This is a genomic window from Streptosporangium sp. NPDC050148, assembly GCF_055586505.1.
The window spans coordinates 171340-282067 of the sequence record NZ_JBVJIA010000008.1 but is presented as its reverse complement, the minus strand read 5'-3'; the positions used below and the strand labels follow the sequence as shown (position 1 = coordinate 282067).

Genomic DNA, 110728 nt, shown 5'->3' with positions numbered 1-110728 from the left:
CGCTCGCCGAGTGGTGGCAGCGTCTGGTGGCACGGCTCATCGACGGGATCATCCTGGGGATCCCGACGTTCATCATCAGCGCCGTGCTGGCCGCCGTCATCGTCACGTCCCCCAGCTTCGACAGCACGACCGGGACCCTGGACGCGGGAGGCGGCTTCTTCCTCGCCACCCTGCTCACGTCCCTGCTCGCAGCGGCGCTGTACTTCGCCTACGAGTTCTTCATGACGACCAGGAGCGGGCAGACCGTCGGCAAGATGGTCATGGGCATCAAGATCGTGCCCGTGGGCAACGTCGTGCCGCCGGGCGGGCTCAGCAACGCCGTCGCGCTCAAGCGGGCCGGCGTGTTCTTCGGCCCGCAGTTCCTGTCCTGGGTGCCGTTCCTGAACTGGATCGTGCGCATCTTCTCCCTCCTGAACGTCCTGTGGCTGCTCTGGGACCAGCCCCTGCACCAGGCTCTGCACGACAAGGTGGCCGACACGGTCGTCGTGAAGATCAAGTAGTTCCCCCGAAGAGACGGGACCGGTGGTTCGACCGCCGGTCCCGTTCTTCGTGCGAGGGCCTTCGTGCGCGTCCCGCGACACCAGGGGCGTCGACGCGACGCGACGCGATCCCGACCCCGCGACCCCGGACCCCGGACCCCGTGATCCCTGACGCGAGGTTCCTGACGCGAGCCCCTTCCGGCCCGGTCCTCCGAAAGCGGCCCTTCCGGTCCGGCCCTTCGAAAGCGACCCTCGGAGGCGGCCTTTCGAGCCCGCCCCTCAAGGCCCGCCCCTCAAGGCACGGCCCTCGGGACGCCGGCCTCGCCCCGGCCCCCGGCGCCCCCGCCCCCGGCTCCCGCACACGCGCCTCCCGCCGCCCTCTCGCGTACGGCTTCGCACCCGGCCTCCAGCACGCGCGGCGTCCTCCATGAGCCCTCGCCGCGACCCCGCCCCCGGGCCTCCTGCCCCGAGCCTTCCGCCCCCCGGGCCTTCAGGCGCGTGGGCCTTCCCGCGGACCTCCTCGTCCCCATGGCGTCGTCCAGTCCCCACGGCGTCCTCCACGGACCCTGACGCGCGGCCTTCCCACGCCCGTTCTCACGCGTCCACACGCGCGGGATTTCACGCACACGCCTTGATGCACTCGCCTTCACAGGCGCGTCTTGACGCACTCGGCTTCGTCGGGGCCGGAAAACGAGAACCCCGAGGAGCCCTAACGGCCGGGCCGGGCGGGACGCCGTGGACACGCGAACCCATTTACTCCCGGACGCGGGACGACTTATGACCGTCCCTTGGCCCGGTCCAGGAAAATATCCGCCCTCGGCGCCACCGATGTCCTCGTACCGCTATGGCCCCTCAATGGCCGGATCGTCCGCCGTCGGGAGTTAGCCCACCACTCACCGAATGGCCGCTTCCGCCCGCCAGGAGTGTCCTGCGCGGTGCTCACGGCTTTCTCCCGTTCGTCTTCACGGTGTGTTCGGGGCGACCGATGAAGGCCTTCTTAGGGATCCGGAACGGGGGGGCGCGGTCTTGCCGGGGTTGCGCGAGGGGGGCTCGCCTTTGGTGGTTATACGGTCTACGACTATGTGCGGCCGGTCGGAGTGAGTCATACTCCAGGCAAGAAAGCACTGAAGATCCGTCTTGTTACAAGCGCTCGCGTCGCATCGGCTCCGGCCGGGCCATGAGGCGGGAGGCTCTCCGCCCGGTGTTCCGCCGGCGGCGGGCATTCCCGTGATGAACCCGTCCGTTGCGGATCCCGGGATACCGGCGGGGCGCCGTTCCTGCCGGGATGCCTTCTGAGCAGGGACTTCCCCGTGAGGGAGGGGGTGGTGTGACGGCCGGAACGCCCGCGCGGCCGGGTATTCCGGAGACGACGATGATCACTTGATCTCCCCGGCTGTTTTTCTTGACGGCTTTACGGGTGCAACCGGTAAGGCGGCTGGAGAGAAGCATTAGGCTGGAGACCGACGGGCGTGGCGCCCCTGAGACGCATGTCGCCGGTCGGTGGCGCTATGGTCATCCGTGAGCGGTTCCGGACCGATCGGGCACGCACCCGTGCCCGGGGTCGCCGCCACTTTTCCCGGTCCAGAAAGCCCATCCACGGTGCGGAGCGAGGACGAATGTACGCAGTATTGTCCGCGTTGATACCCCCGGCGGTCGTCGGCGGGGCCTTCATCTTCGGAGTCGTCAAGTTGGTTCGGAGTGAAGCCGCCGGTCGGCGCCAGGCAAAACAGGCCGATCCGGCCGAGACGCAGAACAGCTGATCCACCACGGAGCCGCACCGGGGGCCCCGGTTCCCTGTGAGAATCGCCAGGCTTCTGGAATTGCCGCTCTTGGGTCGCGGGTATATGTTTGGCTTGCGAATGAAACAATACTCCGCGAAAGGATTGTGTAGATGGCCAAGCAGATCCAGGAGATTCTCATCGACGACCTCGATGGGGGTGAGGCCGACGAGACCGTCACCTTCGCGATTGACGGCACCAGCTATGAGATTGACCTGAGCGACGTTAACGCCAAGAAGCTCAGGGACTCCCTGTCTCCTTTCGTGCAGAGCGCCCGTCGTTCCGGCGCGCTGCCGGCCCGCCGCCGCCGTGCGGGCGGGGCGCGGGCACTCACCCGCGAGAAGAGCGCCGACATCCGGGCGTGGGCCAAGTCCCGCGGCATGAATGTCAGCGAGCGCGGCCGGATCGCGTCCAAGATCGTCGAAGACTACGAGCGGGCTCACTAGACCGGCACGGCCGGTCGAGTGAATCATGCGGTTATGGCGGTCACGGTGGGGTCCGGTGGCGGCCATGACCGCATGATGCGTTCGGGGAGCCGACAAACGTCGTTCGCTTGCGGCGTAGCGGGAACATCCCGCCCCCCGTAAGTAGTTGGATGAGGGTGAACGCCCTGCTCTCGGGGAACGTCTTCTGCATAGAGCGGTCGCCGGGTCGGGGCTACCATGCGGGATGACAGGGCCCGGATATCCCGGACCTGCCTGACCGCTCTGTGAGGAGCGACGAGATGTTCGAGAGGTTCACCGACCGCGCACGGCGGGTTGTCGTCCTGGCCCAAGAAGAGGCCCGGATGCTCAACCACAACTACATCGGTACGGAGCACATTCTTCTTGGCTTGATCCATGAAGGTGAAGGCGTTGCCGCCAAGGCTCTGGAGAGCCTCGGCATCAGTCTTGAAGGTGTGCGTCAGCAGGTCGAGGAGATCATCGGCCAGGGTCAGTCTGCGCCGTCGGGGCACATTCCGTTCACCCCGCGTGCCAAGAAGGTCCTTGAGCTGTCGCTCCGCGAGGCCCTGCAACTGGGACACAACTACATCGGCACCGAGCACATCCTGCTCGGCCTCATCCGTGAGGGCGAGGGCGTCGCCGCCCAGGTGCTGGTGAAGCTGGGTGCCGACCTCAACCGGGTCCGGCAGCAGGTCATCCAGCTGCTCCACGGCTACCAGGGCAAGGAGCCGGCCGCCGCGGGAGGCCCGACCGAGGCCGCCCCGTCGACCTCCCTCGTGCTGGACCAGTTCGGCCGTAACCTGACCCAGGCCGCCCGTGAGGGCAAGCTCGACCCGGTCATCGGCCGGGAGAAGGAGATCGAGCGGGTCATGCAGGTCCTGTCCCGCAGGACCAAGAACAACCCGGTCCTGGTGGGCGAGCCCGGCGTCGGCAAGACCGCCGTCGTCGAGGGCCTGTCCCAGAAGATCGTCAAGGGCGAGGTGCCCGAGACGCTCAAGGACAAGCAGCTCTACACGCTGGACCTGGGCGCCCTGGTGGCGGGTTCGCGTTACCGCGGTGACTTCGAGGAGCGCCTGAAGAAGGTCCTCAAGGAGATCCGCACCCGAGGCGACATCATCCTGTTCATCGACGAGCTGCACACGCTCGTCGGGGCGGGCGCCGCCGAGGGCGCGATCGACGCCGCCAGCATCCTGAAGCCGATGCTGGCCCGGGGTGAGCTGCAGACCATCGGGGCCACCACCCTCGACGAGTACCGCAAGCACCTGGAGAAGGACGCGGCGCTGGAGCGTCGTTTCCAGCCGATCCAGGTGGCCGAGCCCAGCCTCAGCCACACGATCGAGATCCTCAAGGGGCTGCGCGACCGTTACGAGGCCCACCACCGCGTCTCCATCACGGACGGCGCCCTGGTGGCCGCCGCGCAGCTGGCCGACCGCTACATCAGCGACCGGTTCCTGCCGGACAAGGCGATCGACCTCATCGACGAGGCCGGTTCGCGCATGCGCATCCGCCGCATGACCGCTCCGCCGGACCTGCGCGAGTACGACGAGAAGATCGCGGGCGTCCGGCGCGACAAGGAGTCCGCGATCGACGCGCAGGACTTCGAGAAGGCCGCGGCCCTGCGTGACCAGGAGAAGCAGCTCCAGCTCAAGCGCGAGCGCCGGGAGAAGGAGTGGAAGGCCGGCGACATGGACGTCGTGGCCGAGGTCACCGAGGAGCTCATCGCCGAGGTCCTCGCCACCGCCACCGGCATCCCGGTCTTCAAGCTCACCGAGGAGGAGTCCCAGCGGCTGCTCCGCATGGAGGACGAGCTGCACAAGCGGATCATCGGCCAGGACGACGCCATCAAGGGTCTGTCCCGCTCGATCCGCCGTACCCGCGCCGGTCTGAAGGACCCGCGCCGCCCGGGTGGTTCGTTCATCTTCGCCGGCCCGTCCGGTGTCGGTAAGACCGAGCTGTCCAAGGCGCTGGCCGAGTTCCTGTTCGGGGACGAGGACGCGCTGATCATGCTGGACATGTCGGAGTTCATGGAGAAGCACACCGTCTCCCGTCTGTTCGGCTCGCCTCCGGGCTATGTCGGATACGAGGAGGGCGGTCAGCTGACGGAGAAGGTGCGGCGCAAGCCGTTCTCGGTCGTCCTGTTCGACGAGATCGAGAAGGCCCACCCCGACATCTTCAACTCGCTGCTGCAGATCCTGGAGGACGGTCGCCTGACCGACGCCCAGGGCCGGGTGGTCGACTTCAAGAACACCGTCATCATCATGACCACGAACCTCGGCACCAGGGACATCTCCAAGGGCCAGGGGGTCGGCTTCGCCAAGAACAACGACGCCGAGTCCAACTACGACCGGATGAAGTCCAAGGTTCAGGAGGAGCTCAAGCAGCACTTCCGGCCCGAGTTCCTCAACCGTGTCGACGACATCGTGGTCTTCCACCAGCTGACCCCGAAGGAGATCATCCGCATCGTGGACCTGATGCTGGCCCAGGTGGGCCTGCGTCTGAAGGACCGCGACATGGGGATGGAGCTCACCCAGGAGGCCAAGCAGCTGCTGGCCGACCGTGGCTACGACCCGGTGATGGGCGCCCGCCCGCTCCGGCGCACGATCCAGCGCGAGCTGGAGGACACCCTGTCCGAGAAGATTCTGTACGGCGAGCTCCGTCCCGGCCAGATCGTGAAGATCGCGGTCGAGGGCGAGGGCGAGAACGCGAAGTTCACCTTCGTCGGTGAGAACGCGCCGGTCGACCGGGTCCCCGACTCGGCCGCCGCCATCGCGGAGCCCATCCAGAACTAGGACGCAAGGCCCTCCGGGGCCACCCGGCAGGCCCCGCCGTGAGGAGACTCACGGCGGGGCCTGTCTATTTGTTACCAAAGAGGGTGTCTACGCCACGACAGGTAGTACTACACTGTGTAGAGTGAGCTCGGCGGGGCCTCACCGCGCGATCCTCGAACCACACCGGCCACCGTGGATCGCCGACGATGTCAGCCTCGCGACGTAGCGACGTATCGGCTCCGGGAATGACGCGGAGGTCGCTGCCCGCACGGGATGCTGCACGAGCCGGGGCCGAGCTCCCGGCTGGAGAGAGCCTCCGGCGCCGCGAACGGGCGGCGCGGGGCGATCGGGGACCCACGAGAAGTACGCCTGGGAGGCACCGCATGCGTTTACGGCACGAGGACGGGACGCTCGTTCACCTGGCCTACAACGCGGGTGTCCACCCCGCCGAGGACCTGGAGAACCTGATCGCGCACCTGACCAGGTACGCGGTGCCGGTGCGCAAGCGCCTGGGCGTGGAGCGCATGGGCGTGGGCCTGTGGCTCTCCCCGAGCGTCGCCGACCATCTCAGCGCCGACCGGATCGAGCTGGTGCGCCTGCGCCGCTCCCTGGAGGAGCGCGGCCTGGAGGTCGTCAGCCTCAACGGCACCGGCGGCAGGAACCAGGAGTCGCCCGGTCCCGACTGGGCCAAGCCCGAGCGTTACCGCTACACGATGGCGCTGGCCAGGATCCTGGCCTTCCTGCTCCCGGACGACGTCCGCTTCGGAAGCATCTCCACCATCCCGATCGGCTGGCGCCGGGACTGGCCGGCCGACCTGCACGCGATCGCCTCGCGCCGCCTGGAGCGGCTGGCCCGGGAGCTGCGCGGGCTCTACAGCGTCACCGGAAAGACGGTCAGGGTGGGCTTCGAGCCGTGGCCCGGCTGCGTGCTGGAGACCACCGAGCAGGCCCTGGACCGGGTCGGTGGCATCGACTCCGAGCACCTGGGCGTCTGCCTGGACGCCTGCCACCTGTCGGGAGGCGCCGAGGAGCCCGGAGCCGCCCTGCGCGGCCTGGCGGCGGCCGGGGCCCCGGTGGTCAAACTCGGTCACGTGCACAACCACCTGACAGCCGCCTGCCAGGAGCTGCCCAGCACCCGCCCGATCCTGGAGGACACCCTCACCGCGATGCTCTCCGGCGCGGTGAACGGAACCGCGCACATCGAGGTGGAGACCCACGATCTGGCCGTGCCGCTGCGGGCCCGGGGGCCCGGCGCGCTGGTCAACATGATCGCCGAGGAGCTCGACTGGGCCCGGAGCAACCTCACCGCCCTGGGCCTGCGCCTGGCCGCCTGAGGAACGGCCCCGGAGACCCGTCCGCGGCCCGCCCGGGAGCCTCTCAGGGGACGATCCGGAGCCCTCCGCGACTCCCGGAGGGGGGCTCGATGCGGTCGGGACCGGCCGGTTCGGCCGGGAGGCGCGATCCAGGGCCCGGACGGTCGTCTCAGCAACGGCGTCTCAGTGACGGTCGTCTCAGCGGCGGCGTCTCAGCCGGGCAGGCGGTAGGTGCCGTCGTCGAGCACCTCGGCCAGGCCGTCCGCCACCAGGCCGTCGAGGGCGCGCTCGCGCTGCGGGACGTCCTGCCAGACGACGTCGAGGGCGTCCTTGGGGACGGCGCCGTGGGCCTGGCGCAGCACCGCCAGGAGACGGCCGCGGCACTGGCGGTCCGTGCCCGCGTACGTCTGGCCCCTGCGCGCGGGGCCGTCGTAGGCGGGCTTGCCCGCCAGCCGCCACGCGCACAGGTCGCTGATCGGGCAGTCGGCGCAGCGGGCCGCGCGGGCCGTGCAGACCAGGGCGCCCAGCTCCATCACGGCGACCGCCCAGACCGGGGCCCGGTCGGCGTCGGGGAGCAACGAGGCGGCGAGCCTGCGCTCGGCCGGCGTGGTGGCCTTCGGCGGGTACTCCTCGCCACCGACGGCCCGCGCCAGGACCCGCCGCACGTTGGTGTCGAGGACCGGGTGCCGGCCCCGGAAGGCGAAGCTGGCGACCGCGGCGGCGGTGTACTCGCCGACACCGGGAAGCGTCAGCAGGGTGTCGTGGTCGCGGGGGACCTCGCCGCCGTGCCGGTCGGTGATCGCGCGGGCGCACGCGTGCAGGTTCAGCGCCCGGCGCGGGTAACCGAGCCGGCCCCAGTGGCGTACGGCCTCACCGGGTGTCTCCCGGGCGAGGTCGGCCGGGGTGGGCCAGCGCTCCATCCACTCGGTCCACACCGGCAGCACCCGCACGACCGGGGTCTGCTGAAGCATGATCTCGCTGACCAGGATCGACCACGGTGAGGCGCTGGGCGTCCGCCAGGGAAGGTCGCGGGCGTTGCCGGCGTACCAGTCGAGGACGGGTTCGAGCAGACGGTTCGACTCGGGCACCTTTCGACGATAGTGCCGCCTGCGGTGTCTCCGATCCGGCTCCTTCTCCTTCGTCCGCCTTTCGCCCGCCCCACCGCGGCCGGAACGGCGCCGAAGCCCCGGGGAAGCGGCGGGTCGCCTCCTCGGGGCCGTGCGGGCCGACCATACTGTGAGCATGGACCCTGACACGTTCCGTGACGACCTCGGAGCCGATGTCTACTGGCGGCGCCGGATGACCGCGTTGATCGCCGTGCTCATGGTGGTCGCCGTGGTGGCGTGGGCGTGCTCGGCCACGGGAGGCCCGGACGACGTCCGCAAGCGCGGCGGGACCACCGCGCAGGAGACGCCGGACGCGGTGCCGGGCGTCCTGCCGCCCCCCGAGGTCACCCCCTCGGCGTCCTGGAGCCGCACACCGTCCCCGGGGACCTCCAGGGCGACCGGAGCGGCCGGGACGGCCGTCCGGCACAGGCGGCCGGGACAGGCCTGCACCCCCGGGCAGCTCGTGCTGAGCATGGAGGGCCAGGGGACGGTCTACCCGGCGGGCATCCGTCCCCGGTTCATCCTGACGCTGGTCAACGTCGGCAAGGTCATGTGCACCGCCGAGGTGGGACCGCGCTCCCTGGAGGTCCGCATCACCTCCGGCCCCGACCGGGTGTGGTCGTCCTCCGACTGCATCAGCGGCGAGACCGACCACGTCGACCGGCTGGAACGCGGCGTCCCCTACGTGCGGGAGCTGGTGTGGGACCGCCGCCGCTCCGGGAACGACTGCGCGTCCGACCGGGTCGCGGCGCGCCCCGGCACCTACGTGGCCGTGGCCCACGCCCCCGGCCTGCGGAGCCGTAAGGCCGTCTTCCACCTGCGCTGACCCCGCGTCCGGCTCGGCCTCGCGCCCGGCGTGACCTTCATGCCCGGCGTGACCCGCACCCGGCGTGGCTCGATGTGACCTCATGCCCGACGTGACCCGTGTGACCCGCGTGACGCGTATGACCCCGCGTCCGGCGCGGTCCCGTCCGGGCGTCCTCAGACGTAGCGTTCCAGGATGGACGACTCGGCCAGCCGGGAGAGGCCCTCGCGGATGTGGCGGGCCCTGGCCTCGCCGACCCCGCCGACCTCCTGGAGCTCGCCGATGCTGGCGGCCAGCAGCTTCTGCAGGCTGGCGAACTGGTCGACGAGGCGGTCGACCACGGTGCTCGGCAGCCGGGGGACCTTGGCCAGCAGCCGGTACCCCCGGGGGCTCACCGGCTGCTCCAGCGCGTCGTTGCCCGAGTGGCCGAGGACCTGGGCGACGATCGAGAGGTCGAGCAGGTCGGTGGAGGAGAGCCGGTCGAGCTCCTGCAGCGCCTCGGCGAACTTGCGCGGCCTGCGACCGGCCGCGGGCAGGTAGTCCCGGACGATCAGCTCGCGGTCGCTCTCCGTGCCGGCCACGAGCTCGTCCAGCTGCAGGGAGAGCAACCGGCCGTCGGTGCCGAGCTCGACCACGTAACCGGCGATCTCCTCGGAGATGCGCCGGACCATCTCCAGCCGCTGGGCGACCACCGCGATGTCACGCACCGTGACCAGGTCCTCGATCTCCAGCGCCGACAGCGTGCCGGAGACCTCGTCCAGGCGGAGCTTGTAGCGCTCCAGGGTGGCCAGGGCCTGGTTGGACTTGGACAGGATGACCGCCGACTCCTCCACCACGTAGCGGATGCCCTCCAGGTACAGGGCGATGATCCGCATGGACTTGCTGAGGGAGATGACCGGCAGGGAGGTCTGCAGGGCCACCCGCTGGGCGGTGCGGTGCCGGGTCCCGGACTCGTCGGTCGGGATGGAGGGATCGGGCATCAGGTGCACGGCCGCGCGCACGATCCGCAGGTCACCGGCGTTGAGGACGATGGCGCCGTCCATCTTGGCCAGCTCGCGCAGTCGCGTCGCGGAGAACTCGACGTCCAGCTCGAACCCGCCGCTGCAGATCTCCTCGACCGTCCGGTCGTAGCCCAGGACGATCAGGCCGCCGGTGTGCCCGCGGAGAATGCGCTCCAGGCCGTCGCGTAGAGCGGTGCCCGGGGCGACCGCGGCCAGGATGCTCCTGCGGCGCTCGTCGAGCCCTTTGTAGGTTGCTGCCACCTGACCCCCGTGGTCTGCCTATACCACCCAGCTTACCGGCGAAGGCCCCGCAGGGCCCGGAATCGCCGGATGCCGGTGCACCGCAGGGCCTGCGGGCCGGTCGATCACGGGATCTGCGGGGTCAGGTGACGTGGGTGAGGGCGTCCCAGACGTTCTCCGCCTCGACGACGTCGAAGCCGGGGGCGAAGGCCGAGCCGCGCCCGGCCACCGGGACCAGCGAGTTGTCGCCGCCCCGCCGCTTGCCCCCCTCCAGGGAGCCCGAGGGGACCAGGGCGCGGGTGAAGCCCAGCCGTGCGGCCTCCGACAGGCGGCGCCGCACGTCGCGGACCGGGCGGAGCTCCCCGGCCAGGCCCACCTCGCCGAGCACCACCAGCCCCGAGGGCAGCGCCTTGTCACCGGCCGCGCTGGCCACCGCGAGCATCACCGACAGGTCGACCGCGGGGTCGCTGAGCTTGATCCCCCCGACGGTCGCGGTGAAGACGTCGCACCCGCCCAGTTTGGCGTTGAGCCGCCGCTCCAGCACGGCGAGCACCATCGTCACCCGGTAGGTGTCGAGCCCGGAGGAGGAGCGCCGGGGCTGCTGGGCCTCGGTCCTGGCGACCAGCGCCTGGACCTCGGCGGGCAGCGGCCGGGTGCCCTCCAGGGTGACGGTGACGCAGGTGCCGGGCACCGGGTCGGTGCGGTGCGAGACGAACAGGCCGCTGGCGTCGGCGATGCCCTCGATGCCGCTCTCGTGCAGGTCGAAGCAGCCGACCTCGTCCACCGGGCCGTACCGGTTCTTGATCGCGCGGACCAGGCGGAGCCGGGAGTGCCGGTCGCCCTCGAAATGGAGCACGACGTCGACGAGGTGCTCCAGGGTGCGGGGGCCGGCGATCGAGCCCTCCTTGGTGACGTGGCCGACCAGCACGGTGGACATGCCGCGCTCCTTGGCCAGCCGCACCAGGTTTCCCGCGACCTCCCTGACCTGGGTCACCCCGCCGGGCACGCCGGTCGCCTGCATGGAGCCGATCGTCTGCACGGAGTCGACGATGAGCAGGTCGGGCTGGACCTTCTCGACGTGCGAGACCAGCGCGCTCAGGTCGGTCTCGGCCGCCAGGTAGAGGCGGTCCTGGATCGCGCCGATCCGGTCGGCCCTGATCCGCACCTGGGCGGCCGACTCCTCACCGGTGATGTAGAGGACCGTCTGCTGGCGGGCGATCTTGGCCGCGGCCTCCAGCAGCAGGGTGGACTTGCCGATGCCGGGCTCCCCGGCCAGCAGCACCACCGCCCCGGGGACCAGGCCGCCGCCCAGGACCCGGTCGAGCTCGGGCACGCCGGTGGGACGCGCGTGCGCCACCTCGGCCTTGACCTGGCCGATCGGCACGGCCGGGGCCGACACCGCCCCGGCGGAGGCCACCCGCACTCCCGCGCGGGCCGTCTCCTCCTCGACCGTGCCCCAGGCCTGGCACTCGCCGCAGCGCCCCACCCATTTGGCCGTCTGCCACCCGCATTCGGCACAGCGGTAGCCGCCAGCCTTTTTCACCATGGCCGCACGTTACCCGTCCGCACCGACAACTTTCACCCGGCACGGCCGGGCCGTGCCGGGGGAGAGCCGCCGCGCGCCGGGCCCGCAGGGGCCCGGTTCGCGGGCGTGTCAGATGTGGCCCTCCAGGTCGGCCAGCAGCAGGCGCTTGGGCTTGGCGCCCTTGATCTGCTGCACGACCTCGCCGTCCTTGTAGAGGTTGAGCGTGGGCAGCCCGAGGACGCCGTACCTGGCGGAGATCTCGGGGTAGTCGTCGGCGTTGAGCTTGGCGATCGTGAGGCGGTCGCCGTACTCGGCCTCGATCTCGGTGAGGACCGGGGCGATCATCTTGCACGGCCCGCACCACTCGGCCCAGAAGTCGACCAGGACGGGCTTGTCGCTCCGCAGCACCTGCTCGTCGAAGTTCTCGGCGGTCAATGTGATCATGATTCTCCTGCTTTCCTCAGTACGCAGCCCGGGCAGGCCGTGGTGAACTGTGCCGCCACCTCGGCCCTGCGGGCGAGCAGCGTGCGGATCTCGTCGTCGATCTCGGCGAGCTTGCGCCGGTAGACGGCCACCGACTCCGGGCACGACCCCCCGGAGTCGTGCCCGGCCCGCAGGCAGGCCACGAACGGGCGGGCGTCGTCCAGGGTGAAGCCGACCGCGAGCAGCGACCGGATCTCCGAGACGAGCCGCAGGTCCGCCTCCCCGTACTCGCGGTAGCCGTTGGCCGAGCGGCGGGCCGAGATCAGGCCCTGCTGCTCGTAGTACCGCAGCGCCCGGGGACTGACCCCCGCGCGCCGTGCCAGCTCGCCGATCCGCATCCGCCCCTCCCGATGGGACGACGATAAACCGTGACACCAGCGTCAAGGTCAAGCCGCCACGCGTTGTTCCCGGACGGTTCCCGCACGCCCCGCGGGGAGGTTCCCGGATCGCCTCAGGAGGGCGACGGGATCCGCGGGGAACGGCTCAGAACAGCTTCCAGCGCAGCACGTTGGGGTAGGCGATCTCCAGGCCGTCGGTCTCCGCGATGGCCTGCTCGGCGACCGCGGGGGTGAACTCGATGCGGAGCACCGCCTCCAGGTCGGCGCGGCGCTCGAAGCGCATGTTCAGGTCCAGCTCGGCGGCCTGCCAGCCCTGGCGGCTCCAGAACTCCTCGACGGACCTGGCCGAGTAGGAGGGGATCGACCGCGAGAACCAGCGGCCGAAGGCGCCGCGACCGGCGTCGACGTCGACGACGAAGGCCGCGCCGCCGCGCCGCAGCACCCGGGAGAGCTCGGCCAGGCCGGGCTCGCAGCCGGGTCCGAAGAAGTAGGCCCAGCGGGCGACGGCCACGTCCACGCTCGCGTCCGGCAGCGGGAGCGCCTGGGCGGTGCCCACGCGGACCTCCACGTTCGGCAGCGAGCGGCACCGGCGGCCGGCCAGACCTACCAGGTCCTCGTGCGGTTCGACGCCGACGACCCGGGCGGCGGTGGCGGCCAGGGAGGGCAGGTGGTAGCCGGTGCCGCAGCCGATGTCCAGGACCGTCGCCCCGCGCCAGGGCCGGATGGCCGCCATCGCGGCCTCGGCACGGCCCTCGGGGTCCACCGCCCGGTTCTCCAGCTCGTAGGTCCGGGGCGTGTTCCAGATGTTGGGGCTGGGGATGGCGCCCTTGGCGTACCTCGGCATGCCCTCACCGTAACGGTGTGATCCCGGACGCGTCGGGCGGCGGCGTACAGCACCGCTCTCCGGACCCGCTTAGGCTGGCAAAGGTGAGCGACATGAGCGAGCGGGCCGGTCGGCCCAGCGGTGTTCGCGAGCGTGTGCTCCGAGCCGGAGACGAGGAAGCGGTATGAGCGTCCGTGTATCCAGTGCGAAGATCGCGCTGTCCACCGCGTCGGTGTACCCCGAACGTACCCCCGACGCCTTCGAGCTGGCCGCGCGCCTGGGGTACGACGGTGTGGAGATCATGGTGGGCGCCGACCCCGTGAGCCAGGACGTCGACGTCCTGGAGCGGCTGTCGGACCACTACCAGATGCCGATCCTGGCCATCCACGCGCCGTGCCTGCTGGTGACGCAGCGGGTCTGGGGCAAGGACCCCTGGGCCAAGCTGGAGCGCGCCCAGCGTGCGGCCGAGCGGGTCGGCGCCCGCACGGTCGTGGTGCATCCGCCGTTCCGCTGGCAGCGGGACTACGCCAGGGACTTCGAGATCGGCCTGGCCAGGATGCGCGAGGAGACCGACGTGGTGTTCGCGGTGGAGAACATGTTCCCCCTCAAGGCCAGGGGCAACGAGGTCGTCCCCTACTCCCCCGACTGGAACCCGGTCGACCACGACTTCCCCCAGGTCACGCTGGACCTCTCGCACACGGCGGTGTCCGGGTCCGACGCCCTGGAGATGTTCACCAAGCTCGGCGACCGGCTCGCCCACCTGCACCTGGCCGACGGCGTGGGCGTGCCGAACAAGGACGAGCACCTGGTTCCGGGGCGGGGCACCCAGCCGTGCGCGCCGATCCTGGAGCGGATGGCGGGCAACGGCTACTCCGGGCTGGTGGTGCTGGAGATCAACACGCGCAAGGCGGCCAGCCGCAGCGAGCGGATCGACGACCTCGCCGAGGCGCTGGCCTTCGCCCGGCTGCACCTGGCCGCCTCCACCAGCGCATGAGCGAGCCCGTCGTGAGCGAGCCCGCCGCGTCCGGCGCGCCGGACGCGGCGGACGCACTCGGCGGGAACGGCGGGAACGCGGCGAGGAGGAGGCCGGGGCGCAGGCCGGGGTCGGCCGACACGCGGGGGCAGATCCTGGCGGCGGCACGCGAGATCTTCGCGGAGAAGGGGTTCGACAAGGCGACCGTGCGGGGCATCGCCCGCCAGGCCGGGGTGGACCCGGCGCTGGTCCACCACTACTTCGCCGGCAAGGAGGGCATCTTCGTCGCGGCGATGGAGCTGCCGATCAACCCGGAGAACGTCGTCGCGGCGATCCTGGCGGGTCCGCGCGACGAGGTCGGCGAGCGGCTGACCAGGCTCATCCTGACGATCACCTCGGACGCCGCGGCCCGCCAGCCGCTGCTGGCGCTGGTGCGGACCGCGATGACCAACGACCAGATGGTCGTCATGATCCGCGAGTTCATGACGCGGGCGCTGCTGCACCGGGTCGCGGAGCTGCTCCAGATCCCGCCGCTGCGGATGGAGGCGGCCTTCGCCCAGCTGTTCGGCGTGGTGCTGGTGCGCTATGTCCTCAAGCTGGAGCCGCTGGCCTCCACCGACGTCGAGGACCTGGTGGAGCTGCTCGCTCCCACGATCCAGCGTTACCTCGACCCGGCGCGGCCGTAGTGATCACTTCGGTACCGTCCGGAGGCGTACAGAGCATTGTTCTGGGCATTGGGTCGGCCATAGGGTGACCACGGTCGGCCCGGGTGCTGCGCGCGGGTAAGTTACTCGTGGGTAGGATTCGTGGGGACCCGTCGTCATCATGGGTGACCGGCGGTCGTACGCTGGCAGCCAACGCCGTCTGTGGGAGGACCCGTGCTCTGGGTAGCGATCATCGGGCTGGTCATGACAGCCGTCGCGGTCGCGCTTGCCGCGCGCCGCGTGTTGTTCCTGTACCGGCTCGCCACCGTCGGGCCACCCGCGCCCGAACGCGTCGAGTACGCCAGGAACCACCTCGGGGAGGAGATCAAGGCCCAGCTCGTCGAGGTCTTCGGCCAGCGCAAGCTGCTGAAGTGGACGGCGCCCGGCGCCGCGCACTTCTTCGTGATGTGGGCGTTCTTCATCCTGGCGACCGTCTACCTGGAGGCCTACGGCGCGCTGATCCAGGGCGCGATCACCGGCACCCCGGACTTCCACATCCCGCTGGTGGGGACGTGGCCGGTGCTGGGCTTCCTGCAGGACTTCATCGCGGTCGCGGCCCTGTGCGGCCTGATCGCCTTCGCGGTCATCAGGATCAGGAACTCGCCCAAGAGGCTGGGCCGCAGGTCGCGCTTCTCCGGCTCGCACCTGGGCGGTGCCTGGCTCGTCCTGTTCATGATCTTCAACGTGATCTGGACGATGTTCCTCTTCCGTGGCGCCGCGGCCAACACCGGCAACCTCCCCTACGCCTCGGGGGCGTTCGCCTCCGACGCGACGGCCGCCCTGCTGCGGCCGCTGGGCGCCTCGGCCAACGAGACGCTCGAGCACGTCGGCCTGCTGCTGCACATCGGCGTGATGCTGGTCTTCCTGGTCATCGTGGTGAACTCCAAGCACCTGCACATCTTCACCGCGCCGCTGAACGTGGCCTTCTCCCGGCGCCCGAACGGCAACGGCCCGGCCCAGCCGCTGCGGATCGACGGCAAGGTCGTGGACTTCGAGGACGAGGAGCTCGACGGTGACCGGCTCGGCCGGGGCAAGATCGAGGACACCCCGTGGAAGGGCTTCCTCGACTTCTACACCTGCACCGAGTGCGGCCGCTGCCAGGACCAGTGCCCGGCCTGGAACACCGACAAGCCGCTCTCGCCGAAGATGCTCATCCTCCAGCAGCGCGACCACGCCTTCAAGGTCGCGCCGTACCTGTCGGCCACCCAGGAGCAGCGCGCCGACCTGCACGAGGACGTGCTGGCCCTGCTGGACAAGCCGCTGGTCGGCGAGGACGGCGTCATCCACCCCGACGTGCTGTGGTCCTGCACCAACTGCGGAGCCTGCGTCGAGCAGTGCCCGGTCGACATCGAGCACATCGACCACATCCTGGACATGCGCCGCTACCAGGCGATGGTGGAGTCGAACTTCCCCTCCGAGGCCGGCGTCATGGTCAGGAACCTGGAGAACAAGGGCAACCCCTGGGGGATGGCCGAGACCAAGCGGGCCGACTGGATCGAGGAGCTCGCCGGGCGCGAGGTCGACCCCATCGAGGTCACCCTGGTCGACGAGAAGCTGGACGAGGACGTCGAGTACCTGTTCTGGGTCGGCTGCGCCGGTGCCCTGGAGGACCGGGCCAAGAAGACCACCAAGGCGGTCGCGGAGCTGCTGCACGTCGCCGGGGTGAGGTTCGCGGTGCTCGGCCCGATGGAGGCCTGCAGCGGGGACCCTGCCCGGCGCCTGGGCATGGAGTACCTGTTCGACATGCTGGCCAAGCAGAACATCGAGACGCTGAACGAGGTGGGGGCCAAGAAGATCGTCGCGACCTGCCCGCACTGCTTCAACACCCTGGCCAACGAGTACCCGCAGCTCGGCGGGACCTACGAGGTCGTGCACCACACCCAGCTGCTGGCGAGGCTGGTGGACGAGGGCAGGCTGGTGCCGGTCACCCCGATCGAGGAGAAGATCACCTACCACGACCCGTGCTTCCTGGGCCGCCACAACAAGGTGTACTCCCAGCCGCGCGACATCATGGCCAAGGTGCCCGGGGTGCAGACCCAGGAGATGCACCGCCACAAGGACCGGGGTTTCTGCTGCGGCGCGGGCGGCGCGCGGATGTGGATGGAGGAGCGGCTGGGCAAGCGCATCAACACCGAGCGGGTGGACGAGGCGCTGACCACCGAGCCCGACACCATCTCCACGGCGTGCCCGTTCTGCCTGGTGATGCTCGGCGACTCGATCAACGAGAAGAAGAACACCGGCGAGGCCAAGGAGACGCTGGAGGTCGTCGACGTCTCCCAGCTGCTGATCAAATCGATCAAGGGCCAGCCCGTCGAGGCGTCCTGACCGTCCCTGTGATGTCAGATACGAGCCATTTCAACGGTTCGTATCTGACATTTGGTCAAGTGTCCTGGAAAAGAGGGGAAGGTCCAAAAACCTTTCTCCACATAACGGGAAAATCACGGTAGCCTCAACGTCGCGTGGCTCATTCAACGGGGAGGGGGCTCGACGATGCCCGTCGTCGTCAGCGATGCCGAGGTTACCCTGGCCGACGTTCTCTCACTTCGGCTGGCCGTCGACGAACCGCTGGCCGAAGGCGCCGAGCTGGTCCTGCGCAACCGGGCCACCCTGGCCGAGAGCCGGGTGCCGCTGGGCGGACCGGGGGCCGAGGTGCGCGACGCCGCGCTCGCGGTCTCGCTCGCGCCGCTGGACCTCGGCCCCGGCCGCTGGGACACCTACCTGCAGCAGGGCTCCTCGCGCACCCGCCTGCGCAGCGTCGACCCCGGTTTCTCCCTCGACCACCTGGAGGCGTACGCGCTGAGCCGGCGCACGCTGGCCTACCGCGCGTACCGGACCCGTAACGGTTTCCTGGCGCTGAAGATCGACGACGCCCGGCCGACGGCCGAGGTCAGGTCGGTCTGGTTCCGGGAGGGCCGCTTCGAGGTGACCGGGCTGCTGGCCTTCACCGGGCTGGAGGACGACGAGTCCCGGCACGACGCCCGGCTCACCCTGCACCGCAGCCGGCCCGACGCCGAGCTGACATCGGTTGCAACGGTCCAGGGGGTCCGCTTCCACGCCGCGCTCTCGCTCTGCGACGTGATCGCCGCCGCACCCGGCCAGACCGGCACCTGGGAGCCCTCCCTGCGGGTGCGCGGCGTCTCCACCCCGCTCCGGCTGGGTTCCCGGCTGGACGACGTCGACGGCAAACGCCGGCGGCTGCACTACCCGGCGGCGCAGATCGACGGGGTGCCGATCCGTCCCTGCTACACCGCCGACGACGAACTGCGGATCGAGGTCGGCGGGTGAGGATCTGCCTGCTCGTCCCCTCCGCGTACGGGATGCGCGGTGACGTCCGCTCGATCGTCAACCTCGCGGGGGAGCTGGCAGAACGTCACGACGTGGAGATCATCAGCGTCCGCCGCCACCGGGAGAGGCCGTTCTTCCCGGTGGCGTCCGGCGTCGAGCTGTCCTGGGTGGTCGACGGCAGGCCCGGGGTGAGGCATCTGCTCCCGGGGGGCCGGATGCGCGCCGAGGTCGCCCTGTGGCGACGACTGCGGGGCCTGAGGGCCGACGTGATCGTCAGCACCCGTCCCGGGCTGAGCGTCCAGGTCGCCCGGCACGCGCCGCGCTCCCTGCTGCGCGTCGCCCGCGAGTGGGGACGTCCACCCGTACCCGGTCCGATCAAGAGGTTCTACCCGCGCCTGGACGCGGTGGTGACCTCCACGGAGACGGCCAGGCAGGAGTGGGACGGGCTGCTGGCCGGGACCGTCCCGGTCACCGCGATCCCGGACGCGCTGCCCGCGGGGCCGTGGCCGCGCTCGCGGATGGACAACCGCATCGTCGCCGCGGGCGGGCGCCTGGTCCCGGTCAAGGCCCACGACCGGCTGATCCGGGCGTTCGCCGTCGTCGCCGGCAAGCGCCCCGACTGGCGGCTGCGCCTGTACGGCGGAGGGCCCGAGGAGAAGCGGCTGCGCGCCCTGGTCGGGGACCTGGACCTGCACAACCACGTGTACTTCATGGGCACGACCTCCGACCTGACCGGTGAGTTCGCCAAGGCCTCGATCGTGGCGACCACCTCCAGGACCGAGGTGCTCGGCATGACCGTGATCGAGGCGATGGCCAGCGGGGTGCCGGTGATCGCGTTCGACAGCCCGCGCGGGCCGGGGGAGTTCGTGACCGACGGCCGCAGCGGCGTGCTGGTCGCCGAGGGGGAGGGCGAGATCGAGGCGTACGCCTCGGCGCTGCTGACCCTCATCGACGACGAGCGGCGGCGCAGGACGCTCTCCGCGGGCGCCCTGGAGGCCGCGACGACGTACGGGGCACCCTCGGTGGCGGAGCGGTGGGAGAAACTGTTCGCGGCCACTTCCCGCCCCGCCTGACGCGGGTACCGTTGGGACATGCATGGGTACAGCGGTGACAAGCAGGCGTACCTGACCCGCCTGCGGCGTATCGAGGGGCAGATCAGGGGCCTTCAGCGGATGGTCGAGGAGGACGCCTACTGCATCGACGTGCTGACCCAGGTCTCGGCCGCCACCCGGGCTCTCCAGGCGGTGGCGCTCGGACTCCTGGAGGACCACATCGGGCACTGCGTCACCGGAGCGATCGAGGCGGGAGGGCCGGAGGCTCAGGAGAAGGTGAAGGAGGCCTCGGCCGCGATCGCCCGGCTCGTCCGTTCGTGACTAGTCACATGACTATCTTTTCCGACCGCGTCCCGGACCCCGTTGAAGGGTCCGGGACCAGGTCTCGGAAACCGTTCCTGCCGTGGCCTCAGCAGACAGCCGAGGCGCTCAACCCGAGCGCGTTGTCGAGCTCCACCAAGGTGAGGGGCCGTTCGCTGATCGCGACGGCGGACAGCACCTCGGCATAGAGCGCGATCTCGTCCAACGCGACACGGTCGTGGACCCTAGAGTCCAGGTCGTCGTGCCCCACCGCGTCGTCCTTCCTTCCGCAGCCCACACCCACTTCGAGGTTACGGCGGGCGGTCATCGGTGCCCATGGCCCATCGGGACCATTCCTCGCCCCGCCCGATGCGTCCTCAAGGAGGATCATTTCCCGATTACGAGATCACAATTCAGCCAATTGTCTGATGCATACGGGGCGAGAAGGATATAGGGGCAGTAAGGATAAAATAACTATATTTGTGGTTTAAGCCTACGGGCGCGTGTCAGAAGTGACGGGGATGGGTTCCCGAGGCTCCCGGGACGGGGTCGTCCCGCTCGTGCGTCAGCCGGTGCACCACGGCCGAGGCCGTCGCGAACCCACGCTCCGGTACCTGGGTGCCGGTGAGACGGCACCAGGCGAGCCCGGTGGCGTAGGCGGCGCCGAGCAGGGCCGCGGCGGTGGCCCGGTCCGGCGGGTGCAGCGCCGACGGCAGCTCCCCCGAGCGCGGCCAGCACCCCCGCAGCGGATGCGAGGCGTCGGTGAGCACCACGTGCAGGATGTGCCGCAGCTCCGGGTCCAGCCACGGGTAGAGCCCGTCGGCCGCCCGTGGGGCACAGGCCGCCAGGTCCGCGGCGAGCAGCGAGGCGGCCACCGCCCGGGGATCGGCCCCCATCGGCGCGACGAAGCCCAGCGTCCCGACCAGGTCGTAGATCATGTGCTGGAGGTGCTCGCCGGGGAGGGCGTCGGGCAGCGTCACATGGGACGGGCAGCGCGCCAGCCACGCGTCCCGCACCGCCTCGTCGCCGTGGTGGGCCAGGACGGGGTCCTGGCAGGCCCGCCGGAGCAGCGGCTGGAGCATGCACAGCAGGGCGTCCGCCCGCGGGCCGAACCGCCGGTCGCCACGGACGGAGGCCGCGGTGTCGGCCATCAGCGCGACCAGCCGCAGGCCCGCCTCGGGATGGGCGGCCCTGACCCGCTCGCCGTAGAGCGCGACCAGATCGTCCAGCGGGGTCGGCGGCAGCCAGCGGACCCACTCGTCGCCCGGGAGCGGGCGGGCCAGGAACTCCCCGAACATCGACAGCAGCACCTCGTTGCCGTCGAAGGCCGGGGCGTAGGCGCACCACATGAGCGTGCCCCAGATCGCCGCGACGGGACTGGCCACCTCCGGCGCGAACAGCCCGGTGAACGGCACGGTGAGCGGGAAGTCCTCCCGGCGCCTGCCGCGCTGGGCGATCACCAGCTCGCGGACCCGCTCGGTGATCTCGTACGGCACGTCGGGGCCGACGAAGCCCTGGACCGACCCGCGGTCCACGGTGAAGTCGAGGCCGGTGGGGATCAGGTGCGGCAGGATCGCCGAGGAGGACCGCGACCGGTGCGCCGCCGCGCGGAAGCCCCGGTCGGCCGGGGGCGCGGTCAGGTACCAGCGGCCGTCGACGGGGTCCTGGCGGTACCAGCGGGCGTGCGCGCCGAACAGCCAGCGTCCGCCGTCGGGGGTGGACAGCGTGCGCTCCGCCAGGGCCTGGGCGCGCGCGAACGGCGGCAGCCCGGCCCACCGGGGATCGGTCACCATGATCCGCACGTCGTTCTCCACGGCGTCGAACCCGTCCCACTGCCACATGCCGGTCATGGGCGTTCCGGGGCGGGCCCCGGCCTCGGCCGCGGGCGGGACGCCCCTGCCTCCCTTCGGTCAGGTGGTCTGCGGTCCCGCGATCCCCCGAGCGGGCCTGCACCGATCGTACGACCCGGCCCGGCCGCCGGACGGAACCGCCCGAGAGGGGGGGCGGAGCCAGGCCGGTGAGGGGCAGGGTCGGGCCGGCGAGGGGCGGGCGGGGTCAGGCCTGAGGCAGGGGGACGGCGGCCCGGTGGCGGGCGGCCTTGTCGACGTAGCGGGCCGCCGTCTCGGCGAACAGGGCGCGGTCGTCGTCGGTGAGGTCGCGGACGACCCTCGCCGGCACGCCCGCGACCAGCACCCCCGCCGCGATCCGCTTGCCGGGCGGGACCACGGTGCCCGCCGCGACCAGCGTCCCCGCGCCGATCCTGGCGCCGCCCAGCACGATCGCGCCGATGCCCACGAGGGCGCCGGTCTCCACGTACGCCCCGTGCACCATGGCCCTGTGCCCCAGGCTCACCCGGGGCTCCAGCACCGCGGGCTCGCCCGGGTCGGAGTGCAGGCAGCACAGGTCCTGGACGTTGCACTCCTCGCCGACCTCGACGTCCTCGTCCTCGCCGCGGAGCACCGAGCCGTACCAGACGCTGGCGGCCCGGCCGAGCCGGACCCTGCCGACGACCACCGCCCCGGGGGCGACGTAGGCGTCCGGGTGGATCAGCGGGGCGGCGTCGTCGCCGAGCGCGGCGACGTAGGGCGCAGAGGTCATGGGAGCGATGGTACGGGGGGAGGGATTTGTCCGGTGTTTCGGCGGACAGCGGAGCGTTCAGGTTGCGGACGAGGGCGTTAAGCAGGAAAGTCGTGTCCTGACGTCTCCTTTTCCGCCACACGATCTCCACGGGCAGTGCCATGACAAATCAGCACGAGAGCTTTCCCGACCTGATGCATGAGGACTCGTTCGAGGTCGTCATGCGCGGTTACAGCCGTCGCCAGGTCCACGACTACATGGACCGGCACCGCCACCAGATCCGCGAGCTCGAGCAGCGGCTCGCGCACGCCGCCGAGCAGGTCGAGCAGAGCCGGATGGAGCTGGCCGAGGCCCGCCGGAGGATCTCGGACGCCCCGCAGGGCTACGACGAGCTCGGCGAGCGGCTCAGCCAGATCCTGAAGCTGGGCGAGGAGGAGGCCGCCTCCAAGAAACAGGTCGCCGAGGCGGAGGCCGCCCGGGTCAGGGAGGAGGCCGCCACCGAGTCCGAGCGGCTGCTCACCTCCGCGCAGGAGCGGGCCGAGGGCATCCTGAACGCCGCCCAGCAGGAGGCCGAGCGCCGGGTGGCCGAGGCCACCGCCGCGGCCGAGCAGATGCTCTCCCAGGCCGGGAGCGACGCCGAGGAGACGCTGAACGCGGCCCGTGCCGAGGCCGAGGAGACGCTGCGCGGCGCCCGCGACGAGGCCGAGCGGATGGTCACCTCGGCCAGGAGCGAGGCCGAGCGGACGGTGGAGGGCGCCCGCGCCGAGGCCGAGTCCACGCTGGCCGCCGCGCACGCCGAGGCGCGGGCGGCCGTGCTGGCCGCCGACACCGAGGCGCAGTCCACGCTCTCGGCGGCCCAGCGGCGCGCCGCCGTGCTGGACGAGACCACCGGCCGCCGGGTGGTGTACCTCACCGACACCCACCACGAGGTCATGCGCCGCCTGCACGAGATGGGCGCCGTCCTGGGCGACCTGCTGCACCGCGAGGGCAGCGCCGGGCCGCTGATCGACGAGGACGCCGTGCTGCCCCCGGCCCGGGTCCAGCCCGCGCTGGCCGCTCCCGCCGCCCCGGCCGTCCCCGGTGACCAGGGTGACCAGGGAGACCGGGAGGGGACGGACGGCACCTTCGACGGCTCCGGCCGGGCCTTTGGTGAGGCCCCTGGCGAGCCCTCCGCGGACGTGGCGGCCGGGACCTCCGCCGGTCGGGTCGCCGGAGCCTCCGGCGCGGCCTCTGGTGAGCCCTCCGCGGAGACCCCGGGCGGGACCGGGGCCGACGACGGGACGGCGACCGGGCCCGGCGGCGCGGGGAAGCCTGCCGGGGACGCCGGACCCGGCGGTGACGGGCCGGGTGACGAGGGTCCCGGGAGCGCCGGGCCGGGACGCGGGTCCGGACGGACCGGCTCCGATCACGAGGCAGGGGACGGCTCCGCCCGGACGGCCGGGAACGGCCCCGGGAACGCGGCCGGGGACGGCGACCCGGCCGACGCCTCGCCCGACTACGAGTCCGTCCGCGTGATCGTGGACGACGACCTCCCCGCCAGGGACGCGGCCCCCACCGGGGATGAGCGTTCCGGTGAGCGGCACGCCGACCCGTACGCCGACAAGGGGGCCGACGCCGCCACCGGTCCGGAAGCCGGGACGCGGACCGGGACGGAGGCCGAGACGCAGAACGAGACGCAGAACGGGACACAGAACGAGACGCAGGCCGGGACCGGGACGGGGACCGACGGCGACGTGGGTCCCGACGCCGGCGCCGACACGGTGATCGCTCCCGCGCCCGGGCGCAGGAACCAGCGGTACGCGAACCCGCGCAGGTAGCGGCTCGTCCGGAAGGGGGCCGCGGCGGGTGACCGCCGGGTCCCCGGGGCGTCGAGGCGTCGGATCACCGGGTCACTGAGCGGAAGCCCCCGCCCCCGATCGGGTCGGGGGCTTCCGCGATTGGGGGCCCGGCGCCGGGACCGCATCGGATCCGCTCATCCCGGCACCGGGCGGTCTTCAGGTCTCCGTCACCGGCCCTGTTCCGCCGGAACGTTCCCGTTGTTCGAGGAGCTGCTCGCGCAGCCCTTCCGGATCGTCCGCGTCGATGGTCATCGCGCAGCCGATGTCACGCTGGGCGGAGGTCAGCGGGTGGTGGCGGGTCGCCCACCACCTGCCCGCGTCGCTCCGCCAGATCGTCCAGTCGGGAAACTCCCGGGCGATCTCCGCGAGATGTCGGTCGAAAGACATCCGTGCACCTTCCCCGCGCCCAGGTCCGCCCGTTCGACGTTCCACCTTCGACGGTGAGGCAGTTCTCTAGAGAAATCAATGATCGCGGGGGACAGGTCAACCTATCGGTTGACGGACGGTCTTGATCTATGCGTCGAAGTCGTACTGAAGTACGTAAGAAGCGGCGTCCAGCACCATCTCGTTCACCTCGACCGCCGTGCCCTCGGCCGTGTAGGCGACCCGGGCGATGGCGATGACCGGGGTGCCCGCGGGCAGGTCGAGCAGGACGGTCTCGTGCGGATGGGGCATCCGTGCACGGATCTCCTCGGTGAAGTGCGCCGGAAGGTGTCCGAGCTCGCCCAGGCGCGCGTAGACGCCCCCCGCTCCGGTGTCCGGCCGGGTGATGGCGCTCCCCTCGACCAGTCCGGCGGGAAAGTGGGAGACCGAGATCTGCACCGGCCGCCCGTCCACCGAGTAGCGGCGCCTGCGGACCCACACCTCGGGACCGCCCAGGACCCGGGCCACGGCCTCCTCGGCCGTCTCCCTGTCGATCTCCACCTCGTCCACCGTGTAGGGGCGGCCCCTGGTGTCGGAGTCCCAGATGGCCTCGCCGCGCCCCCAGCCGTCTCGGGAGAGCCGCCGGGAGCCGTGCCGCCTGATGGGGCGGAACTGCCTGACGTACACCCCCGACCCGCGTTTGGGGACGGCCAGTCCTTCGTTGATCAGTACGGAAAGAGCCTGTCTGGCGGTCGCACGGGCTATGCCGTGCGTGGCCATCAGGGCGTTCTCGCCCGGAAGCCGATCCCCGTCTCGGAGATCACCGGACAGGATCGCTTGGCGAAGCCCGTCGGCGATGCGCCGATAGATCGGGGGCTCGGGAGGTACCGGGGACTGCTGCACGTTCGATCACCCTCTGTCACCAACCGGGTTTGGCGTCTCCAGAGAACTTGCCCCGCCTTGTCCACGATCGCACAGATACAGAGGTTGGTAACGTGCTTCTTTTGGGAGAATCGTGCCCCTGTGGCGATCTCCACGGGTTTTCCCGGACCGTTACCGTGGAACGGTCCCGGCCGGTATCCGCACCGCCCACCATCGTCGCGTGACGAGGGCGCCCACGACGGCCCCCGCCGTGTTGACGATCACGTCGTCGACGGAGCTGACCCGCCCCAGGCTCAGGACGTACTGGAGCGTCTCCACGGTGAGGGACGCGGTCGCCGCCACCGCCGCAACGGCCCCGACCCCGGCGGGTGAGGCGAACCGCGCCGAGCGGACCGGGAGCATGGCGCCGAGCGCGGCGAGGACCAGAAGGTTGCCTCCGACCTGCACCGACGCCGTCTGTGGCGGCCCGTCGAGGACCGTCCGCAGGTCCGCGAAGGGGATCGGGCTGACACCGCCGGGACCCGGGGCGGGGGTGAGGATCATCCAGATCCAGGGGGCGGTCCCGGCCGTCGCGACCACGTCGGCCAGGGCGGTGCGGACGGGGTGGGGGTGACCCGCGCGGGCGCGGCGGAGCGCGAGAAGGCGGACGGCCACGACGGCCACCGGGACCGCGAGGAGGGTCGCCACGACGACGTCTCCCCACATCTGCCACGTCTGGTACATGAGGCGATGATGCCGGTCCGCGGGACGGTCCGGCGAACGGCGGGGGTACGGGAAGGTGACCTTCCGGCAAGGGCCCGCGGTGGCCTCCCGGAGGCTCCCGAGGGCTTCCGGTGGCCTTCCGGGGGCTTCCGGGGGCCTTGGGAGGACCTTCCGCCGGCTCCGGAGCCCTCGAAGGTCGTTCGGGGCTCCCGGAGCCGACGGCCGTCTTCTCCGGCGGCCTTTCCCGGGCCGCCTTCCCCAGGGCCGCTTTCCCCCAGCCGGCGCAGGGCCGAACGGGTGACCCAGGGCCGGGCGGTGCTTCAGGGCCGGGCGGGTGCCTCACGGCCGGGGCGGGGCGACCCAGGGCGGGCTGTGGCCTCAGGGCCGGGCGTCCGGCTCCGGGGTGGACGTCCACGGGGAGTCCGGGTTCAGGTGGCGGCCGAGGAAGGCCACGGTCCGCGCCCAGGCGGCCTCCGCCGCCACGGGGTCGTGGAACCGCGGGGCCTCGTGGTTGTGGAAGGCGTGACCGGCCTGCTCGGCGACGTACATCTCGACGTTCGGCCGCCCGGCCGCGGCCTCCTCCACCGCGGCGACCTGCTCACGCGGGATGAAGGGGTCCGAACCGCCGAAGACGAGCAGGAGCGGACCGGTGATCTTCTCCATCATGCCCGTGGCCTCCGGCACGGCGGAGCCGTAGAACGACACGACCGTGCCCACCTCCATCGTGGCCGCGAGGAGGTAGCCGATCGAACCGCCCAGGCAGAACCCGACCACCGCCGACCCTTCGGCGGCCTCGGGCAGCTTCCGCAGGTGCGCCAGGGCCATCGCCGCGTCGGCCACCCCCTGGGGCATGTCGAACGCGCCGCCCATCTCCATCGACCTGGCCGTGCCGGCCTCGTCGTGCTCGGCGACCCAGTTGGGCCGCATCCGCCAGAACATGTCGGGGGCGCCGACGACGTACCCGAGCGCCGCCAGGTCCTCGGCGACCTTCCTGATGTACGGCCCGACCCCGAAGATCTCCTGGACCAGCAGGACGACCGGTCCCCGGCCGCTCGGGGGCAGCCAGAGATGCAGATCGAACGAGCCGTCGGTGACGGTGACCGTCTCGGTGCGAGCTTCCACGAGAATCCTCCTGGCGGGTCCGGAATCGTCAACGAGCAGTGAATCGCATACCCGCCGGGCGCGGACAGATGTGGGGCCCCGCCGCGCGAGCCCGCGGGCCGTCAGATGGTCCTGGCCAGGGCGCGGGAGATGCCCAGGGCGGCGGCCTTGACCGCGGGGGCCAGCCGGGCCGGGTGGAAGCGGGCCAGCGGGACCGAGACCGAGAGCGCGGCCACGGCCACGCCGTCGCCGAACACCGGGGCCGCGATGCAGGCGCCGCCCGCCTGGGCCTCCTCGCGCTCGTACGCCAGTCCCGAGGCCTGGACCTGGCCGAGGGCCTCCTCCAGCCGCCGCGGGTCGACGATCGAGTGCGGGGTGAGCCGGCGCAGCGGACGGCCGAGGACCTCCTCGATCAGCTCGGGACCGGAGTAGGCCAGCAGGGCCTTGCCGATGCCGGTGCAGGTCAGCGGGAGACGACCGCCGACGCGGGACGGCAGCGCGAACGCCTCCTGGCCCTGGATCTTCTCGACGTAGACCACGTCCAGGCCGTCGCGCACCCCCAGGTGGACGGTCTCGTGGGTGGCCTCGTACAGATCGTGCATGAAGGGCAGGGCCGCGTGTCTCAGGTCGCGTTCCCCGGGCACGATGCTTCCGAGCTCGAAGAGCCGGCGGCCGAGGTAGTAGCCGTCCGGGCGGCGGGTGATCGCACCGATCTCGGTCAGCTCGGTGAGGAGCCGGAAGGCGGTGGTCTTGGGCAGGTGGCAGCGCTCGGTGACGTCGCTCAGCCGCAGGGGTCCTCCCGTGGGGCGGAACGCGTCGAGGACGAGCCATGACTTCTCCAGCATGGAGAGCCGGTCGGGGTTCCGTCTCACGGAACGCATTGTTGCCTATGTGCGGCCTTCCGCTCTATACCCGTACGTAGTGACCTCATGAAAACGCGATCCCCAGGGAGCAGCCGTGTCCGACCAGGTCGACCACTTCATCGGTGGGGTGCCGGTCGCCGAGGGAGCGACGTTCACCGTGTACGACCCGGTGACCGGGTCGGCCGTCCGGGAGGTCCGGGAGGCGGATCGGGCGGTCGTCGACCGCGCGGTGACCGCGGCCCGCGCCGCCCTGCCCGGGTGGGCGGCGCTGCCGGTGGCCGGGCGCGCCGCCTGGATGCGCCGCCTCGCCGACGCGATCGAGGAGCGGTTCGAGGACCTGGTGGCCGCGGAGATCGCCGACACCGGTAAGTCGGTCGCCCAGGCCCGCACCCTGGACATCCCGCGCGGCGCCGCCAACTTCCGGTCGTTCGCCGAGATCGCGGCCCAGCATCCGGAGAACGCGTTCCACCTGACGGACGTGCTGAGCTACACCGTGCGCAGGCCCCTGGGGGTGGTCGCGGTGATCGTGCCGTGGAACCTGCCGTTCCTGCTGGCGACCTGGAAGCTCGGGCCGGCGCTCGTGGCGGGCAACACCGTCGTGGTCAAGCCGTCGGAGCACACCCCCGGCTCTATGGCGGTGCTCGCCGAGATCGCCGCCTCGATCGGGCTGCCGCCGGGCGTCCTCAACGTCGTGCACGGCTTCGGAGCCGGATCGGCCGGGGAGTTCCTGGTGGAGCACCCGGGTGTGGACGCGGTCACCTTCACCGGGGAGAGCCGCACCGGATCGGCGATCATGAAGGCGGTGGCGGACCGGGTCAAGCCCGTCTCGTTCGAGCTGGGCGGCAAGAACGCCGGGCTGGTCTTCGCCGACGCCGACCTGGACGCCGCGGTCGAGGGGAGCGTGCGGTCGGTCTTCACCAACGGCGGCCAGGTGTGCCTGTGCACCGAGCGGCTCTACGTGCAGCGGCCCGTCTTCGAGGAGTTCACCGAGCGGCTGGCCCGCCGGGCCGGGCGGCTGCGGTTCGGCCGCCCCACCGACCCCGACGCCACCATGATGCCGATGATCTCCGCCGAGCACCGCGACAAGGTGCTCTCCTACTACGAGCTGGCCGCGCGCGAGGGCGCCGAGATCCGCGCCGGCGGCGGGGTGCCGACGTTCGGCGACGACCGCGACGGCGGCTACTACGTCGAGCCGACCGTGCTGACCGGCCTGCCGCACGACTCCCGGGTGAACCGGGAGGAGATCTTCGGCCCGGTCTGCCACGTCGCGCCGTTCGACACCGAGGCCGAGGCCGTTGCGCTGGCCAACGACAGCGAGTACGGCCTGGCGGCGACCGTGTGGACCTCCGGCCTGAGCCGCGCCCACCGGGTCGCGCAGTCGCTGGAGGCCGGCCTGGTCTGGGTCAACACCTGGTACCTGCGCGACCTGCGCACCCCGTTCGGCGGGGTGAAGCTGTCGGGCATCGGCCGCGAGGGCGGCACGCGCTCCCTGGACTTCTACTCCGAGCCCACCACGATCACCATCAAGCTGGAGCCCGAACATGACTGAGTGGAGCGAGGCCACCGACGTGTACGCCGAGGCGGCCGACCGGCTGCTGGAGGCGGCCCGGAGCGGCAAACCGTGCCCCCCGGTGCGCGACATGCTCCCGGCCGGGAACGCCGAGGCCGTCGGGTACGCCGTACAGGAGGTCAACACCAGGCGGGCGCTGGAGCAGGGGCGCCGCCCGGTGGGCAGGAAGATCGGCCTGACCTCGCAGGCGGTGCGGCGCCAGCTCGGCGTGGACAGCCCGGACTACGGGATGCTCTTCGCCGACATGGCCTACCTGGACGGCCTGACCGTCCCGGTCGACCGCTTCCTGCAGCCCCGGGTGGAGGCGGAGATCGCGCTGGTCCTGGGCAGGGACCTGGAGGGCGGCCCGTTCACCGTCGCGGACGTCATCCGCGCGGTCGACTTCGTGCTGCCCGCCATCGAGATCGTCGACAGCCGCATCGCGGGCTGGGACATCACGCTCGTCGACACGGTCGCCGACAACGCCTCCAGCGGCGCGTTCGTCCTCGGCAACACCCCGGTCGGCCTGCGCGACCTGGACCTGCGCCTGGCCGGGATGACCATGAGCCGGCGCGGCCAGGAGGTCTCCACCGGCGCGGGCGCCGCCTGCATGGGGCATCCGCTGAACGCCGCGGTCTGGCTGGCCGACGCGCTGGGCCGCACGGACTTCTCGCTGGGCGCCGGGGACGTCGTGCTCACCGGAGCGCTCGGCCCGGTGGTGGACGTCGAACCCGGCGACACCTTCGAGGTGCACATCGACGGCCTGGGGTCGGTAAGGACGGTCTTCTCGTGAAAGTCGCGATCATCGGTTCCGGGAACATCGGCACCGACCTGATGTTCAAGGCCCTGCTCTCGGAGAAGGTCGAGGTGGTCGCGATGGCCGGCATCGACCCGGACTCCGACGGCCTGGCCCGCGCCCGCCGCCGCGGCCTCGCCACGACCAGCGAGGGCGTCGAGGGGCTGGTGGCGCTGCCCGGGTTCGGCGAGGTGGACGTGGTCCTCGACGCGACCTCGGCCGGGGCGCACCGGCACAACGACCGGGTGCTGCGCGCGCACGGCAAGCGGGTCGTCGACCTGACCCCGGCCGCGATCGGCCCCTACGTGGTGCCCTCGGTCAACCTGGAGGCCCACCTGGCCGAGCCGAACCTCAACATGGTCACCTGCGGGGGGCAGGCCACGATCCCGATCGTGGCGGCGGTCGCCTCGCGGACGCCCGTCCGGTACGCCGAGATCGTCGCCTCGATCGCGTCCCGGTCGGCCGGTCCGGGCACCCGGGCCAACATCGACGAGTTCACCGAGACGACCGCCCGCGCGATCGAGCGGGTCGGCGGGGCCGCCAGGGGCAAGGCGATCATCGTGCTCAACCCGGCCGAGCCGCCGCTGATCATGCGTGACACGGTCTACTGCCTGGTCGGCGACTGCGACGAGGCCGCCGTGACCGGGGCGGTGCTGGACATGGTGGAACAGGTCAGGACGTACGTGCCGGGCTACCGGCTCAAGCAGGAGGTGCAGTTCGAGGAGATCGGGGCCGGGGAGCCGCTGCCCGACGGCACCCGCGACGGCGGCGTCAAGGTGACCGTCTTCCTGGAGGTGGAGGGCGCCGCCCACTACCTGCCCGCCTACGCCGGCAACCTCGACATCATGACCTCGGCCGCACTGCGCACGGCCGAACGCCTCGCCGCCCCGGCCACCGCCGCCACCGCCGCCACCGCCCCGGCCGTCACCGCCGTCGCCCCGGCCGCCGCCTCGACGCGGGGCGCGGAGGTGGGGGCATGAGGCTGTACGTGCAGGACGTGACGCTGCGGGACGGCATGCACGCCATCCGGCACCGCTACACCGTCGGCCAGGCCGCCGCCATCGCCGCGGCCCTCGACGCCGCCGGGGTGGCGGCCATCGAGATCGCGCACGGCGACGGCCTCGCCGGGGGCGGCTTCAGCTACGGCGTGGGCGCGCACACCGACGACGAGTGGATCGAGGCGGTCGCCGGGGTCGTACGGCGGGCGAGGCTGACCACCCTGCTGCTGCCGGGCATCGGCACCGTCCGGGACCTGAGGCGCGCCCACGCCCTCGGCGTCACCTCGGTGAGGATCGCCACCCACTGCACCGAGGCCGACGTCTCGGCCCAGCACATCTCGGTCGCGCGCGAGCTCGGCATGGACGTGGCCGGGTTCCTGATGATGTCCCACCTGGCCCCCGCCGACGAGCTGGCCCGGCAGGCCGCGCTCATGGAGTCCTACGGCGCGCACTGCGTCTACGTGACCGACTCCGGCGGCAGGCTGACCATGGACGGGGTGCGCGAGCGGATCCGGGCCTACCGCTCGGTGCTGCGCCAGGAGACCGAGATCGGCATCCACGCCCACCACAACCTGGGGCTGGGCGTGGCCAACTCGGTCGTCGCGGTGGAGAACGGCGCCTGCCGGGTGGACGCCTCCCTGGCAGGGATGGGCGCGGGCGCGGGCAACTGCCCGATCGAGGCGTTCGTCGCGGTGGCCGACCTGACCGGCTGGGAGCACGGCTGCGACCTGTACGCCCTGATGGACGCGGCCGACGACCTGGTCAGGCCGCTGCAGGACCGGCCGGTCCGGGTGGACAGGGAGACGCTGACGCTCGGCTACGCCGGGGTGTACTCCAGCTTCCTGCGGCACGCCGAGGCCGCCTCGACGCGCCACGGGGTCGACACCAGGGCCATCCTGACCGAGGCGGGCCGCCGCCGGATGGTGGGCGGCCAGGAGGACATGATCGTGGACATCGCACTCGACCTGGCCCGCTCGGCGGCCCCGGAGAGCCCGGCGTCCCCGGCGGGTCCGGTGGCTCCGGGGAGCCCGGCGGGTCCGGTGGCTCCGGGGAGCCCGGCGGGTTCGGTGGCTCCGGGGAGCCCGGCGGGTTCGGGCGGGGCGGCCGGTCCGCGGGAACCTGCGCGCCCGGCGGACCCGGTGCTCTCCGGGCCGGGCACCCGTTCGGAGGAGAGGGCATGACCGACCTGCACCGGCTCGCGGCCGTCCTGGACGAGGCGGCCCGCACCGGCCGCGCCGTGCCCAGGCCCGAGCAGGACTACGACGTGGCCGACGCCTACCGCGTCCAGGAGGAGCTGATCCGGCTCCGCCTGGAGCGGGGCGACCGGCTCGCCGGGGTGAAGCTGGGCTTCACCAGCGAGGGCAAGCGCCGCCAGATGGGCGTGCACGACGTCATCTTCGGCCGCCTCCCCGCGTCGTCCGCCGTCGCCGACGGCTCGACCGCGGACGTGTCCGGCCTCGTCCACCCGAGGGTGGAACCGGAGATCGTCTACCTGCTGGGCCGGCGCATCGCCTCGCCCGCCGACGCGCTCGCGCCGGACGCCGTCGCGGCCGTCGCGGTCGGCGTCGAGGTCATCGACTCCCGCTACGAGGACTTCCGCTTCTCGCTGCCGGACGTGATCGCCGACAACACCTCGGCCGCCGGGTACGCCGTCGGCCCGTGGCAGCCCCACGACCCGTCCCGGTGGAACCTGGGCGTCGTCCTGGAGATCGACGACCGGGTGGTGCACGCCGGGTCGACCGGTGCGATCCTGGGGGACCCGCGCCGAGCCCTGGCCGAGGCCGCGCGCCTGGCCGCTCAGGTGGGAATGGTCCTGGAGGAGGGGTGGATCCTGCTCGCCGGAGCCGCCACGCCCGCCGAGCCGCTCCTGCCGGGCGCGCGGGTACGGGCCGAGATCCAGCACCTGGGCTCGGTCTCGTTCACCGCGAAGGAAAGGGACACACCATGAACGAAGGACTCGTCGTCCCCGGCAAGGCCGTCCCCCGGGGCCGGTTCCCGCACGTCAAGCGGGCGGGTGACTTCCTGTACGTGTCGGGCACCAGCGCGCGCAGGCCGGACGACACGATCGCCGGGGTCCGGACCGACGCGTCCGGCAAGATCACGCTCGACATCGCCGAGCAGACCCGGGCCGTGATAGAGAACATCGGCGACATCCTCAAGGCGGCCGGGGCCGACCTGAGCAACCTCGTGCAGATCACCACGTACCTGGTGAACATCGACGACTTCGGCGGCTACAACGCCGTCTACGCGGAGTACTTCGACGAGAGCGGCCCGGCCCGCACGACCGTGGCCGTCCGCGAGCTGCCGCACCCGCACCTGCTCATCGAGATTCAGGCCGTCGCCCACCGACCGGAGGATCGCCCGTGATCAGCCCCATCGACTTCACCGCATGGATCGACGAGCACGCCCACCTGCTCAAGCCCCCGGTGGGGAACAAGATGGTCTTCGAGCGCAGCGACGACTTCATCGTCATGGTCGTCGGCGGCCCGAACGCGCGGACCGACTTCCACATCGACCCGTACGAGGAGCTCTTCTACCAGATCCGCGGCAACATGCACGTCAACGTCATGACGCCGGAGGGGCCGGAGACCGTGCACGTCCGCGAGGGCCAGATGTGGCTGCTCCCGGCGAACACCCCGCACTCGCCGCAGCGTCCCGAGGAGGGCTCCGTCGGCCTGGTGGTGGAGCGGATCCGGCCGGAGGGAGTGCTGGAGAGGTTCCTGTGGTACTGCCCCGAGTGCAGCGCCGTGGTCCACGAGGTGGAACTGCAGGTCCGGAACATCGTGACCGACCTGCCGCCGATCTTCCAGGCGTTCTACGACGACGAGAAGGCGCGCACCTGCGGCGGCTGCGGAGCCCTGCACCCGGGCAAGGGATAGCCGGTGATCGTCGACGTCCACACCCACCACGTCCCCGCGGGCTGGCCGGACCTCGGCTGGCCGGGGGCGCCCCGGCTGCGGATCGACTCCGAGCGGGAGGCCGTCATCCTGCTCGGCGACCGGGAGTTCCGCCGGATCGCCGACGACTGCTGGAACCCCTCGGTCCGGCTGGAACGGATGGACGCCGACGGAGTGGACGTGCAGGTCGTCTCGCCGACCCCGGTCTTCTTCTGCTACGACCGCCCCGCGGCCGAGGCCGTACGGGTGGCGAGGATCTTCAACGACCTGGCGCTGGAGATCTGCGCGTCCGAGCGGCTGGTGCCGTTCTGCCAGGTGCCGCTCCAGGATCCCGACCTGGCCTGCGCCGAACTGGACCGGTGCCTGGCCGCGGGTCACGCGGGCGTCGAGATCGGCAACCACGTCGGGGACCGCGACCTGGACGACGAGGGCGTCGTCCAGTTCCTCCGGCACTGCGCCGACGTGGGCGCGCCCGTCTTCGTCCACCCGTGGGACATGACGGGCGGGCCCCGGCTGGACCGGTGGATGGCGCGGTGGCTGGTCGGCATGCCCGCCGAGACGCACCTGTCGATCCTCGCGCTGATCCTGGGCGGCGTCCTGGACCGGGTGCCGGAGACGCTGCGCCTGTGCTTCGCGCACGGCGGCGGCTCGTTCGCCTTCTGGCTCGGCCGGTTCGAGAACGCCTGGCACCGCCGCGGTGACCTGGTCGGGGTCTCGGAGTTCCCGCCGTCGCACTACCTCGACCGGTTCAGCGTGGACTCGGTGGTGTTCGACGAGCGGGCGCTGCGGCTGCTGGTGGACACCATGGGGGAGGACCGGGTCATGCTCGGCTCGGACTTCCCCTACCCGCTGGGCGAGTCCCCGGTGGGGGCGCTGGTCCGTGGCGCGGGGTTCCTGTCGGAGGCCGCCCGCGCCAAGCTGCTCGGCGGCAACGCCCTCCGCTTCCTGGGCCGCTGAACCCGCCGCCGAACCCGCTGAGCCCACTGAGCCCACCGGATCCCCGCCACGGGCCCGTCGCCGAGCCCACCGCGGGCCCACCGCGGGCCCACCGCGGGCCCGCATGCGGGGAGTCCCACCGGTCACGGCATGATGGACCGGTCGCCAGGCGCCTACCCCGGAGATGACCCGTGGCCCTCAGTCGTGCGGAGTGCGTCGCCCTCGACGCCGCCGATCCCCTCAGCCGGTTCAGGGACGAGTTCGTCCTGCCCGACGGGACGATCTACCTCGTCGGCAACTCGCTGGGCGCCCCGCCCAGGGCGGCCGCCGCCGCGGTGGCGAGGACCGTGGAGCAGGAGTGGGGAGGCAGGCTGGTCGGGGCCTGGAACACCTCGGGCTGGTTCGACCTGCCGCTGACCACCGGTGACCGGATCGCCCCGCTGATCGGGGCGGGACCCGGTCAGGTGGCGGTGGGCGACAGCACCTCGATCGCCATCGTCAAGACCGTCTCCGCGGCACTGGGCCTGCGCCCCGGACGCCGGGTGATCGTCTCCAACCCGGCCGACTTCCCCACCGACCGCTACGTGGTCGAGGGGCTGGCGGGCGCCCTGGGCGGCTACGAGATCCGCGACGTCAACGGCCCCGACGCGCTCCCGGCCGCGCTCTCCGACGAGGTCGCGTGCGTGCTGCTGTCGGAGGTGGACTACCGGACCGGGGCCCGCCACGACACGGAGGCGATCACCGCGCTGGTCCAGGAGTCGGGCGCGCTGATGATCTGGGACCTGTGCCACAGCGTCGGCGCGTACCAGGTGGACGTCTCGGCGGCCGACTTCGCGGTGGGCTGCACCTACAAGTACCTGAACGGCGGCCCGGGGGCCCCGGCCTTCGTCTACGTCAGCCCGCGTCACCAGGACGAGGCCCGTCACCTGCTGACCGGCTGGCACGGGCACGCGGCGCCGTTCGCCTTCGAGCCCGGCTTCCGCCCCGCCGACGGCATCCGGCGCTTCACCGTCAGCACCCCGCCGGTGATGTCCTTCGCCCCGCTCAACGCCTCGCTCGACATCTGGGAGCACGTCGACCTGGCCGCCGTGCGCGCCAAGAGCGTGGCGCTGACCTCGCTCTTCATCGAGCTGGTCGAGGAGCTCTGCGCGCCGTACGGGCTCTGGCTCGTCTCGCCCCGGGACCCGGAGCGCCGGGGCAGCCAGGTGAGCTTCGGCCACCCCCACGGCTACCCCGTCATGCGCGCCCTGATCGACCGGGGCGTCCACGGCGACTTCCGAGCACCCGACGTCCTCAGGTTCGGCTTCGCGCCGCTCTACATCCGCTTCGCCGACGTCCACGACGCGGCCGCGCTGCTGGCCGAGGTGCTGGAGAAGGAGCACTGGCGCGACGACCGGTACGGCCGGCGCCTCGCCGTCACCTGAGGACGCGGCGCCGCGGGGCTCAGCGCTCGCTCAGCTTGCGTCCCCTGTACATCGGGTGGCTGGTCTCCCAGTACCTCCAGCCCTCCACCCGCGCGGGGATGTTGGCGATGCCCGCCGCGACCCGGTGCACCCGGCAGTTGTAGACCCTGCGCCAGGCCGTGAAGGCCGTCCGGTAGCCGAAGACGCGGTACCACAGGTTGCCGTACTTGCCGTCGCTGATCTCCTGCGTGTACTCGTGGCCGGTCTCCACCACGTACTCCTCGGCGACCAGCGGGTTCAGCATGTTCCGGAACTGCCGGACCAGCTCCGCCCTGTCGACCGAGCCGACCCTCTCCCGCTCGATCTCCATCTCGGCGTAGACCCGGTGCTGGCGGTTGACCGAGGCCGTCATCGTGCCGCCCGGACCGTCGATGAACCGGGTGCGCGGCACGAAGAAGTTCCTCGGCCGCAGGTGGTGGAAGCTGAAGTAGGACTTCGGCCGGCAGACGCGCTGCGCCTCTCCCCGGACCGTGCCGGCCGGGGCCAGGCCGTCGCTGACGTACGGGTCCGGGTCGCGCGGGGCGCCCGTCACCGAGGCGGCGGCGGGCGCGGACAGGGTGACGGCCAGCGCGAGGGAAAGGAGTCCCGCCACCGGGAGTGTCACCGTCCGGTGCCCCCCGCACCGGACGCGGGGAACCGCGGTGTTCGTCTGGAGGCCGGGTGTGGACATGGGACACCGTTCCTTTCGAGGCGCGGTCCGTGGCCGCGATCGGTTCGCGGGCCGCGGGACGGCTGCTCTCTGTCGGCGCGCCGAGCGGCTCAGCGTGACACTGATGATGCTTACAGTCACGATTGATGCCTATGTGGTGCCACGCCGTGCCCCACCCCATGAAATAGGGAAAGGGCAGGTGAAAAGGCGTTTACACCGATTCCCCGCCCGCCCGGTCACCCTTTCCCCGGCGGGGGACGACCGGCAGGGTGACGAAGGAGCCTGGGAAGACGGTCTGGTGCTGGACGACCAGCTCGTCCTCGGTCGTCTCGGCCCCGGTGCGGCCGTTGCCGGGGTTGCGGTCGAAGCGCGGGAAGTTGGAGCTGGAGATCTCCACCCGGATGCGGTGCCCGGCCTTGAAGACCTGGCTGGTGGCCACCAGGTCGATCACGAACTCGGCGGGGCGGCCGGGCTCGGTACGGGCCCTGAGGATGCCGTCGATCACGCTCATCGCCCGGCCGTCGGGGTGGACGTCGACCAGCTTGGCCGTCCAGTCGGTGGAGACCGCGGAGGTCGCCGCGCGCAGCGTGACGCTGAGCGGTCCGGTCACCTCGATGTCGGCGTCCAGGACCTCGGTGGTGAAGCAGAGCACGTCGGGGCGGCGCTCCACCTCGCGCTGGTCCTGCGGGCCGACGTTGCCGGCGTCGGCGAACAGCACCGGGCCGCCGACCGTGGGGACCGGGTCGCGCGGGTCGAAGACGAACGTCAGGGGGGTGTCCCCGGCCGGGACGTCGGTCGACAGCCCGCCGTCGGGGTGCAGGTGGTAGCGGGTCCCGACCGCGCGGGCCAGGGGCCACTCCTCCTCGTCCCGCCACACGTCGTCGCCCATCACGAAGATCCTCACCGCGGGCCCGCGGTCGGCACCCCGCAGGAAGTCGAGCTGCCGCGCCTCCACCCGGGCCGCGGGGGCCGAGGCGGCGAAGCCGAAGTCGAGGGCGCCCGTGCTCGCGCCGTGCGACCACGGCCCGACGACCAGCGGCCCGCCCAGGCGGCGGTGGTTCTCCAGGGTCCCGGCGAGGAACACGTCGAACCAGCCGGCCGTGTGCATGACCGGCACCTCGATGTCCTCGTGCCGCATGGTCCCGGCCAGCTCCCGCCAGTAGTCGTCCCGCTCGGGGTGCGAGATCCACTCCTCCCACCACGGGATGCCCGGGATGTCGCGCAGCGGGAGCGTCCGCGCGGCCCGCGCGGGGGCGCCGATGACGGGCCGCAGCTCGGCGAACCCGGCCCTCACGTCCTCGCCCGCCTGGGCCGCGTGCGTCAGGGTGAGCATCGCCTGCATCGACCCCCAGTACAGCGCCGAGCCCAGCGCGAAGGCGCCGCCGTGGTACTTCAGGCCGTCGTGGAAGTCGTGCGGGGTCATGGTCGCGACCACGGCCTTCAACCCCGGCGGGCGCAGCGCCGCCGCCTGCAGCGCGCACCCCGCGAGGTACGACATCCCGTACGCCATGACCTCGCCGTTCGACCACGGCCGGGCGGTGATCCACTCGATGGTGTCGTAGCCGTCGGTGCCCTCGTCCCGCCAGGGCCGGAAGACGCCGTCGCTGCTCCCGCGCCCCCGGCAGTGCTGGAACACCACCGCGAACCCGGCCTCCAGCGCGGGGATCTTCGGCACCGCGCGGAACGAGCCCTCGCCGTACGGGGAGCGGACGAGCAGGGTCGGGAACGGGCCGCCCGAGGCCGGGCGGTGGACGTCGCCGCGCAGGATCGTGCCGTCGCGCATCCGGAACGGGGTGTCGTGCTCGGAGGCGAGCGGCAGGGGCGCGCGGTCGAGGTTCGGCATCGGGGCTCCTCGGGTGGCTCGGACGGCTCGGACGGCTCGGGTGGCTCGGTGAGGACGGCTAGGTGAGGGCGGCTCGGGTGAGGGTGGCTCGGCCGGCTCAGGTCAGGGTGCAGGCCTCGTAGCGGACGGCGTTCGCGGTGCGGCTCCCCGAGGCCACGGCCAGGGTGCGGTTGAGCCACAGGTACCGCGCGTCACCGGTCTCGAAGCGGCAGAAGAGCCGGAAGTAGTACTCGGCGGGATCGACGGGTTCGCCCCTGGACAGGCGTTCCATGACCGGGGGCGGGCCGTGCCGTACCCCGCTGGTGGAGATGTACAGGTGCGCGCCGTCGTGGGTGCGCAGGGTGTAGCGGGTGTCGATGCTGGCCGTGCCGTCGGCGTGCAGGATCTGCCAGTCGGCCCCGCCGGGCAGCACGGTCCCGGACAGCCGCGCCCCCTCGAACGAGCCGCCCACGATGTTGATCACCCGGCGCCTGCCCCACGGGGTGTCGCCCAGGTCGAGGATCGGGTCGAGTTCCACGTGAAACGTGGCGAGCGGTTCGAGGTTCAACGGTCCACGCTCCAGGACGGGCGCTCGTTGAGCGCGACCGGGTCGAAGCCCGCCGTGCGCTTGTACGACGCGGCGATCTCGGCCCGCTCGGCGAACGGGATGACGCTCTCCACGTCGTCGAAACCGTCCGGCGCCCGGTCGTGGGCGAGCTTCATGACGACCTCGGGCCCCATCCTCCGGTTGGAGAGCTGCAGGGCGGTCGTCACCGGGCGCCTGGTCGCCTCGTACGCCGCGAGGTCGCCGCGGGCGAGGGAGTGGGCGAGCACCCGCGCGTCGACGATCGCCTGGGAGGCGCCGTTCGAGCCGATCGGGTACATGGCGTGGGCGGCGTCACCCAGCAGGGTGACGTTGCCCGCCGTCCAGTACGGCAGCGGGTCGCGGTCGACCATCGGGTACTCGTAGACCGCCTCGGCGCCGGTGATGATCCCGGGCACGTCCAGCCAGTCGAAGCGCCAGTCCGCGAAGTGCGCGGCGATCCGCGCCGGGTCCGCGGGACGGTTCCAGTCGGCCGGCCCCGAGGCCGCGCCGTCCACCGGCCGTTCGGCGATCCAGTTGATCAGTGTCCGCTCGCCCGTCGCGATCGGGTAGGCCACGAACTTCTGGGTGCCGTCACCGGCCATGATCATGGATCGCCCGGTCAGGAACGGCTCCCCGTACGTCGTGCCCCGCCACAGGAGAAGGCCGTTCCACGGCGGCGGGCCCTCGCCGGGGAACAGGTGGGCCCGGACGGCCGAGCGGATGCCGTCCGCGCCGACCAGCAGGTCGTCCGGGCCGATCGGCACCTCGTCCGTCCCGGCGCGCGGGATACCGGTGCCGGTGAAGGTGACGCGGCTGCCGGTGCGCACGGCCCGTGGGCCCAGGCGCTCGGTCACGGCCTCCAGCAGGAGCATCTGCAGGCGCCCGCGGTGGACGGAGTACTGGGGCCAGGCGTAACCGGCGTCGATCCCCCGGGGCTCGGACCAGATCGGCGTGCCGTACCGGTTGAAGTAGGCCAGCTCGGCGGTGGCCACCCCGGTCCCGGCCAGCCGGTCGGCGAGGCCGAGCTCGGTGAGCTCGCGCACGGCGTGCGGCAGCAGGTTGATGCCCACGCCCAGCGGGCGGATCCGTTCGGCCGCCTCGTGCACGACCACGTCCTCGAAGCCGGCCGCGTGCAGGCTGAGGGCCGTCGCCAGCCCGCCGATGCCGCCTCCGGCGATGACCACCCGCACGGGCGCCTCCGGTGAATGTTGTTATGGCCATAACAATATTCACGCCGTACCTCACCTGCGCAAGACTTGGCCGGTGGACAGAGCAGATCTGCGGTACGCCGCCTACGCCAGGGAACGCCTGGCGGCCATGCCGCCCCCGGCCGACGCGGAGGCCTTCGCGCTGGCGTACAACCTGCTTCAGCTGGCCTACCTGCTCGTCACCGACCTGGAGACCCGGATCCACCGCCCGCGCGGCTGGACCCTCCCCGGTTTCCGCCTGATGTTCAAGCTCTGGCTGCTCGGCCCCACCCGGCCCGTCAGGCTCGCCGAGATCTCCGCGATGTCCCGCTCGGCGGTGACCAACGCCGTCAACACGCTGGAGCGCGACGGCCTGGTCCGGCGCCGCCCGGACCCGGGCGACGGGCGGGCCGTGGTGGTCGAGCTCACCTCAGCGGGCGAGAGCGCGGTCCGGGAGATCTTCGCCGAGCAGACGCGCCGGGAGCAGGAGTGGTTCTCCCCGCTGGCGCCCGGCGAGCGCGACGAGCTCACCGGCCTGCTCGGCCGGATCCTCGCCGCCCGCCCGCGGGACGTCCCCTGACCTCCGGCACGCCCGCCCCGCTCCTTCCGCCTGCCCTTCCTGAGCATCCGCTCCGGGGGCCGTCCGCTCCGCCGATGCCGGACGCGCCGGGCCGGAAGGCGCCGGGTCAGGAGGCGTCGAGGCGGGCGACGAGCCTCTTGGGGGCGACGGCACGGTAGCTCTCCTCGACCCAGTCCAGGAGCACCTCGGTCTCCGGGAGCGGGCCGGTCAGCGGGATCGTCACCCAACCCGCCCTGCCCAGCCCGTACCCCGACGGCCGGGCGCCCGGGAGTGCCAAAGCGTGCCCGTTCGACTCCGGCAGCTTCACGCCGACGCTCGGACGCCACTTCTCCGTCGGCTCCTCGACGCCGAGGAAGATGAAGATCTTCTTGTTCACCTTGACGACCGTGTCGCCCCAGGGGTGATCCTCGTAGGCCTCCGGCAGTCGCAGCGCGAACTCGCGCAGCGTCTCGCGGACCTCGCGCCAACCGTCCATGGCGTCATTGTGGGCCCCGCCACCGACAGTTCCGGCGCCCCCGCCCGGGGACGCCGGGACGCCGCGCGCCGGCGACGCCGGACACCGCGCGCGGGGAGACACGGAACACCGCGTGCCAGGGACGCGGGACGCCACGGGTCAGGGGCGCGGGACGCCACGGGTCAGGGGCGCGGGATGCTGCGCAGGTTCGCCCTCGCCATGTCGATCATGCGTCCGACCCCGCCGGTGAGAACGATCTTCCCGGCGGCCAGCGCGAACCCCTTCACCTGCCCCGCGCTCACGTGCGGCGGCATCGCCAGCACGTCCGGATCGGTGACCACGTCCAGCAGGAAGGGGCCGGGCGTGGCGAACGCCGTCCGGAGGGCCTCGCGCACGTCCGCGGGGTCCTCCACGCGCAGGGACGCGATGCCGGCCGCGGCGGCGATGGCCGCGTAGTCGACGGGGGCGTTGTCGGTGCCGTGGTCGGGCAGCCCGTTCACCAGCATCTCCAGCTTCACCATGCCGAGCGAGGAGTTGTTGAACACCACGGTCTTCACCGGCAGGTCGTGCTGCCGGACGGTGAGCAGCTCCCCCAGGAGCATGGCCAGCCCGCCGTCCCCGGACAGGGACACGACCTGCCGTCCCCGGTCGGTGAACTGCGCGCCGATGGCGTGCGGGAGCGCGTTGGCCATGCTCCCGTGCCAGAACGAGCCGATGACCCGGCGGCGGGCGTTGGGGGTGAGGTAGCGGGCGGCCCAGACCGTGCACATCCCGGTGTCCGCGGTGAACACCGCGTCGTCGGCGGCCAGCTCGTCCACCAGGTTCGCCACGTACTCGGGGTGGATCGGCCGGTGCTTCCCGATGTCGTGGGTGTACGCCTCCACGACGTCCTCCAGCGCCTTGACGTGACGCGACAGCATCCTGTCCAGGAACCGGCGGTCCGTCTTCTGCGTGACGTGGGGCAGCACCGCGCGGACCGTCGCGCCGACGTCGCCGTGCACGGCCAGCTCCAGCGGGGTCCTGCGGCCCAGCCGCGCCGCGTCGTGGTCGATCTGGACCGTGCGCGCGCCGGGCAGGAAGTCGTCGTACGGGAAGTCGGTCCCGGCCAGCACCACCAGGTCGGCCTCGTGCATCGCCTCGTAGCAGGAGCCGTACCCGAGCAGCCCGCTCATCCCCACGTCGTAGGGGTTGTCGTACTGGATCCACTCCTTGCCGCGCAGCGCGTGCCCGACCGGCGCGAGCGTGCGGCCGGCCAGCGCCATGACCTCGTCGCGGGCGTGCCGGGTCCCGGCGCCGCAGAACAGCATCACCTTCTCGGCCCGGTTCAGCGCGGCGGCCAGCTCGGCCACCTGGTCGGCGGGCGGTATCACGGTGCCCGTGCGGGTCAGCAGGTCGTGCTCGCCCAGCGACTGCGGGACGTCCAGGTCGGCCACGTCGCCGGACAGGACCACCACCGAGACGCCGCCGAGGCCGATCGCCCGCTGGACGGCGGTCCGCAGCACCCTGGGCATCTGGCCGGGTGAGGCGATCGTCTCGCAGAAGTGGCTGCACTCCACGAACGACCGCTCGGGGTGGGTCTCCTGGAAGAACCCGGTGCCGATCTGCGTGGAGGGGATCTGGGCGGCCAGCGCGAGCACCGGGGCGCCGCTGCGGTGGGCGTCGTAGAGTCCCTGCAGCAGGTGCGTGTTACCGGGCCCGCAGCTTCCCGCGCAGACCGCCAGGCGCCCGGTGACCTGCGCCTCGGCCGCCGCGGCGAACGCCCCGGCCTCCTCGTTGCGCACGTGGACCCACTCGATGCCCCCGTTGACGCCCCCCGTCTTCCTGATGGCGTCGACCACCGGGTTCAGGCTGTCGCCCACCACCCCGTAGATCCGCTCCACCCCGGTCTGGCGCAGGACCTCGATGAACTGTTCCGCGACGGTCGCCATGGTGCCCCCTCGTGTACGGCGTCACCGGGGTACGTCACCGTATTTCGGCGGATCACTCCGTTCGCCTCGAGATCGCTCTCGGGTCACTCCCCGAGGAGGTGGTCCAGCAGGAGCCGGGAGACCGTTTCGGGCCGCTCGGCGCCGGCCAGGTGCGCCGCCCCGGCCACGACGACCAGCCTGGAGCCCGGGATGCCCGCGGCGATCAGCTCCGCGTGCTCGGGGGGCGTGGCCGGGTCCTCGGCCCCGGCGAGCACCAGCGTGGGCGCGGTGATCAGCGGAAGGTCGGGCCGCAGGTCCATGGCCCCGATCGCCTCGCAGCAGGCGGCGTACCCGGCGGCGGAGACCTCGCCGAGCATCCTCACGTACGGCTCCGTCCCGGTGTGGCCGGGGGTGAACCAGCGGGCCGCGGCCGCCTCCGCCAGCGAGGCGGTGCCCGCCTCGCGGACCGTGGCGGCCCGCTCCGCCCAGTAGGCGGGGGTGCCCAGTCTCGCGGACGTGCACAGCAGCGCGAGCCGGTCGATCCGTTCCGGCGCGTGCGCGGCCAGCCACATGCCGATCATGCCGCCGAGCGAGAGCCCGGCGAAGGAGACCCGGGGCATCTCCAGCCGGTCGAGCAGGTCCAGCACGCCGCGGCCCAGCTCGGCGATGGAGCCGGCACCGCCCTCGGGGGAACCCCCGTGCCCGGGATGGTCGAGGCGGACGACCCGGAAGCGGGGGGTCAGCGCCTCCATCTGGGGGTCCCACATCCGCAGCGTGGTGCCCAGCGAACCGGCCAGCACGACCGGCGGGGCGTCGGCGGGACCCGCGATCTCGTGATGCAGCATGTTCACCTACCGAACATGAGTTCCTTATCCGGACACACCGGAGCGTAGACGATGGGAGCGCCGGGGGGACGCGTCCGGGTCCGGCCATGTGCTGTCACCTCCCGTGTCACCGCGCTTACCATGCGGTCGAGCTCAACACCCCGGGAGGGTCCGATGACCGGCCAGAACGTCGTGAACGTGTCCGCGGACGCGTCCACCTACGTGTTCGACAACGACGGCGACCACTCGGGCGACCAGCATCGCCACCTCGCCCGGTTGCTCGACCCGCTGACCTTCGGACGCCTGGAGTCGGCCGGGGTCGGGCCCGGCTGGAACTGCCTGGAGGTGGGTGCCGGAGGGGGAAGCGTGGCGCTCTGGCTGGCCGAGCGGGTGGCGCCGCACGGGCACGTGCTGGCGACCGACATCAAGCCCGGCCTGATCCCCTCGCGGGAGGGGCTGACCGTCGTCCGCCACGACATCGTCGCCGACCCGCTGCCGGAGGGCGCGTTCGACCTGATCCACGCCCGCCTCGTGCTCAGCCACCTGCCGCGGCGCGACCTGGTGCTGCGGCGCCTGTGCGCCGCGCTGCGCCCCGGTGGCCTGTTGCAGCTCGACGAGATCGACATCACCCGGTGGGCGGAGCCGTCCGTCCCGGACGGCCACGAGGTCTACGGTGCCTACGTCCGGGCCATGGCCCGTGTCCTGGGAGCGGCGGGGAGCGACCCGACCTGGGGCGCGCGGGTCGGGGGAGAGATGGCCCGGGCCGGGCTGGTGGACGTCGATCCGGTGCGCTGGACCGAGGTGTGGAGGCCGGGCTCCGCCGGGCTGGACCTCATGATCAGCAACAGCCGTCACCTGCAGGACCGGCTGGTGGAGGCCGGGATGACCCCCGACCGGCTCCGCGAGGTCCGCGAGGTGATGTCGGCCCCCGGATTCAGCGCCCCCTCGTTCGAGATCCACTCCGTTCTCGGCCGCAGGGCTTTCGACGGCTGAGGGGACGGGCCGCCCGGCCGCATCCGACCATCTTGGTAAGGGGTGTTTCGCCGGGTTTGACCGTTCACCGCGCCGGGGATGGGGACGATTCACAGGGCCCTGTCACGGGTTCGGTCACGGGCCGGTCATGAGGACCGGCCCTCGATCACCTTGGGAAAGGGGTCGGGGCGCGGGGTCCGGCTCCGAGTCGATCCGTGCCCGGCCGTGACAGGTGGTGTCCGGCCCATTTACGACCGCTGTGATGTGTGCCACCCTCCCTAACAAAGCTCTAGAAGCGGATTCTAGATTTTGGTTACAGGAAGGCCGGCGCATGGTCGACACGCCCACCACCCCCCGCCTGAAACTCGGAGCACCCCGCAACGGAGAGATCGACGCGACCTCCCGGGCCCCCTACGGCTGGGCGCCCCTGGCCGTGCTCTTCGTCGTCGGGCTCGTCGACCGCATCGAGCACAACCTGCTCGCGGGTGTGCTGCCGCTCCTGCAGGCCGAATGGGGCTTCAGCGACACCGTGGCGGGTTCCATCCCGACCGCCTCGGCCCTGGCCGCCGCCCTGGTGGCGCTTCCCGCCGGGTACATCGCCGACCGGCGCAGCCGCACCCGGATCATCACCGTCGTCGTCTTCTGCTGGGCGCTGGCCACGCTCGGTTCGGGCCTGGCCACCAGCTTCGCGCTCTTCTACATGATGCGGGTCTTCCTCGCCGCCGCCGAGAGCATCGACAACCCGGCGGCCGGCAGCCTGCTGGCCGACTACTATCCGCCGGCCTCCCGCGCCCAGGCCTACGGCTGGACCCGTATCACCGCCTACCTGGGCGGCATCGGCACGCTGCTCGGCGGCGTGCTCGCGGAGGCGTTCGGCGACTGGCGCAGCGCCTTCCTGATCATGGTCGTGCCCGGCGTGCTCACCGCCCTGCTCGTCTGGCGGCTCCGCGAGCCCGAGCGCGGGCATCTCGACCGGCTGTTCGCCGAGCGGACCGGCGCCGGTTCCGGTTCCGGTCCCGGGGCCGAGGCCCCCGACGGTCTCGGTCCCGAGCCCGCCCTCGACGTCGCGGGGGGCTCCGGCATCGGTGCCGGCACCTCCGACCTGGGGGCCGTCGGCGGCGGTTCCGAGAGCGGCTCCACCCGTCCGGCGTCCGCCAGGCAGCCGTTCGCCCGCCAGTTCCGCGAGGTCATCACCATCCCCACCCTGCTCGCGGTCTCCTTCGGCCTGATGCTGGTCAGCCTGGGCCTGGGCGGGGTCTTCTACTGGCTCCCCTCGCTGCTGGTGCGCAACTTCGGCATCGGCATCGGGGCCGCGGGTTCGCTGAGCGGCCTGATGACCATCGTCGGGGTGGTCGGCGGGACGCTGATCGGCTCCTGGCTGGGCCGGGTCTGGCACGGCACCCGCAAGGGAGGCAGGCTCCTGGCGGGCGGCGGTGGCATCACGGTGGGCTCGGCCACCCTGGCCGCCGCGCTCACGATGAACTCCCTCGCCCTGTTCTGCGTGGTGCTGACCCTCTCCAGCGTGCTGATGTCGATGGCCATCCCCAACCTGACCGCCTCCCTCGCCGACGTGGTCCCCGCCGCCTCCCGGGGGATCGGGTTCGCCATCCTGCAGCTGTTCCTCACCGGGGGCGTGGCGTTCGGCCCGCTCATCGTCGGCATCGTCTCCGACGGCACCGGCTCGCTGGTCTCGGCCATGTACGCCCTGATCGTGCCGATGGTCGTGGGCGGCCTGATCACCCTGTCCGCGCGCGGCTTCTTCGAGCGTGACGCGCGACGGGTGCTGGAGGCGGCCCGCCGCTGACCCGCCCGGACCCGCGGCGCCGCCCGGATCCCCGGTACCGTCCGGGGGTCCGGGCGGACGGTGACGACAGGAGGGGAGGGACGCGCGGGCGAGGGGGGCGGGGTCCCGGGCCGCGCCGACGGCGGTGGATCGTCCGGGCGGAGGCCCACCCGGATGAACAGGCATAATGCGCCAGAAGCGGTATTTTATCGGGAATTGCTCGCCCGAACCGGTGTGAACATTGATACTTAAAGTTCGCTCCTGTGGCTTGAAGCTGGATCTGTCCCATGGGCATAGTGTGTCGAATCACATACGCAACGGTTACGGCGTGCGACCGCGGGACACCGTTCCCCCGGCCGTGAGCCCCCTGCAGGAACCGCGGATTGGACAGGTCGAATGAGTTCCCCCCCGCCGATCCGCTCCAAGATCCTCAAGATTCTCATCATCCCGATCCTCGCGCTGGTCGCGCTGTGGTCGTTCATGGCCTACTCGACCGTCGTGGAGGTCAGCGGCCTCTCCACGACCCTGAACCGCTGGGAGTCGATCGGGGCGCCGATCCGGCAGCTGATCGTCGAGTTCCAGAACGAGCGCAGGCTCAGCGCGAGCGCGGCCGACCGTACCGGGCAGGACAGGGCGCTGGCCGACCAGCGCAGGATCACCGACGGCAAGGTGGAGGTGGTGCGCGAGGTGATCGCGTCCGCCGCGGCCCACGAGCCCGGTAACGCCCCCGCCGACGTACGGGTGCTGGAGTCGGCGATGGACGGGCTGGACGCGCTGCGCGTCTCCGCGGACAGCGGTTCGATGAGCGCGATCCAGGTGACCGAGGCCTACAACGCGTTCATCGGCGCGGCCAACCGGCAGTTCGGCGACCCGGTGTCGCTCCCCGAGGTCTCCTCCTTCCGCGTCGTCCGCGGCCTGGGCGCCTACAGCAGCACCGCCGAGTACCTGGGCAGGGAGCAGGCCATCCTCATCCCCGTGCTGAAGCGCGGCGAGATGACGCAGGCCGAGCACGCCGCCTTCGTCGCGGCGATGACCAGCCGCAGGAACTTCCAGGCCAACGCGGACCGCGACATGGGCCCCGAGCTGAAGGCGCGCTACCAGCAGGTCGTCGGGGACGCGCCCCACCAGCGGCTCCAGGCGGCGGAGAACACGATCTTCGCGTGGGACCTGAAGGGCAGGCCGCCGCTGGACGCGGCCGCCTGGAAGCGCGACTCCCAGACGGTCCTGGACACCATCACCCGGCAGACCCAGGAGGAGCTGGCCAGGGCCACCGCCAAGGGCGAGACGCTCAAGCGCGACGCCCTGCTGCGCATCGGCCTGGTCCTCGGCCTGGGCCTGCTCGCCATCGTCGCCTCGGTGCTGGTCTCCTACCGGTTCGGCCGATCCATGATCGGCGAGCTGAGGCGGCTGCAGGCCTCGGCCGTGGAACTGGCCGAGGAGCGGTTGCCGCGGCTGGTCGAGCGGCTGCGCAAGGGCGACGACGTCGACCCGGCGACCGAGGCCCCCGAGCTGGAACCGGCGGAGACCGCCGAGGTGGACCGGGTCGTGCAGGCGTTCTCCAGCGTGCGGCGCACCGCCGTGGAGGCCGCGGTCGGGCAGGCGACGCTCCGCAAGGGCGTCGGCCAGGTCTTCCTCAACCTCGCCTGGCGCAACCAGGCGCTGCTGCACCGCCAGCTCAGCCTCCTGGACGCGATGGAGCGCCGCATCGAGGAGCCGGAGATCCTGGAGGACCTCTTCAAGCTCGACCACCTGACCACCCGCATGCGGCGGCACGCGGAGAACCTGATCATCCTGTCCGACGCGGCGCCCGCCCGCAGGTGGCGCGACCCGGTGCCGATCTTCGACGTGGTGCGCAGCGCCGTGCTGGAGGTCGAGGACTACACCCGCGTCACCGTCCTGCCCATGCCGCAGGCCCCGATGCTGGTGGGCGGCGCGGTCACCGACCTGATCCACCTCATCGCCGAGCTGGTGGAGAACGCCACCGCCTTCTCGCCGCCGAACACCGTGGTCCACATCCGGAGCATGTCGGCGGCCAACGGCTTCGCGCTGGAGATCGAGGACCGGGGCCTGGGGCTCAACCGGGCGACCCTGGACGAGCTCAACGCCAAGCTGGCCGAACCGCCGGAGTTCGACCTGGCCGACAGCGACCGGCTCGGCCTGTTCGTCGTCGCCAGGCTCGCGTCCCGGCACGGCATCAAGGTCGTGCTGCGGCCCTCGCCCTACGACGGGACCACCGCGATCGTGCTGCTGCCGTCCACCCTGCTCGCGGTGGAGGAGGTGCCGGTCTTCGAGGTCTCGCAGCGCTCCCGCCAGGGCGGCGCCCACGCGGCCGGGCAGCCCCGGGCGCTGGACATGCAGCCCGAGTCGTGGCCCAGGACGCTGCCCGGCGTGCCGGAGCGGCAGCCGGCCGCGCCGGTGCCCGAGCCGGTGACCGGGTGGTTCCCGGCCCAGGAGCGGCAGGAGCAGCCCCCCACCGTGCCCGTCCGGCAACCGGCCGCCGTGCCGGAGGCCGACGACGACGACCTGGACGGGCTCCCCGTCCGGGTACGGCAGGCCAATCTGGCGCCACAGCTTCGCCAGACGCGTTCCCCGGTGCGGCGTGGTGAGGTCTCCACGCGGACGCCGGAGGAACTCTCGAACCTCATGTCGTCCATGCAGCAGGGCTGGCAGCAGGGCCGTAGCCGGTGTGAGCAGGACCAGGACGTGTGGACCCGAAAGGAGAGTCGCCCCGATGCCCGACCCCAGATCTGAACTGAGCTGGCTGCTCGACGACCTGACCCAGCGGGTCCCGGGCATCCGGCACGCCATCGTGCTGTCCTCCGACGGGCTGGCGATGGGCGGCTCCCGGCAGCTGACCCGGGAGGACGCCGAGCACCTGTCCGCGATCTCCGCGGGAAGTCACAGCCTCGCGCTGGGCGCGGGCCGGCACTTCGGCCTCGGCGGCGTACGGCAGACCATCATCGAGCTGGAGGGCGGTTTCCTGTTCGTCACCGCGGCGGGGCAGGGGGCCAGGCTGGCCGTGCTCGCCGCGGGCGACGCCGAGCTGGGCATGGTGACGTACGAGATGGCCCTGCTGGTCAAGCGCGTCGGCGAGCACCTGTCCGCGCAGCCGAGGGGGGCCGCCCCGGCGCCCGCCTGGAACGGTGTGAGGTCATGACGGGGGAGGATCCCGGGCCCTTGATCAGGCTGTTCGGGGTGACCGGCGGCAGGGCCCGCCCGGTCGGGGAGAGCTTCGACCTGGTGGCCATCGTCACGACCGTCGACGTGCCGGCCGAACCGGTCGGGCTGATGCCCGAACATCTCGACGTGCTCTCCTCGTGCCGCCGTCCCACCCCGGTGGCCGACGTGGCCGCGCACCTCCGGCTGCCGCTCAACATCACCCGCGTCCTCCTCAGCGAGCTGAGGCGAGAGGGCCTGGTCACCATCGACCGGCCCCGCCCGGTGGGGAAGACGATCGACGAACGTATATACAGGGAAGTGCTCCATGGAATACGCGGCCTCTGAGCCGGGAACGAGCCCGGCAGACACTCCGGCGATGGCCATCAAGATCCTTGTGGCCGGTGGTTTCGGAGTCGGGAAGACGACCATGGTGGGCACGATCAGCGAGATCAGGCCGCTGCACACCGAGGAACTGCTGAGCGAGCGCGGCGTCGGCGTGGACGACCTCTCGGGCGTGGAGTCGAAGATCACCACCACCGTGGCGCTGGACTTCGGCCGGATCACCATCCGCGAGGGGCTCTGGCTCTACCTGTTCGGCACCCCGGGCCAGGACAGGTTCTGGTTCATGTGGGACGAGCTCTCCGTGGGCGCGCTCGGCGCGGTCGTGCTCGCCGACACCCGCCGCCTGCAGGACTGCTTCCCCGCGGTGGACTACTTCGAGCAGCGCGGCCTGCCGTTCGTGGTGGCGGTCAACTGCTTCGACGGCGCGCGGCGGCACGACCCGGCCAAGATCCGCCGGGCCCTGGGCCTGGACGGCGTGGCCCCGATCGTGCTGTGCGACGTGCGCCGGCGCGAGTCGGTCAAGGAGGTGCTGACCACGCTGGTCACCTACTCGGCCGGGGGCGCCTTCCAGGAGGCCCACGCCGGGGTCTGACCGCACTCGCCGGAAGGTTCAGCGGGACGTCCGGCCGGTGGGCGGGCGCCTGTCGCGCTCACCGAGGAGCCGCGCGGTCTCCGGGGAGACCTCGGTGGCCAGCACGGCGGACACGACGTCGACCAGGTGGCTGGTGAAGAGCCGGTCGTCCTTCCCCTCCGGCCCGGCGGCGCGCCGGGCGAGCTCCACGTACGTCACCCGGATGGCCATGAAGCGCTGGTGCAGCCGGGTGACGGCGACCTCGGGCAGGAGCGGGGCCACCAGTTCCCGCCACCGGTTGATGCTCTGCCCGGGGTCGGCCTGCCTGCTGTGCAGGGCGGGCACCCCGGCGCGGTGCACGAGCTGCTCCATGATCCTCAGGTAGGCGCGGCCGCCGTCGGGGTCGGCCAGCTTCGCGGCCATCGGCCGCACCAGCGCGCCCGCGAGGGCACGGCGGGCCCCGGCGCCGGGTGGCTCGTCCCTGGACTCGTACTCGTCGAGGAGCTGGTGGCGGCGGGCCTCGATCTCGGGATGGTGCTTGGCCAGCACCGCGGCCAGCAGACCGGCGCGGTCCCCGAAGTGGTACTGCAGCGCGGTCGAGTTCCGCTGCCCGGCGGCGGCGTTGATCTCGCGGAGCGACACGCCGTCGATGCCCCGCTCGGCGAAGAGCAGCTCGGCCGCCGCCACCAGCCGCCTGCCGGTGGCCTCCGGGTTGGGGGGCATGGGAACTCCTGCCTTGCCGGTGGATGTGCCGATGACTATGGTAATAATGCACGTGTCTGAAAACGTCGATCAGCCGCATCAAAGGTCGCGGCCCACGGCACAGGATAGAGGCGATCGGCGTGACGTCCGTGACTCCCGGGACTCCCGGGACTCCCGGGACTCCCGGTGACCTTCCGCGACCTGCCGACACGTCACGGAACCGGTAACCGGTCAAGGGGAGAGCATGGCCATCGACTTCACCCTCGCACCCGAGCACGAGGAGATCCGCCGCCGCGTGCGGGTCTTCATCCAGGAGACCGTCGTCCCGGCCGTCGAGGGCCTCGACGTGGAGAAGGGGACCGGACGCGACGAGTACCTCCGCGTCATCTTCGACCTGCGCGCCAAGGCGAAGGCCGAGGGGCTGTGGCTGCCGCACATGCCCGTCGAGTGGGGCGGGATGGGGCTCGGTCACGTCGAGCTCGCCATGGTGCAGTCGGAGGCGGCCAGGACCCGGCTCGGGCCGTGGGTCCTCAACTGCTCGGCGCCCGACGAGGGCAACATGCACACGCTGCTGCACTGGGGCACCGACGAGCAGAAGGAGAGGTACCTCAGGCCGCTGCTCAAGGGCCACGCCATGTCGTGCTTCGCGATGACCGAGCCCGAGGTGGCCGGGTCGGACCCCACGCTCATCCGTACCCACGCCGTCAAGGACGGCGACGAATGGGTGATCAACGGTCACAAGTGGTTCATCTCCAACGCCCGCCGGGCGAGCTTCGCCATCCTCATCGCCAAGACCGAGCTCGACGTGCCCGAGGGCTCGCGCGGCGGCAACACCGCCTTCCTCGTCGACCTCCCGCAGCAGGGGTGGAACGACGTCCGCGAGGTCGAGACGATGCACGGCTCCACCGGGCACAGCGAGATCGTCATCACCGACCTGCGGGTGCACGACGACCAGATCCTCGGCGGGCGCGGGAACGGCCACCGGCTCGGCCAGTACCGGCTCGGCCCGGCGCGGCTGGCGCACTGCATGCGCTGGATCTCCCAGGCCGAGACCGCGCTCGACATGATGGTCGACCGCGCGCTCAACCGCTACAGCCACGGGTCGCTGCTGGCCGAGAAGCAGGGCATCCAGTGGCTCATCGCCGACTCTGCCATGGAGCTCTACCAGTGCAAGCTCATGGTCCTGCACGCCGCCTCGAAGATCGACAAGGGTGAGGACTTCCGCACCGAGGTCTCGATGGCGAAGCACTTCGTGGCCAACAGCCTCAACCGGATCGTGGACCGCGCCGTCCAGGTGCACGGCGCGCTCGGCTACTCGACCGACACCCCGCTGGCGAACATGCTCCAGCACGCCCGCTGGGCCCGCTTCGCGGACGGCGCCGACGAGATCCACCAGATGCGCATCGCCGAGCGTACGATCGCGGCGTACCGGAGCACGGGATCGACCAACGCCGCCACCGGAGGACTGCCGCTGTGAGCACGCAGGAGACGAACACGGGAACCGCCGGGAACGACGGCACGGGGGGCGGGCTGCTCAGCGGCCTGGTCCCGCAGCCTCCGGTACAGGCGTCCAACATGGTCCGCGGCGACGACCTGGAGGGAAGGGTCGCCCTCGTCACCGGCGGGAGCAACGGCATCGGCGCGGGCGTGGCCCGGCGCCTGGCCTCCGGCGGGGCCCGCCTCGTCCTCGCCGACATCGACGACGCCGCGGGCGAGAAGCTCGCCGGCGAGCTGGACGCGACGTACGTCCACTGTGACGTCTCGCGCCTGGAGGACAACGAGGCGGCGGTGGCGACCGCGGTCGAGCGGTACGGCAGGCTCGACCTCGCCTTCCTCAACGCGGGCGTCTCCTCGGGCTGCGGGGTGGGCGAGGACTTCGACCTCCGGCGCTACCGCCTGGCGATGGGCGTCAACCTCGACGGCGTGGTGTTCGGGGTGCACGCCGCCCTGCCCGCGCTGCTGGCGGCGGGCGGCGGCACCATCGTGGCCACCGCCAGCATGGCCGGCATCGTCGGCATCCCGTCCGACCCGATCTACGCCGCCAACAAGCACGCGGTCGTCGGGCTGGTCCGCACGCTCGGCCAGGACCTCCGGTCGCGAGGGGTGAGGGTGCAGGCGCTCTGTCCCTCCTTCGCCGACACCGCGATCCTGGGCGAGGGCAAGGCCGTACTGGAACAGCTCGGCTTCCCCGTCCTGGAGGTCTCGGACGTGGTGGAGACGTTCATGCGGCTGCTCGACAGCGAGGGCACCGGCGAGTGCTGGTTCGTGATCCCCGGCCGGGAGAGCCAGCCCTTCGCCTTCCGCCGCGCCCCGGGGCCGCGTACCTGAGACGTCTCCGGCGGTCCGGAGCTTCGACGACCGAGGCTCCGGAGCCGACGCTCGTCATTCTGTACAGTTTTCTATATAGTTCGTGCATGGCTGTTCTTCATGACGCGACCGAACTCACGGTCACCGAGGCCGCGCAGCGTGGGGTGGCTCGTCTGGTGGCCGACGCGGAGCAAGGCGCGGACCTGGTGGTGACCCGTCGGCACCGGCCGGTCGCGGCCGTCGTGAGCATGCGACGTCTCGACGAGCTGGAAGAGGCCGCGGCTGATCTGCGGGATCTGGCTCTGGTTCTCGTCAGGGCTTCCACCGACAGCGGACGGCGGACGCCGATCGACGATGTCCTTTCCGCTTTCGGGCACACCCGCGAATCGCTGGCCGCGATCCCGGACGACGACGAATAGCGATGTCCGACGTCGTATTCACCGATCCGGCCGTCGACGATCTCCGGAGGATCGGTCCGGACGCCGTCCCCGAGATCCTGAAGAAGATCCTCCTGCTCCTCGAGAACCCCGAGGCCGGTTACCCGCTGGGCGGCGAACTGACCGGGTTCCGCAAGCTCGTCGTCGGGCGGAACACGTGGCGGGTCGTCTACCGGATCACCGATGACAAGACGGTCGAGATCTGTGAGATCTGGGCGGTCGGGGAGAGGGCCGACGCCGAGGTCTATGCCGAAGCCACGGCGCGGATCCGAGCGGCCGGTGGTTCTCGTCCCGACATCGTGCGGCTGGGCGAGGTCATCGACCGCCTGGGAACTCTGACCGGCCACCTTCACGTCGCCGAGACGCCCGCGCGGGAGCCGGTTCCCGACTGGCTCGCCGATCGCCTGATCTACACGGTCGGCATGGCCCGGGAGGACGTGGCCGCGCTCGGCCTGGAGGAAGCCGTGGATCTCTGGACGGAGTTCCGTTCGGGGCCGCGTTAGCCCTCCGCCGTTCGGGAACCGGAACGGCGTACGGCGAGGGCCGGTCGACGGCGGGTCGCCGCGACGACGGTGGCACCCGTGACACCACGTCATGCGTTCACGCCGGGAACGTCATGTCCGGTCATGACGTGGCCGCACTGCCCGGTGGGCGCGCCGGCTGATGGGATCGACGACATGTCCTCCACACCGGTCATCGACGTCGAACGTCTGAATCTCACCTACGGCGACTTCCACGCCGTGAAGGACCTGTCCTTCCAGGTACGGCAGGGGGAGCTCTACGCGCTGCTCGGCACGAACGGGGCGGGGAAGACCTCGGCCCTGGAGGCCGTCGAAGGTCACCGCAGGGCCACCTCGGGCACCGTGCGGGTCTTCGGGCGGAGCCCGCACGACCGGCGCGCCGTGCGGCCCAGGATGGGCATCATGCTGCAGGAGAGCGGGTTCTCCCCGGACCTGACGGTGAGGGAGTCGGTCCGGCTGATCGGACGGCTCACCCGGCGCACGGACACGGTCGAGCGCGTGCTCGGCGTCGTGAACCTCACCCGCAAGGCCGGCACCAAGGTGGCCCAGCTCTCCGGCGGCGAGAAGCGGCGCCTGGACTTCGCCACCGCCGTGTACGGAACACCTGAGCTGATCTTCCTGGACGAGCCCACCACCGGCCTGGACATCCGGTCCCGGGACGATCTGTGGGACACCGTGGGCAGGCTGCGCGAAGCCGGCTCCACCGTCGTCCTGACCACGCACTACCTGGAGGAGGCGCAGCAGCACGCCGACCGCATCGGTCTCATGCACGGGGGCGTCCTCCACCGGGAGGGGACCGTCTCCGAGCTGACACAGGCCATGCCCGCCGCCGTCCGCTTCTCCCTGCCGGTCCCCGCCCCGGCGGTGCCGCTGCCGCTGCCGGCCGTACGCGACGGCGACGGGACGTTCCTCGTCGAGACCTTCGGCCTGCAGAAGGACCTGCACGTCCTGCTGGGCTGGGCGCAGGAGCACTCGGTGGAGTTGCGGGGACTCCAGGCCGGACCGACCCGGCTCGACGACGTCTTCCGCGCCATCGGCAACGGCTGAGACCGGCCGGGCCCTCCAACGAAAGGACCTTCGTCATGCTCTCGATCGCTCTCGGCGAGCTGATCCAGATCTTCCGGAACCGGCTGGTCCTGGTCACCGGTCTCGTCATGCCCGCGGTGGTCAGCGGGTTCTTCATCCACCGGCACGAGGCCTTCGCGACCCTGGGCAGCCTCGGGTACATCGCGGCGATCACGATGTTCACCGTCGGGGCGTTCGGGCTCTACACCACCGCGGTGACCACCCTGGCCTCCCGCAGGCAGAACCTCTTCCTCAAGCGGCTGCGCTCCACCGCGGAGGGCGACGCCGGCATCCTGTCCGGGCTGCTCCTCCCGATCACCGTCATCTCGCTGGTCCAGGTGGCCGTGATCATGACCGTGCTGGCCACGGTCGCGAGCGGGCCGGACAACGTCCTCCTCCTGGTGGCGGCCGTCCTCTCGATGATGATCATGATGCTCGGCCTGGCGCTGGCCACGGCGGGACTGACGAACTCCCCCGAGCACGCGCAGGTGACCACGCTGCCCGTCAGTCTCGGCACCATCGCCGTGGCCAGCTGGGTGGGCATCACCGGCACCGGGGAACTCACCCTGCTCAAGCGGCTGCTTCCCGGCGGCTCGGCCACCGAACTGGCCGTCACCGCCTGGAACGGGGGCGTTCCCGTCAGCGAGTCCCTGATGCTCCTGGCGCCCACGCTGGGCTGGGTGGTCGTCGCCGTCGTGCTGGCCTCCCGGATCTTCCGCTGGGAACCGCGCCGATGACGACGCCCGTCTCCACCTGGGGAACCTCAGCCTCGCCGGTCTCTGGGCCCGGTCCCTGCGGAGCCCCGTACCGCAGGGCCGTCGCTCACCGAGACGGCGCCCGCGGGGCACAGGTGCCGGGCCCGGCGGACGGCGGCGTGCAGCCCGGGCGGGGGCGTCTCGTCCAGGAGCACGACGGTTCCGCTCTCCTCGCTCTGGTCGAAGACCTCGGGCGCGGTGAGCGCGCACATGCCCGCCCCGATGCACGACGCCGCGTCCGCGGTGACCCTCATGCCGTGGCCTACCACACGACCGGCAGCGCTCGCACGCCGTAGATGGACATGGTGTCGCGCATGGCCACCTGTTCGGCCGGTACGGCGAGACGGAGCCCGGGGAAACGGTCGAACAGCATCGGGAAGGCGATGCGCATCTCCACGCGGGCGAGCTGCTGCCCCAGGCACTGGTGCAGCCCGTGGCCGAACGTCAGGTGCCCGCTCGCGGAGCGGGTGACGTCCAGGCGGTCGGGGTCGGGAAAGCGCGAGGGGTCACGGTTCGCGCCCGGCACCGAGAGCGCCACCACCTCGCCGGCCCTGATGAGCTCGCCCTCCACCTCGACGTCCTCCAGGGCGGCCCGCGTCGGGCCGATGTGGATGACGCTGAGGAAGCGGAGCAGTTCCTCGACCGCGTTGTCGATCAGCGAGGGGTCGGCGCGCAGCGTGGCGAGCTGGTCGGGGTGCTCCAGCAGGGCGAACGTGCCGAGCCCGAGCATGTTGGCCGTGGTCTCGTGTCCCGCGGCGAGCAGCAGGAACCCCACGTTGCGCAGTTCCTCGTCGGTCAGCTCACCGTCCTCGATCAGGCCGCCGAGCAGGTCGTCGGTGGGGTCGGCGCGCTTGAGGGCGATGAGCCGTGCGAAGAAGGAGGCGATGCCGGCGAGCGCCATGCGGATCTCCTCGGGCGAGGACTCCAGGTTCAGCAGCGCCGAGGTGGCGTGCTGGAACTCGTCGCGGTCGGCGTACGGGACGCCGAGCAGCTCGCAGATCACCAGCGAGGGGATGGGGAGCGCGAACTCGCTGACCAGGTCCAGGGGCGGCCCGGCCTTCTCCATCGCGTCCAGCCGCTCCCGGGTGATCTCCCGGATCCGGGGCTCCAGCCCCTTCATCCGCCGCACCGTGAACTGCGCGGTGAGCGGCTTGCGGTAGCGGGTGTGGTCGGGCGGGTCCATCCGGATGAACATCCCCGGCTCGGCCGGTCCGCGCATCTCCTGCATCAGCGGGAAGGGGACCGGGATGTTCAGCAGCTCGCGGCGGGAGCTGAACCGGGGGTCGGCCAGGATCGCCCGTACGGCCGAGTGGCCGGTCACCAGCCATCCGATCCGGCCGTCGGGATAGGCCAGCCGGGCGACGGGCCGTTCCTCGCGCAGCGAGGCCAGCCGCTCGGGCGGGTCGAAGGGCCCGGGGCGTCCGGTGGGGAAGGTGATCGCCTCGGATCGGGACTGGGTCATCCGCCGTCGTTCCTCTCGTGATGCGCTCCGTCCCCTCCAGAAAACTACATCAAGTGTAAAATTGCAACAGATGCATAATCTTAGGAATGGATTAGGCTGTTCCGCATGGACGACGGGACGGGCCTGCGCGAGCGTAAGAAGTTGCGCACCCGTCACGCCCTCGTCGAGGCGGCGCTGGAGCTCTTCATGGAGAAGGGCTACGAGCAGACGACGGTCTCGGAGATCGCCGCCGCCGCCGACGTCTCCACCCGCACCTTCTTCAGCTACTTCGCGAGCAAGGAAGACGTGATCTTCCACAACGCGCGCGAGGGCATCGACCGCGCCCTGACGGTGCTCGCCGAGGCCGCGCCCGGGGAGCGGGCCGCCGACCTGCTGGGCCGCGTCCTCGCCACCGGCTTCGCCGCGATCGAGCCGGACGACCGGATCCGCCGGGAGATCGCCCCGATCAACCACCTCACGCTGACCGTCCCCTCGCTCCGGGCGCGGGGCCTGCTGCTCCTCTTCGACGTCCAGCGGGAGCTCGCCGAGGCCCTGCACCGGGCCTGTCCCGACGAGCTGAACCTGACCGAGGCGTCGGCCGCCGTCGGCGCGGTGATCGGCGGCGCCAAGCTCGCCGCCTTCGTGCGCATGAGTCACGGCGCCTCCGCCGAGGAGATGCTGCGTGCCGGCCGGGAGGCCGCCGAGTTCGCCCTGGCCGCCCTCCGCGCCGCCCCCCCGGCCTCTCGCCCCTCCGGCTCCCCGGCCCCCTGACCCTCTGCTCCTCCGTCCTGTTCCGATCGAGAGGTGCGGGAAAGGGCACGGCCCGCGCCGGGGTGGCGCGGGCCGTGCGTGCGTGACCTCAAGATCACGCGGTGCCCCCGGGGGCCGCGCGGTCACGGCTCGGTGCCGGCCGTGCGGTGGCCCCGGGACCGTGCGTGCGGATCTAGGAGGCGGGAACGGTGTCGACCCAGGTGGTCGAGGACGAGCGGTAGCCGTTGACGCGGTTCAGCACGTCGGCCGGTGCGACGACCTCGTTCTTGGAGTGGTAGAACCAGTCGACCTGCTGGATGTACTCGCGCGGGGTCGCCGAGCCCACCAGGCCGCCGTTGATGAACCAGAGGTTGAAGTTCACCGACTGCGCCGTCTCCGGGTAGTAGATGCCGCCGTGCTCGGCGAAGAGGGCTCCGTCGATGTAGTACCTGATCTGGCCGCCGGAGACCTGGAGGACCAGGTCGTGCCAGCCCGCGTAGCTCTGCCTGACCTCGGTGTGGACGTTCACCGCCTCCCAGGGCTCGTTACGGTACGTCTCCCACGAGGTGGTGTACATGATGTTGGCGGGCTCTCCCCAGCCGCCGTTGGGCAGGTACTCGAAGTCCTGCTCGCTGTAGTCGGGGTCCATGTCGAAGGCCAGGGGCGTGATCGTGAAGAAGGTCTGCACGATGTGGTCGCCGTCGGGCCCGCTGATCGGGGCGTCGGAGAACTTCACCCGGGCCGCGTAGGTGCCCTCCAGGAACTTGCGCTGGTGCAGCACCTCCGACTGCCGGGTCCCCGCCGCCGTGCCGTCGGTACCGGCCTTGAGCTGCAGCGCCCTGTTGCCGCCGGAGAGCGTGGGGAAACTCACGTTCTGCTTGGGCCAGCTCGCCCCGGGCACGCCGGGACCGCCGCTGTTGGTGCGCACGGTCCAGTTGTGCGCGGTGATGGCCGGGTCGTCGGCGCTGGTGTAGGCGAAGTCGTCGAACACCACCCCGGCACCCCCGGGGTTGCTGGGCGTGGGCGTGGGAGTGGGGGTCGGGCCGCCGCCGCCCGCGGGCGGGGTGCCCCAGACCAGGGCGCCGTTGTGGTGCACGGTGACCTTGGTCCAGTCGCCGTACGTGGTGCGGGCCGGGCCGAAGGAGTGGTCGTCGCTCTGGGTGATCCGCTGCCAGTCGGCACGGTGGAAGCGCAGCTGCAGGTCACCGGTGCGCGCACCGGGGGCCAGGGTGCCGGAGGTGAAGCCCACCTCCAGGTAGCGGTCCGCGGTGGCCGTACCGGGGGACAGGGTGCCGAAGGCGCCGGTGATCGTGGAGCAGGAGATCGTCGCCCACGAGCACGCGAAGCGGTACTGCGGCGATCCGGCGTCCGCCTTGAAGTAGTAGCGGATCTTCACACCGTTCAGCGGTACGGCCGAGGTGCCGTCGTTGGCCAGGTTGAACCAGGGCTCGACCTGGTCGGCGGTGGCTCCGGTGGCGCTCGTCTTGTACTGGAGCCGCAGGGACTGCTGGGCGGCGGCCGGGCCGGCCGTGACACCCACCAGCGCGAGCAGCAGGACGGGCAGGAGCCCGCCGATCAACAACTTTCCGCGCACGTTCTTTCCTTTCGTCGGTGCTTTCCGAGGTCTGCGGGTACCGGACGGAAGGGCCGGGTGGCCTGCGGTCCCGTGCGTGGGGGTCAGGGGGTCTGGGGGTTCTCCAGGGTCTCGATGGTCTCCAGGGTCTCGGTGATCTCGGTGGTCCGGGGCGGTCCGGGTGCCCGCGGGGAGCGGGCCGCGGGCCGGCGCGGGGGTCAGGGGATGAGCGGGCCGCCCCGGACGCCCAGGGCGCCGAGCCGGTCGAGGTGCGGGCCGAGGCGGGCCAGGAAGCCGGGGTAGTCGCCGGCCGTGCCCCAGGCGACCTCGGCGAACGCGCACATCCTGGGCAGGGCCATGAACTCGACCCGCTCGGGGGTGGGCATGTACTCGGTCCACAGCTGGCACTGCACGCCCCGCGCGGCCGGGTCGGGTGCGAACGCGTAGGTGTCGGCCAGGGTGAGGACGTGCTCCTGGACGGTCTTCCGCTCGTCACCGGCGGGCCCGTCACCGGAACCGCCGGGACCGTCGTCCCGTGTCTCGAAGGGGCCCGCGGAGGGACGGTAGTCGAAGTAGGTCCGGGTGTGCGGCGCCAGGATGATCTCGTTGTCACCGCGGTCGGCCTGCTCGTCCCGCCAGATCATGACGGTGGTGCCGGGGGTGGGCTCGCGGTCGGGCTCGTCCCAGCAGACCAGCCTGCGCGAGTGCTTCTCCAGGTGGGCGGCCATCCGGCCGATGAACCAGGCGCACGCGTCCTGCGGCCCGGCCAGGCCCAGCTCCGCCAGCCGCCGCCGCGCCGCCGGGGAGGCCTCCCACTCGGCGGTGGGGCACTCGTCCCCGCCGACGTGCACGTACGGGCCGGGGAAGAGCTCGCACACCTCGTCGAGCACGTCCTGGCAGAAGCGGACGGTGGACTCCTCCAGGTTGAGGACGTGCTCGCTGATCCCCCACTCGGTCCAGACCTCCACCCTCCGGTCCGGGTCGTTGCCCAGACGGGGGTAGGCGGCGATGGCGGCCTGGGCGTGGCCGGGCATCTCGATCTCCGGCACCACGGTGACGAAGCGTTCCGCCGCGTACGCGACGATCTCCCGGATGTCCTCGCGCGTGTAGAACCCGCCGCGCCGCGCGCCGACCTCGGTGAGCAGGGGGTAGCGCTCGATCTCCAGCCGCCACCCCTGGTCGTCGGTCAGGTGCAGGTGCAGCACGTTGAGCTTGTGCTCGGCGAGCAGGTCGACGAGGCGCAGCACGAACGCCTTGGGCATGAAGTGGCGGGCGACGTCCAGCATCACCCCGCGCCAGGCGAACCCGGGCCGGTCCTCGATGATCCCGGCCGGGATCGCCGGTCCCAGCTGGGCGAGGGTCCGCGAGCCGTAGAAGCGGCCGGCCGGGCCGCCCGCGGTGAGCTCGACGCCCGAGGGGGAGACCGCGATGCGGTACCCCTCCTCACCGAGGGACGGGTCGTCGGGCATCGGCCGCAGGAGATCGCGCCGGAACGGGACGGGGTCCCCGCCGGTCGCCACGACGTCCCGCGGTCTCGGAATGATCACGTTGTCTTCCCTTCACGGCGCTCCCTGACGGGCACGCCTGCAGGCGGTGCGGGGCGGGATCTCACCCCTTGACGGAACCGGCGATCATCCCCGAGGTGACCCTGCGCTGCAGGACGAGGAAGACCAGCAGCACCGGGAGCATGAACAGGGCCGAGGCGGCCATGGTGGCCCCCCAGTCGGTGCCGAAGACGTTGCTGAACGAGGAGAGCCAGACGGGCAGCGTCCGGTCGTCCTGGTTCTTGATGATCAGTGCGTTGGCGAAGGCGAACTCGTTCCAGGCCGTGATGAAGCCGAACAACGAGGTGGACATCAGGCCGGGGGCGAGCAGCGGCAGGACCACCCGGCGGAAGGCGGCCGGCCGGTCGCACCCGTCCATCATCGCGGCCTCCTCCAGCTCGGGAGGGATCGCGGCGAGGAACCCGCGCAGGGTGACGATGGTGAACGGCAGCGTCGTCATGAAGTAGATCAGGCTGAGCATCGACAGTTTGTCGAGCATTCCGGTGTCGCGGGCGATGATGAACATCGACACCAGCAGTGCCTCCCAGGGGGCCATCTGGGCGATGAAGACCATCAGGATGAACGCCTTGCGCCCGCGCCAGCGCATCCGGGCCACCGCGAACGCGGCCAGCAGCGCGACCACCAGGGCGAGCAGCACCGCGCTCACGGTGACGACGAGGCTGTTGCGCCAGAACGTCCAGAAACCGTCCGCGCTCACCGCGGTCGCGAAGTGCTCCAGGGTGGGATGGGCGGGCCAGAAGGTCGGGGTCTGCGACTGGATGTCCCTGGTGGGCTTGAACGCGGTCAGCACCATCCAGTAGACGGGGAAGACCGAGACGGCCAGCACGGCCAGGGCCGCCAGGTTCAGCGGCACGCGGCGCAGGAGACGGACGGGTGCCGGACGGGCCTGCCGGATCGGCCGGGCCGGCTGGGCCGGTGCCAGCGTGGTCACGGTTCCTCCCCTTCGTGCTTGAGCATCCGCCGCAGGTGGACGACCAGCAGGGCGATCAGGATCAGCACGGTGAGGGTGGAGATCGCCGAGCCGAGGTCGTACTTGTGGAGCGACTGCGCGACCTGGAACGCGTAGACGGGCAGCGTGGTGGTGGCCTCTCCGGGGCCGCCCTTGCTGATCGCCCAGATCTGGGCGAAGCACTTGAACACCCAGATCACCTCCAGCGAGGTGATCAGGCCGAAGAGCGGCCGCAGGATGGGGAAGGTGACGGCGGTGAAGACCTGCCGCCCGTTCGCGCCGTCGATCCGCGCGGCCTCGTACAGCTCCGACGGGATGGTGGTCAGGCCCGCGTACAGGGTGAGGGCGGCGAACGGCACGGACTGCCAGACGACCAGGGCGACCAGGATGGCGAACGTGGACGTGCCGTCGGCGAACCAGGTGTAGTCCCTGAAGGACTCGAACCCCAGCGTGACCAGCAGCCAGTTGACCACCCCCAGCCGCGACTGGAACAGCCACTGGAAGATCGTGGTGGCGGCGAGGACGGGGGTGGCCCAGGTGAGCACCAGGCCGCCCAGCACGGCCAGCCGCATCGTCCGGCCCAGCCGGGCGACCATCAGCGCCACAGCGGTGGAGATGACCATGATCAGGACGACGTTGACGGCCGTCCAGATCAGGGTCCTGCGCACCACGGCCCAGAACTCCGCCCCGCCGAGCACCTCCGCGTAGTTGCCCAGGCCGACGAACTCCGCCCCGCCGCGGATCAGCTCGCCCGTCCTGAAGTGCTGGAAGGAGATGACGACGCTGCGGACGAGCGGGTAGAGCAGCAGGTAGGCGGTGCCCACCAGGGTGGGCGCGATCAGCAGGTAGGGCCACAGGCCGGCGATCCGGGACGGCCGTGCCCCGGACCGCGCCGCGGGCGGCGCCGGTGGCGGTACGTCCCGGTCGGGGGCGTGCCGCCGGTCGGGGGCCCGGGAGGGGGCGGACATGACGCTCCTCAGCTCCTCAGGACGTGGTGTTGAGGATCTCGGCGATGTTCCGGTCCACCTCGGCGGCCTCGGTGGCCGGAGTGCCCCCGGTGAGCACCCGGGTCATGTACTCCTTGATGAGGTTCTTGGCCTCGACCGCGGCCCAGTTGGGGGAGTTGGGGGTGGCGTGACCGTTGGCGGCGCCCGCGGCCATCGCGGCCGTGGCCTCGTTGCCGTCCAGCACGCCCGCCAGGGAGAGGCGGTTGGGCACGTAGCTCATCTCCTTGGCCATGTCGGTCTGGAACTCCTCGCCCGCCAGCGCCTTGACCACCTCGTACGCCGCGTCGGGGTTCTTCGAGGCCTCGGGGATGACCAGGTCGGAGCCGCCGGTGAACACCGCGCCCGGCTTGTCGGCGGTCTTGCCGGGGATCGGGAAGAAGCCGAGCTTCCCCTTGAGCTCGGGGTTGGCCTTCTCGATCGCCACCGCGCCGCCCGGGGCGGAGATGAGCTGGGCGACGTCGCCCTTGGCGAAGACGTCGGCCTGCGGCGGCCTGGCCTCGTCGGAGTCCTTGGGGCCCTTGCCCAGCGCCTGGAGCTTTCGGTAGAACTCGATCGCGGCCAGCGCCTGGGGGGTGCCGAGGCCGCCCTTCCAGGTGCCGCCCTCGTTGACCGCGAGGTCGCCGCCCTCGTCCCAGACGAACCCGGCGAAGGTGTACCAGTTCTGGCCGGGCAGGTAGATGCCCTGGTCACCGCCCTTGTTGAGTTTCGCGGTGACCTCCAGCCACTCGTCCCTGGTCTTCGGCGGGGCGGTGATCCTCGCCTTGGCGAACAGGTCCTTGTTGTAGATGACCACCCGGTTGGCGGCGTACCACGGGATGCCGTACTGGCGTCCCTCGATCCTGCCCGGTTCGGCCAGGCCGGGCAGCCAGTCGGAGCCGCCCAGGTCGGCGACCTTGTCGGTGAGGTCCTTCACCCCGCCGCTGGCGGCGTACTCGGCGACCTGGGTGTTCCCGACCTCGATGACGTCGGGGGCGTCGTTGCTGGCCAGCGCGCTGGTCACCCGCTGCCCGATGCCGTCCCACTCCTGGATCTGGATGTCGAGCGTGACGCCGGGGTGGGCCGCCTGGTAGCGGGTGCGGAAGCGGTCGAGCAGGGCGTCGGAGAAGCTGTCCCGCATCACCCAGACGGTCAGGTTCGCGCCGTCCTTGCCCTCGCCGGCCGAGCCGGGCGGGCCGGACGAGGAGGACGGTTCGGAGGAGCCGCACGCGGCGAGGCCGGCGACGAGCGCCAGCACTGCCGTGGTGGCGCGGAGACGGTGCCTCATCGGTGCTCCCACAGGTCAGATATTGGTAACTAATTGGCTTGCTCCGCATAGGGTGGCTCTTACCAGTTCCCCCGTCAAGACCTGATTTTTCCCGGGCAACTGGTAAGAAATAGGTAAGGGGTTGGTAGGCTGGGAACGTGACACTGAACATGAGGTCCGGGCTCAAGCGCGACCGGGTGCGCGACGTCCTGCTCGACCTCATCGCCGACATGAGACCGGCCGAGGCGATCCCCTCGGAGCGGGATCTGTGCCGGGAACTCGGCGTCTCCCGGCCCACCGTCCGCGCGGCGATCGACGACCTGGTCAGGTCGGGGCTGCTGGTGCGCGAGCACGGGCGCGGCACGTTCACCGGCCCGCACCGGGTCACCCAGGCGCTGGCCTCGACGACGGACAACTCGTTCTACGCGCCGCCCGCCGAGGGCACCTGGCTCAGCCGCATCATGGAGTTCGGCTCCGCCCCGGCGGGCGCGCGGCTCGCCGCCAGGCTTCAGCTCTCCCCGGCCGACCCGGTCCTGCGGGTCGTGCGGCTGCGCGTCGTGGACGACGAGCCCATGGCGATCGAACGCATCCACCTGCCGTACGCCCTGGTCGCCGGTCTCGTCCCGGCGGACATGGAGTCCGGCTCGTTCTACCGGTTCCTACGGGAACGCTTCGGCGTCGACGTCCGCACGGCCGTGCAGACGATAGAGCCCACCGTCACCGACGAGACCGAGTCCGAGCTGCTGCACGTGCCCCAGCACGCCCCCGCCCTGCTCTTCGAGCGCACCGCCCGCGACGTCGGCGGCCGGATCGTCGAGTTCACCCGCTCGATCTACCGTGGCGACCGCTACCGGGTGACCTCGGAGCTGTCCTTCAACGCCGACTCCGGGTGACCTCCGGGCCGCGGGCCGGGCCGCGGCCCCGCGGGACGGGGCGTGCTGGAGGACGGAGGGCGGCTGGGCTACGTTCGGGGGATGACGTCCCTCGACGACCTGGCCGTCCGGGCCCGCTCCCTCGTCCGCGACGGGCGGCGCGCGCTGCTGGGCATCACCGGGAGCCCGGGGGCCGGCAAGAGCACCCTCGCCGAGCATCTGGTCGCCCTGCTGCGCCCGGCGCCCCCCGAGGGGCTCCCGGCCGGGGAATGGGTGGCGTACGTGCCGATGGACGGCTTCCACCTCGCCGACGCCGAGCTCGACAGGCTCGGCCGGCGCGACCGCAAGGGGGCTCCGGACACCTTCGACGCGGCCGGTTACGCGGCCCTGCTCCGCCGCCTGCGCGACGACGAGGACGAGGTGGTCTACGCGCCCGCGTTCGAGCGCGACCTGGAGCAGCCCGTCGCCGGGAGCATCCCGGTCCCGCGGGCCGCCCGGCTCGTCGTCACCGAGGGCAACTACCTGCTGCTCGACCGGGGCGACTGGGCGCGGGTACGTCCCCTGCTGCACGAGACCTGGTACTGCGACCTCGTCCAGGACGAACGGGTGCGCCGCCTGGTCCGTCGCCACGAGCGCTTCGGCAAGGACGCCGGCACCGCCCTGGCCTGGACGCTCGGGACCGACCAGCGCAACGCCGACCTCGTCGCGGCCACCCGCCCGCGCGCCGACCTCGTCGTGCCCGACGCGGTCCTGCGCTCGATCGGCGACCCTGAGGCGACGGCCGGCTGACCTGTGCGTCCCGGTGCCGGGTCCGGGGGCCGGTCGACGGCGCGGTCCGGAGGCCGAACGCGGCTCGGTCAGAGTCTTGATCATCGGTGTGGTTCGCTGTGACCGGCGCCCGGTAATACCCCCGCCGTACCGTTCGCACACCATGGGGGGACACATGTCCGTTGCCCGCTTTTTCACTGCCGTGACCCTCACCGCCGCGGCGGTGTCGCTCGCCGCTCCGGTGGCCTGCGCCGACCCCATGCCGCCGCGACCGGTCTCGGAGGAGGGCTACCCGCCCTCGGGAACGCTGACCGTCAAGAACGGCGACCTCACCGAGACCTGGACGTGGAGGCCGGGGTACGAGGCGTACCAGAGCAGCAAGAGCAAAGAACAGCGGATCAGGGAAGACCACTGACCACCCCGCCCCGCCCGGAAGCGGTGCGGGGCGGGACCCGGGCGAGGACCGTCGGTACACCTAGAACAGGGTCGGGGCGGCGGCCGTGCCGGCCCCCTTCGGTTCGTCCGGCGCGAAGAGGTGGATCGTGCCGAACGTGCCGTCGTACCCGGGGGCGCGGATCACCTCGCCGCGGCGCAGCCGGTCGACGGCCTCGGCGAGCGGTGACGAGTGAACGGCGATGTCGTCGACCGGCACGTCCTGCAGGATGGACAGCTCGGGGCCCAGCGCCGTCGTGAGCTCGTCGAGCAGCTTGACGACCTTCTTGCTCTTCGGTCCCACCCCCAGGACCTCCCCCACGATCTCCGGCAGCGGCACCAGGCTGCGGAACTCCACGGCGTCGTCCGGGCGGAACCCCTCGGGCCGGTCGGCCAGCTCCTCGACCCGGCTCAGCACCCCGACCGTGAGCGGCCTGCCGCACACGGGACATCTCCCGCCCAGCTCACGTGTCTCGGCGGGGTCGAGCCGGACCTCGCAGACGCGGTGCCCGTCGAGGTGGTACTTGCCCTCCTCGGGAAAGAACTCGGTCGTGCCCGCGTACCCCTCACCGGTCCGCAGGGCCCGCAGCACGGCGAAGTAGTCCAGGTCGGTGTCGAAGACCGTGGTCTCGCGGCCGAGCATGGGCGGCGAGTGCGCGTCGGAGTGGCTGACCAGCCGGTAGCGGTCCAGGGCGGAGACCCGCCGGTTCATCGCCGGGTCGCTGGACAGGCCGGTCTCCAGCGCGAAGATCTCCTCCGACAGGTCGCCGTAGCACTCCTCGACCGTGTCGAACCCGGCCTTGGACCCGAACACCCCGAACCAGGGCGTCCAGACGTGGGCGGGCACCAGGTAGGCGCCGTCACCGCTTCCCAGGGTGAGCTCCAGCAGGTCGCGGGAGTCCATCGCGAGGACGGGACGGCCGTCCGCGGCCAGGTCGCCGACCCGTTCGAGCTCGCGGTTGAACGCCGCGGCCTCGTCGAAGCCCGGCATGTAGATCAGGTGGTGGATCTTCCGGGTGCGCTCGCCGCGCCGGTAGATCGTGGAGACCTCGCTGGAGAGCATGAACCGCACCTGGCCGGGGACCACGCCGGCCGGCAGCGCACCGCCGACGTCGGCGGCCGGGCCCGAGGCGAGGTCCTCGCGGAGCCGGAAGAGCCCCGGCTCGGCCGGTACGAGGCTCTCGCGCAGCCGCTCGAACCACACCGGGTGCGTGAAGTCGCCGGTGCCCATCAGCGCGATGCCCTTGCGCTGCGCCCACCAGGTCAGATGCTCCAGATCGCTGTCCTTGCTGCAGGCCCGGGCGTACCTGGAGTGGATGTGCAGGTCGGCATGGAAACGCATCATGACACTTTGCCACAGTGCGACAGGGGCGGCCGACGGCCCGCCGGGCGCCGTGCCCGTCCTCGCCCGCTCCCGTCCTCGCCCGTGTCCGTCCTCGCCCGCTCCCGCCCTCATCCGTGCCCGCCCTCACCCCTGTCCGAGGGAGCGGGGCGGGGGGACGGCCTCGCGGACGACGGGGAGAAGGCTGCCGCTTCTGTCCTGCGAAGTCAGGATTTTTCGGTAAAGATCCAGAAGGTCGTAGGTGTTCCCTATCATTCCGGGTCAACGGGGAGGAGGGACATGACCGATCACGACGTCATGCCGGAGGGGATCGATCCGGGCGTTCCGAGCGTCGCACGGATGTACAACCACTATCTCGGGGGCAAGGACAACTTCGCCGCGGACCGGGCGGCCGCGGAGGAGTTCATGCGGGTGCTGCCGGGCATCCGCGAGATGGCCTGGGCGAACCGGGCCTTCCTGTCGCGGGCCGTCACCCTCCTGGCGCAACAGGGGGTGCACCAGTTCCTCGACGTCGGGTCGGGGCTGCCGACGCGGGAGAACGTGCACGAGGTCGCCCACCGCGTCGCGCCGCAGGCCCGGGTCGTCTACGTCGACATCGACCCCATCGTCCTGGCGCACGGCCGCGCGCTGCTGCAGGACACCCCCCTCACCTCGGTCGTCCGGGCCGACGTGCGGGAACCCGAGGCGCTCCTGGCGCACCCGGAGATCGGGGACGTCCTCGACCTCACCCGGCCGGTCGCCGTGCTGCTGGCGTCGGTGCTGCACTTCGTCCCTGACGAGGCCCTGGTCACCCACCTGATGAGCGTGCTCCGCGGGCGCCTCGTCCCGGGAAGCCACGTGGTCCTCTCGCACGCCTTCGAGGGCGACGTCGACGACGAGACGCGCGAGGCCGGCCAGCGGCCCTACCGGCTGACCGGCGCGGGAGGGCTCACCTCGCGCGGCCCGGAGCGGCTCGCCGAGCTGATGGACGGGCTGGAGATGCTGGAGCCGGGGGTCGTACCGGTGCAGGCGTGGCGGCCCGAGCGCCACGGGGTCGAGGAGGAGGTCCCCGTGGACCTCACCCTGCCCGCCATCCTCGCCGTCGTCGGACGTCGCTGACCGGTGCCGCCGGTCGGTGCCGCCGGTCGGTGCCGCCGAACGGTGACGCACCGACGTGCGGACCGACGTGCGGACCGACGTGCGGACCGACGTGCGAGCCGGAGGGCCGGGGGCCGGGGCCGGGGCCGGGACAAGTTTTACGGCGCCCTGGCCCTCGCGGTACGGCGCTTGCCCCGGCCGGGGGTAGGGGGAGGGCGTCGCGTCGGAACGATCCGCGACCGGTCGTCCTTCCCGGCCACCACCGGCCGGAACCGTACCGCGCCCGGTACCGGCCGGTGGCGGGAGGCCGGCGGGCGGGGAGCGGACGGCGCGTGCCAGGTCCGGTCTCCGGCCGTGGCCGGTTCCCAGCGAAAGGCGCAGCCCGTCCATGAGAGTCCTCGTCACCGGCGGCGCCGGGTTCATCGGCTCGCACTTCGTCCGTACCCTCGGCCAGGACCGGGTCACGGTGCTCGACCGGCTCACCTACGCCGGTGACCGGGCCAACCTGGAGGGGGTGCCGCACGACTTCGTGCACGGGGACGTCTGTGACGCCGAACTGCTCGGCCGGGTGGTGCCCGGCCACGACCTCGTGGTCAACTTCGCGGCCGAGTCGCACGTCGACCGGTCGATCGAGGGGGCGGCGGAGTTCGTCCGCACCAACGTGCTGGGCACCCAGACGCTGATGCAGGCCTGCCTGGAGGCGGGCACGCCCAGGATCGTGCAGGTCTCCACCGACGAGGTGTACGGGTCCGTCGAGACCGGCTCCTGGGACGAGGACGCCCCGCTCCGCCCGCGCTCACCGTACGCGGCCTCCAAGGCGGGCGGCGACCTGATCGCCCGCTCCTACGCGGTCACGCACGGGCTGCCGGTGTCGATCACCCGGTGCGGCAACAACTACGGGCCGTACCAGTTCCCCGAGAAGGTCGTCCCGCTCTTCGTCACCAACCTGCTCCAGGGGCGCAGGGTCCCGCTGTACGGCGACGGCGGCAACGTCCGCGACTGGATCCACGTCGACGACCACTGCCGCGGCATCCGCCTGGTCGCCGAACGCGGTGAGCCCGGGGAGGTGTACCACATCGCCGGCACCGCCGAGCTGACCAACCTGGAGCTCACCGGGAGGCTGCTGGAGGCGCTGGGCGCGGGATGGGACATGGTCGAGCGGGTCGCCGACCGCAAGGGCCACGACCGCCGCTACTCGCTCGACGACACCAGGCTGCGCGCCCTCGGCTACCGCCCGCGGATCGCCTTCACCGACGGCCTGGCCGAGACCGTCCGCTGGTACGCCGACAACCCCTCCTGGTGGAAGGGCAAGCGGCAGACCGGCTGAGCGGCCGGGTCCTCACCCGGCCGGACGCGCGGGACGGGCCCGGTCACACGGGGGACGGGCCCCGGTGTGATGGACGGGCCCCGGTCACAGCGGGACGAGCCCCGGTCATGAGGGACGGGTCCCGGTCGTGAGGGACGGGCCCCGGTCACGGGGGGTCGAGCAGGCGCGCGTCGTGGACGAGCAATGCGACCTGCACCCGGTTGTTGAGGTCGAGCTTGGTCAGGATGCTGGACACGTGCGTCTTCACCGTGGCCAGGGTGAGGTGCAGCAGGACACCGATCTCCGCGTTGGACATGCCCCGGCCGACCGCGAGCGCCACCTCGCGCTCCCGGTCCGCCAGCCGGGCCAGCCGCTCCCTGGCCCGGGCGCGGCGCTCGTCGCCGTCGGCGTCGGCGACCCGGGCGATGAGGCGGCGCGTCACCGAGGGGGAGAGCACCGGGTTGCCCAGGGCGACCTGGCGCACCGCGGCCACGATCTCGGCGGGCGGAGTGTCCTTGAGCAGGTAACCGGCGGCTCCGGCGCGCAGCGCGCGCAGGACGTGGTCGTCGGCGTCGAAGGTGGTCATCACGATGACCTCCGGCCCGCCGGGGCCCGCCCGGAGCGCCTTGGTCGCGGCCAGGCCGTCCATCACGGGCATCCGGATGTCCATCAGGACGACGTCGGGGCCGTGCAGGCCCGCGAGGGAGATCGCCTCCCTGCCGTCTCCCGCCTGCGCGACGACCCGCAGGTCCGGGGCGCCGCCCAGCATCATCGCCAGCCCGGCCCGTACCAGGGGATCGTCGTCGGCGATGAGCACGGTGACCTGCGGCGGTGGTGGAGAGGTCATGTCGGCCAGGGTAACCAGGCCGACAGCCTCCAGCCACCTTCGGCGGTGGGGCCGTGCTCCAGTCGCCCCCCGACCAGGTCGACCCGCTCGGCCAGGCCGAGCAGCCCGCGTCCCGGGCTCCCGCCGCGCGGGGCCGCCGGGACCCCGGAGGCGGAGTTGAGCACCTCGACCGTGAGCCACTCACCGGGCCTCCCGGCCGTGCGCACCGACACCTCGGCGCCCCGGGCGTGCTTGCGGGCGTTGGTCAGGGCCTCCTGGACGATCCGGTACGCCGTCCCGCCCGCCCGCGCGGGGACGGGCTCGGCGACCTGCCGGCTCAGGTGCACCCGCATCCCGGCCCGCCGGGACTCGGCGACGAGCTCCTCGATGTCTGCCAGGGACGGCTGCAGCAGCTCACCGGCCGGGGCCCGCAGGACGCCGATGACCTCCCGCAGGTCCTGCAGCGCCTGATGGGCGCTCTGCCTGATCACGCCGGCGGCGCGGGCGATGTCCTCGGCCGGGGCGTCCGGGTTGAACTCCAGGGCGCCGGCGTGCACGCTCAGCAGGGAGAGCCGGTGCCCGAGGACGTCGTGGATCTCCCTGGCGATCGTCTCGCGGACGCGCTGCTGCGCCTCGGCCTCGGCCCTGGCGGCGCTCTCCCGCAGGGAGACGAGCAGCCGGCGCCGGTGCTGCACGAACAGGCCCCAGCCGGTGGCGGCGCTCTGGGCCACGAAGCCTATGGTGAACAGCACCACGCCCGGGGTGCCGGGCATGCTCCGGGTCATGACGAAGATCACGCTGGAGACCATGCTCAGCGCGAAGACGAGCGCCGTGGTCCGTGTCGACCGGTGCACCGCCACCGTGAACAGGGCCACCAGCAGCGCGCCCGCGGTCAGCTCGAAGAAGGCCGACAGGACGATGAGGACCAGGACCAGGCCGACCGGCCACCGCCGGCGCGCCCAGAGCGCGACGCAGCTCAGCGCGCCGACCAGCTGGTCGAGCCGGAAGGCCCAGAGCGGTATGTCCAGCGGAGGCGCGGCCAGGCGGTCGGAGAGCGTCAGCGCCCCGACGGCCGCCGCGGCCAGGAACAGGCCGATGTCCACGAGCCAGTCGCGGACGCTGCGCCGGGAGGCGGACGGCACGGAACCCTCCCCGCTCAGGTCTCTTCGAGACGGCGCAGCAGTGACCGCTTGGCCGAGGTGAACTCCTCGTCGGTGAGCACCCCCGAGCGGTGCAGCTCGCCGAGCTCGCCCAGGCGGCGCACCACGGCGTCGTGCTCGTCGAGTCCGGCCGCGCCCCGCGCCGGGACCCGCCCGTCCTCCGGCCCGTCCGGGGAACGCCGGTCGTCCGGTGCCGCCGGGAGCGCGGCCAGGTTCCCGGCGTGGCGCGGCAGCCTGGCCAGCACCGCGGCGGCGACCAGGGCGCTCGCCCCGCCGTAGCGCTGCAGGCCCCACGATAGGCAGTGGACGTCGTTCTCCGGTGACCGGGCCGGAACGGCCTGCCGGAGCCGGAACCGGAGGCGCCCGTACCCCACCCCGCTCTGCGGGGCCCACTCCACGCCCTCCAGGTCGCTCACCAGGAACGTCTGCGAACCCGCCGTCTGCTTGATCGACGTGGCGAACAGGGTCCAGTCGATGCGGACCCGCTCGCCGTCGAAGCTCACCGTGCCGTCGCCCGCCGAGGCCGACACCGGCACGGCGGGGCCTGGGAGCAGGAACTCCTCGCACGGGCCGCCCGGCACCCCTTCCAGCGCCAGCGCCGAACGCACCTCGTCGACCAGGTACTCGGCGGTCCAGGCCCGGTCCCTGGGGACGGCCAGCCGGTAGGGGTCGGCGGAACCCGAGAGCCTCCCGGCGACCACGTCGCTCAGCGGATCGGCTCCCGGCCGCAGCCGGAGCTGGAGGTCGCCGCCCTTGCGCGAGGGCTCGAACGAGGCACCGGCGATCGCCACCAGGGGGATCGTCACCTCGCCGAGGGTCCTGCGCAGCTCGTGCGTGTCACCGCCCCCTCCCGGCACGATCCGGAGGGTCTCGCTGTCGAACGTCCACGAACCGCTCGGGACGAAGATTTCGGCCATGCCGTCACCCTAAAACATCGCGGCACACGGCGACCGTTCCGGGGAGGCCGCCGGGCGCATGCCCCGTTCGGTATCGGCCTCTTTCCCGCCCTCCGGCCGTGATTTCCGTTCTTTTCTTCCGGGGGTATCGGCACGCCGTTCTTTTCCGGCCTTCCGGAAAGGCCCCTTTCAATGGCGGCCGTGCGTTCACGGAACCGACGGCCTCGGTACGGAGGGCATCGGGCCGGGAGGAGGTGCGCCCTATGATGACGGAGCCCTTTCTGCGGCGATCATCATAATGAGGCCGAGCGCGGCCAGGATCAGATTCGCGTAGATCTCGCGGCCTTCGAGGAAGGCGACGTTGCCGACGACGACACGGTTGAAGAAGTTGAGCACCGGACCGAAGAAGGGCTGGCCGACGAGATGGTCGATCGTCCCGCTGGCCCCCTGGAGGGCGAGGACCAGACCGATGAACTGGATGGATTTCCGCACGTTCCGAGGTTAGGGGTGTTCATCGCCGGGGGAATCGGTCGTTGGGATTCTCCGGCCCGACCAAGGTGGCCGTACGGGAGGGATTCTCCGACGAAAGTATGAGGCGCTCCGACTTCGGTCGCCCGGGACGTGATCCGGGTTACCGTATAACGGCGGCGGGTCGCGACGGAAAAGGCCGTGGCGCCTTCCTCGCGGCGCGGCCGTACGACATGGAGCAGGAGCAGCCCGAATGAAACCCATGGAGATCGAAGGCGCGTGGATCGACGCTCCGAGAATGCACGTCGACGATCGCGGAGGTCTTCATGAATGGTTTCGTGAGGGGGATTTCCGCACCGCCACCGGCAGGGACCTGCGGCTCTCCCAGGCGAACTGTTCCGTCTCGCGGCGCGGCACCCTGCGCGGCATCCACCTCGCCGACGTCCCGCCGGGCCAGGGGAAGTACGTCAAGTGCGTGCGGGGAGCGGTGCTGGACGTGGTCGTGGACGTCCGCGTCGGCTCGCCGGGGTTCGGCCGCTGGGAGCTGGTGCGGCTGGACGACGAGGACCACCGCGGGGTGTTCCTGTCCGAGGGGCTGGGACACGGCCTGCTGGCGCTGACCGACGACGCGACCGTGATCTACCTCTGCTCGGAGGGTTACCGCCCGGCCAGGGAACACGGCGTGCACCCGCTCGACCCCGAGCTGGGCATCGCCTGGCCCGCGGGCGTCGAACCGCTCCTGTCGCCCAAGGACGCCGCGGCGCCCACCCTCGCCGAGGCACGCGACCGCGGACTGCTCCCCTCGTACGAGGAGTGCCTGGCCTTCTACGCGTCGAGGTCGTACCCGTAGCCCGGCGGGCGGGTCACCGCCGGACGAGACGGCCCGACGGGTCCAGCCGGGCCGCGCGGAGCGCGTCCCGCCAGGGACGGAGCGGTTCCAGGCCCATCTCCGGCGACCGCGTGTCGTCCAGGACGCTGAAGGCGGGCCGGTCGACCGGGCTGCCGAAGGCCGCCGACGTCGTCGGGCGGACCCGGTCCGGATCGGCGCCGGCCAGCCGGAAGATCTCCCGGGCGAACTCGAACCAGGTGGTGTCGCCGGAGTTGGTGGCGTGGAACCTGCCGGTCGCCGAGCCCAGGCCGCCGATCGTGACCAGCCGGTCGGCGAGGTCGGCCGCCCAGGTCGGCTGCCCGCGCTGGTCGTCGACCACGTCGACGGTCTGCCGCTCGGCCATGAGCCGGAGCATGGTGCGCACGAAGTTCGATCCGTGGGCGCCGTACAGCCAGGCCGTCCGGACGATCGCCGCGGAGGGCAGCAGGCCGAGCACGGCCTCCTCCCCGGCCAGCTTGGTCCGCCCGTAGGCGGTCCGCGAGCCCGCCGGGTGGTCCTCGCGGTAGGGAACGGCGGCGTCGCCCGGGAAGACGTGGTCGGTGGAGATGTGGACCAGCCGGGCGCCGTGGCGGGCACAGGCCGCGGCGAGGAACCGTGGCCCGTCGGCGTTGACCCGGTGCGCCTCCGGCTCGTGGTCCTCGGCCGCGTCCACGGCCGTCCACGCGGCGCAGTTGACCACGACCCTCGGGGCCAGCGCCCGGAAGGCGGCGTCGATCCGGTCCGGGCGGCAGATGTCGAGGTCCCGGTGGCCCAGCGCGGCCACGTCGTGCCCCCGCTCGCGCGCCCGCGCGACGACCTCGTGGCCCAGCATGCCGTTCGCTCCGGTGACGAGCCAGACCATGACGTCCCCTTCGAGCGGCGGCTGTGCGGACCCCCGGGGGCAGCGTATCCGCGGGTGGGGCCACAGGTGGGACCGCGGGATTGTTCAACGGCCGAATCCCCGGCTCCGGTCCGGACGCGACCCGGCCCGAGGACGCCGAACACCGGGACACCGAACACCGGGACGACGGGAATCGGGACGACGGGAGTCGGGACGGAGAGCGGGACGAGGGGAACCGGGCCGAGGAGAACCGGCAAACAATGCTGCGTTGACAATTAATTTTGTCGGCGGATAGTCTTCGGTCATGCAGGAGATCGCCGTGATCGAGGACCCGGCCGCCGCCGAGGTCTCACTGGATCCCATCCGGGCCCGGCTGCTGGCCGAGCTGAGCGAGCCCGGCTCCGCGACCATGCTGGCCGCCAAGGTCGGCCTGCCTCGCCAGAAGGTCAACTACCACCTGAAGACCCTCGAGGCGCACGGGCTCGTCGAGATGGTCGAGGAGCGGCGCAAGGGCAACGTCAACGAGCGCATCATGCGCGCGACCGCGGCCTCGTACGTGATCTCACCGACCGCGCTGGCGTCGGTCGAGCCCGATCCGGCCCGTTCCCCCGACCAGCTCTCGGCGAGCTGGCTGCTGGCCGTCGCGGCCCGGCTGGTCCGCGACGTCGGGGCGCTCATCGGTGGTGCCGCCCGGGCGCGAAAGCGCGTCGCCACCTTCGCGATCGACGGGGAGGTGCGCTTCGCCTCGGCCGCCGACCGGGCCGCGTTCGCCAGGGAGCTCGCCGGGACCGTCACGGCCCTCGTGGCCAAGTACCACGACGAGTCCGCGGAGGGCGGCCGTGACCACCGGATCGTCGTCGCCGTCCACCCGAGCGTGACGCCGCCGTCTACCCGAGCGTGAAGGAGCCTCGATGCGTGAAGGAGCCTCGATGACCCACCCGTTCGAGCTGAACCAGGAGATCGAGCTCGCGGCCACGCCCGAACAGGTCTGGGACGCGATCGCGACCGGGCCGGGCGTCGACTCCTGGTTCATGGGGCACTCCGAGTTCGGCACGTCCGCCGGTGAGCCCGCCTTCCTCACGGTGATGGGACGCACCGAGCAGTCCACGATCACCGCGTACGAGCCGGGCGCCCGTCTCGGCATGCGCGGGGAGGAGGCCCCCGACGGCCGGTTCATGGCGACCGAGTACCTCATCGAGGGGCGCGGCAGCGGCACGACCGTGCTGCGGATCGTGCACAGCGGCGTGCTCGGCGACGACTGGGAGACCGAGTTCGAGGCGATGAAGGCGGGCTGGCCCCTCTACCTGCGGACCCTCGGGCAGTACCTCGCCCACTTCACCGGCCGCACGCCGTCGGTCACGACGGTCTTCCGGCCCGGTGCGGGCGGCGCGGACGCCACGTGGAAGACCGTCACGGAGGCGCTGGGCGTCACCCCGGACGTCGGCGAGGGCGACGAGGTCCACCTTCCGGACGGCTCCACCGGGGTCGTCTACCACGTGATCCCGCACGCCGGCCTGGGGGTCCGGACCGGCCAGGGCCTGTACCGGTTCGTCCACTCGGGCGACGACCGCGGTGACGTGCTCTACCTCGGCCACCAGAACTTCACGGGCCGCGACGAGCAGGCCGCGTGGGACGCCTGGACGGCCGAGCGCTTCGGCCGCCGTTGACGCCGGTGCCGGTGCCGGTATCGGTGCCGAGCCGGTCGGGGAGCCGGCGACCGCGGGACGCTCCCGCGTACGGGACGAGAGCCCGGTCACGGGGTGACCGGGCTCTCGCGGGGGATCAGCGGATGGTCAGGGGACGGTGGGTGGTGAAACCGGTCCCCGCCGACAGGCCGTCGGTCAGGCGACGGTGGTCGGTGCCGTAGTCCCGGCGCTGCTGGTACGCCCAGTAGGAGGTGCGCCTGGCGTCGGCCCACCGATCGAAGATGATCACCCGTCGTGCGGTGGCCGGGCCGGTGGACCTGATGATCAGGTCACCGGAGCGCAGCTCGGCGACCGGGATCGGCCTGCTGTGGCGGGCGGAGGACAGCCCGCGCGAGTCGGGCCCGGGGGCCGCGAGCCGCAGCGCCATGGAGGCGTAGCCGGAGCCGTCGGTCCGGTAGCCGCCGTGCAGCCCGGTCTGGCTGTACGGCACCCGCTGCGCGGTGCCCGGGTTCCAGGTCTTCGCGCGGGCGACGACCTCGGCCCGTGTCACACCGCTCGCCGGCCAGAGCGCCGAGACGATCATCTGCCCGTCCGCCGCCTGCGGCTGGTAGCGCTCGGGGTACTTCGACACCTGGACACGCTGGCAGACGTCACCCACCACGGCCGTCCGCCATGACCCGTCGGGGTACTTGCGGAGCATCTTGTCGAGGAACGCCCCGGTCGACCAGGCCACGTCCAGCCGCTGGGCGGCGGTTCCCCACGACGCCCGCTGCTGGAACACGCCCAGGCTGTCATGGTCGACCTCCCGGTTGATGTTCCGCACGCCCGTCTCGATGACGGCCGTGGTGATCGCGATCACCGCGGCCTCCCGGGGAAGCCCGCGGGCGCGGACCGCCCCGACCACCGCCCGGGCGCAGGAGACGCGGTAGCCGTCCATGTAGCCCCGCATCTTCATGGTCAGCCGGGTGTTGAGCACCCCGGCCAGTGCCGTGTCGTCCGCCGTCACCCCGGCCGGATCGCACGGGGAGGTGGGCAGGGGGGCGGCGGAGAACGCCGCCTCCGCGGGAGCGCCGAGCACGGCCGGCAGGGGCGTGGCGGAGGCGGCCGCCCCCGCGGGTGTGCCGGAGGCGGTCACCACCGTGGCCGCCACGGCCGTCGCCAGCAGGATCGCCCCCGCGATCCCGGCAGGTGCGGGCGGGGCGGCGTGGGGTCGTGACCGGGGCACTAGCGGATCCTCAGCGAACGGTAGGCCTTGAACTGGGTGCCGGCGGTCAGGCCGTGCTTGACCACGCGGTAGTCCGTGCCGTAGCCGGTGCGCTGCTGGTACGCCCAGTAGGAGGTTTTCTTGGCGTCGGCCCACTTGTCGAAGATGACCACCGCGCGGGCGGTGGTGCCGCCCACCGGGTCGATGACCAGGTCGCCCTGGAGCAGCTCGGTCATCTTGATGGGACGGGTGTAGGTGCTCTTGGCCAGGGCGACCGTGTTGGGGCCGGGCTTGGCCAGGCCGAGCGTCATGGAGACGTAGCCGGAGCCGTCGGCCCGGTAGCCGCCCTGCAGCTTGGTCTGGCTGTAGGGAACGCGCTGCGCGGTGGCGGGCTTCCAGCTCTTGGCCCGGGTGATCACCTGGGCGCGGGTGACCGTGGCGGGCGGCTTGGGCGCGTCCTCACGGATCTTGTTCGCCCGGTAGGCCTTGTACTGGCTTCCCGACGACAGGCCGTAGGTGCGCGTCCGGTAGTCCGTGCCGTAGCCGCCGCGCTGCTCGTAGGCCCAGTAGGAGGTCTTCTTGGTGTTGGCCCACTTGTCGAAGATGACCACGTGGCGGGTGGTGTTGGTGCCGATGGCGTCGATCACCAGGTCGCCCCTGCGCAGCTGTGACATGGTGATGCGCTTGGTGTGGGTGCTCTTGGCGAGCCCGACGGTGTTCGGGCCGGGCTTGCCGAGGCCGAGCGCCATGGAGACGTAGCCGGAGCAGTCGGTACGGTAGCCGCCGCGCGTCTTGCTCTGGCTGTAGGGCACGCGCTTGGAGGTACCGGGGTTCCAGGTCTTGGCCCGGGCGATCATCTGCGAGCGGGTGATGGTGGAGGCGGCGAAGGTGGTCGCCTCCTCCTCCGTCGTCACGTCGGGCTCGCCGTACTCGTCCGCCGGGGTGCCGGGCGGGGGCTTCTCGGTCTCGTCGTCGGGGTCCGGCGCCGTCGTGTTCGTGGGCGTCGGGGTCGGGGTCGGCGTGGGGGTCGGGGCGGGGGTGGTCGCCGCGACGGCCGGCTGCTCGGCGAGGGCGAGGGGCGCCGCCTGTGCGGACGTCGCCGTCACCAGACCGCCTCCGCAGACCACCGCGGTGGCCAGCGCCAGATATCCCGCTGTGATCCAGGAGTTTCGGGTCGAGGACATGTGCTCTCCTTGTTCCTGCCGTTGATCGTTCGGTCGGACGAGGACACACGTTGGCAGGAAATTCCTGAAACACATCGTGAAATTGATGAAGTCGGGACAATAGCTACTAATGGGACCGACGTGACCTGCAATGACTCAGACCGCTGAGACAAGGTTGGGACGAATCACCGTGGTGAATGGAACCGGGAACACGAGCCGGAACCGGCGGCAGCGACCGTTGTCGGACGATCTGCCTGAGCCGACCCGTGTTCTTCTGCAGGAGCTGAGAGCTCTGAGGGAACGGGCGGGGCTGGATCTGCGCGCGCTGGAACAGGCGACGCACGCGAGCCGGTCGTCCTGGGGACGGTGGCTCTCGGGAGAGACGTGGATCCCCCTGGACGCCGTGGAGGGACTCGCCCGGCTCTGCCGGGAGGACGAGAGAAGGTTCCGGGGGCTGTGGGAGGCGGCCGAACGGGACCGGCGGGCGGCCGACCTCCCCGACACGGGGCAACGGGTGCGCGAGACCGCCGGGGACGAGTCCGGCGCGCCCGTACCGGAGGCCGGGGCGGCGCCCCTGTCCAGGACCGGGTCCGTGTCCGGCTCCGGAGCCGGCGCTCCCGTCCCCGGAGCCGGCGTGACCGTCGCCGGGGCCGGGGCCGGGTCGACCGTGCCCGTTCACGGGGGGAGCGGGCCGGACCTCGGCGTGACCCTGGTGGAGCGCGGCCCGGTCGTGCCGGGGCCCGGGACGCCCGTCCCCGGGTACGGCGCGCCCCCGACGGGTGCCGGGGTGACGGTGCGGGATCTCGACGTGACCGAGCCGGGGCTGGGCATGACCGTGTCACGGCCGCCGTCGGGCCGCTCGCGGCGGCGGTTCCTGATCGGGACGGCGGTGGGCCTGTCCCTGGGCATGGCCGCCGGGGTCGCGATCGGAGGGTCGGTCCTGATGAACCGGAAGGACGAGGACCCCGAGCCGCCGGGCGCGGCCACCGGCCAGGCCACGGTGACCACCGCGGGCAGGGCCGCGGACATCGACCGGGAGACGGTGATCGAGCGGGCCGAGAGCTGGCGTCCGGGCACCGAGCAGCGCGTGCCCTACAGCCAGCTCAAGAAGCACGACGGGTACCGGACCGACGGCTCGGGATACGCCTCCATGGCGCTCGGGCTCCGAAAACCCGGCCCGAACACGATCAGCCTGGCCTCACCGGGCCTGAGCCGCCGCATCAAGATGTCCGAGCTGATGCGCGGGGACCTGGTGATCGACCCGGTGGGCGGCAACACCGCCCGCGCGGTGGTCATCTTCGACAGATGGGCCGACTCCGGGCGCACCTCGTACTGGGCGTACCAGCAGCGCGCCCAGTACGGCACCGACCACCGCGTCGTCCGGCACGGGCTGGTGCCGGGTGACGACTTCCGCGCCTACCGTCCGGTCAACCTCCGCGACGGCGCCACCGGCCAGGACACCGCCGCGCCGGAGTGACCGGCCGGGTGAGAACGGGGGCCGCGCCGGAGACCGGCCCGGTCCCCGGTCCCGGTCCCCGGGCGTCGATCCCCGGTCCCGGACGCCGGTCAGAACAGGCAGCCGACGTGGGCGAGGGCCTGCTTCAGCAGGACGCCCTGGCCGCCGGTCATCTCCTGCTGCACCATCGGCGACGAGGCCTCCCGCGGCGTGAACCAGACGAGGTCGAGGGCGTCCTGGCGGGGACGGCAGTCACCCGTGACCGGCACGACGTAGGCCATGGACACGGCGTGCTGCCGGGGGTCGTGGTAGGGCGTGACCCCGGGGGAGGGGAAGTACTCGGCGATGGTGAACGGCTGCGGGGAGGCGGGGACCTGCGGCAGCGCGGTCGGGCCGAGGTCCTTCTCCAGGTGGCGCATGAGCGCGTCCCGGACGCGTTCGTGCAGGAGAACGCGCCCCGAGACCAGCGCGCGGCTGACCGCGCCGTCGCCCCCGATGCGCAGGAGCAGGCCGACGTGCGTGACCACCCCCGCCTCGTCGAGGCGTACCGGTACGGCGTCGACGTAGAGGATCGGCATCCGCTCGCGGGCCGATTCCAGCTCCTCGGGGGAGAGCCAGCCGGGCGTGGTTTCGGTCATTTCGGTCATTGGCCGATCGTACTTCGCGACCAGGCCCGCAGGCGCGATCCTCGCTGCGGTGTTCCGCGACGGGCTCGGGCCCCCGCCGTGCCCACCCCCGGACTCTCCCGGCCCCGCCACCGGATCCGGTGCCCCTACGGCCCTGCGGTCCCGGAGGCGCGGTCGGCGTTCGCCCTGATCGCCGTCCGCAGCCACTCCGCCGCGCCCGGCCGGGTGTTCGCCTCGATGCCCGCCCGGAAACGCGGGTCGTCGACGTACAGGTCGCTCTTGCGCACGTGGAACTCGTGCGTCATGTCGTAGAACCAGCGGGCGATGTGCCGCCGCTGCGCCTCGGCCACGTCCATCGCCGCCTCGCCCGACGGGTCCTCACCGGCGTCCATCAGCTCGCGGATCCGCGCCTCGATCGCCGCGTTGTCGCGGTTGATCCGCTCCCACTGCTCCTTGCCGTAGGCCGCGACGCGCTTCGCCGACTGCTCGTACGCGGTGGAGTCCCCCCACCGCTGCTCCACCTCGTCGAGGTACTCCTCCTCGCGGTCGGCGAACTCGCCCCACACCTCGCGCTTCTCCTCGGGGGTGAGCGGGGACCGGATTCTTCTGTCGTTCATGGCGCCGACCGTAGGGACTGACGTCACGTGAGGGTCAAGCGGTTCCGGCACGGGCACGGAGGCCCTGTCCCGCCGTGCCGCGCGCGGCACGCAGGGGGAGGCGGCCGACATATTTCATGTAAAGCAAGTAGGAAATATTGACTTCTGTCCCACCGGATCGTAGGTTCGGGACATGAGCAATGGGCTTCACCTGACCCGCCGCCCGCACGTGGACCTCTGTCACGTCGCCGGCGCGCAGTGTCGTTGATCACGGATCACTGACGATCGCCCTGCCGGTGAGGGACGCGGCCTCCCGCCGCCTTCCCGACCCTCACCCCTCGCGTGGCCGACGGTGCCCACGCCTTCCCATGTCCCGTCCCGTCCCACCGGCATGTCCCGCCGTGCCACGGCGCCGCGCGAGCATGCCCTTCCTCTCCGAGGACAACCTCCGTGATCAGAACCAGACACGCCCTCCTGCCCGTACTGCTGGCCCTGTCCCTGACCGCCTGCGGCTCCGCCGCCGGATCGTCCCGTACGGGTGCCTCCGAGGTCACCGAGCTGCGCTACCAGGGCAGCGTCGGCGCCGTCACCTTCCCCGAGCTCGCCCAGGCGCTGGGCTACCTCGGCGACGTCAAGCTCAAGTGGGTCGGCAACACCATCTCCGGTCCCCAGGACATCCAGTCGGCCGCCACCGGCCAGACCGACTTCGGCGGCGCGTTCAACGGCGCGATCGTCAAGCTCAAGGCGGCCGGTGCCCCCATCAAGGCCGTGGTCGGCTACTACGGCAGCGACGAGGGCAGCTACATCGGCTACTTCGTCGCCGACGGATCACCGATCAAGGGCCCGCGGGACCTGATCGGCAAGAAGATCGGCGTCAACACCCTCGGCGCCCACCTGGAGGCCGTGCTCAAGGAGTACCTCAAGCGCGGCGGCCTGACGCCGCAGGAGATCGAGAAGGTCGAGCTGGTGGTCGTGCCGCCGGTCAACACCGAGCAGGCGCTGCGCCAGGGGCAGATCGACGTGGCCGCGCTCTCGGGCATCCTGCGCGACAAGGCCCTGGAGCGCGGCGGCATCAAGCCCCTGTTCAAGGACATCGACCTGTTCGGCTCCTTCACGGCGGGCAGCGTCGTGCTCACCGAGAAGTTCATCGAGCAGAACCCGAAGACCACCGCCACGTTCGTCGGCGCCTTCGCCAAGGCCGTCGAGTGGACGCAGACCCACTCCCGCGAGGAGGTGGTCGCCAAGTACAAGGAGATCATCGCCGCACGCGGGCGGAACGAGGACGCCACGACCGTCGAGTTCTGGAAGAGCAGCGGGATCAGCGGCAAGGGCGGCGTGATCGCCGACAAGGAGTTCACCACCTGGGTCGACTGGCTGGAGCGCGAGGGCGAGATCAAGCCCGGCCAGGTGAGGGTGTCCGACCTCTACACCAACGAGTTCAACCCCTTCGCGAAGGGGAGCGCGTCATGAGCCCGCGCGTCGCGGAGGACAGGACCGCCGGCAGGAGCACCGGCAGGAGCACCGGCGGGGACGTCGGCGGGGACGTCGGCCAGGGCCCCGCCGGCCTGGAGACCTTCGAGGCGGGACGCGGGGACCCCGCCGCCCGGCCGGTGAAGATCGGGATCCGGGACGTGGACAAGGTCTTCCGGATCAGGGGATCCAGCCGCCCGTTCACCGCCGTCCAGGGCGTCGACCTGGACGTGCGCGAGGGCGAGTTCCTCACCCTGGTCGGCCCGAGCGGCTGCGGCAAGTCCACCCTGCTGGACCTCGTCGCGGGCCTCACCGCGCCGACCGGCGGCGAGATCCTCATCGACGGCCAGGCCGTGAACGGCCCCGGCCTCGACCGCGGCGTCGTCTTCCAGCAGTACGCGCTGTTCCCCTGGCGCACCGCCCTGGGCAACATCGAGTTCGGCCTGGAGGCCAAGGCCGTGCCGAGGAAGGAGCGGCGCGAGCGGGCACGGCACTACCTGGACCTGGTCGGGCTGGGCGGGTTCGAGCACCGCTACCCGCACGAGCTGTCGGGCGGTATGCGCCAGCGCGTCGCGATCGCCCGCAGCCTGGCCTTCGACCCGGACGTGCTGCTGATGGACGAGCCGTTCGCCGCGCTGGACGCGCAGACCCGCGAGTCCCTCCAGGAGGAACTGCTGCGCATCTGGGAGAAGACGAAGAAGACGGTGGTGTTCATCACCCACGGCATCGACGAGGCCGTCTACCTCGGACAGCGGGTCGCGGTGATGACGTCCCGGCCCGGCCGGATCAAGCGGATCGTCGACATCGCCTTCGACTCGCGCGAGGGCGACCTGCGCGCCGACCCCGTCTTCGGGGAGTACCGCCATCACGTCTGGACACTGCTGCGCGACGAGGTCGCCACGGCTCAGGAACAGGAGCGGACCGTTGGCTGACGCGCTCACCACATCCGAGGTCCCCAGGACCGCCACCGCATCCCAGATCCCCACCACGACCGGGACCACGACCACGACCGGGACCGGGACCGGGACCGCGACCGGGACCGCGACCGGGACCACGACCACGACCGGGACCGCGACCGGGACCGGGACCGCACACGGTGCCCCCGCACGGTCGGCCTCCGCGGACCGGCCGGGGACCCTCACCGCGGACCGGCCGGGCGCCGTCACCGCGGACCCGGCCGGGACCGGCCCGGCGAGCGCCCCGCCGGTCCTCCCCGCGACGGGGAACGGCGGGGAGCCGGTCAGGGGGGACGTGCCCACCGCCGAGGACCGGGCCACGAACTTCTTCAGGGTCACCGGCGCCGCGCGGACGTCCGCGGTCTCGTGGCTGGGACTGCTGCTGCGCAGGACGTCGGCCGTCGCCCTGCTGGCCGGGATCTGGGAGGTGCTGCCCCGGATCGGGGTGGTGGACGCGGTGTTCGTGCCGCCGCTCTCGCAGGTGCTCGTCGCCTGGTACGACCTGCTCGTCTCCGGGCAGCTCGTCGACCACTTCCAGGCGTCGCTGATCCGTTCCGTCTCGGGCTTCGGCTTGGCGATCCTGGCCGCCGTCCCGCTCGGCCTGGCCATCGGCCGCTACCGGCCGGTCGCCGACTTCCTCAGCCCGGTGCTGGAGCTGTTCCGCAACACCTCGGCCGTGGCCCTGCTCCCGGTCTTCATCCTGGTCCTCGGCCTGGGCGAACCCTCGAAGATCATCTTCGTGTTCTACGCCTGCTCCTGGCCGATCCTGCTCAACACCGTCAGCGGGGTCAGGACCGTGGAACCGCTGCTGATCAAGTCCGCCCGGTCCATGGGGCTCAGCCCGCTGCGGCTGTTCCAGAAGGTGATCCTCCCGGCGTCCGTGCCGACCATCTTCACCGGCATCCGGCTGGCCGGGGCCACCTCCATCCTGGTGCTGCTGTTCGCCGAGATGGTCGGCGCCAAGGCCGGCCTGGGCTACCTCGTCCAGGACTCGCAGTTCAGCTTCCGCATCCCCGACATGTACGCCGGGATCATCACGATCTCCGCGCTGGGCCTGCTGTTCAACCTGCTCCTGCTCGCTGTGGAGCGCCGCTTCTCGACGTGGAGGACCACCTCATGACCACCCGCAGGCTGCACCTGAACGCCTTCCTCATGGGCGTCGGCCACCACGAGGCCGCCTGGCGCCACCCGCGCACCGAACCCGCCCGGCTCAACGACGTCCGGCACTACCAGCAACTGACGCGCGTCGCCGAGCGCGGCCGTCTCGACTCGGTCTTCCTGGCCGACGGCCTGGCCCTGCACGGCGACGTCCGCCACAACGCGCTCGGCGGCCTGGAACCCCTCACCCTGCTGTCCGCGCTCGCCGCGGTCACCGACCACATCGGCCTGATCGCGACCGTCTCCACCACGTACAACGAGCCGTTCCACGTCGCCCGCAAGTTCGCCTCCCTGGACCACATCAGCGGCGGCCGGGCCGGGTGGAACATCGTCACCTCGGCCGGTGAGGCCGAGGCGCGCAACTTCGGCATCGAACGCCCCGCGCACGCCGACCGCTACGCCCGCGCCGACGAGTTCCTCGACGTGGTCACCAAGCTCTGGGACAGCTGGCAGGACGACGCGATCGTCCGCGACCGCGACGGCGGCGTCTACGCGGACACGACCAGGATCCACCCGATCGAGCACGCCGGGGAGCGGTTCGCCGTCCGCGGCCCGCTCAACACCTCCCGCCCGCCGCAGGGACACCCGCTGCTGGTGCAGGCCGGCTCCTCCGAGGCGGGCAAGGAGTTCGCCGCGCGGCACGCCGAGGCGGTCTTCACCGCACAGCAGACCCTCGCCGAGGGCCGGGAGTTCTACACCGACCTCAAGAGCCGCCTGGCCCGGTACGGCAGGAGTCACGACGAGCTGCTCATCCTGCCCGGCATCTCCCCGATCATCGGTTCCACCGAGGCGGAGGCGCACCGGCTGGAGAGGGAGCTGCAGGATCTCATCACCCCCGCCTACGGCCTGGCCCAGCTCTCCACCCTGACGGGCATCGAGCTGACGCATGACGCGCTGGACCGGCCGCTGCCCGACGTCTCCGTCGAGACCGAGGGGGCGCAGAGCCGTCGCAAGCTCGTCGTGGACCTGGCCCGCAGGGAGAACCTCACCGTCCGGGAGCTCCTCGGGCACCTGGCGGGCGGGCGCGGGCACCGGGTCGTGGCCGGGACCCCCGAACAGATCGCCGACCAGATCGAGGAGTGGTTCACCGCGGGCGCGGCCGACGGCTTCAACATCATGCCGCCGATCCTGCCCGGCGGCCTGGAGGACTTCGTCGACCACGTCGTCCCCGAACTGCAGCTGCGAGGCCTGTTCCGTACCGAGTACGAGGGCCGTACGCTGCGCGAGAACTACGGCCTGCCGCGTCCGGCCTCCCGCTACGAGCCGTCCGCGGTCGCCGCGCGGCCCGGGGCGGTGGTGGCGTCATGAGCTCCGTCGTGACGCTGGTCGGCAACCCCCGCGAGGGGTCCCGGACGCGGACCGTGGCCGTGGCCGCGGCCGAGACGCTCGGACGGCGCATCGGGTACGACGACCCGCCCGAGGTCGTGGACCTGGCGGCGCTCGCGCCGCACCTGCCGACCCCGGCCCCGTCCCCGCAGGTGGAGGTGGCGCTGGAGCTGGTCAGGGGGGCCGGCGTGCTCGTGGTGGCCAGCCCCACCTACAAGGCCACCTACACCGGGCTGCTCAAGGTGTTCCTCGACCGGCTGCCCGGGGGCGCGCTGGCCGGGACCGTGGCACTGCCGCTGCTGGTCATGGGCGATCCGCGGCACGCCCTGGCCGTCGAGATCCACCTGCGGCCCGTACTGGTCGAACTGGGCGCGCTCGTGCCCACCCCGGGCCTGGCACTGGCCGAGGCCGAGATCCCCGCCCTCGACGCCCGCCTCGGCCCCTGGGCCGACCGGGTCGCCCCCCAGGTGACGGCCGCGCTCAGGGAGACGCTCGGACAGGGAGCGCAGGCATGACGGAGACCATCACCGAAGCCCCGCGTACGGCCGCGCCCGGTCCCGCGGAGAACGTCACCACCCCGCACCCGGTCCCGTCCGATCCGCTCGATCCGCCCGTCCTGGGCGTGGACGGCGAGACCTTCCGGCTGGCCCTGGGGGCGCACGCCGCGGGCGTCGTCGTGATCACCGCGCAGACCGAGGGCGTGCCCGCCGGGCTGACCGCGACCTCGTTCTCGTCGGTGAGCCTGGACCCGCCGCTGGTCTCCTTCTACGTCGACCGGCACTCCACCACCTGGCCCCTGCTGCGCGCGGCCGACCACTTCGCGGTCAACATCCTGAACGGTGACCAGGCGGAACTGGCCTCGCGGTTCGCCCGCAAGGGCATCGACCGCTTCGCCGAACCCACCCGGTGGCGCCCCGGGCCGCTGGGGGCGCCGCTGCTGCGGGACGTCTCGGCGCACCTGATCTGCCTGCCCCACCAGACCGCCGAGGTGGGCGACCACATCCTGGTGGTGGGCCTGGTCGCCGAGGCGGTCGCGAACGGCCCGGACCGTCCGCTGCTGTACCATCGGGGCCGTTTCGGCCGGTTCAGCGGCCACGCCTGACCCGGCGTCCGGCGGGCCCCGCCGGTCCGGTCCCGTACCGCGGACCGGGCCGGGCCGGTGGGGCGCCGGGGGCGCCGGGGGGAGCGGGGCGGGGTCAGCCCAGCCGCAGGCGGGCCACCCTGCCCTGTTCTCCCGACGCCCAGCAGCCCGCGCGGAGCGTGCACGAGACGGTGTCGAACGAGCCCGTGTCGAAGGTCGTCCACGTCCGCCCCGAGGTGAGCGTCACGTCGCTGCCGGACGGGCCCACCGCGACGGCCGCGAACGGCGGGAACGGAAGCCAGGTCACCCCCGACCGGTAGGCGGGGGGCGCCGCGGCGGCCGGCCGCCAGGTCCTCCCGCCGTCCCGGGTCAGCGCCGCGGCCATCGGGGACCGCTGGTCGGGCCGGTAGTCGCCGCCCACCGCGATGCCGTGGCGGGGACCGCGGAAGGCGAGGGCGAAGACGCCGCGGGCGGGGTCGGCGGCCGGGATCGGGGTGTCGCTCACGGTCCAGGTCAGGCCGCGGTCGCGGGAGTGGAACACCCGGGAACGGTCGGCGCCGCCGGTGGCGAGCCAGACGTCGCGTTCCCCGGAGGTGGTCAGGCACTGGCCGCTCGCGGCGAACCCGGCCTCACCCGGGAGCGCCGCGGGCATCCCGTCGGAGGGCAGCACACGCCAGCTCCGGCCGCCGTCGCCGGTGGACAGGATGCGGAACCTCCCGTCCACCGGGTCGCTCATCGCCAGCCCGTGCTCGCGGTCGAAGAAGGCCATGCAGTCGTAGAAGGCGCGGGGCTCGTCGTTGCGGAACGTCTCCGCCCAGGTCCGTCCGGCGTCGTCGGTGCGGTAGACGCGGGAGTCGGTGCCCTCGCCGATGGACAGGACCACCGCCTTGCGCGGGCCCAGGGCCTCGACGTCGCGGAACTGCAGGGCCTCGGTGCCGGGCGGACCGACGTCGGACCAGCTCCGCCCGCCGTCGGCGGTGCGCAGGACCGTGCCCTCGCTGCCCGAGGCCCAGACGACGTCACGGCTGACGGGGGACAGGCCGCGCAGGCGGGAGGTCACGCCGGTCTGCTTCACGTCCCAGCCGAGCCGCGGGAACGCCGAGGCACCGGCCCCCGCACCGGTCTCCGTCCAGGTCTCCGTCCAGGTCCCTGTGCCGGTCTCCGTGCCGGCCCGCGCACCGGTCTCCGCGCCCGCGGGCAGGGTCGCGGCGGTCGCGCAGAGCAGCGAGGACACCGACACCGCCGAAAGTGCCGACAGAACCGACAGTGAGCGCATGAACGATCTAAGCCTCATGTCGGGAAAAGTAACTCACGATGGTCAAGACGTCCACAGGTACGGGTGAGGCCGCACGGCACTCCTGTCTCGTCCGCGTATCACCGGCTCATATAAGCAAATTATATAAATCGGTGATACATTCGGCCCATGACACCGCGGAGACGGCAGGAGCTCGACGCCGGCGACCTCGCCGCCGTGCTGGAGGAGTTCATCCGGAGCTTCATCCGGCTCCCCTCGGCGGAGAGGCACACCTTCACCACGCTGTCGGTCCTGCACACGCTGACCCACAGGGGCCCGATGCGGCTGACCGCGCTGACGACGACCGAGCAGATCACCCAGCCCGCCGTCACCCAGCTCGTCGACCGGCTGGAACGCGACGGGCTGGTGGAGCGCCGCCCGGACCCAGACGACCGCCGTGCGGTGCTCGTCCAGGTCACCCCGGCCGGTGCGCGGATCGTCCACACCCGGCGCCGGGACCGTATCGACCGGCTCGCGCGGCTGGCCGAGACCCTGACCCCCGAGGAACGGCACGCCATCGGCGCCGCCCTGCCCGCACTGGCACGGATGGCCGCGCTCATGGACGACGAGCGCTGACCCGGGCCGGTCCCCTCGCGACCTCGAAAGGAACCCCATGACGGCCACGGCACGCTCCTCCCTGCAGCCCACGCCCGTTCACGTCCCCGACGCCGTGCTGGACGACCTCAGGGCACGGCTGCGCCTCACGCGGTGGCCCGAGTGGCCCGACGTCGCGGACGATCACGACGGGACGGGCGATCACGACGGGCGCTACGGCGTCGACCGCGCCTACCTGCGGGACCTCGCCGACCACTGGCTCCACCGCTACGACTGGCGCGAGGCCGAGGCCGCGATCAACGCCTACGAGCACTACCGGGTGGACGTCCAGGGCGTCCCGGTCCACTTCATGCGCAGGCCCGGGGCCGGGCCCGACCCCGTACCGCTGATCCTCACGCACGGCTGGCCGTGGACGTTCTGGCACTGGTCGAAGGTCGTCGACCCCCTCGCAGACCCGGCGGCCTTCGGCGGCGACCCGGCCGACGCGTTCGACGTCATCGTCCCCTCGCTGCCCGGCTTCGGCTTCTCCACCCCGCTGCGGGACCACCACGACATGAACTTCTGGAAGGTGGCCGACCTCTGGCACACCCTGATGACCGACGTCCTCGGTCATCACAGGTACGCCGCCGCGGGATGCGACATCGGCGCCCTGGTCACCGGCCAGCTCGGCCACAGGTACGCCGACGCGCTGCACGCCGTCCACATCGGCTCCGGCCAGAAGCTCACCATGTTCAACGGCGACCGGGCCTGGGACCTCAGCGGCGGGCGGCCGATCCCCGACGACCTGCCCGAGCCCGCGCGCCGCCGGCTCGTCTCCCTGGAGCGGCGCTTCGCCGTCCACCTGGCGGCCCAGGTCCTGGATCCCGACACCCTCGCCTACGGGCTCACCGACTCACCGGTCGGCCTGCTCGCCTGGCTCCTGGAGCGCTGGGACCGCTGGAGCGACAACCGCGGCGACGTGGAGAACGTCTTCTCCAAGGACGACCTGCTCACCCACGCCATGATCTTCTGGGTGAACAACGCCGTCGGCACCTCGATGCGCTACTACGCCAACGCCAACCGCTACCCCTGGACCCCCTCCCACGACCGGTGGCCGGTCGTCGAGGCCCCCACCGGCATCACCTTCGTCGGCCACGAGAACCCGCCGGGCGTCACCACCCCCGAGCAGCGGATCCAGAGCTGGCTCTCCGGTGACCGCGCCGCCTGGTACCACCACGTCAACCTCACCGCCCACGAGGACGGCGGCCACTTCATCCCCTGGGAGATCCCCGGCGCCTGGGTCGACGACCTGCGCCGCACCTTCCGCGGCCGGCGCTGAGACCTCCCCGGCCCCGGGACGGGCCGGGCCCCGGCTCCCCGCCCCGGGTGGGGAACCGGGGTGGGGAAACCGGGGCCACGGGTGACGGACGCGCACGACCGGGGCCACGGGTGACGGACGCGACCGGGACCGGGGTGACGGACGCGCACGACCGGGGCCACCGGCGACGGACGCGACCGGTCAGGACCACGGGCGCGGGTACCGGACGCGCACGCTGCCGTAGGCCAGCTCGCCGGTGACCCGGACGTGCGGCCTGCCCGGGTGCGCACGTGCCGGCACCTTGCACGTCACGCCGCCCCACTCGGTCGCCACCCCGTCCACGTCCGCGGTCGCGCCGGGCGGCAGGACGATCGTGGCGGAGCCGTACGCGAGCCGGAGGTCGATCTCGATCTCCGGGTGGTCGACGACGGCCTGGGACAGGTCGAGCAGCACGCCCCCGTACTCCGACTCGACCCGCAGCCGCCGGGGGACCCGCCATTCGCCCGTCCGCTTGATGCGCCCGCCCGTGGACCTCAGCTGGACCACGTCCTCCGCGACGGGGTCGGGCAGACCGGCGGTCACCGGCATCAGGTCGCCGCCGGAGATGGCGGTGAGGGCCCGTTCGAGGCGCTCGTCCAGTTCCTCGGGGCTCAGCCGTCCCTCGGCGAACGCGTGCTGGAGCCGCTGGACGATCCTGTCGCGGTCCTCGTCGGACAGGCGCGGACCGTCGTTCCCCGGAGTCGTCACAGGCTGACCGCCCTCTTGTAGAGCCGCGTGGCCAGCGGGACGAACACGACCAGCAGCAGCGCCGACCAGAGCAGCGACGCCGGGACGGCGTGCCGGAGCGGCCACGCGTCGGGGACCGGGAGACCGGGGCCGGTGTTGCCGAAGAGCTCGCGCGCCGCCTGGACGATCGTGGAGACGGGGTTCCACTCGGCGATCACCTTCAGCGGCCCGGGCAGCCGCGTGCTGTCGACGAAGGCGTTGGAGAGGAAGACCAGCGGCATCGACACGACGGTGGCGATGTTGTTGAACGTCTCGGGGGTGCGCAGGGCCAGCGCGACCGTCGCCGTCACCCAGGAGAACGCGTAGGAGAACAGCAGCAGCATCGCGAAGCCCAGCACGGCCTCCTGCGGCGAGGAGTGGATCCGCCATCCGACGACCAGTCCCATCACCGACATCGCGACGATGCTGCTCACGTTCATCAGCACGTCGGAGACGGTCTGGCCGATCAGCACCGCCGACGGCGCCATGGGCAGCGTGCGGAACCTGTCGAAGATGCCCTTCTGCAGGTCGTGGGTCAGGGTGTACCCGGTGATCTGCGCGCTCATGACGATCGTCTGCACGAAGATCCCGGGGATCATGAACTCCTGGTACGACATCCCCGGTATCTGGATCATGCTGCCGAAGACGTAGGCGAACAGCAGGATGAACACGATCGGGAGGATGATCACGCCCCCGAGCTGGTCGGGGGCGCGTTTGACCCTGAGCGCGTTGCGCTTGGTGATCGTCATTCCGTCGGCGATCGCCACCTGCAGGACGTTCATCGGCCGTGCTCCTTCGCGTTCTGCGTCGTCTCGTGTCCGGTGAGGGTCAGGAACACGTCGTCGAGGGTCGGCCGCCGCAGGCCGGCGTCCTTCACGGCGATGCGCTCCGTGGCCAGCCTGGTCAGGGCGTCGGCGAGCGACGCGGCGCCGTGGGCCACCGGGACGATCACCTGGAGCGCGGGGGCGTCGACCTGCGTCTCTCCCACGGCCAGGGGCGCCAGCGTCCGCCGGGCGTTCTCCAGGTCCTCCGGGCGCGTCACGGTCAGCGCGATCCGGTCGCCGCCGACCCGGTCCTTGAGCTCGTCGGGCGTGCCGAGCGCGATGACGCGGCCGTGGTCGATCACCGCGAGCCGGTCGGCCAGCCGGTCGGCCTCCTCCATGTACTGGGTGGTGAGCAGCAGCGTCGTGCCGACGGCGACGAGCTCGGACAGGACGTCCCACAGCGCCGCGCGGGCCCGGGGGTCCAGGCCGGTGGTGGGCTCGTCGAGGAACAGCACCGGCGGGTCGGCGACCAGGGCCCCGGCCAGGTCGAGCCGCCGCCGCATGCCACCGGAGTAGCCCTGTACGGGACGGTCCGCGGCCCCGGCCAGGTCGAAGCGCTCCAGCAGCTCGCGTGCGCGCTCCCTGCTGCGCCCGGTGCCCAGGTGGTAGAGCCGTCCCACCATCTCCAGGTTCTCGGCGCCGGTGAGGTGGTCGTCGACGGCGGCGTACTGCCCGGAGACCCCGATGTGGGAACGCAGCCGCTGGGCGTCGCGGACGACGTCGAACCCCGCGACCGTGGCACGGCCGGCGTCCGGCCTCAGCAGCGTGGTCAGGATCCGCACCGTGGTGGTCTTGCCGGCGCCGTTCGGCCCGAGCAGCCCGAACACCGTGCCCTCGGGGACGGACAGGTCCAGCCGGTCGAGGGCGATCACGTCGCCGTACTTCTTGACGAGGCCTTCGGCCGTTATCGCGGGGGGCATGGCTTCTCCTGTGTCGGAAGTCTGTGGATCGGATGACCCGACGGGGAGGTCAGCCGGGGGTGCGGCGGATCACGATGTCGCCGTCGGAGGTGCGGGCGCGCAGCTGGGCGGTCTCGTCGCCGCGCCGGGGGCCGTCGCTGGGGTCCAGCAGGACGTTCACGGTGCCGTGGTCGGTCCTCGCGTCCAGCAGGACGGCGGTGCCCTCGCGGATGCCGGCCTCGATCTCGCCGGAGGTGGTCTCCAGGACGATCGGGCCGCGCGTCACCTCGCCGACCCGGACGTTGCCGGTCGCGGTCCTGGCGTCGACGCCCGCCAGTGCGCGGTCGACGGTGATGTCCCCGTACGCCGTCTTCAGCCGCAGGTCGCCGGTGACCTCGCCGAGGGTGATGGAGCCGTTGGCGGTCCTGATCACCGCCGCGCCGTCGATCTCGTGGATCCGGATCTCGCCGTTGGCCGTGGTGACGTCGGTGTGCCCGGCCGACCGGACCACCGTGACGTCGCCGTCGGCGGTGTTCAGCCGCAGCCTGCCCGTGCGGTCGAGCCAGATGTCGCCGTCGGCCGTCTCGAACCGGGAGTCCCCGAGGCGGCCCTCGCAGTGGAAGTCCCCGGTGGTCTTCGCGTCGACGCGGGAGCCCTCCGGCAGCTCGACCGTCACCTCGACCGAACCGCTCCACCGGAACCACGAGCGGAGCGTGGGCGCGGGCGCCTTCACCAGCAGCCGGCCCCGGGAGTACTCCACCCGGATCTGTTCGGCGCCCTGTGCGTCGGCGTCGTCGAGACCGTCCTTCGGGCGTATCTCCACGACCGTGTCGGTGCGGTCGCCGGCGTGGATCCGGACGTCGGCGGTCATGAGCTCGATGACGGCGTGGATCGGTTCCGGGGTGTCGAAAGTCGGCATGGCGGTGCCCTCACGGTGAACGGTGGTGGGTGTCCCGGCGGCGGGGACGGGCGATGAGCGGGGACGGGCCGGCGTGGACGGGCCGGCGGGGTGCGCGGATCGCGTCAGCGTACCCAGCCGGTGTAGTGCCGGCCGGTTCCCGGATCGTCGGCCTGGCCGGGGCGGCGGCCCGCGTCACCGGGTTCGAGCGCCGCGGACACGGCGCGGACGAGCCAGGCGTTGATCGAGAGCCCCTCCCGCCCGGCCGCCCGCTCGATGCGCGGCTTGAGGTGGTCGGGGACGCGGAGCGAGATCCGGGACGTGCCGCCCTCGTCGCTCTCGGCCGGTTCCTCCGGGACGGGCGCCCGGACGCCCATCGCGACCTCCACCGCGCCGGCCAGCGCGCTCCTGAGGCTGCTCGCCCGCGGTTCCTCCGGAGCCCGGTCGGCCGCCGGGGGGGTCACGAGGAAGTCGAGGTCGCGCCCGCGCAGCCGTACGTCGACCGAGCCCGGTGCGAGGTCGCGGGTGATCTCTCCCGCGGCGGCCGACAGGGCCTCCAGCAGCGCGAGCCGGACGGACGATTCGAGCGGTGCGACGAGACGTTCGGCGAGCGCGCGGGCGTCCGGGCCACCCGCCTCCGCGGCGACCGCCAGATCGCGGCGGAGGGTGTCGACATATGGTGTGAGGTCCATGACGCCACTATGGCGTCATGGTGGCGCCATTTCAAGTCGCGAACGGTTTTTTCTGGCGTCACGCCGGTCGCCGCACTCGTCCGCAGGGCGCGCTTCTCCGTACGAGGGCATGTCATGTCGCTCTCACCTGCGAAAAAGCGGACCCGAAGTGCCGGGGCGCGGTGACGTCACGATGGCGTCACGTGGGTCACGGAAGGGGCGTGCACCGGTCAGCGGAAGTACGCGCCGGCCTCGGGTGTCGCCAGCAGGACGATGACCAGGAGCGAGCCCACGGTCGTGAGCGCGAAGCGCGCCAGGACGAGGGGGCGCAGCCAGGAGGGGAATCCGGTGTTCGCTGCGGCGATCACGGCTCGCGCGTCGACGTCCCGCGCGGCGGGGTCGCCGGACCTGGCGAGCGCGGCCTCGGTGTAGCGGACGGCGAACACCTGCCCGGCGGTGACGGAGCCGACGGCGAGCAGGACGAGCGGTTCGACGATCCACGACAGGACGCGGCCGGTCCCGTTCGCGGTGAGGTTGAGCCAGGCCGGGATCGCCAGGCAGGCGGCGATGCCCAGGGCGAGCGCGAACTCCCAGGGCCTCTCCTCGAACCTGATCCCGTGCCGGGCGAGCAGCGTGGCCGGGTGTCCCTGCCCGGCCATCTCCGCCTCGGCCGCCCGCTGGGCCCTGGCCCCGGTGATCCCGGCGGTGACCGGGATGACGACGAAGGTCGCGGCGAGCAGGAGCTGCAGCGTGACGGCGGCGGCGACGGAGGGTGGCACGGTGGGTCTCCAGGAAGGGGTGGGCCGCACCGGCGACGGTGCGGCGGGAGCGACGGGGACGGCTGGGGCGGAGCGGGGGAAGGGCGACGAGGGCGGCGGAGCGGGGTGCTCGTCCGTCAGGCGGCGAACACCGCGGCCAGCACCAGGATCGAGGCGCCGAACGCCACGACGTGCCGAACCTTCTGCAGGGTCCACGTCCAGGCCGGGAAGCCGTCCTCGGCCGCCTTGAGCAGGGCGGGGACGTCGATACGGGCGAGCATCGGGTCGCCCTTGCGCCGGAAGGCGGCCTGTACGGACCGGGTGGCCGTCACCTGGCTGTACAGGATGAGGCAGCTCCCGGCCAGGACGATCGACTGGAAGATCACGTTCAGCAGAGGGGCGTGGCCGCTCCCGGCCAGGTTGAGCCCGGCCAGCACGGTCATCACCGCGGCGACCGTCGCCGGGATCGCCGTCTCGTGGCCACCGGCGTCGAACCTCATCCCGTTCTCGGCCAGGACGGTGGGCCGTACCCCCTGGCGCTCCAGTTCCGCCTGCGCGCCGACCGTCGCGGTGGCCCCGTAGCGGTGGCGCACCAGCGGGATGCTCAGGAAGGCCGCGGCGACGAGCAGCTGCATGACGGCGATGAGAGTGTTCACGAGAGGTCTCCTCTAACGGGCGCCCGGCGGCGCCGCGATCGGCTTGCACTAAGTTCAAGGAGAACGTAACCCATCACCTGAACTAAGTTCAACAACTTTCCTGAACTTTGTTCAAGTCGGTTCGGGTGCCCTATCGTGAGCGCATGCCGCGCGACACGCTGACCAAGGAACAGATCATCCGGACCGCGATCGAGCTCCTCGACGAGGAGGGCCTGGACGGCCTGAACATGCGCGCCCTGGGAAAGCGGCTCGGCGCCGCGGCGACGGCGGTCTACTGGCACGTCAAGAACAAGGACGACCTGCTCCTGCTCGCGGGCGACCGCGTCTGGGACGAGATCGGGCTGCCCGACCCCGGGGCGGCCGACTGGCGCGCCGCGGCCACGGCGATGGCGACCGGCCTGCACGCGATGCTCACCCGGCACCCGTGGCTCGTCCAGGCCTTCGGCTCCCACCTGTTCTACGGGCCGGGCAAGGCGCGCCACGACGACCACAGCCTGGCCGTCTACGAGGCGGCCGGCTTCACCGGCGCACAGGCCGACCGCGCCGCGGCCACCGTCTTCACCTTCGTCATGGGCGCCGTCCTCGGCGCGTCGGCCACCGTGTCCCTGAGGCGAAGGCTCGGCCGGAACGGCGCGGACGCCGAGGCGCTGATCCAGGACACCGTCGCCAGGGCGGGCGAGGTCGCCATGGGGTTCCCCCGGCTGCGCGCCCGCCTGGAGACGCCGCCCGCCCTGGACTACGCCGCCGCCCCCGACCGCACCTTCGAGTACGGCCTCGAAGCCCTCCTCGACGGCCTGGAGGCCCGGCTTCCCGGCGCGTGACGTCCGCGACGCCCCGGCCGGTGCCCGCTCACCAGCGGACCGGGACCGTGCGCAGGCCGCCGACGGCCAGGCCCTCCACGCGCTCCAGCTCATGCGCGGGCACGTCCAGCTCCAGGGAGGGGAGCCTGCGCAGCAGCACCTCCAGCACGACCTGCAGCTCGGTACGGGCCAGGGCCTGGCCCAGGCAGGAGTGGGCGCCGGTGCCGAAGGCCAGGTGCGGGTTCGGGCTGCGGCCGAGGTCCATCTCGGCGGCGGCGTCGAAGACGTCCTCGTCGCGGTTGGCCGCGGCCATGCTGCAGATCAGGGTGGTGCCGCGGGGCAGGACCGTCCCGCCGGCCTCGATCTCCTCGGGCAGGTACCGCGGCAGGCCGATGCCCGCGTTGGCGTCGAACCGCAGGGACTCCTCCACCGCCGTGCGCACCAGCGACGGGTCGGCCAGCAGCCGCTCCCACCGGCCGCGGTCGGCCAGCAGCATGCAGACCATCTTGCCGATCATGTTGGCGGTGGTCTCGTGCCCGGCGACCAGCAGCGCCATGCCGGTGACCAGGATCTGTGTGTCCGACAGCCCGCCGTCCTCGGGGCCGCCGACCGCGATCAGCTCGCTCAGCAGGTCCTCACCCGGCTCGGCGCGCTTGGCGGCGACGTGGCCGGCCATGTACTCGAAGAACTCGACCTGGGCGGCCTCGATCTCGGCCTGGCCGTAGCGGGTGAGGTTGAGCAGGGTGTCGGACCAGTAGGCGAACCGGTCCCGGTCGGCCGCGGGCACGCCGAGCATGTCGCAGATGACGTACACCGGCAGCGGGAAGCCCAGCCCGGCCCGCAGGTCGCCGGACCGGCCCTGCGCGACCATGTCGTCGACGAGCCGGTCGGCGATCTCCGTCATCGCGGGCCGCAGGGCGGTCATCCGCTTGGCGGTGAACCATCTGCCGACCAGGCGCCGCCAGTGCAGGTGCTCCTCGCCCCCGTCGGGGATGATCTGCGCCATCTCGCTGCTGAAGACCCCGCCCCCGTCCGCCGACAGCCGGGCCGCGTCGGGCGCGTTGAGCTGGCGGGTGAGGCGCGGGTCGGCGAGCACCCGCTTGACGTCCTCGTGGCGGGTCAGCAATGTCGCCCGGTCGCCGCTGGGCAGCGTCACGGGGGCGACCGGGCACCGCCGGCGCAGCTCCGCCCACTCGGCGGGCGGCTCCAGGGCCGCGTCACCGAGGATCGGGTAGCTCAGGACCTGCTCGCTGGGACTCATTCGGCGTCTCCTCGTGAACGGACGGGGTGGATGTCGTCGTTTCCCTGGCTCGTCCTGCCGTCAGGTTAACCGACAGGTGTAGGAAAGCCTACATATGTAGTGAGAAGGTAGGGTGAGGGACGTGGCCACGACCAGGGCGAGCGGCGCCCCCTCGGGTGACCGGCGGGTGCGCCGCACCCAGGCGGCCCTGGAACGCGCGCTCATCCGGCTGGTCGAGGAGCGGGACCTGTCCCGGATCAGCGTCGCCGACGTCGCCGAACGCGCCGGGGTGAGCCGCTCGACCTTCTACGACCACTACCGGGACGTCCACGAGCTGGCCGAGGCCGCCTGCACCGCGATGATCGACGACCTGATCGGGTCCCTGCCCGGCCCCGGTCCCGGCACGGTGGACGTGACGCGGGACGCGAGCCGGTCGCTGGAGGCGTTCTTCGCCAGCCTCGCCGAGCACTCCGGGCTCTACCGCGGCCTGCTGGGACCGCAGGGCAGCGCGCGCGTCACCGACCACATCCGCCGCCGCGTCACCGCGGGCGTCCACGACCGCGTGCGCCAGGCCCTCGCCGGTGGCGACCTTCCCGAGCGCGACGGGTCGTCGCCGGAGATCCCGCACGACGTCCCCGCCGCGTTCACCGCCGGGGCGCTCATCGGCGTGGTCACCGACTGGCTCCAGCGCGGGTGCCCGCGGTCCCCGGCCGAGATGGCCGCCCTGACCATGCCCCTGCTGAGCGCGATCTACGGCGTCGGCGCCGCGGCGTCCCGCTGACCCGCGGAGACCCGGCGGACCGGCCGCGACGAGCCGGGACGGGAGGAGCCGGGCCGGGCCGGGACGGGGCGTGCGCGGCATACCGATCCGGCCCGAGAGGGTGGCCGTATCCCGGGGCCGGTGTCATCATCTTTACCAGTCGGTAACATCGGTGGTCGAGGAGCGTGTCATGGGTTACGGTGCGCGGGGGCCGCGTCGCCAGGACGCCCGGCGGAACCGGCTGGCGATCATCCAGGCCGCGGCGGACATGATGTGCGCCCCGGGGTCGCCCGGCCTGATGCCGGAGATCGCCCGGCGGGCGGGCGTCGGCCAGGCCACGCTGTACCGCCACTTCCCGGACCGCACCGCGCTCGCCGACGCGGTGATCGCGTCCGAGCTGTCACGGCTGGAGGACTGCGCCGGCGGCCCGGGACCGTGGCCGCCCTTCAGGGACCTGCTCGGACAGGTGCTGTACGCGCAGGTCAGGATGCGCTCGCTGGTGACGCTCGCGTACCGCATGGACACCGGCACGCGGGAGCGGTACGAGCGCAGGATCGTCGTCGCGCTGACCGGGCCGCTGCGGCGCGCCCAGGAACGCCGCGAGGTGCGCGGCGACCTGCGCGCCCACGACCTGGCGCTGCTGTTCGGCATGGTGGAGGGCGTCCTGCGGGGCGACGGGGACGTCACCACGGCGCAGGCCGCCGCCCACCGGTCGATCGAGCTGATGCTGGACGGGCTGTTCCTCGGCGGCGCGCCCGCGCCCGGGACGGACGCCCGGGACGACGGCCGCGCGGCTCGCGCGCCGGAGCCGGCCCGGCCACCGGCCACCGGGAGCGCGAGGGCGTGACACGACGCCGGCGCCGGCCCGTGGCGGGCGCGGTGCCGGCGACAGGGCCGGCGACAGGGCCGGCGACAGGGCCGGCGACGGGGCCGGGCGTCTACTTCAGCGGGACGTCGAGGTAGGACCCGCCCTTGACGGTCACCGTGCCGCCCGGCGCGTTCTCGTCGTAGTACAGCGGGTCGACGGTGTCGACGGCCAGCGTCAGGGAGTGGCCCGCGGGAAGGTCGTAGGCGGTCGCGGGCAGGCGGACGTCGACGGCGCGGTCGCCGCCCTCGGTGCCCAGCCAGCTCACCGGGGCATGGGTGATGAGCTGGGCGTTGCCGAGCGCGTCGAGGTCGTACAGGTACGCCATGACGGTGCCGCGGGCCGCGGTGTCGCCCAGCTCCAGGTGCAGTGTCGGGATGCCGCGGATCCGCTGCGCCGTGGACGGCCGTTCCGACGCCCACACCCCGGCCCGGCCCCGGTCCACGGTGGGCAGCCAGATCTGCGGGCGCCTGCCGGTGAACGCGGCGATGCCGTTGGAGACGAGCACCTGGCCGCCGTTCGCCGTGGTGTCGAGGTCGGTGGGAAGGCTCTTGCTCCAGCCGGCCTGCGGCTCCCCGCCGAGCAGGCCGGTGCGGTCCAGCCTGCGGATCTGCCCCAGTCCGTACCGCCGGGTCGCGGAGGTGAGCGCGGACCAGTCCGCGTACCCCTCGCGGGCGGCGTTGTGCGGCTTCACCAGGACCGGCGGCTCCCCGCCGATGCCCGTGTCGATGCCGGCCAGGTGCTGGTCGAACCAGCGGTACACGCTGGTCCAGACGTCGTTCTCCAGGCCCAGCACGCCGGTGAACTCGGCGATCGCGTGGTCCCCGGGCCGCAGCTCCAGGCGCTTGGGGGTGGTCAGCCGCGCGTAGAAGTCCGCGAGCTGGTTGGGCGGGAAGAACGAGTCGTTCCAGGCGTTCGCGATCAGCACCGCGGGCCGGTTGGCGTTGATGGCGTCGAGGTACGTCGCCGGGGAGCGGACGTTCGCCCACGCGACGATCTCGTCCAGGTCGCGGCCCGCGGCGAAGTCGCCGAGCCTTTCGGTCAGCTCCGGACCGGCGTTGCCCAGCAGGTCGGCGGAGAGCCGGAGCAGCCCGGACGACTGCCGGTGGCGGGTGGAGTCGCCGTAGAGGGAGTGGACCAGGTCGGTCCAGCCGCTCATCACGGCGACGGCCCGGATCCGCCGGTCGAACGCCGAGCCCAGCAGGCTGAGCCCGGCTCCGTAGGAGATGCCGGCCGCGCCGATGCGGGCCGGGTCGGCCGCGGTCCGGGCGATCGTCCAGTCGACGACCCTGGACAGGTCGGCCATGTCCCGGGGACCGGCGGTGTCGATCTCCCCTCCGGAGGCCCACCACCCCCGGGGCGTGTACGAGACGACGACGTAGCCGCGTCCGGCCAGCGCTCTGGCCTGGGCCAGGTACTCCAGGTCGTTCAGTCCCCAGCTGGACGGGAGGATGACGGCCGGGTACCGCCCGGCGGCGGCCGGGGCGATGACGTTGGCCTTGAGGGTGACGTCGGCGCCGGGGACGTCGACGAACCGGAACCCGGTCGTGGCCACGGGCGCGCCGGCCCGGACGGTGGCGGGGGCCGCGAGGGAGGCCGTGGTGGGAGCGGCGAGGGAGGCCGCGGCCGGGGCGGCCTCGGCGGGTCCGGCGAGGACGGTGGTGGCCAGGGCCGTGGCGGTCACGGCCGACAGCAGGTGGACGAGCAGGGTCGAGCGGCGTCGCGACATGCGCGCACTCCTTGGACGGGCTCGGGGCGGGGGGTGTGAGGCGTGGCGGCGTGCGTGACGACGGCTCGTCCGGGCTCCGGTCCCGGGCACGGCACCGGCCGCAGCGCCTCAGTGACGGCAGCGTATGGGCCGGCACCGAGAATGAGAAGGCGGTGCAATTCTCATTACCGGCGAGTAATCTGTACGGCTCCCACCCCCGGCCCCGACCCTGACCCCGGCTCCCACCCCCGGCCCCGGCCCCGGTTCTTGCAGGGAGAAGGCGGGCCGGGGAGCCGGGTCGGAAAGGGGTCGGGAACGGGCCGGGTCAGCGAGAGGCCACGGGGACGGGCCGGTTCCTCGGGCGTTCCCTCACGAGCTCCGCGTTGGCCTCGGCGCGGGCCGTCGCCTTCATCAGCGAGGCCACGGTCAAGAGCCACGTGCTGCACATCTACGCCAGGCTCGGCGTCAACGACCGCGCGGCCGCCGTCGCCGTGGCCTTCCGCCCGCGGCCTGCTCACCCTGGACGACGGCTGACCGGCCACCGGTGACGGGAACCGGGCCGTGACCGCCCGTCCGGGCGCGCCGAGGCCCACAGCACCTCCCGGGATCCCGCAGGGCCGGCCTCGTGACCCTCGCGGCCGCCCCTCAAGGACCCGCGGTACCCCTGCCGGAGGCGGGGCCGCGGGAGTGCCCGGTGATCCGTTCCACCAGGCCGGGAACGTCCACCGGCTCCGTCGTGTCCACCCGGTACACCGGGCCCAGCCCCAGGGGCCCGGCCGTCCTGGCCCATTCCCGCCACTGCGCGTCGTCGACGTGCGCGTCGTGGTGGACGGCATGGCGGTCGGCGATCCGTTCCGTGTACCGCCGCCGGGCGACGGAGAGGGGGACCTCGCACCACACCTCGTGGACGTCCCCGGCGCCCGCCCGGTCCAGCCCGGAGATCACCACCGGCCGCAGACCGGCCGGCCAGGGGCTCTCCAGGACGGCGCCCCGGCCCGCGTCCGACAGCAGGGTCCACAGGCTCTCCGCGGCCGCGGCCCCCAGGATCCGGCTCCACTGCCGCGAGCCGTACCCCTCGGGAGGGGTGGCGCCGATGACATCGGCGAGGGTCTCCTTGATGCCGTCCTTGCTGAAGAGCGGCAACCCGAGCTCCCGGGCCAGATCCCTGGCCAGGGTCGTCTTCCCCGAGCCCGGAAGGCCGTTGACGAGTACGACCAGCACGGCACGATGCTAGATGACGCGCGTGCCGCTTCGCACGGTGCCGCCGGGACCGCGGCGCTCACGGTGCCCGTACGCGCGGCCGGGCCCGTCACCTGGCGGGCCTGGCCGCGCACGCGGTGACGGCGCCCGGGGAGATCCACGGGATGGATGGGGGTTATCAGAAAATCCCGTCTTCCGCGTACCGGGTCCAGTGCCCACAGTGATGTGTGCCACATCCCCGCACCCTGCGAGGCCCCATGTCCCCGCCGCTCACCCTCCGCCGGGCAGGACTGCCCCAGCTCGTCCTGCTGCTCGTCGGCAGCTGCATGCCCGTGCTCGGCGCCGTCCTGCTGTCACCGGTCCTGCCCCGGATGAGCCGGCACTTCGCCACCACGCCGGGCGCCGACGTCCTGGTCCCGGTGATCCTGACCGTCCCCGCCCTGTTCATCGCGCTGGGCGCGCCCTTCGCGGGAGCCGTCACCGACAGGTTCGACCGCAAGCGGCTGCTGATCGCCGGCATGGTCGCCTACTCGGTCTTCGGCACCGCACCCCTGTACCTGGACTCGATCCAGGGCATCCTGGTCAGCCGCATGCTGGTCGGCGTGTGCGAGGCGGCCATCATGACGTGCTGCACCACCCTGATCGCCGACTACTGGTCCGGCACGCGTCGCGTCCGCTACCTGGGCATGCAGACCCTGGTCACCACGATCGCCGCGACCGCCTTCATCGTGCTCGGCGGCCTCCTCGGAGCCGACGACTGGCGCACGCCCTTCTGGCTGTACGGCGCCGCCGCGCCGGCCGCGATCCCCATGGCGTTCCTGCTGTGGCAGCCCGACGTCGCGGCACGCGAGGCACGGCGGCCATGGCCCTGGCGCGCCCTGGCCCTCCCCGGCCTGGTCACCGTGGGCGGAGGCGTCGTCTTCTACACGCTGATCGTCCAGCTCTCCTACGTCCTGGACGGTGTGGGGGTCACCGACACCGCCGTCATCGGCGGCATCACCGCGCTGATGTCGCTGGCGACCGCCGTCGGCGCCGGGCTGTTCGCCAGGATCGCCTTCCACGGGGCGAAGGCGCTGCTCGTCGTGGAGTTCGTCCTGGCCGGGTTCGGCCTGCTCCTGATCTTCGCCACCGAGGCCGTCCCCGTGATCGTGGCGGGGGCCGTGCTCACCGGCTTCGCCACCGGCCTGCTGCTGCCGACCCTGGTCACCTGGGCGGTCAACAGGCTGCCGTTCGCCCAGCGAGGCCGCGGTACCGGCCTGTGGACGGCCGCGCTGTTCCTCGGGCAGTTCCTGTCGCCCCTGATCGTCGGCGCGCTGATCGCGGCGACCGGGGGGTTCGGCGCGTCGCTGGCCGTCATCGGCGTGGCGTCGCTGGTCCTGGCCGGTCTCGTCGCCACGGTCCTGACCGTCCCGACGACGCCGCTCAACACCGCCTCCGCCGAATAGACCGCCCATCACCGTTCCGTACGGGAACCCGTTCCGTGATCCCGGCCGAGGAGGACCGATGACCTCACTGGACCTGAGAGTCGCCGCGAAGACGCGGGTGGCCGACGGCGTCGTGGCCCTGACCCTGGAGCGCCTGGACGGCGGACGGCTGCCGGACTGGACGCCCGGCGCGCACATCGACCTCGTCCTGCCGGACGGGACGACCCGCCAGTACTCGCTGTGCGGCGACCGCTGGGACCCGCGCACCTACCGGATCGGCGTGCTGCGCGAACCGGACGGGCGGGGTGGATCGGCGTACGTGCACGACGTGCTGGCCGAGGGCGACACGGTCGCGATCGGCGGGCCGCGCAACGCCTTCCCCCTCGTGCCGTCCGAGCGGTACCTGTTCGTCGCCGGAGGCATCGGCATCACGCCGCTGCTGCCCATGGTCCACCAGGCCGAGCTGCTGGACGCGGACTGGCACCTGCTGTACGGCGGGCGGGCCCGGGCGTCGATGGCGTTCACCGGCGAGCTCGCCCGCTACGGCGACAGGGTCACGGTCGTCCCGCAGGACGAGCGCGGCCCGCTCGTCCTGCCCGACCGGCCGCCGCCGGGCACCAGGGTCTACTGCTGCGGACCCGCCGGACTGCTGGAGGCCCTGGAACGGCGCGCAGCGGCCTGGCCCGCCGGGTCGCTGCGCACCGAACGGTTCGTGACCGGGGAGCCGGCCGCGCCCGCCCGCGACGAGCCCTTCGAGGTCGTGCTGCGCCGCTCGGGGGTGTCGGTGACGGTCACGCCCGGCCGGTCCGTCCTGCAGGCGATCAACGACGCCGGGGCCGGCGTGCTGTCCTCCTGCCGGCAGGGCCTGTGCGGCACCTGCGAGACCGACGTGCTGGAGGGCGAACCGGACCACCGGGACGCGCTGCTGGACGACGCCGAGCGGGCGGCCGGGGACCGCATGCTCGTCTGCGTCTCCCGATCCCGCTCCGACCGCCTCGTCCTAGACCTGTGAAGGATCCCGCCATGACCGCGCCACCCGTGCCACCCGCGTCACCCGCGCCACCCGCGTCACCCGCGCCACCCGCGTCACCCACGCTGCCCGTGCTCGACGCCGACCCCTTCGCCCACGAGGTGCTGGAGGACCCCGCACCCCTGCACGCCGCCCTGCTCGCGGCCGGTCCCGTGGTCCGCCTGCCCCGCTACGACGTCTACGCGCTGGCCCGTCACGAGCACGTGCACGCCGCGCTGGCCGACTGGCAGAACCTCCCCTCCGGAGCCGGGGTGGGGCTGAGCAACTTCCGCCGGGAGAGGCCGTGGCGCCCGCCCAGCCTGCTGCTGGAGGCCGACCCGCCCCGGCACGACGCCCCGCGCGCCGTCCTGACCCGGATCCTGGGACCGCGGGCACTGCGCGGGCTGCGCGAGCGCTGGTTCGCCGAGGCCGAGGACCTGGTGGACCGGGTGCTGGCCGAGCGCGAGTTCGACGCGGTCACGTCGCTGGCCGAGGCCTTCCCGCTGCGGGTGTTCCCCGACGCGGTCGGCATCCCCCGCGAGGGCCGGGAGAACCTGCTGCCCTACGGGGACCACCTCTTCAACGCCTTCGGCCCGGCCAACGACCTGGTGGCCAGGGGCGACGCCCGGGTGGGGGAGCTGTCGGCCTGGGTGAACGACCGGTGCCGCCGTGAGGTGCTGGCGCCCGGCGGGTTCGGCGCGCGGATCTGGGCGGCGGCCGACCGCGGCGACATCACCCCCGAGCAGGCCCCGCTGGTGGTGCGCTCCCTGCTGTCGGCCGGGGTCGACACCACCGTGCACGGCCTGGCCGCCGTGCTGTACGCCTTCGCCGTCCACCCCGGCCAGTGGAGGCGGCTGCGCGAGGACCCCGGCCTGGCACGGGTCGCGTTCGACGAGGCCGTGCGCTGGCAGTCGCCCGTGCAGACCTTCTTCCGCACCGCCGACCGCGACGTCCGGATCGGCGGCGCGGTCGTCCCCGAGGGCAGGAAGGTCCTGTTGTTCCTCGCCGCGGCCAACCGCGACCCGCGCCGCTGGGACGACCCCGACGCCTTCGACCTGTCCCGCGACCCCTCCGGGCACGTCGGCTTCGGCATGGGCCTGCACCAGTGCGTCGGCCAGCACGTCGCCCGCCTGGAGGCCGAGGCGCTGCTGGCCGCCCTGACGCGCCGCGTCGACCGCTTCGAGCTCGCCGGGACACCCCGGCGCCACCACAACAACACCCTGCGGGCCTGGGAGTCGCTCCCCGTCCGCGTCCACCTGGACGACAGGACGCGATGACGTACGAGGCCCGGGCGGCGACCGCCGCTCCAGGGGGATCCGGTGCCGGCCGCGCCCGCCCCGGTCCCCGGACCCGGCGATACGGTGGTGATCCCGTGAACGCCGGGGCCGAGGTGCGGGACGGGGACGCCGGAACGGGCTCAGACGGGGACGGTGACGACGACGCTCCCGTCGGGGACGTTCTCCGGGGTGGCCCAGGCGCCGAGCCGTTCGGCGATCGGGGCGCTGCGGTGGGTCATGAACCGGTCGAACAGGTGCTGGGCGCCGGGGTCGTCCGCCAGGTAGTCGTACCCTGACCGGTAGGGGGACGGCAGGGACGGCCTGCCGGTACGCACGGCCGCGGACAGGTTCCACATCGTCTCCCACCACAAGGTTCCCAGCGTGATGACGCCGGCGACGGCGGGCGGGACGTTCACCTCACCCGGGAAGGATCGGCGGAGAAGCCCTCGGACCCGGCCGGGGCGATGCGGAGGGACGGCAGGCTGCCGCGTGACGTACGGTTCAGCGCCCGGCGGATCCGCCGCTGGGAGAGCGCGGACCCGCCGTGTCCCCGCCCGGCGCATCGCACGGTCCTGCGGGAGTGCTTCGACAGGCCCCCGGACGGCCGGGGTTCACTTCACCCCGGTGAGAACCCGTTCGTCGCCCAGGGACTCCTCGGATCTCTTGTTCCGGGTCAGGTACACGTAGGCCAGCGCGCCCAGGAACAGGGCGACCGACGTCCACTGGTTCAGCCGCATCCCGAGGATCTCGTTGGCCGGGTCGACGCGCATGCCCTCGATCCAGAACCGGCCCGCGGTGTAGCCCGCCACGTACAGGGCGAAGAGCCGTCCGTGCCGCAGCGCGAAGCGGCCGCCGATCCAGATCAGTGCCAGCGCCAGGCCCAGGCTCCACAGCGACTCGTACAGGAACGTGGGGTGGTAGGTGGTGACGCCCGGCACGGTTCCCGGACGGCCCGCGTCGATCTCCAGCCCCCAGGGCAGGTCGGTCGGGCCGCCGAACAGCTCCTGGTTGAAGTAGTTGCACCACCGGCCGATGGCGACGGCCGGGGCCACGGCGTCGGCGACCGCGCTCACCGCGATGCCCCGGCGGCGGCAGCCGATCCACACGCCCACCGCGCCCAGGGCGATGGCGCCCCAGATGCTCAGACCGCGCCAGCCCGGTCCGGAGTCGCTCCAGACCAGGACCGCGTCGATCGGCCGGTGGGGGGCGCCGGGCCCGAAGTACAGCTGCCAGTCGGTGATGACGTGGTACAGCCGCGCGCCCACGAGGCCGAACGGAATTCCCCACGTCGCCAGGTCCAGCATGGTGCCCGGTGCCCCACCGCGATTCCGCCAGCGGCGATCGGCGACGGCGACGGCCACCACGACCCCGAGCATGATGCAGATGGTGTAACCGCGAATGGGCAGAGGCCCCAGATGCCAGACTCCTTCGGAGGGGCTGGGAATGCCGGCGAGCACCATGGCAGGCAATGTAGTGCAGCCCGCCACGATCACACATCCCACCGAAGTTCATGTTTCGTACGCCTTCACCGCCCCGCCGTTCCGAAGACCACGGTGCGCGCAGGTCATGAGGCGGCGCCTGGAATCCGGGCCCGGAATCCCGCTTGCCGGGACATGGGGGGCGGGAGACACTGCGGCATGCATCCCTACGAGCAGGACGACGAGCTCAGGCGGATCGTCGACGAGCTGGGCGCCCGCGTCCACACGGGGTTGCGCGACGGTGGGCTCGACGCCGGGCCTCTCATCGAGCTGGCCTGCCTGGTGGAGGAGCAGGGCGTGTCCACCGCTGTCACGCGGGAGCTCCTCGAACGTCCCGCCGCCGAGCTGACGGCCGCCGATCTGGCCCGGCTGGGTGAGGCCCTTCTCGGCGACGTCGGCTTCGAGCCGTCCTTCGCGCTGGATCCGGGCCTGCCGGCGCCGCTGGAGGAGGCGCTGAGGATCGTGGAGCGCGACGTGCGCGCCGCAGGGATCACCGGGAAGCTTCGGATGATCCTTCCCGACTGGGACGGCGTGGGCCTGGCATGGGTGGAGTTCCGGGGCGTCTGCCAGGGAAACGGCCTCGGATCGCGGAACGGGGGGCTGGGGTCCGTGGCCGACGCCACCCAGGAGGTGGTCATGGAGGTCCTCTGGAGGACGTGGCCGGTCTGCCCGGTGCACGACCGGGGCCTGCGCGCCGAACCGGGGGACGGGGCCGTCGTGTGGCGCTGCACGGGCGGCGGGACGCACACCGTCGCGCCGGTGGGCGAACTACCGCCCGGACGCCGTCAGCGATCCGCCGGTCCGCGGGCCCGGCCCGGCTCCTGAGGGAAGCCGCCGGGGGAGATCAGGCCGGTCTCGTAGGCGACCACCACGGCCTGGACACGGTCGCGCAGGCCGAGCTTGGACAGGATGCGCGCGACGTGGGTCTTCACCGTGGCCATGCTGAGGGTCAGCCGGTCGGCGAGCTCGGCATTGCTCAGGCCGGTGGCGAGCAGGCGCAGGACGTCCACCTCCCGGGGCGTCAGCCGGGACAGGTCACGGTGCAGGTCCGGCCGTACGGTGTCGTGGCGGGCGAAACGTTCGACCAGGCGGCGGGTGATGGTGGGCGCGAGCAGGGCGTCGCCGGAGCGCACCAGGCGTACCGCGGCCACCAGGTGCTCGGGGGTGACGTCCTTGAGCAGGAACCCGCTCGCCCCCGCGGCGAGCGCGGCGTACACGTAGTGGTCGAGGTCGTAGGTGGTCAGGATCAGCACGCGGGTGCCCTCGGCGCCGTCCGCGAG

113 protein-coding genes (2 of these 113 running past the window's edge) are annotated in these 110728 nt (G+C 72.3%); 61 read left to right on the top strand and 52 right to left on the bottom strand.

All coding sequences use genetic code 11. The features are described from left to right. The 4 genes from ACZ6RT_RS12095 to ACZ6RT_RS12080 form a co-directional block, all read left to right on the top strand. A protein-coding gene (locus ACZ6RT_RS12095; RefSeq protein WP_470153361.1) for an RDD family protein crosses the window boundary here: on the top strand, positions 1 to 500 show its final stretch. It extends 613 nt beyond the left edge of the window; the window shows 500 of its 1113 coding nt (coding positions 614-1113); the start codon falls outside the window, past its left edge; it ends in the stop codon at positions 498 to 500. Positions 501 to 2370: 1870 nt separating this feature from the next. Then, the gene (locus tag ACZ6RT_RS12090) at positions 2371 to 2703 is read left to right on the top strand and encodes an Lsr2 family protein (RefSeq protein WP_399189907.1); all 333 of its coding nucleotides are present in this window, start codon (positions 2371 to 2373) and stop codon (positions 2701 to 2703) included. 278 nt (positions 2704 to 2981) lie between these two features. Beyond that, the gene (locus tag ACZ6RT_RS12085) at positions 2982 to 5489 is read left to right on the top strand and encodes an ATP-dependent Clp protease ATP-binding subunit (protein ID WP_362799434.1); all 2508 of its coding nucleotides are present in this window, start codon (positions 2982 to 2984) and stop codon (positions 5487 to 5489) included. Positions 5490 to 5851: 362 nt separating this feature from the next. After that, positions 5852 to 6802: a TIM barrel protein gene (locus ACZ6RT_RS12080; RefSeq protein WP_399189904.1), complete on the top strand. Its 951-nt coding sequence runs from the start codon at positions 5852 to 5854 to the stop codon at positions 6800 to 6802. A 191-nt stretch (positions 6803 to 6993) separates the two neighbouring features. Here the strand turns inward: ACZ6RT_RS12080 and ACZ6RT_RS12075 are convergent, their stop codons facing one another. Next, complete coding sequence (locus ACZ6RT_RS12075; protein WP_470153358.1) at positions 6994 to 7869, bottom strand: HhH-GPD family protein; 876 nt, start codon at positions 7867 to 7869, stop codon at positions 6994 to 6996. Between the two features lie 154 nt (positions 7870 to 8023). Here ACZ6RT_RS12075 and ACZ6RT_RS12070 point away from each other — a divergent pair, with 154 nt between their 5' ends. Then, a complete protein-coding gene (locus ACZ6RT_RS12070; protein WP_470153356.1) occupies positions 8024 to 8713 on the top strand; it encodes a hypothetical protein in 690 nt (229 codons plus the stop codon). A gap of 155 nt (positions 8714 to 8868) precedes the next feature. On the opposite strand, the gene disA is transcribed toward ACZ6RT_RS12070, so the two are convergent. The 5 genes from disA to ACZ6RT_RS12045 all read right to left on the bottom strand — a co-directional run bounded on the left by disA (position 8869) and on the right by ACZ6RT_RS12045 (position 13123). Beyond that, positions 8869 to 9954, bottom strand: coding sequence for a DNA integrity scanning diadenylate cyclase DisA (gene disA / locus ACZ6RT_RS12065; protein WP_399189898.1), 1086 nt, complete (start codon positions 9952 to 9954; stop codon positions 8869 to 8871). Between the two features lie 121 nt (positions 9955 to 10075). Beyond that, positions 10076 to 11479, bottom strand: coding sequence for a DNA repair protein RadA (radA, locus tag ACZ6RT_RS12060; RefSeq protein WP_470153354.1), 1404 nt, complete (start codon positions 11477 to 11479; stop codon positions 10076 to 10078). A gap of 108 nt (positions 11480 to 11587) precedes the next feature. Continuing rightward, the gene (trxA, locus tag ACZ6RT_RS12055; protein ID WP_344893001.1) at positions 11588 to 11902 is read right to left on the bottom strand and encodes a thioredoxin; all 315 of its coding nucleotides are present in this window, start codon (positions 11900 to 11902) and stop codon (positions 11588 to 11590) included. After that, on the bottom strand, positions 11899 to 12279 hold the full coding sequence (locus tag ACZ6RT_RS12050; protein WP_344893004.1) for a MerR family transcriptional regulator: 381 nt from the start codon (positions 12277 to 12279) through the stop codon (positions 11899 to 11901). Before ACZ6RT_RS12050 ends, trxA begins: the two co-directional genes overlap by 4 nt. A gap of 145 nt (positions 12280 to 12424) precedes the next feature. Further along, the gene (locus ACZ6RT_RS12045; protein WP_470153351.1) at positions 12425 to 13123 is read right to left on the bottom strand and encodes a class I SAM-dependent methyltransferase; all 699 of its coding nucleotides are present in this window, start codon (positions 13121 to 13123) and stop codon (positions 12425 to 12427) included. Positions 13124 to 13286: 163 nt separating this feature from the next. Here ACZ6RT_RS12045 and ACZ6RT_RS12040 point away from each other — a divergent pair, with 163 nt between their 5' ends. From ACZ6RT_RS12040 to ACZ6RT_RS12015, 6 genes are all read left to right on the top strand, one after another. After that, positions 13287 to 14096, top strand: coding sequence for a sugar phosphate isomerase/epimerase family protein (locus tag ACZ6RT_RS12040; RefSeq protein WP_399189889.1), 810 nt, complete (start codon positions 13287 to 13289; stop codon positions 14094 to 14096). Beyond that, complete coding sequence (locus ACZ6RT_RS12035) at positions 14093 to 14761, top strand: TetR/AcrR family transcriptional regulator (protein WP_470153349.1); 669 nt, start codon at positions 14093 to 14095, stop codon at positions 14759 to 14761. Before ACZ6RT_RS12040 ends, ACZ6RT_RS12035 begins: the two co-directional genes overlap by 4 nt. A gap of 192 nt (positions 14762 to 14953) precedes the next feature. Then, positions 14954 to 17104: a (Fe-S)-binding protein gene (locus tag ACZ6RT_RS12030; protein ID WP_470153347.1), complete on the top strand. Its 2151-nt coding sequence runs from the start codon at positions 14954 to 14956 to the stop codon at positions 17102 to 17104. 165 nt (positions 17105 to 17269) lie between these two features. Then, positions 17270 to 18064, top strand: a complete 795-nt coding sequence (locus ACZ6RT_RS12025; protein WP_399189883.1) for a hypothetical protein — start codon at positions 17270 to 17272, stop codon at positions 18062 to 18064. Further along, positions 18061 to 19137 carry a glycosyltransferase gene (locus tag ACZ6RT_RS12020; RefSeq protein ID WP_470153344.1) on the top strand — a complete coding sequence of 359 codons (1077 nt, stop codon included), beginning with the start codon at positions 18061 to 18063 and terminating at the stop codon, positions 19135 to 19137. Before ACZ6RT_RS12025 ends, ACZ6RT_RS12020 begins: the two co-directional genes overlap by 4 nt. Before the next feature lie 18 nt (positions 19138 to 19155). After that, entirely contained in the window at positions 19156 to 19437 is a 282-nt protein-coding gene (locus tag ACZ6RT_RS12015; protein WP_344893025.1) for a metal-sensitive transcriptional regulator, read from the top strand. Between the two features lie 485 nt (positions 19438 to 19922). Here the strand turns inward: ACZ6RT_RS12015 and ACZ6RT_RS12010 are convergent, their stop codons facing one another. Further along, positions 19923 to 21266 carry a hypothetical protein gene (locus ACZ6RT_RS12010; RefSeq protein WP_470153342.1) on the bottom strand — a complete coding sequence of 448 codons (1344 nt, stop codon included), beginning with the start codon at positions 21264 to 21266 and terminating at the stop codon, positions 19923 to 19925. 205 nt (positions 21267 to 21471) lie between these two features. Continuing rightward, positions 21472 to 22014: a gamma carbonic anhydrase family protein gene (locus tag ACZ6RT_RS12005; RefSeq protein WP_399189876.1), complete on the bottom strand. Its 543-nt coding sequence runs from the start codon at positions 22012 to 22014 to the stop codon at positions 21472 to 21474. A gap of 140 nt (positions 22015 to 22154) precedes the next feature. Between ACZ6RT_RS12005 and ACZ6RT_RS12000 the strand changes: the two genes are divergently transcribed. Next, on the top strand, positions 22155 to 23810 hold the full coding sequence (locus ACZ6RT_RS12000) for a hypothetical protein (protein WP_470153339.1): 1656 nt from the start codon (positions 22155 to 22157) through the stop codon (positions 23808 to 23810). 177 nt (positions 23811 to 23987) lie between these two features. Here the strand turns inward: ACZ6RT_RS12000 and ACZ6RT_RS11995 are convergent, their stop codons facing one another. From ACZ6RT_RS11995 to ACZ6RT_RS11975, 5 genes are all read right to left on the bottom strand, one after another. Further along, a complete protein-coding gene (locus tag ACZ6RT_RS11995) occupies positions 23988 to 24218 on the bottom strand; it encodes a hypothetical protein (protein WP_399189872.1) in 231 nt (76 codons plus the stop codon). 126 nt (positions 24219 to 24344) lie between these two features. After that, the gene (locus ACZ6RT_RS11990; RefSeq protein WP_344893040.1) at positions 24345 to 25097 is read right to left on the bottom strand and encodes a GntR family transcriptional regulator; all 753 of its coding nucleotides are present in this window, start codon (positions 25095 to 25097) and stop codon (positions 24345 to 24347) included. 150 nt (positions 25098 to 25247) lie between these two features. After that, a complete protein-coding gene (locus tag ACZ6RT_RS11985) occupies positions 25248 to 25799 on the bottom strand; it encodes a VanZ family protein (protein WP_399189870.1) in 552 nt (183 codons plus the stop codon). Positions 25800 to 26156: 357 nt separating this feature from the next. Then, entirely contained in the window at positions 26157 to 26900 is a 744-nt protein-coding gene (locus ACZ6RT_RS11980; protein ID WP_470153336.1) for a dienelactone hydrolase family protein, read from the bottom strand. A 101-nt stretch (positions 26901 to 27001) separates the two neighbouring features. After that, positions 27002 to 27760: an IclR family transcriptional regulator gene (locus ACZ6RT_RS11975; protein ID WP_470153334.1), complete on the bottom strand. Its 759-nt coding sequence runs from the start codon at positions 27758 to 27760 to the stop codon at positions 27002 to 27004. A 76-nt stretch (positions 27761 to 27836) separates the two neighbouring features. Between ACZ6RT_RS11975 and ACZ6RT_RS11970 the strand changes: the two genes are divergently transcribed. The 9 genes from ACZ6RT_RS11970 (at position 27837) to kynU (ending at position 36342) form a co-directional block, all read left to right on the top strand. After that, the gene (locus ACZ6RT_RS11970; protein WP_470153333.1) at positions 27837 to 29291 is read left to right on the top strand and encodes a 2-hydroxymuconic semialdehyde dehydrogenase; all 1455 of its coding nucleotides are present in this window, start codon (positions 27837 to 27839) and stop codon (positions 29289 to 29291) included. After that, positions 29284 to 30084 (top strand): 2-keto-4-pentenoate hydratase, encoded by an 801-nt coding sequence (locus tag ACZ6RT_RS11965; protein ID WP_470153331.1) that lies wholly within the window; start codon positions 29284 to 29286, stop codon positions 30082 to 30084. Before ACZ6RT_RS11970 ends, ACZ6RT_RS11965 begins: the two co-directional genes overlap by 8 nt. Further along, entirely contained in the window at positions 30081 to 31067 is a 987-nt protein-coding gene (locus tag ACZ6RT_RS11960; RefSeq protein ID WP_470153329.1) for an acetaldehyde dehydrogenase (acetylating), read from the top strand. Before ACZ6RT_RS11965 ends, ACZ6RT_RS11960 begins: the two co-directional genes overlap by 4 nt. Further along, on the top strand, positions 31064 to 32266 hold the full coding sequence (dmpG, locus tag ACZ6RT_RS11955; protein ID WP_470153327.1) for a 4-hydroxy-2-oxovalerate aldolase: 1203 nt from the start codon (positions 31064 to 31066) through the stop codon (positions 32264 to 32266). Before ACZ6RT_RS11960 ends, dmpG begins: the two co-directional genes overlap by 4 nt. After that, positions 32263 to 33033, top strand: coding sequence for a 2-keto-4-pentenoate hydratase (locus ACZ6RT_RS11950; RefSeq protein WP_399189859.1), 771 nt, complete (start codon positions 32263 to 32265; stop codon positions 33031 to 33033). The genes dmpG and ACZ6RT_RS11950 overlap by 4 nt, the downstream gene beginning before the upstream one ends. Next, entirely contained in the window at positions 33030 to 33452 is a 423-nt protein-coding gene (locus tag ACZ6RT_RS11945; protein ID WP_399189857.1) for a RidA family protein, read from the top strand. Before ACZ6RT_RS11950 ends, ACZ6RT_RS11945 begins: the two co-directional genes overlap by 4 nt. After that, positions 33449 to 33964 carry a 3-hydroxyanthranilate 3,4-dioxygenase gene (locus ACZ6RT_RS11940; RefSeq protein WP_399189855.1) on the top strand — a complete coding sequence of 172 codons (516 nt, stop codon included), beginning with the start codon at positions 33449 to 33451 and terminating at the stop codon, positions 33962 to 33964. Before ACZ6RT_RS11945 ends, ACZ6RT_RS11940 begins: the two co-directional genes overlap by 4 nt. Positions 33965 to 33967: 3 nt before the next feature. Then, a complete protein-coding gene (locus ACZ6RT_RS11935) occupies positions 33968 to 34939 on the top strand; it encodes an amidohydrolase family protein (RefSeq protein ID WP_470153325.1) in 972 nt (323 codons plus the stop codon). 170 nt (positions 34940 to 35109) lie between these two features. After that, positions 35110 to 36342, top strand: coding sequence for a kynureninase (kynU, locus tag ACZ6RT_RS11930; RefSeq protein ID WP_470153323.1), 1233 nt, complete (start codon positions 35110 to 35112; stop codon positions 36340 to 36342). A gap of 19 nt (positions 36343 to 36361) precedes the next feature. Here the strand turns inward: kynU and ACZ6RT_RS11925 are convergent, their stop codons facing one another. The 4 genes from ACZ6RT_RS11925 to ACZ6RT_RS11910 form a co-directional block, all read right to left on the bottom strand. Beyond that, positions 36362 to 36973 (bottom strand): hypothetical protein, encoded by a 612-nt coding sequence (locus ACZ6RT_RS11925; protein WP_399189848.1) that lies wholly within the window; start codon positions 36971 to 36973, stop codon positions 36362 to 36364. Positions 36974 to 37241: 268 nt separating this feature from the next. Further along, complete coding sequence (locus tag ACZ6RT_RS11920) at positions 37242 to 38873, bottom strand: CocE/NonD family hydrolase (RefSeq protein WP_399189846.1); 1632 nt, start codon at positions 38871 to 38873, stop codon at positions 37242 to 37244. 97 nt (positions 38874 to 38970) lie between these two features. After that, positions 38971 to 39420, bottom strand: a complete 450-nt coding sequence (locus ACZ6RT_RS11915) for a DUF3237 domain-containing protein (protein WP_399189844.1) — start codon at positions 39418 to 39420, stop codon at positions 38971 to 38973. Then, the gene (locus ACZ6RT_RS11910) at positions 39417 to 40628 is read right to left on the bottom strand and encodes a flavin-dependent oxidoreductase (protein WP_470153320.1); all 1212 of its coding nucleotides are present in this window, start codon (positions 40626 to 40628) and stop codon (positions 39417 to 39419) included. The genes ACZ6RT_RS11915 and ACZ6RT_RS11910 overlap by 4 nt, the downstream gene beginning before the upstream one ends. 73 nt (positions 40629 to 40701) lie before the next feature. Between ACZ6RT_RS11910 and ACZ6RT_RS11905 the strand changes: the two genes are divergently transcribed. After that, positions 40702 to 41205 (top strand): MarR family winged helix-turn-helix transcriptional regulator, encoded by a 504-nt coding sequence (locus ACZ6RT_RS11905; protein ID WP_399189840.1) that lies wholly within the window; start codon positions 40702 to 40704, stop codon positions 41203 to 41205. 106 nt (positions 41206 to 41311) lie between these two features. On the opposite strand, the gene ACZ6RT_RS11900 is transcribed toward ACZ6RT_RS11905, so the two are convergent. From ACZ6RT_RS11900 to pcaD, 3 genes are all read right to left on the bottom strand, one after another. After that, the gene (locus tag ACZ6RT_RS11900) at positions 41312 to 41680 is read right to left on the bottom strand and encodes an MmcQ/YjbR family DNA-binding protein (RefSeq protein WP_399189838.1); all 369 of its coding nucleotides are present in this window, start codon (positions 41678 to 41680) and stop codon (positions 41312 to 41314) included. Positions 41681 to 41841: 161 nt separating this feature from the next. After that, positions 41842 to 43587 carry a pyruvate dehydrogenase gene (locus ACZ6RT_RS11895; protein ID WP_470153318.1) on the bottom strand — a complete coding sequence of 582 codons (1746 nt, stop codon included), beginning with the start codon at positions 43585 to 43587 and terminating at the stop codon, positions 41842 to 41844. A gap of 83 nt (positions 43588 to 43670) precedes the next feature. Continuing rightward, positions 43671 to 44411: a 3-oxoadipate enol-lactonase gene (gene pcaD / locus ACZ6RT_RS11890; RefSeq protein WP_399190035.1), complete on the bottom strand. Its 741-nt coding sequence runs from the start codon at positions 44409 to 44411 to the stop codon at positions 43671 to 43673. Positions 44412 to 44564: 153 nt separating this feature from the next. On the opposite strand from pcaD, the gene ACZ6RT_RS11885 reads away from it, so the two are divergent. From ACZ6RT_RS11885 to ACZ6RT_RS11860, 6 genes are all read left to right on the top strand, one after another. Then, entirely contained in the window at positions 44565 to 45383 is an 819-nt protein-coding gene (locus ACZ6RT_RS11885) for a class I SAM-dependent methyltransferase (RefSeq protein WP_470153316.1), read from the top strand. Between the two features lie 310 nt (positions 45384 to 45693). Continuing rightward, a complete protein-coding gene (locus ACZ6RT_RS11880) occupies positions 45694 to 47166 on the top strand; it encodes an MFS transporter (protein WP_470153314.1) in 1473 nt (490 codons plus the stop codon). A 375-nt stretch (positions 47167 to 47541) separates the two neighbouring features. Then, positions 47542 to 49896 carry a sensor histidine kinase gene (locus tag ACZ6RT_RS11875; protein WP_470153312.1) on the top strand — a complete coding sequence of 785 codons (2355 nt, stop codon included), beginning with the start codon at positions 47542 to 47544 and terminating at the stop codon, positions 49894 to 49896. After that, complete coding sequence (locus ACZ6RT_RS11870) at positions 49877 to 50302, top strand: roadblock/LC7 domain-containing protein (protein WP_344893106.1); 426 nt, start codon at positions 49877 to 49879, stop codon at positions 50300 to 50302. Before ACZ6RT_RS11875 ends, ACZ6RT_RS11870 begins: the two co-directional genes overlap by 20 nt. Before the next feature lie 20 nt (positions 50303 to 50322). Then, positions 50323 to 50649: a DUF742 domain-containing protein gene (locus ACZ6RT_RS11865; protein WP_344893109.1), complete on the top strand. Its 327-nt coding sequence runs from the start codon at positions 50323 to 50325 to the stop codon at positions 50647 to 50649. Next, the gene (locus tag ACZ6RT_RS11860; protein ID WP_344893112.1) at positions 50630 to 51238 is read left to right on the top strand and encodes a GTP-binding protein; all 609 of its coding nucleotides are present in this window, start codon (positions 50630 to 50632) and stop codon (positions 51236 to 51238) included. Before ACZ6RT_RS11865 ends, ACZ6RT_RS11860 begins: the two co-directional genes overlap by 20 nt. Positions 51239 to 51256: 18 nt before the next feature. Here the strand turns inward: ACZ6RT_RS11860 and ACZ6RT_RS11855 are convergent, their stop codons facing one another. Continuing rightward, positions 51257 to 51940 (bottom strand): TetR/AcrR family transcriptional regulator, encoded by a 684-nt coding sequence (locus ACZ6RT_RS11855; RefSeq protein ID WP_470153309.1) that lies wholly within the window; start codon positions 51938 to 51940, stop codon positions 51257 to 51259. Positions 51941 to 52163: 223 nt separating this feature from the next. On the opposite strand from ACZ6RT_RS11855, the gene ACZ6RT_RS11850 reads away from it, so the two are divergent. From ACZ6RT_RS11850 to ACZ6RT_RS11825, 6 genes are all read left to right on the top strand, one after another. Further along, on the top strand, positions 52164 to 53396 hold the full coding sequence (locus tag ACZ6RT_RS11850) for an acyl-CoA dehydrogenase family protein (RefSeq protein WP_399189831.1): 1233 nt from the start codon (positions 52164 to 52166) through the stop codon (positions 53394 to 53396). After that, positions 53393 to 54247, top strand: a complete 855-nt coding sequence (locus ACZ6RT_RS11845; protein WP_399189829.1) for an SDR family NAD(P)-dependent oxidoreductase — start codon at positions 53393 to 53395, stop codon at positions 54245 to 54247. The genes ACZ6RT_RS11850 and ACZ6RT_RS11845 overlap by 4 nt, the downstream gene beginning before the upstream one ends. An 86-nt stretch (positions 54248 to 54333) precedes the next feature. Further along, on the top strand, positions 54334 to 54645 hold the full coding sequence (locus tag ACZ6RT_RS11840) for a type II toxin-antitoxin system Phd/YefM family antitoxin (protein WP_399189826.1): 312 nt from the start codon (positions 54334 to 54336) through the stop codon (positions 54643 to 54645). Positions 54646 to 54647: 2 nt separating this feature from the next. Further along, the gene (locus tag ACZ6RT_RS11835) at positions 54648 to 55166 is read left to right on the top strand and encodes a type II toxin-antitoxin system RelE/ParE family toxin (protein ID WP_399189824.1); all 519 of its coding nucleotides are present in this window, start codon (positions 54648 to 54650) and stop codon (positions 55164 to 55166) included. 174 nt (positions 55167 to 55340) lie between these two features. Beyond that, positions 55341 to 56231: an ABC transporter ATP-binding protein gene (locus ACZ6RT_RS11830; RefSeq protein WP_399189822.1), complete on the top strand. Its 891-nt coding sequence runs from the start codon at positions 55341 to 55343 to the stop codon at positions 56229 to 56231. Positions 56232 to 56266: 35 nt separating this feature from the next. Then, complete coding sequence (locus ACZ6RT_RS11825; RefSeq protein WP_470153306.1) at positions 56267 to 56986, top strand: ABC transporter permease; 720 nt, start codon at positions 56267 to 56269, stop codon at positions 56984 to 56986. Positions 56987 to 57012: 26 nt separating this feature from the next. Here ACZ6RT_RS11825 and ACZ6RT_RS11820 read toward each other — a convergent pair whose 3' ends face one another. Then, positions 57013 to 57258, bottom strand: a complete 246-nt coding sequence (locus ACZ6RT_RS11820; protein ID WP_399189818.1) for a ferredoxin — start codon at positions 57256 to 57258, stop codon at positions 57013 to 57015. An 8-nt stretch (positions 57259 to 57266) separates the two neighbouring features. Continuing rightward, complete coding sequence (locus tag ACZ6RT_RS11815) at positions 57267 to 58466, bottom strand: cytochrome P450 (RefSeq protein ID WP_470153303.1); 1200 nt, start codon at positions 58464 to 58466, stop codon at positions 57267 to 57269. Positions 58467 to 58571: 105 nt separating this feature from the next. Between ACZ6RT_RS11815 and ACZ6RT_RS11810 the strand changes: the two genes are divergently transcribed. Continuing rightward, positions 58572 to 59216 (top strand): TetR/AcrR family transcriptional regulator, encoded by a 645-nt coding sequence (locus ACZ6RT_RS11810; protein WP_399189814.1) that lies wholly within the window; start codon positions 58572 to 58574, stop codon positions 59214 to 59216. 172 nt (positions 59217 to 59388) lie between these two features. Here ACZ6RT_RS11810 and ACZ6RT_RS11805 read toward each other — a convergent pair whose 3' ends face one another. The 5 genes from ACZ6RT_RS11805 to ACZ6RT_RS11785 form a co-directional block, all read right to left on the bottom strand. Beyond that, a complete protein-coding gene (locus tag ACZ6RT_RS11805) occupies positions 59389 to 60789 on the bottom strand; it encodes a cellulose binding domain-containing protein (RefSeq protein ID WP_470153301.1) in 1401 nt (466 codons plus the stop codon). A 197-nt stretch (positions 60790 to 60986) separates the two neighbouring features. Further along, positions 60987 to 62315, bottom strand: coding sequence for a beta-N-acetylhexosaminidase (locus ACZ6RT_RS11800; protein WP_399189809.1), 1329 nt, complete (start codon positions 62313 to 62315; stop codon positions 60987 to 60989). Positions 62316 to 62376: 61 nt separating this feature from the next. Then, on the bottom strand, positions 62377 to 63264 hold the full coding sequence (locus ACZ6RT_RS11795) for a carbohydrate ABC transporter permease (RefSeq protein ID WP_470153299.1): 888 nt from the start codon (positions 63262 to 63264) through the stop codon (positions 62377 to 62379). Further along, positions 63261 to 64250, bottom strand: a complete 990-nt coding sequence (locus ACZ6RT_RS11790) for a carbohydrate ABC transporter permease (RefSeq protein WP_470153297.1) — start codon at positions 64248 to 64250, stop codon at positions 63261 to 63263. Before ACZ6RT_RS11790 ends, ACZ6RT_RS11795 begins: the two co-directional genes overlap by 4 nt. Positions 64251 to 64266: 16 nt before the next feature. Further along, positions 64267 to 65553, bottom strand: coding sequence for an extracellular solute-binding protein (locus tag ACZ6RT_RS11785; RefSeq protein ID WP_399189803.1), 1287 nt, complete (start codon positions 65551 to 65553; stop codon positions 64267 to 64269). A 137-nt stretch (positions 65554 to 65690) separates the two neighbouring features. On the opposite strand from ACZ6RT_RS11785, the gene ACZ6RT_RS11780 reads away from it, so the two are divergent. From ACZ6RT_RS11780 to ACZ6RT_RS11770, 3 genes are all read left to right on the top strand, one after another. Further along, positions 65691 to 66425: a GntR family transcriptional regulator gene (locus ACZ6RT_RS11780; protein ID WP_399189801.1), complete on the top strand. Its 735-nt coding sequence runs from the start codon at positions 65691 to 65693 to the stop codon at positions 66423 to 66425. Positions 66426 to 66506: 81 nt separating this feature from the next. Beyond that, positions 66507 to 67193: a nucleoside/nucleotide kinase family protein gene (locus tag ACZ6RT_RS11775; RefSeq protein WP_399189799.1), complete on the top strand. Its 687-nt coding sequence runs from the start codon at positions 66507 to 66509 to the stop codon at positions 67191 to 67193. Positions 67194 to 67374: 181 nt separating this feature from the next. After that, positions 67375 to 67587: a hypothetical protein gene (locus ACZ6RT_RS11770; RefSeq protein ID WP_399189797.1), complete on the top strand. Its 213-nt coding sequence runs from the start codon at positions 67375 to 67377 to the stop codon at positions 67585 to 67587. A gap of 60 nt (positions 67588 to 67647) precedes the next feature. Here ACZ6RT_RS11770 and ACZ6RT_RS11765 read toward each other — a convergent pair whose 3' ends face one another. Beyond that, positions 67648 to 68949, bottom strand: a complete 1302-nt coding sequence (locus tag ACZ6RT_RS11765; RefSeq protein ID WP_470153294.1) for an endonuclease Q family protein — start codon at positions 68947 to 68949, stop codon at positions 67648 to 67650. 276 nt (positions 68950 to 69225) lie between these two features. On the opposite strand from ACZ6RT_RS11765, the gene ACZ6RT_RS11760 reads away from it, so the two are divergent. Together ACZ6RT_RS11760 and rfbB are read left to right on the top strand one after the other, a co-directional pair. Beyond that, a complete protein-coding gene (locus tag ACZ6RT_RS11760; protein ID WP_470153292.1) occupies positions 69226 to 70044 on the top strand; it encodes an SAM-dependent methyltransferase in 819 nt (272 codons plus the stop codon). A gap of 367 nt (positions 70045 to 70411) precedes the next feature. After that, complete coding sequence (gene rfbB, locus ACZ6RT_RS11755) at positions 70412 to 71350, top strand: dTDP-glucose 4,6-dehydratase (protein WP_399189791.1); 939 nt, start codon at positions 70412 to 70414, stop codon at positions 71348 to 71350. Positions 71351 to 71495: 145 nt separating this feature from the next. On the opposite strand, the gene ACZ6RT_RS11750 is transcribed toward rfbB, so the two are convergent. The 4 genes from ACZ6RT_RS11750 to ACZ6RT_RS11735 form a co-directional block, all read right to left on the bottom strand. Next, on the bottom strand, positions 71496 to 72176 hold the full coding sequence (locus tag ACZ6RT_RS11750; protein ID WP_399189789.1) for a response regulator: 681 nt from the start codon (positions 72174 to 72176) through the stop codon (positions 71496 to 71498). Beyond that, positions 72173 to 73297, bottom strand: coding sequence for a sensor histidine kinase (locus tag ACZ6RT_RS11745; RefSeq protein ID WP_470153290.1), 1125 nt, complete (start codon positions 73295 to 73297; stop codon positions 72173 to 72175). The genes ACZ6RT_RS11750 and ACZ6RT_RS11745 overlap by 4 nt, the downstream gene beginning before the upstream one ends. 14 nt (positions 73298 to 73311) lie before the next feature. After that, complete coding sequence (locus ACZ6RT_RS11740) at positions 73312 to 74232, bottom strand: DUF4429 domain-containing protein (protein WP_470153288.1); 921 nt, start codon at positions 74230 to 74232, stop codon at positions 73312 to 73314. A 240-nt stretch (positions 74233 to 74472) separates the two neighbouring features. Beyond that, entirely contained in the window at positions 74473 to 74703 is a 231-nt protein-coding gene (locus ACZ6RT_RS11735) for a hypothetical protein (protein WP_470153286.1), read from the bottom strand. 229 nt (positions 74704 to 74932) lie between these two features. On the opposite strand from ACZ6RT_RS11735, the gene ACZ6RT_RS11730 reads away from it, so the two are divergent. Further along, positions 74933 to 75529 carry a dTDP-4-dehydrorhamnose 3,5-epimerase family protein gene (locus ACZ6RT_RS11730; protein ID WP_399189782.1) on the top strand — a complete coding sequence of 199 codons (597 nt, stop codon included), beginning with the start codon at positions 74933 to 74935 and terminating at the stop codon, positions 75527 to 75529. Positions 75530 to 75542: 13 nt separating this feature from the next. On the opposite strand, the gene rfbD is transcribed toward ACZ6RT_RS11730, so the two are convergent. Continuing rightward, complete coding sequence (gene rfbD, locus ACZ6RT_RS11725) at positions 75543 to 76409, bottom strand: dTDP-4-dehydrorhamnose reductase (RefSeq protein ID WP_470153284.1); 867 nt, start codon at positions 76407 to 76409, stop codon at positions 75543 to 75545. 283 nt (positions 76410 to 76692) lie between these two features. Between rfbD and ACZ6RT_RS11720 the strand changes: the two genes are divergently transcribed. After that, positions 76693 to 77289, top strand: a complete 597-nt coding sequence (locus tag ACZ6RT_RS11720) for an ArsR/SmtB family transcription factor (protein ID WP_399189778.1) — start codon at positions 76693 to 76695, stop codon at positions 77287 to 77289. Positions 77290 to 77299: 10 nt separating this feature from the next. Continuing rightward, complete coding sequence (locus tag ACZ6RT_RS11715) at positions 77300 to 78055, top strand: SRPBCC family protein (protein WP_470153282.1); 756 nt, start codon at positions 77300 to 77302, stop codon at positions 78053 to 78055. A 115-nt stretch (positions 78056 to 78170) separates the two neighbouring features. Here the strand turns inward: ACZ6RT_RS11715 and ACZ6RT_RS11710 are convergent, their stop codons facing one another. Together ACZ6RT_RS11710 and ACZ6RT_RS11705 are read right to left on the bottom strand one after the other, a co-directional pair. After that, entirely contained in the window at positions 78171 to 79259 is a 1089-nt protein-coding gene (locus ACZ6RT_RS11710) for a hypothetical protein (RefSeq protein ID WP_470153280.1), read from the bottom strand. Then, positions 79259 to 80422, bottom strand: coding sequence for an NlpC/P60 family protein (locus ACZ6RT_RS11705; RefSeq protein WP_470153278.1), 1164 nt, complete (start codon positions 80420 to 80422; stop codon positions 79259 to 79261). The genes ACZ6RT_RS11710 and ACZ6RT_RS11705 overlap by 1 nt, the downstream gene beginning before the upstream one ends. A 217-nt stretch (positions 80423 to 80639) precedes the next feature. Between ACZ6RT_RS11705 and ACZ6RT_RS11700 the strand changes: the two genes are divergently transcribed. Continuing rightward, a complete protein-coding gene (locus ACZ6RT_RS11700; RefSeq protein WP_470153277.1) occupies positions 80640 to 81878 on the top strand; it encodes a helix-turn-helix domain-containing protein in 1239 nt (412 codons plus the stop codon). An 89-nt stretch (positions 81879 to 81967) separates the two neighbouring features. Here ACZ6RT_RS11700 and ACZ6RT_RS11695 read toward each other — a convergent pair whose 3' ends face one another. Both ACZ6RT_RS11695 and ACZ6RT_RS11690 read right to left on the bottom strand, forming a co-directional pair. Continuing rightward, positions 81968 to 82504, bottom strand: a complete 537-nt coding sequence (locus ACZ6RT_RS11695) for an NUDIX hydrolase family protein (RefSeq protein WP_344893202.1) — start codon at positions 82502 to 82504, stop codon at positions 81968 to 81970. A 125-nt stretch (positions 82505 to 82629) separates the two neighbouring features. Next, positions 82630 to 83100, bottom strand: a complete 471-nt coding sequence (locus ACZ6RT_RS11690) for a TipAS antibiotic-recognition domain-containing protein (protein ID WP_470153274.1) — start codon at positions 83098 to 83100, stop codon at positions 82630 to 82632. A gap of 172 nt (positions 83101 to 83272) precedes the next feature. Here ACZ6RT_RS11690 and ACZ6RT_RS11685 point away from each other — a divergent pair, with 172 nt between their 5' ends. From ACZ6RT_RS11685 to ACZ6RT_RS11655, 7 genes are all read left to right on the top strand, one after another. Continuing rightward, positions 83273 to 83347, top strand: a complete 75-nt coding sequence (locus tag ACZ6RT_RS11685) for a putative leader peptide (protein WP_470153365.1) — start codon at positions 83273 to 83275, stop codon at positions 83345 to 83347. Positions 83348 to 83529: 182 nt separating this feature from the next. Continuing rightward, positions 83530 to 84549, top strand: coding sequence for an ABC transporter substrate-binding protein (locus tag ACZ6RT_RS11680; RefSeq protein ID WP_399189765.1), 1020 nt, complete (start codon positions 83530 to 83532; stop codon positions 84547 to 84549). Beyond that, complete coding sequence (locus ACZ6RT_RS11675; protein WP_470153272.1) at positions 84546 to 85481, top strand: ABC transporter ATP-binding protein; 936 nt, start codon at positions 84546 to 84548, stop codon at positions 85479 to 85481. Before ACZ6RT_RS11680 ends, ACZ6RT_RS11675 begins: the two co-directional genes overlap by 4 nt. Then, positions 85474 to 86625, top strand: coding sequence for an ABC transporter permease (locus ACZ6RT_RS11670; protein ID WP_470153271.1), 1152 nt, complete (start codon positions 85474 to 85476; stop codon positions 86623 to 86625). The genes ACZ6RT_RS11675 and ACZ6RT_RS11670 overlap by 8 nt, the downstream gene beginning before the upstream one ends. After that, complete coding sequence (locus ACZ6RT_RS11665; RefSeq protein ID WP_470153269.1) at positions 86622 to 87971, top strand: LLM class flavin-dependent oxidoreductase; 1350 nt, start codon at positions 86622 to 86624, stop codon at positions 87969 to 87971. Before ACZ6RT_RS11670 ends, ACZ6RT_RS11665 begins: the two co-directional genes overlap by 4 nt. Then, a complete protein-coding gene (locus ACZ6RT_RS11660) occupies positions 87968 to 88504 on the top strand; it encodes an NADPH-dependent FMN reductase (protein ID WP_470153267.1) in 537 nt (178 codons plus the stop codon). Before ACZ6RT_RS11665 ends, ACZ6RT_RS11660 begins: the two co-directional genes overlap by 4 nt. Continuing rightward, positions 88501 to 89091 (top strand): flavin reductase family protein, encoded by a 591-nt coding sequence (locus ACZ6RT_RS11655; protein ID WP_470153265.1) that lies wholly within the window; start codon positions 88501 to 88503, stop codon positions 89089 to 89091. The genes ACZ6RT_RS11660 and ACZ6RT_RS11655 overlap by 4 nt, the downstream gene beginning before the upstream one ends. Positions 89092 to 89185: 94 nt before the next feature. Here the strand turns inward: ACZ6RT_RS11655 and ACZ6RT_RS11650 are convergent, their stop codons facing one another. Continuing rightward, positions 89186 to 90364, bottom strand: coding sequence for a WD40/YVTN/BNR-like repeat-containing protein (locus ACZ6RT_RS11650; protein ID WP_470153264.1), 1179 nt, complete (start codon positions 90362 to 90364; stop codon positions 89186 to 89188). 129 nt (positions 90365 to 90493) lie between these two features. Between ACZ6RT_RS11650 and ACZ6RT_RS11645 the strand changes: the two genes are divergently transcribed. Together ACZ6RT_RS11645 and ACZ6RT_RS11640 are read left to right on the top strand one after the other, a co-directional pair. Then, on the top strand, positions 90494 to 90940 hold the full coding sequence (locus tag ACZ6RT_RS11645) for a MarR family winged helix-turn-helix transcriptional regulator (RefSeq protein ID WP_470153263.1): 447 nt from the start codon (positions 90494 to 90496) through the stop codon (positions 90938 to 90940). Positions 90941 to 90977: 37 nt separating this feature from the next. Next, the gene (locus ACZ6RT_RS11640; protein WP_470153261.1) at positions 90978 to 92237 is read left to right on the top strand and encodes an epoxide hydrolase family protein; all 1260 of its coding nucleotides are present in this window, start codon (positions 90978 to 90980) and stop codon (positions 92235 to 92237) included. A gap of 180 nt (positions 92238 to 92417) precedes the next feature. Here ACZ6RT_RS11640 and ACZ6RT_RS11635 read toward each other — a convergent pair whose 3' ends face one another. The 7 genes from ACZ6RT_RS11635 to ACZ6RT_RS11605 all read right to left on the bottom strand — a co-directional run bounded on the left by ACZ6RT_RS11635 (position 92418) and on the right by ACZ6RT_RS11605 (position 97687). Beyond that, on the bottom strand, positions 92418 to 92963 hold the full coding sequence (locus tag ACZ6RT_RS11635) for a DUF1707 domain-containing protein (RefSeq protein WP_399189747.1): 546 nt from the start codon (positions 92961 to 92963) through the stop codon (positions 92418 to 92420). Beyond that, entirely contained in the window at positions 92960 to 93763 is an 804-nt protein-coding gene (locus ACZ6RT_RS11630) for an ABC transporter permease (RefSeq protein ID WP_470153259.1), read from the bottom strand. The genes ACZ6RT_RS11635 and ACZ6RT_RS11630 overlap by 4 nt, the downstream gene beginning before the upstream one ends. Then, the gene (locus ACZ6RT_RS11625) at positions 93760 to 94725 is read right to left on the bottom strand and encodes an ATP-binding cassette domain-containing protein (RefSeq protein ID WP_470153257.1); all 966 of its coding nucleotides are present in this window, start codon (positions 94723 to 94725) and stop codon (positions 93760 to 93762) included. The genes ACZ6RT_RS11630 and ACZ6RT_RS11625 overlap by 4 nt, the downstream gene beginning before the upstream one ends. A gap of 49 nt (positions 94726 to 94774) precedes the next feature. Then, positions 94775 to 95623, bottom strand: coding sequence for a DUF4097 family beta strand repeat-containing protein (locus ACZ6RT_RS11620; protein ID WP_470153256.1), 849 nt, complete (start codon positions 95621 to 95623; stop codon positions 94775 to 94777). 104 nt (positions 95624 to 95727) lie between these two features. Next, positions 95728 to 96294: a hypothetical protein gene (locus ACZ6RT_RS11615; protein WP_399189738.1), complete on the bottom strand. Its 567-nt coding sequence runs from the start codon at positions 96292 to 96294 to the stop codon at positions 95728 to 95730. A gap of 209 nt (positions 96295 to 96503) precedes the next feature. Next, complete coding sequence (locus tag ACZ6RT_RS11610) at positions 96504 to 97052, bottom strand: hypothetical protein (RefSeq protein ID WP_470153254.1); 549 nt, start codon at positions 97050 to 97052, stop codon at positions 96504 to 96506. Between the two features lie 116 nt (positions 97053 to 97168). Next, positions 97169 to 97687 carry a hypothetical protein gene (locus ACZ6RT_RS11605; RefSeq protein WP_470153253.1) on the bottom strand — a complete coding sequence of 173 codons (519 nt, stop codon included), beginning with the start codon at positions 97685 to 97687 and terminating at the stop codon, positions 97169 to 97171. A 143-nt stretch (positions 97688 to 97830) separates the two neighbouring features. Between ACZ6RT_RS11605 and ACZ6RT_RS11600 the strand changes: the two genes are divergently transcribed. Next, positions 97831 to 98508 carry a TetR/AcrR family transcriptional regulator C-terminal domain-containing protein gene (locus ACZ6RT_RS11600; RefSeq protein WP_470153252.1) on the top strand — a complete coding sequence of 226 codons (678 nt, stop codon included), beginning with the start codon at positions 97831 to 97833 and terminating at the stop codon, positions 98506 to 98508. A 28-nt stretch (positions 98509 to 98536) separates the two neighbouring features. Here the strand turns inward: ACZ6RT_RS11600 and ACZ6RT_RS11595 are convergent, their stop codons facing one another. Next, positions 98537 to 99748 (bottom strand): cytochrome P450, encoded by a 1212-nt coding sequence (locus tag ACZ6RT_RS11595; RefSeq protein ID WP_470153251.1) that lies wholly within the window; start codon positions 99746 to 99748, stop codon positions 98537 to 98539. Between the two features lie 121 nt (positions 99749 to 99869). Here ACZ6RT_RS11595 and ACZ6RT_RS11590 point away from each other — a divergent pair, with 121 nt between their 5' ends. Together ACZ6RT_RS11590 and ACZ6RT_RS11585 are read left to right on the top strand one after the other, a co-directional pair. Beyond that, entirely contained in the window at positions 99870 to 100508 is a 639-nt protein-coding gene (locus ACZ6RT_RS11590; RefSeq protein ID WP_470153250.1) for a TetR/AcrR family transcriptional regulator, read from the top strand. 169 nt (positions 100509 to 100677) lie between these two features. After that, positions 100678 to 101334: a TetR/AcrR family transcriptional regulator gene (locus ACZ6RT_RS11585; protein WP_470153249.1), complete on the top strand. Its 657-nt coding sequence runs from the start codon at positions 100678 to 100680 to the stop codon at positions 101332 to 101334. Positions 101335 to 101425: 91 nt separating this feature from the next. On the opposite strand, the gene ACZ6RT_RS11580 is transcribed toward ACZ6RT_RS11585, so the two are convergent. Then, a complete protein-coding gene (locus tag ACZ6RT_RS11580; RefSeq protein ID WP_470153248.1) occupies positions 101426 to 103081 on the bottom strand; it encodes a CocE/NonD family hydrolase in 1656 nt (551 codons plus the stop codon). A 362-nt stretch (positions 103082 to 103443) separates the two neighbouring features. On the opposite strand from ACZ6RT_RS11580, the gene ACZ6RT_RS11575 reads away from it, so the two are divergent. After that, the gene (locus ACZ6RT_RS11575) at positions 103444 to 103608 is read left to right on the top strand and encodes a LuxR C-terminal-related transcriptional regulator (RefSeq protein WP_470153247.1); all 165 of its coding nucleotides are present in this window, start codon (positions 103444 to 103446) and stop codon (positions 103606 to 103608) included. A gap of 97 nt (positions 103609 to 103705) precedes the next feature. On the opposite strand, the gene ACZ6RT_RS11570 is transcribed toward ACZ6RT_RS11575, so the two are convergent. Then, on the bottom strand, positions 103706 to 104281 hold the full coding sequence (locus tag ACZ6RT_RS11570) for a P-loop nucleotide/nucleoside kinase family protein (RefSeq protein WP_470153245.1): 576 nt from the start codon (positions 104279 to 104281) through the stop codon (positions 103706 to 103708). 236 nt (positions 104282 to 104517) lie between these two features. Here ACZ6RT_RS11570 and ACZ6RT_RS11565 point away from each other — a divergent pair, with 236 nt between their 5' ends. The 3 genes from ACZ6RT_RS11565 to ACZ6RT_RS11555 are packed head-to-tail and all read left to right on the top strand — an operon-like array spanning position 104518 to position 107970. Then, positions 104518 to 105705, top strand: coding sequence for an MFS transporter (locus ACZ6RT_RS11565; RefSeq protein WP_470153243.1), 1188 nt, complete (start codon positions 104518 to 104520; stop codon positions 105703 to 105705). Between the two features lie 58 nt (positions 105706 to 105763). Beyond that, on the top strand, positions 105764 to 106696 hold the full coding sequence (locus tag ACZ6RT_RS11560; protein ID WP_470153241.1) for a PDR/VanB family oxidoreductase: 933 nt from the start codon (positions 105764 to 105766) through the stop codon (positions 106694 to 106696). A gap of 11 nt (positions 106697 to 106707) precedes the next feature. After that, a complete protein-coding gene (locus ACZ6RT_RS11555; protein ID WP_470153240.1) occupies positions 106708 to 107970 on the top strand; it encodes a cytochrome P450 in 1263 nt (420 codons plus the stop codon). 140 nt (positions 107971 to 108110) lie between these two features. Here ACZ6RT_RS11555 and ACZ6RT_RS11550 read toward each other — a convergent pair whose 3' ends face one another. Then, positions 108111 to 108386: a hypothetical protein gene (locus ACZ6RT_RS11550; protein WP_399189714.1), complete on the bottom strand. Its 276-nt coding sequence runs from the start codon at positions 108384 to 108386 to the stop codon at positions 108111 to 108113. 195 nt (positions 108387 to 108581) lie between these two features. Further along, positions 108582 to 109346 (bottom strand): prolipoprotein diacylglyceryl transferase family protein, encoded by a 765-nt coding sequence (locus ACZ6RT_RS11545; RefSeq protein ID WP_470153238.1) that lies wholly within the window; start codon positions 109344 to 109346, stop codon positions 108582 to 108584. A 261-nt stretch (positions 109347 to 109607) separates the two neighbouring features. On the opposite strand from ACZ6RT_RS11545, the gene ACZ6RT_RS11540 reads away from it, so the two are divergent. After that, a complete protein-coding gene (locus ACZ6RT_RS11540) occupies positions 109608 to 110273 on the top strand; it encodes a hypothetical protein (protein ID WP_470153236.1) in 666 nt (221 codons plus the stop codon). On the opposite strand, the gene ACZ6RT_RS11535 is transcribed toward ACZ6RT_RS11540, so the two are convergent. Then, positions 110234 to 110728: the 3' portion of a response regulator gene (locus tag ACZ6RT_RS11535; RefSeq protein WP_470153235.1), read on the bottom strand. The gene runs 213 nt beyond the window's last position; the window shows 495 of its 708 coding nt (coding positions 214-708); its start codon lies off the right edge, out of view; it ends in the stop codon at positions 110234 to 110236. The genes ACZ6RT_RS11540 and ACZ6RT_RS11535 overlap by 40 nt on opposite strands.

Bases quoted from the DNA above. Each gene is read 5' to 3' on its own strand.
- ACZ6RT_RS12090 (WP_399189907.1), top strand. From the start codon at position 2,371: ATGGCCAAGCAGATCCAGGAGATTCTCATCGACGACCTCGATGGGGGT.
- ACZ6RT_RS12085 (WP_362799434.1), top strand. From the start codon at position 2,982: ATGTTCGAGAGGTTCACCGACCGCGCACGGCGGGTTGTCGTCCTGGCC.
- ACZ6RT_RS12080 (WP_399189904.1), top strand. From the start codon at position 5,852: ATGCGTTTACGGCACGAGGACGGGACGCTCGTTCACCTGGCCTACAAC.
- ACZ6RT_RS12070 (WP_470153356.1), top strand. From the start codon at position 8,024: ATGGACCCTGACACGTTCCGTGACGACCTCGGAGCCGATGTCTACTGG.
- radA (WP_470153354.1), bottom strand. From the start codon at position 11,479: ATGGTGAAAAAGGCTGGCGGCTACCGCTGTGCCGAATGCGGGTGGCAG.
- trxA (WP_344893001.1), bottom strand. From the start codon at position 11,902: ATGATCACATTGACCGCCGAGAACTTCGACGAGCAGGTGCTGCGGAGC.
- ACZ6RT_RS12050 (WP_344893004.1), bottom strand. From the start codon at position 12,279: ATGCGGATCGGCGAGCTGGCACGGCGCGCGGGGGTCAGTCCCCGGGCG.
- ACZ6RT_RS12045 (WP_470153351.1), bottom strand. From the start codon at position 13,123: ATGCCGAGGTACGCCAAGGGCGCCATCCCCAGCCCCAACATCTGGAAC.
- ACZ6RT_RS12040 (WP_399189889.1), top strand. From the start codon at position 13,287: ATGAGCGTCCGTGTATCCAGTGCGAAGATCGCGCTGTCCACCGCGTCG.
- ACZ6RT_RS12035 (WP_470153349.1), top strand. From the start codon at position 14,093: ATGAGCGAGCCCGTCGTGAGCGAGCCCGCCGCGTCCGGCGCGCCGGAC.
- ACZ6RT_RS12025 (WP_399189883.1), top strand. From the start codon at position 17,270: ATGCCCGTCGTCGTCAGCGATGCCGAGGTTACCCTGGCCGACGTTCTC.
- ACZ6RT_RS12015 (WP_344893025.1), top strand. From the start codon at position 19,156: ATGCATGGGTACAGCGGTGACAAGCAGGCGTACCTGACCCGCCTGCGG.
- ACZ6RT_RS12010 (WP_470153342.1), bottom strand. From the start codon at position 21,266: ATGACCGGCATGTGGCAGTGGGACGGGTTCGACGCCGTGGAGAACGAC.
- ACZ6RT_RS12005 (WP_399189876.1), bottom strand. From the start codon at position 22,014: ATGACCTCTGCGCCCTACGTCGCCGCGCTCGGCGACGACGCCGCCCCG.
- ACZ6RT_RS12000 (WP_470153339.1), top strand. From the start codon at position 22,155: ATGACAAATCAGCACGAGAGCTTTCCCGACCTGATGCATGAGGACTCG.
- ACZ6RT_RS11995 (WP_399189872.1), bottom strand. From the start codon at position 24,218: ATGTCTTTCGACCGACATCTCGCGGAGATCGCCCGGGAGTTTCCCGAC.
- ACZ6RT_RS11985 (WP_399189870.1), bottom strand. From the start codon at position 25,799: ATGTACCAGACGTGGCAGATGTGGGGAGACGTCGTCGTGGCGACCCTC.
- ACZ6RT_RS11975 (WP_470153334.1), bottom strand. From the start codon at position 27,760: ATGCGTTCCGTGAGACGGAACCCCGACCGGCTCTCCATGCTGGAGAAG.
- ACZ6RT_RS11965 (WP_470153331.1), top strand. From the start codon at position 29,284: ATGACTGAGTGGAGCGAGGCCACCGACGTGTACGCCGAGGCGGCCGAC.
- dmpG (WP_470153327.1), top strand. From the start codon at position 31,064: ATGAGGCTGTACGTGCAGGACGTGACGCTGCGGGACGGCATGCACGCC.
- ACZ6RT_RS11950 (WP_399189859.1), top strand. From the start codon at position 32,263: ATGACCGACCTGCACCGGCTCGCGGCCGTCCTGGACGAGGCGGCCCGC.
- ACZ6RT_RS11945 (WP_399189857.1), top strand. From the start codon at position 33,030: ATGAACGAAGGACTCGTCGTCCCCGGCAAGGCCGTCCCCCGGGGCCGG.
- ACZ6RT_RS11920 (WP_399189846.1), bottom strand. From the start codon at position 38,873: ATGCCGAACCTCGACCGCGCGCCCCTGCCGCTCGCCTCCGAGCACGAC.
- ACZ6RT_RS11900 (WP_399189838.1), bottom strand. From the start codon at position 41,680: ATGGACGGTTGGCGCGAGGTCCGCGAGACGCTGCGCGAGTTCGCGCTG.
- ACZ6RT_RS11895 (WP_470153318.1), bottom strand. From the start codon at position 43,587: ATGGCGACCGTCGCGGAACAGTTCATCGAGGTCCTGCGCCAGACCGGG.
- pcaD (WP_399190035.1), bottom strand. From the start codon at position 44,411: ATGCTGCATCACGAGATCGCGGGTCCCGCCGACGCCCCGCCGGTCGTG.
- ACZ6RT_RS11885 (WP_470153316.1), top strand. From the start codon at position 44,565: ATGACCGGCCAGAACGTCGTGAACGTGTCCGCGGACGCGTCCACCTAC.
- ACZ6RT_RS11880 (WP_470153314.1), top strand. From the start codon at position 45,694: ATGGTCGACACGCCCACCACCCCCCGCCTGAAACTCGGAGCACCCCGC.
- ACZ6RT_RS11875 (WP_470153312.1), top strand. From the start codon at position 47,542: ATGAGTTCCCCCCCGCCGATCCGCTCCAAGATCCTCAAGATTCTCATC.
- ACZ6RT_RS11870 (WP_344893106.1), top strand. From the start codon at position 49,877: ATGCCCGACCCCAGATCTGAACTGAGCTGGCTGCTCGACGACCTGACC.
- ACZ6RT_RS11860 (WP_344893112.1), top strand. From the start codon at position 50,630: ATGGAATACGCGGCCTCTGAGCCGGGAACGAGCCCGGCAGACACTCCG.
- ACZ6RT_RS11855 (WP_470153309.1), bottom strand. From the start codon at position 51,940: ATGCCCCCCAACCCGGAGGCCACCGGCAGGCGGCTGGTGGCGGCGGCC.
- ACZ6RT_RS11850 (WP_399189831.1), top strand. From the start codon at position 52,164: ATGGCCATCGACTTCACCCTCGCACCCGAGCACGAGGAGATCCGCCGC.
- ACZ6RT_RS11840 (WP_399189826.1), top strand. From the start codon at position 54,334: ATGGCTGTTCTTCATGACGCGACCGAACTCACGGTCACCGAGGCCGCG.
- ACZ6RT_RS11835 (WP_399189824.1), top strand. From the start codon at position 54,648: ATGTCCGACGTCGTATTCACCGATCCGGCCGTCGACGATCTCCGGAGG.
- ACZ6RT_RS11830 (WP_399189822.1), top strand. From the start codon at position 55,341: ATGTCCTCCACACCGGTCATCGACGTCGAACGTCTGAATCTCACCTAC.
- ACZ6RT_RS11825 (WP_470153306.1), top strand. From the start codon at position 56,267: ATGCTCTCGATCGCTCTCGGCGAGCTGATCCAGATCTTCCGGAACCGG.
- ACZ6RT_RS11820 (WP_399189818.1), bottom strand. From the start codon at position 57,258: ATGAGGGTCACCGCGGACGCGGCGTCGTGCATCGGGGCGGGCATGTGC.
- ACZ6RT_RS11815 (WP_470153303.1), bottom strand. From the start codon at position 58,466: ATGACCCAGTCCCGATCCGAGGCGATCACCTTCCCCACCGGACGCCCC.
- ACZ6RT_RS11810 (WP_399189814.1), top strand. From the start codon at position 58,572: ATGGACGACGGGACGGGCCTGCGCGAGCGTAAGAAGTTGCGCACCCGT.
- ACZ6RT_RS11790 (WP_470153297.1), bottom strand. From the start codon at position 64,250: ATGTCCGCCCCCTCCCGGGCCCCCGACCGGCGGCACGCCCCCGACCGG.
- ACZ6RT_RS11785 (WP_399189803.1), bottom strand. From the start codon at position 65,553: ATGAGGCACCGTCTCCGCGCCACCACGGCAGTGCTGGCGCTCGTCGCC.
- ACZ6RT_RS11775 (WP_399189799.1), top strand. From the start codon at position 66,507: ATGACGTCCCTCGACGACCTGGCCGTCCGGGCCCGCTCCCTCGTCCGC.
- ACZ6RT_RS11765 (WP_470153294.1), bottom strand. From the start codon at position 68,949: ATGATGCGTTTCCATGCCGACCTGCACATCCACTCCAGGTACGCCCGG.
- ACZ6RT_RS11760 (WP_470153292.1), top strand. From the start codon at position 69,226: ATGACCGATCACGACGTCATGCCGGAGGGGATCGATCCGGGCGTTCCG.
- rfbB (WP_399189791.1), top strand. From the start codon at position 70,412: ATGAGAGTCCTCGTCACCGGCGGCGCCGGGTTCATCGGCTCGCACTTC.
- ACZ6RT_RS11750 (WP_399189789.1), bottom strand. From the start codon at position 72,176: ATGACCTCTCCACCACCGCCGCAGGTCACCGTGCTCATCGCCGACGAC.
- ACZ6RT_RS11740 (WP_470153288.1), bottom strand. From the start codon at position 74,232: ATGGCCGAAATCTTCGTCCCGAGCGGTTCGTGGACGTTCGACAGCGAG.
- ACZ6RT_RS11730 (WP_399189782.1), top strand. From the start codon at position 74,933: ATGAAACCCATGGAGATCGAAGGCGCGTGGATCGACGCTCCGAGAATG.
- rfbD (WP_470153284.1), bottom strand. From the start codon at position 76,409: ATGGTCTGGCTCGTCACCGGAGCGAACGGCATGCTGGGCCACGAGGTC.
- ACZ6RT_RS11720 (WP_399189778.1), top strand. From the start codon at position 76,693: ATGCAGGAGATCGCCGTGATCGAGGACCCGGCCGCCGCCGAGGTCTCA.
- ACZ6RT_RS11715 (WP_470153282.1), top strand. From the start codon at position 77,300: ATGCGTGAAGGAGCCTCGATGACCCACCCGTTCGAGCTGAACCAGGAG.
- ACZ6RT_RS11705 (WP_470153278.1), bottom strand. From the start codon at position 80,422: ATGTCCTCGACCCGAAACTCCTGGATCACAGCGGGATATCTGGCGCTG.
- ACZ6RT_RS11695 (WP_344893202.1), bottom strand. From the start codon at position 82,504: ATGACCGAAATGACCGAAACCACGCCCGGCTGGCTCTCCCCCGAGGAG.
- ACZ6RT_RS11690 (WP_470153274.1), bottom strand. From the start codon at position 83,100: ATGAACGACAGAAGAATCCGGTCCCCGCTCACCCCCGAGGAGAAGCGC.
- ACZ6RT_RS11675 (WP_470153272.1), top strand. From the start codon at position 84,546: ATGAGCCCGCGCGTCGCGGAGGACAGGACCGCCGGCAGGAGCACCGGC.
- ACZ6RT_RS11665 (WP_470153269.1), top strand. From the start codon at position 86,622: ATGACCACCCGCAGGCTGCACCTGAACGCCTTCCTCATGGGCGTCGGC.
- ACZ6RT_RS11660 (WP_470153267.1), top strand. From the start codon at position 87,968: ATGAGCTCCGTCGTGACGCTGGTCGGCAACCCCCGCGAGGGGTCCCGG.
- ACZ6RT_RS11655 (WP_470153265.1), top strand. From the start codon at position 88,501: ATGACGGAGACCATCACCGAAGCCCCGCGTACGGCCGCGCCCGGTCCC.
- ACZ6RT_RS11650 (WP_470153264.1), bottom strand. From the start codon at position 90,364: ATGAGGCTTAGATCGTTCATGCGCTCACTGTCGGTTCTGTCGGCACTT.
- ACZ6RT_RS11645 (WP_470153263.1), top strand. From the start codon at position 90,494: ATGACACCGCGGAGACGGCAGGAGCTCGACGCCGGCGACCTCGCCGCC.
- ACZ6RT_RS11640 (WP_470153261.1), top strand. From the start codon at position 90,978: ATGACGGCCACGGCACGCTCCTCCCTGCAGCCCACGCCCGTTCACGTC.
- ACZ6RT_RS11630 (WP_470153259.1), bottom strand. From the start codon at position 93,763: ATGAACGTCCTGCAGGTGGCGATCGCCGACGGAATGACGATCACCAAG.
- ACZ6RT_RS11625 (WP_470153257.1), bottom strand. From the start codon at position 94,725: ATGCCCCCCGCGATAACGGCCGAAGGCCTCGTCAAGAAGTACGGCGAC.
- ACZ6RT_RS11620 (WP_470153256.1), bottom strand. From the start codon at position 95,623: ATGCCGACTTTCGACACCCCGGAACCGATCCACGCCGTCATCGAGCTC.
- ACZ6RT_RS11615 (WP_399189738.1), bottom strand. From the start codon at position 96,294: ATGGACCTCACACCATATGTCGACACCCTCCGCCGCGATCTGGCGGTC.
- ACZ6RT_RS11600 (WP_470153252.1), top strand. From the start codon at position 97,831: ATGCCGCGCGACACGCTGACCAAGGAACAGATCATCCGGACCGCGATC.
- ACZ6RT_RS11595 (WP_470153251.1), bottom strand. From the start codon at position 99,748: ATGAGTCCCAGCGAGCAGGTCCTGAGCTACCCGATCCTCGGTGACGCG.
- ACZ6RT_RS11585 (WP_470153249.1), top strand. From the start codon at position 100,678: ATGGGTTACGGTGCGCGGGGGCCGCGTCGCCAGGACGCCCGGCGGAAC.
- ACZ6RT_RS11580 (WP_470153248.1), bottom strand. From the start codon at position 103,081: ATGTCGCGACGCCGCTCGACCCTGCTCGTCCACCTGCTGTCGGCCGTG.
- ACZ6RT_RS11565 (WP_470153243.1), top strand. From the start codon at position 104,518: ATGTCCCCGCCGCTCACCCTCCGCCGGGCAGGACTGCCCCAGCTCGTC.
- ACZ6RT_RS11560 (WP_470153241.1), top strand. From the start codon at position 105,764: ATGACCTCACTGGACCTGAGAGTCGCCGCGAAGACGCGGGTGGCCGAC.
- ACZ6RT_RS11555 (WP_470153240.1), top strand. From the start codon at position 106,708: ATGACCGCGCCACCCGTGCCACCCGCGTCACCCGCGCCACCCGCGTCA.
- ACZ6RT_RS11545 (WP_470153238.1), bottom strand. From the start codon at position 109,346: ATGCTCGGGGTCGTGGTGGCCGTCGCCGTCGCCGATCGCCGCTGGCGG.
- ACZ6RT_RS11540 (WP_470153236.1), top strand. From the start codon at position 109,608: ATGCATCCCTACGAGCAGGACGACGAGCTCAGGCGGATCGTCGACGAG.